The organism is Rhizobium sp. BK312, assembly GCF_014193605.1.
GTDB lineage: Bacteria > Pseudomonadota > Alphaproteobacteria > Rhizobiales > Rhizobiaceae > Rhizobium.
Genome location: NZ_JACHZP010000001.1, coordinates 1 through 111,903, shown reverse-complemented (window position 1 = coordinate 111,903; position 111,903 = coordinate 1). Strand labels below are relative to the sequence as shown.

113 protein-coding genes, 2 tRNA genes and 2 riboswitches (1 of these 117 only partly in view) are annotated in these 111,903 nt (G+C 59.4%); of the genes, 64 read left to right on the top strand and 51 right to left on the bottom strand.

The window, feature by feature from the left end:
- The 3 genes from FHT85_RS00575 to FHT85_RS00565 all read right to left on the bottom strand — a co-directional run.
- A protein-coding gene (locus tag FHT85_RS00575; RefSeq protein WP_112411936.1) for a peptidoglycan DD-metalloendopeptidase family protein crosses the window boundary here: on the bottom strand, positions 1 to 597 show its beginning. Its footprint begins 720 nt before the window's first position; 597 of the gene's 1,317 nt are visible here — the first part of the coding sequence; its start codon is at positions 595 to 597; its stop codon lies beyond the left edge, outside the window.
- Between the two features lie 115 nt (positions 598 to 712).
- The gene (locus tag FHT85_RS00570; protein ID WP_112411937.1) at positions 713 to 1,543 is read right to left on the bottom strand and encodes a ferritin-like domain-containing protein; all 831 of its coding nucleotides are present in this window, start codon (positions 1,541 to 1,543) and stop codon (positions 713 to 715) included.
- Positions 1,544 to 1,547: 4 nt separating this feature from the next.
- Positions 1,548 to 2,030, bottom strand: a complete 483-nt coding sequence (locus tag FHT85_RS00565) for a peroxiredoxin (protein ID WP_112411938.1) — start codon at positions 2,028 to 2,030, stop codon at positions 1,548 to 1,550.
- Between the two features lie 129 nt (positions 2,031 to 2,159).
- Here FHT85_RS00565 and FHT85_RS00560 point away from each other — a divergent pair, with 129 nt between their 5' ends.
- Positions 2,160 to 5,579, top strand: coding sequence for a DUF3971 domain-containing protein (locus tag FHT85_RS00560; protein ID WP_112411939.1), 3,420 nt, complete (start codon positions 2,160 to 2,162; stop codon positions 5,577 to 5,579).
- Positions 5,580 to 5,628: 49 nt separating this feature from the next.
- Here FHT85_RS00560 and FHT85_RS00555 read toward each other — a convergent pair whose 3' ends face one another.
- Positions 5,629 to 5,955 carry a hypothetical protein gene (locus FHT85_RS00555; protein ID WP_112334841.1) on the bottom strand — a complete coding sequence of 109 codons (327 nt, stop codon included), beginning with the start codon at positions 5,953 to 5,955 and terminating at the stop codon, positions 5,629 to 5,631.
- A gap of 182 nt (positions 5,956 to 6,137) precedes the next feature.
- Complete coding sequence (gene tyrS / locus FHT85_RS00550) at positions 6,138 to 7,394, bottom strand: tyrosine--tRNA ligase (protein WP_112334767.1); 1,257 nt, start codon at positions 7,392 to 7,394, stop codon at positions 6,138 to 6,140.
- A 295-nt stretch (positions 7,395 to 7,689) separates the two neighbouring features.
- On the opposite strand from tyrS, the gene FHT85_RS00545 reads away from it, so the two are divergent.
- Positions 7,690 to 10,179, top strand: coding sequence for a caspase family protein (locus FHT85_RS00545; protein ID WP_112411940.1), 2,490 nt, complete (start codon positions 7,690 to 7,692; stop codon positions 10,177 to 10,179).
- A 179-nt stretch (positions 10,180 to 10,358) separates the two neighbouring features.
- Positions 10,359 to 10,874 (top strand): GNAT family N-acetyltransferase, encoded by a 516-nt coding sequence (locus FHT85_RS00540; protein WP_112401176.1) that lies wholly within the window; start codon positions 10,359 to 10,361, stop codon positions 10,872 to 10,874.
- A 115-nt stretch (positions 10,875 to 10,989) separates the two neighbouring features.
- Here FHT85_RS00540 and FHT85_RS00535 read toward each other — a convergent pair whose 3' ends face one another.
- Positions 10,990 to 11,667 (bottom strand): alpha/beta hydrolase, encoded by a 678-nt coding sequence (locus FHT85_RS00535; RefSeq protein WP_004108794.1) that lies wholly within the window; start codon positions 11,665 to 11,667, stop codon positions 10,990 to 10,992.
- A gap of 233 nt (positions 11,668 to 11,900) precedes the next feature.
- Between FHT85_RS00535 and FHT85_RS00530 the strand changes: the two genes are divergently transcribed.
- The 8 genes from FHT85_RS00530 to FHT85_RS00495 all read left to right on the top strand — a co-directional run bounded on the left by FHT85_RS00530 (position 11,901) and on the right by FHT85_RS00495 (position 19,744).
- On the top strand, positions 11,901 to 13,067 hold the full coding sequence (locus FHT85_RS00530) for a cysteine desulfurase family protein (protein ID WP_112411941.1): 1,167 nt from the start codon (positions 11,901 to 11,903) through the stop codon (positions 13,065 to 13,067).
- Between the two features lie 146 nt (positions 13,068 to 13,213).
- Positions 13,214 to 14,683, top strand: coding sequence for a Fe-S cluster assembly protein SufB (gene sufB, locus FHT85_RS00525; protein ID WP_015340014.1), 1,470 nt, complete (start codon positions 13,214 to 13,216; stop codon positions 14,681 to 14,683).
- A gap of 71 nt (positions 14,684 to 14,754) precedes the next feature.
- The gene (sufC, locus tag FHT85_RS00520) at positions 14,755 to 15,510 is read left to right on the top strand and encodes a Fe-S cluster assembly ATPase SufC (RefSeq protein WP_015340013.1); all 756 of its coding nucleotides are present in this window, start codon (positions 14,755 to 14,757) and stop codon (positions 15,508 to 15,510) included.
- A 22-nt stretch (positions 15,511 to 15,532) separates the two neighbouring features.
- Entirely contained in the window at positions 15,533 to 16,807 is a 1,275-nt protein-coding gene (sufD, locus tag FHT85_RS00515) for a Fe-S cluster assembly protein SufD (protein WP_112411942.1), read from the top strand.
- A 15-nt stretch (positions 16,808 to 16,822) separates the two neighbouring features.
- Complete coding sequence (locus tag FHT85_RS00510; protein WP_112411964.1) at positions 16,823 to 18,064, top strand: cysteine desulfurase; 1,242 nt, start codon at positions 16,823 to 16,825, stop codon at positions 18,062 to 18,064.
- Between the two features lie 11 nt (positions 18,065 to 18,075).
- The gene (locus FHT85_RS00505; protein WP_075850603.1) at positions 18,076 to 18,456 is read left to right on the top strand and encodes an SUF system Fe-S cluster assembly protein; all 381 of its coding nucleotides are present in this window, start codon (positions 18,076 to 18,078) and stop codon (positions 18,454 to 18,456) included.
- A 76-nt stretch (positions 18,457 to 18,532) separates the two neighbouring features.
- On the top strand, positions 18,533 to 18,922 hold the full coding sequence (gene sufA, locus FHT85_RS00500; RefSeq protein ID WP_112334773.1) for a Fe-S cluster assembly scaffold SufA: 390 nt from the start codon (positions 18,533 to 18,535) through the stop codon (positions 18,920 to 18,922).
- A 129-nt stretch (positions 18,923 to 19,051) separates the two neighbouring features.
- Complete coding sequence (locus FHT85_RS00495) at positions 19,052 to 19,744, top strand: ZIP family metal transporter (RefSeq protein WP_112411965.1); 693 nt, start codon at positions 19,052 to 19,054, stop codon at positions 19,742 to 19,744.
- A 12-nt stretch (positions 19,745 to 19,756) separates the two neighbouring features.
- Here the strand turns inward: FHT85_RS00495 and FHT85_RS00490 are convergent, their stop codons facing one another.
- The 4 genes from FHT85_RS00490 to gcvT form a co-directional block, all read right to left on the bottom strand.
- On the bottom strand, positions 19,757 to 20,017 hold the full coding sequence (locus tag FHT85_RS00490; RefSeq protein ID WP_069612270.1) for an addiction module antidote protein: 261 nt from the start codon (positions 20,015 to 20,017) through the stop codon (positions 19,757 to 19,759).
- Positions 20,018 to 20,165: 148 nt separating this feature from the next.
- On the bottom strand, positions 20,166 to 23,030 hold the full coding sequence (gene gcvP / locus FHT85_RS00485) for an aminomethyl-transferring glycine dehydrogenase (RefSeq protein WP_112411943.1): 2,865 nt from the start codon (positions 23,028 to 23,030) through the stop codon (positions 20,166 to 20,168).
- On the bottom strand, positions 23,030 to 23,392 hold the full coding sequence (gcvH, locus tag FHT85_RS00480) for a glycine cleavage system protein GcvH (RefSeq protein ID WP_112334775.1): 363 nt from the start codon (positions 23,390 to 23,392) through the stop codon (positions 23,030 to 23,032). Before gcvH ends, gcvP begins: the two co-directional genes overlap by 1 nt.
- A 25-nt stretch (positions 23,393 to 23,417) precedes the next feature.
- Positions 23,418 to 24,554 carry a glycine cleavage system aminomethyltransferase GcvT gene (gene gcvT / locus FHT85_RS00475; RefSeq protein ID WP_112411944.1) on the bottom strand — a complete coding sequence of 379 codons (1,137 nt, stop codon included), beginning with the start codon at positions 24,552 to 24,554 and terminating at the stop codon, positions 23,418 to 23,420.
- A 71-nt stretch (positions 24,555 to 24,625) separates the two neighbouring features.
- Positions 24,626 to 24,703, bottom strand: a riboswitch (glycine riboswitch).
- Positions 24,704 to 24,706: 3 nt separating this feature from the next.
- Positions 24,707 to 24,790, bottom strand: a riboswitch (glycine riboswitch).
- Between the two features lie 168 nt (positions 24,791 to 24,958).
- Here gcvT and FHT85_RS00470 point away from each other — a divergent pair.
- From FHT85_RS00470 to FHT85_RS00435, 8 genes are all read left to right on the top strand, one after another.
- A complete protein-coding gene (locus FHT85_RS00470) occupies positions 24,959 to 25,492 on the top strand; it encodes a copper chaperone PCu(A)C (RefSeq protein ID WP_112334777.1) in 534 nt (177 codons plus the stop codon).
- 184 nt (positions 25,493 to 25,676) lie between these two features.
- Complete coding sequence (locus FHT85_RS00465) at positions 25,677 to 26,675, top strand: RluA family pseudouridine synthase (RefSeq protein WP_112334778.1); 999 nt, start codon at positions 25,677 to 25,679, stop codon at positions 26,673 to 26,675.
- Positions 26,672 to 27,325 carry an HAD-IA family hydrolase gene (locus FHT85_RS00460; protein WP_112334779.1) on the top strand — a complete coding sequence of 218 codons (654 nt, stop codon included), beginning with the start codon at positions 26,672 to 26,674 and terminating at the stop codon, positions 27,323 to 27,325. Before FHT85_RS00465 ends, FHT85_RS00460 begins: the two co-directional genes overlap by 4 nt.
- Positions 27,326 to 27,334: 9 nt before the next feature.
- A complete protein-coding gene (locus tag FHT85_RS00455) occupies positions 27,335 to 28,120 on the top strand; it encodes an ATP12 family chaperone protein (protein WP_112411945.1) in 786 nt (261 codons plus the stop codon).
- Between the two features lie 144 nt (positions 28,121 to 28,264).
- Positions 28,265 to 28,660, top strand: coding sequence for a hypothetical protein (locus tag FHT85_RS00450; protein ID WP_310232425.1), 396 nt, complete (start codon positions 28,265 to 28,267; stop codon positions 28,658 to 28,660).
- 63 nt (positions 28,661 to 28,723) lie between these two features.
- The gene (locus FHT85_RS00445; RefSeq protein ID WP_112411946.1) at positions 28,724 to 30,256 is read left to right on the top strand and encodes an acyl-CoA carboxylase subunit beta; all 1,533 of its coding nucleotides are present in this window, start codon (positions 28,724 to 28,726) and stop codon (positions 30,254 to 30,256) included.
- A gap of 123 nt (positions 30,257 to 30,379) precedes the next feature.
- On the top strand, positions 30,380 to 30,772 hold the full coding sequence (locus FHT85_RS00440) for a DoxX family protein (protein ID WP_112411947.1): 393 nt from the start codon (positions 30,380 to 30,382) through the stop codon (positions 30,770 to 30,772).
- 142 nt (positions 30,773 to 30,914) lie between these two features.
- Positions 30,915 to 31,325, top strand: coding sequence for a DoxX family protein (locus FHT85_RS00435; protein ID WP_112411948.1), 411 nt, complete (start codon positions 30,915 to 30,917; stop codon positions 31,323 to 31,325).
- On the opposite strand, the gene sugE is transcribed toward FHT85_RS00435, so the two are convergent.
- From sugE to FHT85_RS00405, 6 genes are all read right to left on the bottom strand, one after another.
- A complete protein-coding gene (gene sugE, locus FHT85_RS00430; protein ID WP_112334785.1) occupies positions 31,309 to 31,623 on the bottom strand; it encodes a quaternary ammonium compound efflux SMR transporter SugE in 315 nt (104 codons plus the stop codon). The two genes, FHT85_RS00435 and sugE, sit on opposite strands and share 17 nt — an antisense overlap.
- 153 nt (positions 31,624 to 31,776) lie before the next feature.
- Positions 31,777 to 32,610, bottom strand: coding sequence for an S-formylglutathione hydrolase (gene fghA / locus FHT85_RS00425; protein WP_112401172.1), 834 nt, complete (start codon positions 32,608 to 32,610; stop codon positions 31,777 to 31,779).
- On the bottom strand, positions 32,607 to 33,071 hold the full coding sequence (locus tag FHT85_RS00420) for a YaiI/YqxD family protein (protein WP_112334787.1): 465 nt from the start codon (positions 33,069 to 33,071) through the stop codon (positions 32,607 to 32,609). The genes fghA and FHT85_RS00420 overlap by 4 nt, the downstream gene beginning before the upstream one ends.
- Positions 33,072 to 33,145: 74 nt before the next feature.
- Positions 33,146 to 34,273 carry an S-(hydroxymethyl)glutathione dehydrogenase/class III alcohol dehydrogenase gene (locus FHT85_RS00415; RefSeq protein ID WP_183773930.1) on the bottom strand — a complete coding sequence of 376 codons (1,128 nt, stop codon included), beginning with the start codon at positions 34,271 to 34,273 and terminating at the stop codon, positions 33,146 to 33,148.
- Between the two features lie 162 nt (positions 34,274 to 34,435).
- On the bottom strand, positions 34,436 to 36,445 hold the full coding sequence (locus tag FHT85_RS00410; RefSeq protein WP_112411802.1) for an acetyl/propionyl/methylcrotonyl-CoA carboxylase subunit alpha: 2,010 nt from the start codon (positions 36,443 to 36,445) through the stop codon (positions 34,436 to 34,438).
- An 81-nt stretch (positions 36,446 to 36,526) separates the two neighbouring features.
- Entirely contained in the window at positions 36,527 to 37,462 is a 936-nt protein-coding gene (locus tag FHT85_RS00405) for a DMT family transporter (RefSeq protein ID WP_246779860.1), read from the bottom strand.
- 218 nt (positions 37,463 to 37,680) lie between these two features.
- On the opposite strand from FHT85_RS00405, the gene FHT85_RS00400 reads away from it, so the two are divergent.
- Positions 37,681 to 38,103 carry a helix-turn-helix domain-containing protein gene (locus tag FHT85_RS00400; protein WP_112339000.1) on the top strand — a complete coding sequence of 141 codons (423 nt, stop codon included), beginning with the start codon at positions 37,681 to 37,683 and terminating at the stop codon, positions 38,101 to 38,103.
- A 38-nt stretch (positions 38,104 to 38,141) separates the two neighbouring features.
- Here FHT85_RS00400 and FHT85_RS00395 read toward each other — a convergent pair whose 3' ends face one another.
- The 3 genes from FHT85_RS00395 to FHT85_RS00385 form a co-directional block, all read right to left on the bottom strand.
- Positions 38,142 to 38,336: a hypothetical protein gene (locus FHT85_RS00395; RefSeq protein WP_112338999.1), complete on the bottom strand. Its 195-nt coding sequence runs from the start codon at positions 38,334 to 38,336 to the stop codon at positions 38,142 to 38,144.
- Between the two features lie 80 nt (positions 38,337 to 38,416).
- Positions 38,417 to 38,632 carry a hypothetical protein gene (locus FHT85_RS00390; RefSeq protein WP_015339986.1) on the bottom strand — a complete coding sequence of 72 codons (216 nt, stop codon included), beginning with the start codon at positions 38,630 to 38,632 and terminating at the stop codon, positions 38,417 to 38,419.
- Positions 38,633 to 38,924: 292 nt separating this feature from the next.
- A tRNA-Leu gene (locus FHT85_RS00385) sits at positions 38,925 to 39,009 on the bottom strand.
- A 237-nt stretch (positions 39,010 to 39,246) separates the two neighbouring features.
- Between FHT85_RS00385 and lipB the strand changes: the two genes are divergently transcribed.
- The gene (gene lipB, locus FHT85_RS00380; protein WP_112411801.1) at positions 39,247 to 39,969 is read left to right on the top strand and encodes a lipoyl(octanoyl) transferase LipB; all 723 of its coding nucleotides are present in this window, start codon (positions 39,247 to 39,249) and stop codon (positions 39,967 to 39,969) included.
- 96 nt (positions 39,970 to 40,065) lie between these two features.
- Here lipB and FHT85_RS00375 read toward each other — a convergent pair whose 3' ends face one another.
- The gene (locus tag FHT85_RS00375) at positions 40,066 to 40,233 is read right to left on the bottom strand and encodes a hypothetical protein (RefSeq protein ID WP_162700929.1); all 168 of its coding nucleotides are present in this window, start codon (positions 40,231 to 40,233) and stop codon (positions 40,066 to 40,068) included.
- Positions 40,234 to 40,817: 584 nt separating this feature from the next.
- Between FHT85_RS00375 and FHT85_RS00370 the strand changes: the two genes are divergently transcribed.
- Positions 40,818 to 41,354: a hypothetical protein gene (locus FHT85_RS00370; protein WP_112411800.1), complete on the top strand. Its 537-nt coding sequence runs from the start codon at positions 40,818 to 40,820 to the stop codon at positions 41,352 to 41,354.
- 60 nt (positions 41,355 to 41,414) lie between these two features.
- On the opposite strand, the gene FHT85_RS00365 is transcribed toward FHT85_RS00370, so the two are convergent.
- On the bottom strand, positions 41,415 to 41,909 hold the full coding sequence (locus FHT85_RS00365) for a peptide deformylase (RefSeq protein WP_112338996.1): 495 nt from the start codon (positions 41,907 to 41,909) through the stop codon (positions 41,415 to 41,417).
- A 305-nt stretch (positions 41,910 to 42,214) separates the two neighbouring features.
- Between FHT85_RS00365 and FHT85_RS00360 the strand changes: the two genes are divergently transcribed.
- Positions 42,215 to 42,604 (top strand): MerR family transcriptional regulator, encoded by a 390-nt coding sequence (locus FHT85_RS00360; protein ID WP_069612249.1) that lies wholly within the window; start codon positions 42,215 to 42,217, stop codon positions 42,602 to 42,604.
- Between the two features lie 23 nt (positions 42,605 to 42,627).
- On the opposite strand, the gene FHT85_RS00355 is transcribed toward FHT85_RS00360, so the two are convergent.
- The 3 genes from FHT85_RS00355 to FHT85_RS00345 all read right to left on the bottom strand — a co-directional run bounded on the left by FHT85_RS00355 (position 42,628) and on the right by FHT85_RS00345 (position 44,857).
- Positions 42,628 to 43,101 carry a methyltransferase family protein gene (locus FHT85_RS00355; RefSeq protein WP_112338995.1) on the bottom strand — a complete coding sequence of 158 codons (474 nt, stop codon included), beginning with the start codon at positions 43,099 to 43,101 and terminating at the stop codon, positions 42,628 to 42,630.
- 12 nt (positions 43,102 to 43,113) lie between these two features.
- Positions 43,114 to 44,103 (bottom strand): heparan-alpha-glucosaminide N-acetyltransferase, encoded by a 990-nt coding sequence (locus tag FHT85_RS00350; RefSeq protein ID WP_112411799.1) that lies wholly within the window; start codon positions 44,101 to 44,103, stop codon positions 43,114 to 43,116.
- A 61-nt stretch (positions 44,104 to 44,164) separates the two neighbouring features.
- Positions 44,165 to 44,857 (bottom strand): DUF599 domain-containing protein, encoded by a 693-nt coding sequence (locus FHT85_RS00345; RefSeq protein ID WP_112411798.1) that lies wholly within the window; start codon positions 44,855 to 44,857, stop codon positions 44,165 to 44,167.
- A 197-nt stretch (positions 44,858 to 45,054) separates the two neighbouring features.
- On the opposite strand from FHT85_RS00345, the gene FHT85_RS00340 reads away from it, so the two are divergent.
- Both FHT85_RS00340 and FHT85_RS00335 read left to right on the top strand, forming a co-directional pair.
- On the top strand, positions 45,055 to 46,464 hold the full coding sequence (locus tag FHT85_RS00340) for an L-serine ammonia-lyase (RefSeq protein WP_112411797.1): 1,410 nt from the start codon (positions 45,055 to 45,057) through the stop codon (positions 46,462 to 46,464).
- A gap of 58 nt (positions 46,465 to 46,522) precedes the next feature.
- Positions 46,523 to 46,957, top strand: coding sequence for a DUF1489 family protein (locus tag FHT85_RS00335; protein ID WP_112338991.1), 435 nt, complete (start codon positions 46,523 to 46,525; stop codon positions 46,955 to 46,957).
- Here FHT85_RS00335 and FHT85_RS00330 read toward each other — a convergent pair.
- The 7 genes from FHT85_RS00330 to FHT85_RS00300 form a co-directional block, all read right to left on the bottom strand.
- Positions 46,954 to 47,229, bottom strand: a complete 276-nt coding sequence (locus FHT85_RS00330; protein ID WP_075856917.1) for a hypothetical protein — start codon at positions 47,227 to 47,229, stop codon at positions 46,954 to 46,956. The genes FHT85_RS00335 and FHT85_RS00330 overlap by 4 nt on opposite strands.
- Before the next feature lie 125 nt (positions 47,230 to 47,354).
- Positions 47,355 to 48,860: a D-alanyl-D-alanine carboxypeptidase gene (locus FHT85_RS00325; RefSeq protein WP_112411796.1), complete on the bottom strand. Its 1,506-nt coding sequence runs from the start codon at positions 48,858 to 48,860 to the stop codon at positions 47,355 to 47,357.
- Between the two features lie 117 nt (positions 48,861 to 48,977).
- Positions 48,978 to 49,745, bottom strand: coding sequence for a hypothetical protein (locus FHT85_RS00320; RefSeq protein ID WP_246779859.1), 768 nt, complete (start codon positions 49,743 to 49,745; stop codon positions 48,978 to 48,980).
- 322 nt (positions 49,746 to 50,067) lie between these two features.
- Positions 50,068 to 50,673 (bottom strand): transglutaminase-like cysteine peptidase, encoded by a 606-nt coding sequence (locus FHT85_RS00315; protein WP_112338987.1) that lies wholly within the window; start codon positions 50,671 to 50,673, stop codon positions 50,068 to 50,070.
- A gap of 390 nt (positions 50,674 to 51,063) precedes the next feature.
- Positions 51,064 to 52,026, bottom strand: a complete 963-nt coding sequence (gene pip, locus FHT85_RS00310) for a prolyl aminopeptidase (protein ID WP_112411803.1) — start codon at positions 52,024 to 52,026, stop codon at positions 51,064 to 51,066.
- A gap of 72 nt (positions 52,027 to 52,098) precedes the next feature.
- The gene (locus FHT85_RS00305) at positions 52,099 to 52,728 is read right to left on the bottom strand and encodes a PilZ domain-containing protein (protein ID WP_112411795.1); all 630 of its coding nucleotides are present in this window, start codon (positions 52,726 to 52,728) and stop codon (positions 52,099 to 52,101) included.
- Positions 52,729 to 52,851: 123 nt separating this feature from the next.
- Positions 52,852 to 53,475, bottom strand: coding sequence for a PAS domain-containing protein (locus FHT85_RS00300; RefSeq protein WP_246712033.1), 624 nt, complete (start codon positions 53,473 to 53,475; stop codon positions 52,852 to 52,854).
- 317 nt (positions 53,476 to 53,792) lie between these two features.
- Here FHT85_RS00300 and FHT85_RS00295 point away from each other — a divergent pair, with 317 nt between their 5' ends.
- Positions 53,793 to 54,563 (top strand): rhomboid family intramembrane serine protease, encoded by a 771-nt coding sequence (locus tag FHT85_RS00295; RefSeq protein WP_112411794.1) that lies wholly within the window; start codon positions 53,793 to 53,795, stop codon positions 54,561 to 54,563.
- A 165-nt stretch (positions 54,564 to 54,728) separates the two neighbouring features.
- Positions 54,729 to 55,163 carry a CBS domain-containing protein gene (locus FHT85_RS00290; RefSeq protein ID WP_112411793.1) on the top strand — a complete coding sequence of 145 codons (435 nt, stop codon included), beginning with the start codon at positions 54,729 to 54,731 and terminating at the stop codon, positions 55,161 to 55,163.
- Positions 55,164 to 55,276: 113 nt separating this feature from the next.
- Here FHT85_RS00290 and FHT85_RS00285 read toward each other — a convergent pair whose 3' ends face one another.
- The 3 genes from FHT85_RS00285 to folE all read right to left on the bottom strand — a co-directional run bounded on the left by FHT85_RS00285 (position 55,277) and on the right by folE (position 57,431).
- Positions 55,277 to 56,236, bottom strand: coding sequence for a patatin-like phospholipase family protein (locus tag FHT85_RS00285; RefSeq protein WP_015339965.1), 960 nt, complete (start codon positions 56,234 to 56,236; stop codon positions 55,277 to 55,279).
- Between the two features lie 108 nt (positions 56,237 to 56,344).
- Entirely contained in the window at positions 56,345 to 56,794 is a 450-nt protein-coding gene (gene hisI, locus FHT85_RS00280; protein ID WP_112338982.1) for a phosphoribosyl-AMP cyclohydrolase, read from the bottom strand.
- Positions 56,795 to 56,819: 25 nt separating this feature from the next.
- The gene (gene folE, locus FHT85_RS00275; protein ID WP_112338981.1) at positions 56,820 to 57,431 is read right to left on the bottom strand and encodes a GTP cyclohydrolase I FolE; all 612 of its coding nucleotides are present in this window, start codon (positions 57,429 to 57,431) and stop codon (positions 56,820 to 56,822) included.
- Positions 57,432 to 57,721: 290 nt separating this feature from the next.
- Between folE and FHT85_RS00270 the strand changes: the two genes are divergently transcribed.
- The 5 genes from FHT85_RS00270 (at position 57,722) to FHT85_RS00250 (ending at position 62,254) form a co-directional block, all read left to right on the top strand.
- On the top strand, positions 57,722 to 58,186 hold the full coding sequence (locus FHT85_RS00270; protein WP_112338980.1) for an iron-sulfur cluster assembly scaffold protein: 465 nt from the start codon (positions 57,722 to 57,724) through the stop codon (positions 58,184 to 58,186).
- Positions 58,187 to 58,197: 11 nt separating this feature from the next.
- Positions 58,198 to 58,623 carry a membrane protein insertion efficiency factor YidD gene (gene yidD / locus FHT85_RS00265; protein ID WP_112411792.1) on the top strand — a complete coding sequence of 142 codons (426 nt, stop codon included), beginning with the start codon at positions 58,198 to 58,200 and terminating at the stop codon, positions 58,621 to 58,623.
- A 3-nt stretch (positions 58,624 to 58,626) separates the two neighbouring features.
- The gene (locus FHT85_RS00260; protein WP_112411791.1) at positions 58,627 to 59,154 is read left to right on the top strand and encodes a DUF1697 domain-containing protein; all 528 of its coding nucleotides are present in this window, start codon (positions 58,627 to 58,629) and stop codon (positions 59,152 to 59,154) included.
- A gap of 128 nt (positions 59,155 to 59,282) precedes the next feature.
- Positions 59,283 to 61,271, top strand: coding sequence for a threonine--tRNA ligase (gene thrS / locus FHT85_RS00255; protein ID WP_112411790.1), 1,989 nt, complete (start codon positions 59,283 to 59,285; stop codon positions 61,269 to 61,271).
- 143 nt (positions 61,272 to 61,414) lie between these two features.
- Positions 61,415 to 62,254, top strand: a complete 840-nt coding sequence (locus tag FHT85_RS00250; RefSeq protein WP_112338976.1) for a lysophospholipid acyltransferase family protein — start codon at positions 61,415 to 61,417, stop codon at positions 62,252 to 62,254.
- 76 nt (positions 62,255 to 62,330) lie between these two features.
- Here the strand turns inward: FHT85_RS00250 and FHT85_RS00245 are convergent, their stop codons facing one another.
- Positions 62,331 to 63,446: a hypothetical protein gene (locus FHT85_RS00245; RefSeq protein ID WP_112411789.1), complete on the bottom strand. Its 1,116-nt coding sequence runs from the start codon at positions 63,444 to 63,446 to the stop codon at positions 62,331 to 62,333.
- Between the two features lie 108 nt (positions 63,447 to 63,554).
- Here FHT85_RS00245 and FHT85_RS00240 point away from each other — a divergent pair, with 108 nt between their 5' ends.
- From FHT85_RS00240 to FHT85_RS00225, 4 genes are all read left to right on the top strand, one after another.
- Positions 63,555 to 64,142: a nitroreductase gene (locus tag FHT85_RS00240; protein ID WP_112338974.1), complete on the top strand. Its 588-nt coding sequence runs from the start codon at positions 63,555 to 63,557 to the stop codon at positions 64,140 to 64,142.
- Positions 64,142 to 64,747 carry a flavin reductase family protein gene (locus tag FHT85_RS00235; RefSeq protein ID WP_112411788.1) on the top strand — a complete coding sequence of 202 codons (606 nt, stop codon included), beginning with the start codon at positions 64,142 to 64,144 and terminating at the stop codon, positions 64,745 to 64,747. Before FHT85_RS00240 ends, FHT85_RS00235 begins: the two co-directional genes overlap by 1 nt.
- 112 nt (positions 64,748 to 64,859) lie before the next feature.
- A complete protein-coding gene (locus FHT85_RS00230) occupies positions 64,860 to 66,014 on the top strand; it encodes a DUF2336 domain-containing protein (RefSeq protein WP_112411787.1) in 1,155 nt (384 codons plus the stop codon).
- Positions 66,015 to 66,152: 138 nt separating this feature from the next.
- Positions 66,153 to 66,620, top strand: a complete 468-nt coding sequence (locus FHT85_RS00225; RefSeq protein ID WP_183773927.1) for a GNAT family N-acetyltransferase — start codon at positions 66,153 to 66,155, stop codon at positions 66,618 to 66,620.
- A 4-nt stretch (positions 66,621 to 66,624) separates the two neighbouring features.
- Here the strand turns inward: FHT85_RS00225 and FHT85_RS00220 are convergent, their stop codons facing one another.
- Entirely contained in the window at positions 66,625 to 67,803 is a 1,179-nt protein-coding gene (locus FHT85_RS00220) for an AI-2E family transporter (protein ID WP_112411785.1), read from the bottom strand.
- A 235-nt stretch (positions 67,804 to 68,038) separates the two neighbouring features.
- Positions 68,039 to 70,099 carry a DNA topoisomerase IV subunit B gene (gene parE / locus FHT85_RS00215; RefSeq protein WP_112411784.1) on the bottom strand — a complete coding sequence of 687 codons (2,061 nt, stop codon included), beginning with the start codon at positions 70,097 to 70,099 and terminating at the stop codon, positions 68,039 to 68,041.
- A gap of 206 nt (positions 70,100 to 70,305) precedes the next feature.
- Here parE and FHT85_RS00210 point away from each other — a divergent pair, with 206 nt between their 5' ends.
- The 4 genes from FHT85_RS00210 to FHT85_RS00195 all read left to right on the top strand — a co-directional run bounded on the left by FHT85_RS00210 (position 70,306) and on the right by FHT85_RS00195 (position 74,515).
- Complete coding sequence (locus tag FHT85_RS00210; protein WP_112411783.1) at positions 70,306 to 71,202, top strand: alpha/beta fold hydrolase; 897 nt, start codon at positions 70,306 to 70,308, stop codon at positions 71,200 to 71,202.
- Positions 71,203 to 71,340: 138 nt separating this feature from the next.
- The gene (gene tpiA / locus FHT85_RS00205) at positions 71,341 to 72,111 is read left to right on the top strand and encodes a triose-phosphate isomerase (RefSeq protein WP_112338968.1); all 771 of its coding nucleotides are present in this window, start codon (positions 71,341 to 71,343) and stop codon (positions 72,109 to 72,111) included.
- A gap of 113 nt (positions 72,112 to 72,224) precedes the next feature.
- Complete coding sequence (gene secG / locus FHT85_RS00200) at positions 72,225 to 72,743, top strand: preprotein translocase subunit SecG (RefSeq protein WP_015339948.1); 519 nt, start codon at positions 72,225 to 72,227, stop codon at positions 72,741 to 72,743.
- A gap of 143 nt (positions 72,744 to 72,886) precedes the next feature.
- Positions 72,887 to 74,515 carry a CTP synthase gene (locus tag FHT85_RS00195; RefSeq protein WP_112411782.1) on the top strand — a complete coding sequence of 543 codons (1,629 nt, stop codon included), beginning with the start codon at positions 72,887 to 72,889 and terminating at the stop codon, positions 74,513 to 74,515.
- 33 nt (positions 74,516 to 74,548) lie between these two features.
- Here the strand turns inward: FHT85_RS00195 and ftrA are convergent, their stop codons facing one another.
- The gene (gene ftrA, locus FHT85_RS00190; RefSeq protein WP_112338966.1) at positions 74,549 to 75,601 is read right to left on the bottom strand and encodes a transcriptional regulator FtrA; all 1,053 of its coding nucleotides are present in this window, start codon (positions 75,599 to 75,601) and stop codon (positions 74,549 to 74,551) included.
- 65 nt (positions 75,602 to 75,666) lie between these two features.
- Here ftrA and FHT85_RS00185 point away from each other — a divergent pair, with 65 nt between their 5' ends.
- From FHT85_RS00185 to FHT85_RS00170, 4 genes are all read left to right on the top strand, one after another.
- Entirely contained in the window at positions 75,667 to 76,059 is a 393-nt protein-coding gene (locus tag FHT85_RS00185) for a rhodanese-like domain-containing protein (protein ID WP_112338965.1), read from the top strand.
- Positions 76,060 to 76,198: 139 nt separating this feature from the next.
- On the top strand, positions 76,199 to 77,248 hold the full coding sequence (locus tag FHT85_RS00180) for a HoxN/HupN/NixA family nickel/cobalt transporter (protein WP_112398306.1): 1,050 nt from the start codon (positions 76,199 to 76,201) through the stop codon (positions 77,246 to 77,248).
- An 86-nt stretch (positions 77,249 to 77,334) separates the two neighbouring features.
- Positions 77,335 to 77,868, top strand: a complete 534-nt coding sequence (locus tag FHT85_RS00175) for a FecR domain-containing protein (RefSeq protein ID WP_112398307.1) — start codon at positions 77,335 to 77,337, stop codon at positions 77,866 to 77,868.
- Positions 77,869 to 77,880: 12 nt separating this feature from the next.
- Positions 77,881 to 79,740 carry a CHASE2 domain-containing protein gene (locus tag FHT85_RS00170; RefSeq protein ID WP_112411781.1) on the top strand — a complete coding sequence of 620 codons (1,860 nt, stop codon included), beginning with the start codon at positions 77,881 to 77,883 and terminating at the stop codon, positions 79,738 to 79,740.
- Between the two features lie 26 nt (positions 79,741 to 79,766).
- Here FHT85_RS00170 and FHT85_RS00165 read toward each other — a convergent pair whose 3' ends face one another.
- Positions 79,767 to 80,366 (bottom strand): LysE family translocator, encoded by a 600-nt coding sequence (locus FHT85_RS00165; protein WP_112338961.1) that lies wholly within the window; start codon positions 80,364 to 80,366, stop codon positions 79,767 to 79,769.
- Between the two features lie 97 nt (positions 80,367 to 80,463).
- On the opposite strand from FHT85_RS00165, the gene FHT85_RS00160 reads away from it, so the two are divergent.
- Complete coding sequence (locus tag FHT85_RS00160) at positions 80,464 to 81,336, top strand: LysR family transcriptional regulator (RefSeq protein WP_183773924.1); 873 nt, start codon at positions 80,464 to 80,466, stop codon at positions 81,334 to 81,336.
- 23 nt (positions 81,337 to 81,359) lie between these two features.
- On the opposite strand, the gene FHT85_RS00155 is transcribed toward FHT85_RS00160, so the two are convergent.
- Complete coding sequence (locus FHT85_RS00155; RefSeq protein WP_112411779.1) at positions 81,360 to 82,448, bottom strand: citrate synthase/methylcitrate synthase; 1,089 nt, start codon at positions 82,446 to 82,448, stop codon at positions 81,360 to 81,362.
- Between the two features lie 84 nt (positions 82,449 to 82,532).
- On the opposite strand from FHT85_RS00155, the gene FHT85_RS00150 reads away from it, so the two are divergent.
- Positions 82,533 to 83,666, top strand: a complete 1,134-nt coding sequence (locus FHT85_RS00150) for a citrate synthase (protein WP_112411778.1) — start codon at positions 82,533 to 82,535, stop codon at positions 83,664 to 83,666.
- Positions 83,667 to 83,721: 55 nt separating this feature from the next.
- Here FHT85_RS00150 and FHT85_RS00145 read toward each other — a convergent pair whose 3' ends face one another.
- The 3 genes from FHT85_RS00145 to tehA all read right to left on the bottom strand — a co-directional run bounded on the left by FHT85_RS00145 (position 83,722) and on the right by tehA (position 85,781).
- Complete coding sequence (locus tag FHT85_RS00145) at positions 83,722 to 84,240, bottom strand: alpha/beta hydrolase (protein WP_246779857.1); 519 nt, start codon at positions 84,238 to 84,240, stop codon at positions 83,722 to 83,724.
- 137 nt (positions 84,241 to 84,377) lie between these two features.
- Positions 84,378 to 84,749, bottom strand: coding sequence for a VOC family protein (locus FHT85_RS00140; protein ID WP_112411776.1), 372 nt, complete (start codon positions 84,747 to 84,749; stop codon positions 84,378 to 84,380).
- Positions 84,750 to 84,779: 30 nt separating this feature from the next.
- Positions 84,780 to 85,781, bottom strand: coding sequence for a dicarboxylate transporter/tellurite-resistance protein TehA (gene tehA, locus FHT85_RS00135; RefSeq protein WP_112411775.1), 1,002 nt, complete (start codon positions 85,779 to 85,781; stop codon positions 84,780 to 84,782).
- A gap of 304 nt (positions 85,782 to 86,085) precedes the next feature.
- Between tehA and gnd the strand changes: the two genes are divergently transcribed.
- Positions 86,086 to 87,111 carry a phosphogluconate dehydrogenase (NAD(+)-dependent, decarboxylating) gene (gnd, locus tag FHT85_RS00130; RefSeq protein ID WP_112338954.1) on the top strand — a complete coding sequence of 342 codons (1,026 nt, stop codon included), beginning with the start codon at positions 86,086 to 86,088 and terminating at the stop codon, positions 87,109 to 87,111.
- Between the two features lie 129 nt (positions 87,112 to 87,240).
- On the opposite strand, the gene glp is transcribed toward gnd, so the two are convergent.
- From glp to FHT85_RS00105, 5 genes are read right to left on the bottom strand one after another with little or no spacing between them, the layout of a single operon-like run.
- Positions 87,241 to 88,467 carry a gephyrin-like molybdotransferase Glp gene (gene glp / locus FHT85_RS00125; protein ID WP_112411774.1) on the bottom strand — a complete coding sequence of 409 codons (1,227 nt, stop codon included), beginning with the start codon at positions 88,465 to 88,467 and terminating at the stop codon, positions 87,241 to 87,243.
- 3 nt (positions 88,468 to 88,470) lie between these two features.
- Positions 88,471 to 88,965, bottom strand: a complete 495-nt coding sequence (gene moaC, locus FHT85_RS00120) for a cyclic pyranopterin monophosphate synthase MoaC (RefSeq protein WP_112411773.1) — start codon at positions 88,963 to 88,965, stop codon at positions 88,471 to 88,473.
- Position 88,966: 1 nt separating this feature from the next.
- Positions 88,967 to 89,782, bottom strand: a complete 816-nt coding sequence (gene trpC / locus FHT85_RS00115) for an indole-3-glycerol phosphate synthase TrpC (protein WP_112411772.1) — start codon at positions 89,780 to 89,782, stop codon at positions 88,967 to 88,969.
- 6 nt (positions 89,783 to 89,788) lie between these two features.
- Positions 89,789 to 90,811, bottom strand: coding sequence for an anthranilate phosphoribosyltransferase (gene trpD, locus FHT85_RS00110; protein ID WP_112411771.1), 1,023 nt, complete (start codon positions 90,809 to 90,811; stop codon positions 89,789 to 89,791).
- Positions 90,812 to 90,836: 25 nt separating this feature from the next.
- Positions 90,837 to 92,729: a peptidylprolyl isomerase gene (locus FHT85_RS00105; protein WP_112411770.1), complete on the bottom strand. Its 1,893-nt coding sequence runs from the start codon at positions 92,727 to 92,729 to the stop codon at positions 90,837 to 90,839.
- Between the two features lie 179 nt (positions 92,730 to 92,908).
- On the opposite strand from FHT85_RS00105, the gene FHT85_RS00100 reads away from it, so the two are divergent.
- The 4 genes from FHT85_RS00100 (at position 92,909) to FHT85_RS00085 (ending at position 96,651) form a co-directional block, all read left to right on the top strand.
- On the top strand, positions 92,909 to 93,190 hold the full coding sequence (locus FHT85_RS00100; RefSeq protein ID WP_112339004.1) for a hypothetical protein: 282 nt from the start codon (positions 92,909 to 92,911) through the stop codon (positions 93,188 to 93,190).
- 240 nt (positions 93,191 to 93,430) lie between these two features.
- Positions 93,431 to 93,895: a MarR family winged helix-turn-helix transcriptional regulator gene (locus tag FHT85_RS00095; protein WP_112411769.1), complete on the top strand. Its 465-nt coding sequence runs from the start codon at positions 93,431 to 93,433 to the stop codon at positions 93,893 to 93,895.
- Positions 93,888 to 95,114, top strand: coding sequence for an HlyD family secretion protein (locus FHT85_RS00090; RefSeq protein WP_112338948.1), 1,227 nt, complete (start codon positions 93,888 to 93,890; stop codon positions 95,112 to 95,114). Before FHT85_RS00095 ends, FHT85_RS00090 begins: the two co-directional genes overlap by 8 nt.
- Entirely contained in the window at positions 95,107 to 96,651 is a 1,545-nt protein-coding gene (locus FHT85_RS00085; protein WP_112411768.1) for a DHA2 family efflux MFS transporter permease subunit, read from the top strand. Before FHT85_RS00090 ends, FHT85_RS00085 begins: the two co-directional genes overlap by 8 nt.
- Positions 96,652 to 96,826: 175 nt before the next feature.
- Here the strand turns inward: FHT85_RS00085 and FHT85_RS00080 are convergent, their stop codons facing one another.
- Positions 96,827 to 97,423, bottom strand: a complete 597-nt coding sequence (locus tag FHT85_RS00080; RefSeq protein ID WP_112411767.1) for a DNA-3-methyladenine glycosylase — start codon at positions 97,421 to 97,423, stop codon at positions 96,827 to 96,829.
- Positions 97,424 to 97,837: 414 nt separating this feature from the next.
- Between FHT85_RS00080 and FHT85_RS00075 the strand changes: the two genes are divergently transcribed.
- The 8 genes from FHT85_RS00075 (at position 97,838) to FHT85_RS00040 (ending at position 105,408) form a co-directional block, all read left to right on the top strand.
- A tRNA-Ser gene (locus FHT85_RS00075) sits at positions 97,838 to 97,927 on the top strand.
- 104 nt (positions 97,928 to 98,031) lie between these two features.
- Positions 98,032 to 98,655 carry a flavodoxin family protein gene (locus FHT85_RS00070; protein WP_112411766.1) on the top strand — a complete coding sequence of 208 codons (624 nt, stop codon included), beginning with the start codon at positions 98,032 to 98,034 and terminating at the stop codon, positions 98,653 to 98,655.
- The gene (locus tag FHT85_RS00065) at positions 98,648 to 99,544 is read left to right on the top strand and encodes a sigma-70 family RNA polymerase sigma factor (RefSeq protein WP_112411765.1); all 897 of its coding nucleotides are present in this window, start codon (positions 98,648 to 98,650) and stop codon (positions 99,542 to 99,544) included. Before FHT85_RS00070 ends, FHT85_RS00065 begins: the two co-directional genes overlap by 8 nt.
- Positions 99,545 to 99,898: 354 nt before the next feature.
- Positions 99,899 to 101,071, top strand: a complete 1,173-nt coding sequence (locus tag FHT85_RS00060) for a septal ring lytic transglycosylase RlpA family protein (protein ID WP_112411764.1) — start codon at positions 99,899 to 99,901, stop codon at positions 101,069 to 101,071.
- Between the two features lie 70 nt (positions 101,072 to 101,141).
- Positions 101,142 to 102,353 (top strand): D-alanyl-D-alanine carboxypeptidase family protein, encoded by a 1,212-nt coding sequence (locus tag FHT85_RS00055; protein WP_112338942.1) that lies wholly within the window; start codon positions 101,142 to 101,144, stop codon positions 102,351 to 102,353.
- Positions 102,354 to 102,506: 153 nt separating this feature from the next.
- Positions 102,507 to 103,184: a dTMP kinase gene (gene tmk, locus FHT85_RS00050; protein ID WP_112411763.1), complete on the top strand. Its 678-nt coding sequence runs from the start codon at positions 102,507 to 102,509 to the stop codon at positions 103,182 to 103,184.
- Positions 103,181 to 104,212, top strand: coding sequence for a DNA polymerase III subunit delta' (locus FHT85_RS00045; RefSeq protein ID WP_112398313.1), 1,032 nt, complete (start codon positions 103,181 to 103,183; stop codon positions 104,210 to 104,212). Before tmk ends, FHT85_RS00045 begins: the two co-directional genes overlap by 4 nt.
- Before the next feature lie 242 nt (positions 104,213 to 104,454).
- Positions 104,455 to 105,408 (top strand): NmrA/HSCARG family protein, encoded by a 954-nt coding sequence (locus FHT85_RS00040; RefSeq protein WP_112411762.1) that lies wholly within the window; start codon positions 104,455 to 104,457, stop codon positions 105,406 to 105,408.
- A gap of 17 nt (positions 105,409 to 105,425) precedes the next feature.
- Here FHT85_RS00040 and FHT85_RS00035 read toward each other — a convergent pair whose 3' ends face one another.
- Both FHT85_RS00035 and FHT85_RS00030 read right to left on the bottom strand, forming a co-directional pair.
- Positions 105,426 to 106,346, bottom strand: a complete 921-nt coding sequence (locus FHT85_RS00035; protein WP_112398315.1) for a LysR family transcriptional regulator — start codon at positions 106,344 to 106,346, stop codon at positions 105,426 to 105,428.
- Between the two features lie 123 nt (positions 106,347 to 106,469).
- A complete protein-coding gene (locus FHT85_RS00030) occupies positions 106,470 to 107,213 on the bottom strand; it encodes a sulfite exporter TauE/SafE family protein (RefSeq protein ID WP_409527317.1) in 744 nt (247 codons plus the stop codon).
- 304 nt (positions 107,214 to 107,517) lie between these two features.
- Here FHT85_RS00030 and metG point away from each other — a divergent pair, with 304 nt between their 5' ends.
- From metG to FHT85_RS00005, 5 genes are all read left to right on the top strand, one after another.
- Entirely contained in the window at positions 107,518 to 109,071 is a 1,554-nt protein-coding gene (gene metG / locus FHT85_RS00025; protein ID WP_112338938.1) for a methionine--tRNA ligase, read from the top strand.
- 8 nt (positions 109,072 to 109,079) lie between these two features.
- Positions 109,080 to 109,862 carry a TatD family hydrolase gene (locus FHT85_RS00020; RefSeq protein ID WP_183773918.1) on the top strand — a complete coding sequence of 261 codons (783 nt, stop codon included), beginning with the start codon at positions 109,080 to 109,082 and terminating at the stop codon, positions 109,860 to 109,862.
- Positions 109,863 to 109,866: 4 nt separating this feature from the next.
- Positions 109,867 to 110,694 (top strand): MBL fold metallo-hydrolase, encoded by an 828-nt coding sequence (locus tag FHT85_RS00015; protein WP_112411760.1) that lies wholly within the window; start codon positions 109,867 to 109,869, stop codon positions 110,692 to 110,694.
- Positions 110,691 to 111,182: a YbaK/EbsC family protein gene (locus tag FHT85_RS00010; protein ID WP_112411759.1), complete on the top strand. Its 492-nt coding sequence runs from the start codon at positions 110,691 to 110,693 to the stop codon at positions 111,180 to 111,182. Before FHT85_RS00015 ends, FHT85_RS00010 begins: the two co-directional genes overlap by 4 nt.
- 71 nt (positions 111,183 to 111,253) lie before the next feature.
- Positions 111,254 to 111,733: an SRPBCC domain-containing protein gene (locus tag FHT85_RS00005; protein WP_112411758.1), complete on the top strand. Its 480-nt coding sequence runs from the start codon at positions 111,254 to 111,256 to the stop codon at positions 111,731 to 111,733.
- Positions 111,734 to 111,903 lie beyond the last annotated feature (170 nt).

The following is a 111,903-nucleotide window of genomic DNA, read 5'->3' as shown; positions in this document are numbered from 1 at the left end:
AACCCGGTCGGCACGGTCGGCGACAGTTTCGGGGGCAGGGACGTAGGCAAGCGTGGAGTTGTCGGGTGTGGCGTCAGCCGGCTTGCCGCTCAGGAGAAGCTTTTCGATTGCCTTGGGTGACGTCAGCTGGGCATGTTCATTCTTTGGCGCGGCAGAGTTGGCATCCGTATGCGCGTTCTTATCGGTCAGGCCGGAGTTCTCCGCCCGGTCGAGAAGAGTGCTGAGCTTGCCGTTGCGTGAGGAGAGTTGCTGCTGCTGTTCGATCAGCTTGTCGACCTTCTCCTCCACGACCTGCTGATCCAGGAGTTGACGCGAGGTAACACGGTCGACCTGCGCCCGCAGCGCGGCGATGCGATCTTCATAGTCATATTGCATGCGCGCCTGGCGAGCCATCGTCGCGCCGATGAGATCGTCGCGAAGTACAAGATAGGAGGTTGCAAGCAGATAGCCGATCGAGAAGACCCCGACCATGCAGACGGTAACGGCAGCCATCCACGGGCGCACGGTCATATGGCGCACGGTATCGCCGCTCGCCAGAATAATGGTGTGATGTCGCTGTTGCTTGCCGAAAACCCGGTTTTGAGGCTTGGCTGTCACCGAGAATCTCCCAATCGGCGCGTATTGGCACCCAAGGGAAGTACACGGCATTATGGTTAACGAATGCTTTCTTTTGCAGTATTAGATGCTGGAAAAACTGCTTGTTATCAGTATATCAGGCATTGCTTGTGGACGTCAGGGAACGGTAGAAGGATGGCGTCAGCCCGGCTTCCGCCCGCGCGATGTCATTGAAGGGAGCTTTCAGCGAACCACGGAAATTGGCGCGCACCAGCTCCTGGAAAGTTCGGGCCGGATCGCGTTTTTCCCGCGCGCACAGGAAGCGGAACCATTTGGCGCCGACGGCGACATGGCCTTTCTCGTCATTGTAGATGACGTCGAGTATGGCGGCACTCTCCAGGTCGCCGGTTTCACGCATTTTGGCCTGCAGCGCGGGCGTCACGTCGAGGCCCCTGGCTTCGAGAATCAGTGGTACCACGGCCAAGCGGGCTGTGAGATCCGTGCGGGTCGCATGGGCAGCCTGCCAGAGGCCGTCATGGGCGGGTAGATCGCCATAATCCGCGCCGAGTTCCCGCAGGCGAGCCCGCACCATGCGAAAATGCTTGGCTTCCTCGAAGGCGACCTGCATCCAGCCGTCGAAGAAGGAGTTGGGGACCGGTCCTGTCGCAAAACGCGCGACGATATCGAGCGCCAGATCGACGGCATTCAGCTCGATATGGGCAATGGCATGCAGGAGCGCGATTCGGCCTTTCAGCGTGTGCAGCGAGCGCTTCTCCATGTTTTTCGGCGGCACCAACTGCGGCTTTTCCGGCCGGCCAGGCCGATCGGCGAGTGGCGGGTCGAGCGGCGAACGCAGCGACAGGGTGCGCGCAAACCAGCGGTTTGCCGATTCCTGGGCAAGCTCGGTCTTGCGATCGAGATCGGCCGAACGGATCGCGGCAATGGCGCCACCGCGTAGCGACGTGATGGTTTCGGAACTGCCGGACATGCCTTCAGAGTTCCTTGGCCGCGGCCAGAACGGTTTCGGCGTGTCCAGCAACCTTGACCTTGTCCCATATTGCAGCGACGCGCCCATCGGCGTCGATCAGGAAGGTCGAGCGCACCACACCCATATAGGTGCGGCCATACATGCTCTTTTCGCGCCAGACGCCATAGGCCATTGCCATGGTCTTTTCTTCGTCTGAGGCAAGCGGCACGGAAAGCGCATGCTTCTTGACGAATTTTTCATGGCTTTTCACCGTGTCAGGCGAGACGCCGAGAAGGGCGACGCCGAGCCTTGCGAAATCGGCTGACAGTGCCGTGAAGGTAATCGATTCCGTCGTGCAGGCGGTGGTGTCGTCCTTGGGGTAGAAATAGATCACCAACGGCTTTCCGGCAAAATCGGCAAGGCGAACGCGATTGCCGCCGTCGCGTGGAAGATCGAAATCCGGTGCCTTATCGCCAATGCCGAGTTGAACTGGGAAAACTTCCGCCACGGGAAAACCTTTCTTTTGCCGGTTTTTTAGATGACACTTGAGGGAAGGCATATATACTGCTCGCGTGTGCCGTCCAATGGGACGCAGCGTCACCAACAAAATTGTAGAGAGCGAAAGGCACGCGCAGGAGTGATCCGAGGCGAAAAGATAACATTCCGCAAAAAGGATCTCGTGCCGCTCGACAATCTGCCGTCCGCCCAAGCCGAGGATCCGTTGATCGTGCATGTGCCGGAGCGCGTCCGCCGTCGTCGCTCGCATGTCTGGCATGTTTGCCGTATCACACTGGTTTTCTTTGCTTTTCTCGCCATCATTCTCGGTGCTGTCATAGCGACGATCGAAAGCGGCATCTTCGATGCGCCGCTGTCGCAGAAGGCGCAGACTGCGCTCGATCATGCCATCGGCCCACGTTACAAGGCAGAGGTGGGCGCGACCGTGGTCCGATTTACCTCGGATCTCCGCCTGGCGTTGGAGGCTCGCGACGTCAACGTCGTCGACCAGGAGAGCGGCAAGCATCTGTCGACGATGTCGGCCGTCAACATGGAACTTGACCCCTTGGCCCTCATTGAAGGCCGGGTGGAAGTGGCAAGTGTCGCGGCAGAGGGGATCGCGCTCGATACCTCGCTGCTGCCGCAAGGCGACCCGGTGGATTTGACTGCCCTGCGCGTTGATGCCTTACCCAAGGCACTGAATGCGGCTTTCGACAATCTCGACTTTCTCGAACATTTCGTCCAGCGAGGCGGCACGAATTCCGTGCGTATTTCCGGTTTCTCCATGAAGCTGGCGCGGCAGGAAGGCGAGCCGATCTCGCTTGTCGTCGATAATCTGACCTTCGAGCGCACTGCACCGAATTCTCTGCATCTCTACGGCGAGGTAGCGATCAATGGTTCCGTGGCGCTTCTGGATGTGCGGGCGGATCAAAAGGAGGCCGGTCGCAGCTCTTCGCTCGCGGCTAGGATATCCAATCTCGACCTTAGGCCGCTCACGATGGCCTATGATCCTAATGGTACGCCCCGACAGGGCTTCACGACCTTCGGGGACATCACGCTTTCGGCGGTCAAAGGAGAGGCGGGTGTAGATCCGAAGCTGAGTGCCACCGTCAAAGTTCAGCCCGGCACCCTCTATATGGACCATGATCCGCAGGAGCTGACGCAGGCCAATATCAACCTGGCCTACAATTTCGATCACCAGACCCTGGAGATTGCCCCCTCCAATGCACAGTTCCTCGGGACGACCGTGCCGTTCTCCGGCGCGCTGATCGATCTCGACCGCGTCGACGCCAATGCAGGGAAGGGCTTTGGCATCGACTTCGTGATCAAGGATGGGGTCGCCGCCTCGTCTCTGTCAGGGGAGAAGCCCATCAGCTTCGATGGTCGTGCTACCGGCCGGTTCTTTTCGACGACCAAGGAATTCCAGTTCGATAATCTCGGCATATCGACACCACAAGGCGCGCTTTTCGGCTCCCTGCATATGAAGCTCGGCGACAGTTCGCCTGAGATCAGTTTCGGCGGCCGCGCGGATAAGCTCGACACGGCTGCCGTCAAGCAGCTATGGCCGTTCTGGATGGCCTCGAAACCTCGAACCTGGGTCGAGGGCAATCTCTTCGGCGGATCGGTGACCAACGCCGTCATATCCGTTTTCATTCCGGCTGGCCGGCTGCGTGAAGCGTCACAGACCGGTAAGCTGCAGCTTGGCAAGAATGAGCTGCATATCGCCTTCGACATCGACGGCGCGCGGATGAATGTCCCGGGCGAAATCCCACCATTGCGCGACACCAAGGCCCATTTCGATCTGACCGGTCCGAATATGGTGGTCGATATCGCCTCGGCGACCTCCTATTTCTCCACGGGGCGCACGATCACGCTGAGCGACAGCAGCTTCTCGATCCCGGCGACCTACGATAAGCCGCTGATGGCCAATCTCGATTTGACGATTTCAGGCTCCGGCGACGCCATCGGCGAACTTCTGAGCTACAAGCCGCTGGAGGTCCTGCAGCGGACCGAATTCAAGCCGGAGGATTTCAACGGCAAGATCGTCGCCAAGGTCGATGCCAGGATAGGGTTGATCAAGGATCAGCAGCCGCCTCCGCCGGAGTGGCGGGCGACACTTGATCTCGACAATGTCGATCTGCTGAAGCCGATGAACAATCGCAAGATCGACAATCTGACTGGCGTGATTTCGGCTGATCCGCAATCCGTGCATCTGCAAGCCCAGGCTCAGATCGATGGCATTCCCGCCCAGATCGACATGGTCGAGCCGACCGATAGCAAGTCGACCGTCAAGCGCGCCCGGGTGATCACGGCAACGCTGACCGATGCGCAGCGTAACACCGTTCTGCCTGGACTTCGCGATATGATTGACGGGCCGGTCAAAGTGGAATTGACGCGCATTGATGACGATCGTCAGGGCGTGAAGGTCGATCTCGGCAAGGCTGCCCTGACCGTTCCTTGGATCGGCTGGTCGAAGGGCAGCGGCATTGCGGCGACTGCACAGTTCGAAGCGTCCGGCCCGGACAGCCAGACGGCGCTCAAGAATTTCACGCTCAAGGGCGATGGCTTCGGCGCCAGCGGCGATCTTCTGATCAGCAAGGGGAGCCTTACCTCGGCGAGTTTCACCAGCGTGAAACTTTCGGCGCTCGACGATTTCGCGCTTTCGCTCAAGCGGAGCAAAAGCGGCGGCTATGACGTCGCCGTATCGGGAAATTCCGCTGACATAAGACCGATCCTCGCGCGCCTGAAGGCATCCACATCGGGCGGCCAGCAGAGTTCAAATGGGGATGGCTCGGCGAGTGCGACGGTTCGCGCCAATCTCGACAAGGTCATAGGCTTCAATGACGAGACGGTCGGCAATGTCAAAGGCGTTTATTCGATCTCGGGCGGCAAGACGACGGCTGCGGATTTTTCGGGCTTGACCCGTAGCGGCGAAGCGCTCGTCACCCAGATGAGCAAAGGGGCCAACGGCGTCATCCGTATCACGAGCGGCGATGCAGGCGCCGTTGCGCGCTTCACCGACCTCTACAAGCATTTGCAGGGTGGGCTGCTCAATCTGTCGCTGCGCTCGATCGGGCAGGATGACTGGGACGGCTCGCTCGATATCCGCAACTTCTCCATCATCGATGACAAGAAACTCTCGACCATCGTGTCGACGCCGAGCGGGAAGAACGGCAAGAGCCTGAATTCAGCGGTGAAGCAGAATATCGATACGCGTTCGCAGAGCTTCGAGCGCGGCTTTGCGCGGCTGGTGATGCGCGATGGGGTGCTCTCCGTCGAGAACGGCGTGGTGCGTGGTGTGCAGGTCGGAGCGACGTTCCAGGGCGTGCTGAAGGACGCCAGCGGCAAAATGGACATGACGGGAACATTCATGCCCGCCTACGGCCTGAACCGGCTGTTCGCGGAAGTTCCGATCGTCGGCTTCATCCTGGGCAATGGCAGTGATCGCGGCCTGATCGGCATCACCTTCAGGCTGACCGGTACGATCGAGAAATCGAACCTGCAGATCAATCCTCTCTCGATCATCGCACCGGGCGTTTTCAGGCAGATATTCGAATATTGAGGCGGACGGCGCTAAGGCCTCCATCTTTCGGTAGCTGAGGCAGGGTGGATCATTTTTCTTCCGCCAGCCGCTCTCGTATGCGCTCCGGTCCACCGCTCATGCGCCGCGCGAATGGTCGATCTGGGTCGACGATACGCCAGAACGGAGCCGCGCCGCTTTGGCTGATCTGCACCAGGTGTCGCTGAACGGTGACAGGGCAGCAGGCATCTGCGCCATACTGCCTGGCAAGCGCCTTTCTCACGTCCGCAATATCGGACAATCGACCCGGAGGTGCTGCCCAGAGCGCGTGAGCGACCATCTCTTCATTGGGAATCAACATGCTTTGCGTAGAGCTTCGGCCCTTGCGCCTTGTCTTGATTACCGGCAATTCATCCATAATCCACCTCCAGGGTTGGAACGTTAACAGAGGACGAACGGGCAGGTCGCGATCCGACATGAGGATGCAATGAATTATCCAACCAGTCGCGAGCATTGACAGTGCCTTGCTTCGGATTGACCAAAAATAATAAAGCCGGCGAGAAGTCGCCGGCCTTATACGGTCTCAGGCCGTTCGGTCGTTCAAGCGGCCGGACGGATCAGGATGTGCTTCTTCTTGCCGAGGGAGAGCTTGATGACACCATCAGCTGTGACTTCACCGGTACCAATCACCTTGCGCTCGTCGCTGATGGCCTGATCGTTGATGCGCACGGCGCCACCCTGAACGTGCCTGCGAGCCTCGCCGTTCGAACCGGCAAGACCGGCGCGCACGATCAGAGCCAGAAGGCCGATGCCAGCGTCGAGTTCGGAGGAGGGAACATCGATCGACGGCAGATTTTCCGACAGACCGCCTTCCTCGAAGGTCTTGCGGGCGGTCTCGGCCGCCTGCTCGGCTGCAGGGCGGCCGTGAAGGATCGCGGTGACTTCGGTCGCAAGGATCTTCTTGACTTCGTTCAGTTCCGAACCCGCAACGGCGGAAAGCCGCGCGATTTCGTCCATTGGCAGCGTGGTGAACAGCTTGAGGAAGCGCGGAACGTCCGCATCCTCGGTGTTACGCCAATATTGCCAAAAATCATAAACAGGCAGCAGGTCGGCATTGAGCCAGACGGCACCGGAAGCCGACTTGCCCATTTTGGCGCCGGAGGAGGTCGTCAGCAGCGGCGAGGTCAAAGCAAAGAGTTGCTTGGTCCCCATGCGGTGACCGAGATCGATGCCATTGACGATATTGCCCCACTGATCCGAACCGCCCATCTGCAGGCGGCAATCGTAACGCTTTGCCAGTTCGACGAAATCGTAGGCCTGCAGGATCATGTAGTTGAATTCGAGGAACGACAGCGACTGTTCCCGGTCAAGCCTCGTCTTCACGCTGTCGAAAGACAACATGCGGTTGACGGAAAAATGCCGGCCGACATCGCGCAGGAATTCGAGATAATTCAGCGAGCGCAGCCATTCGGCATTGTTGATCATCAAGGCCGCGTTGCCGGGCTTGTTGTAGTCGAGGTAGTTCGAGAAGCAGCGTTTGATCGAGGCGATATTGTCCTCGATCATGTCGATGGTCATCAATTTGCGGGCTTCCTCCTTGAAGGAGGGATCACCGACCATGCCGGTGCCGCCGCCCATCAAGGAGATCGGCCGATGGCCGGTCGCCTGGAGCCAGTGCAGCATCATGATCTGGGTGAGATGGCCGACATGGAGGCTCGATGCCGTGGGATCATAGCCAATATAGGCCGTCACGGTTTCCTTGGCGAAGAGGTCGTCGAGGCCGGCTTCATCGGAAATCTGATGAATGAAGCCGCGCTCTTGCAGGGTACGCAGGAAATCGGATTTGAACTCAGCCATGATCTTGGTCTCTCGAGGCCGCAACCCTGAAGGATGCGGCGAAGTCGCTATTGTTTGACGTTGGGCGCGCGTTTAGCACCGATTTGGGGACGCGTCATCATTTTGCTGGGAACAGACGACAAGTTTCGACACATGTCGTAGGGCGGCGCGTTTGTAAACGGACGCCTCTCAACGTCAATAGACCGTAACATGGCCGCGAATCTGCCTGGAATAAGTCCCGCATTCGCCCGAATCGAATCCTAGGCATTTTCTTATTGATCCCGTACGCACCTCATGTTTCGTGAAAGAAACCGGTATGTCGCCTCTGCTTTCGAAGATGGGATTGTCATCCAAAAAGACGATCTGGGCATTTTTTGCCATGATGTTTGTTTTGGTCGGTATTGCTGCTGCGAATCCGGCCGAAGCTCAGGGTTCCCCTGAAAAGAGAATAGCGCTTGTCGTTGGTAACGCCGCCTACACGGTGGGGGCGCTTCCGACGCCGGCCAATGATGCCGGCTTGATCGCGCAAACGCTGCAGGCCGCGGGCTTCGATGTGATAGGCGCGCGCGATCTCGATCAGAATGGCTTGCGCGATGCCATGCGCGACTTTCTGACGAAAGCCAACGCGGCAGGCCCTAACACCGTCGTCTTTGTCTATCTGGCGGGCTACGGGGTTCAATATCAGGGCGACAATTATTTCGTGCCTGTGGATGCGCAGATCGCCAATGCCACGGATGTCCCCGTCCAGGCCGTCCGCGTGAGCGACTTCACAAAGTCGCTGTCGGCCATCAATAATCGTGGCAGCATCGTCGTGCTCGACGCGGCTAGAGCCAATCCGTTCGTGCAATCAAGTCAGCCGCTGGCCGGCGGTCTGGCGCTGGTCGATCCCGATGCCAATCAGCTAATTGCCTTCAATGCGGCGCCCGGCACGGTCGCACCGCAGGAGGCCGGTCCCTATGGTTCCTATGCGCATGCGCTGGCGGAGATGATCCGTGTTGGCGGCCTTTCGGTTGATGAGGTCTTCGATCGCACACGGTTGCGGGTCGGTGACTTGACCAAGGGCGCCGAAATTTCCTGGGATACCACCAAGTTCAAGAACGCCTTTACTTTCTTCGATCGCGGACCGAATGCGCCGGCTGCTGCGGTGGCGAGCACCGAGGATGTGGCAAACCGGACGAAGCCCATTCGCGATTTCGACGAGCGTGATGCCTATTTCGCCGCGCTCGATCGCGACACGCTGCAGGGCTATGAGGATTTCCTCGCCGCCTATCCGAACGATTCTATGGCAAGGCGTGTGCGCGCCATCATCGCTGCCCGCCGAGAGGCGATAACCTGGCGCGAGACATGGCGAGCCGACACCCCGGAGGCCTATTGGTCCTATCTGAGGCGTTATCCGCGCGGTCCCCACGTCTGGGATGCCCGCCGTCGCCTCGAGCATTTCGAGGTAGCCCTTGAACCACCGCCTTCCTTTACGGTCATAGAATATGACGTGCCGCCACCGCCGCCGCCGGAAGTGGTCTATGTCGAGCGGCCTGTGCTTTATTTTGATGATGCCGATTTCGGGTATGCCCCACCGCCGCCCGTCGTCTTCCTTGCGCCACCGCCGCCGGATTTCGTCGAGCTGGCGCCGCCGCAGCCTGCGGTCGATCTCTATGTGTTGCCGGCACCGGTCTTCGTGCCGGTCCCTGCATGGGTCGAACCGCCACGCGATATCGCGCCGCCCGAGAACAATGTCATCTTCAACAACATCCACAATACGGTCGTGAACAACACGACGGTCATCAACAACAACACTGTGATCAACGAGAACGGGGCGGCACCCGCAGCACCTGGGCTGACGACAGGTCAGAAACTCGCCGGCGCGGCCGTTATCGCCGGAGCAGGGGCTGCAGCACTGCATGTTGCCCTGCCGCCATCGGTACAGAAGAAGGCGGCAGTTATACAAAGGCAGAATCCCGCCGCGGCCGCTAAGACGATGCCTGGAGTTGCTCCAGCGGCGGCGCCGTCGCCGCAGCCGCAAGGCGGAAACGCCGCTGCCCACGTGCTTCCCGGCGCCAATGGTCAGCCGCTGCCGGCTGGTGGCAAGCCGCCCGTCAATCAGGGAACGGCTCAGACGAAGCCGGGGCAATCGCCGCAAGCTGCGCCGAATGCGGTGCATAATCCGTCTGTCGCCACTCAACCCGCCCAGCAAGGCACAAATGCCAATGCGCACGCGCTTCCGGGCGCGAACGGTCAACCTCTGCCAGCCACGGGCAAGCTGCCGGTCAATCCTGGCGCAGCGCAGACCAAACAGGCTCAACAGCCTCAGGCTACGCCGAACGCCAATACACATGCGCTTCCCGGTGCCAAGGGACAACCGCTGCCGGCCGTTGGCAATGCGCCTGCCATGAAGGGGCAAAACCAGATTGCCAAGACCCCGGCACCGCAAGCAATGCCGGGCGGCAAACCGAATCCGGTCGCCGCTGCACCGAAACCCAATGGGCATGCTCCGGCAGCGCCGGCTGTTGCCGCCAGAACTCCGGCGAAGCCCAAGGCCATCCCCAACAATCCACCTCGTGTCAGCAGTCAGCCTCATGTCGCTGCCACGCCGTCGCGGCAAGCCAATCCGGCTCCGGCGCAGCCCAAACCCGCGCCGCATGTGGTGGCACAGGCGAGGGCGCCAGCGCCGAAGCCGCAGGCCCAGCCCAGGCCGCAGCCGCAGCCGAAGGTCGTGCAGCAGCAGGTGAAGAGACCTCCTCCGCCTCCGCCGCAGAAGCCTCCTGAAAAGAAGAAGTGCGGCGCTCCCGGCCTGCCGGCATGTCACTGACGGATGATATCAAACGATGATGTGGAAGCCCGCTTCGGCGGGCCTTCGCATGCGATATTGTCGCTTGATCGGCTTGTTGAAATCAGGCCAAGCGGTTAGCACTGACCGACCGGTCGTCAATCGGCCCTGACATAAGTATTACGGCAGGCTGCAGGTCCATCACGAAAACAGGCAGGCAGATGAGTGACACCATCATACTCGAAACCCCACGCCTCGTTCTGACGATGTGGGACAAGGGTGATGCCGAAATGATTCGGCAATTGCATTCGACGATCGAGACCACGCGCTATCTCTCAGGCGCGGCTCCCTGGACGCTGGAGAAGGCCGAGGAGCGGCTGAAAAGCTGGTTCGATGAACATGCGCGCGACGGTGTGACCAAATATAAGATGCTGCGGCGCGAGGATGGACGCTTTATCGGCCGTGCCGGCTTTTCGCGCTTTCAGGAGAGAGGGCGAGGCGAGTTCGAACTCGGCTATTCGCTTCGGCAGGACGCTTGGGGCAACGGCTACGCCACGGAAATCGCCGGCGCACTCGCGCAATGGTTTTTCAACCGCGGCTTTGCCGATCGGTTCATCGCATTCACGCATCCGGAAAACGTCGCATCGCAGCGAGTTCTGCAGAAAATCGGCATGCAGTACGAAGCGCCGATCGTAGTCAGCGGTGCTCAAGGCATTTGCTTCAGGATGTCGCGCTAAGAGCAGGCCCGAGAAGAGTGCGCAGCGGATTTTCGACCGGAATGCGCAAAACAGCAAGATCGAGCGTTTCCGTGTTTAAAAGAACGGCGGAAACGCTCTGAAGGGGCACCGTCTCTTAGCGAATGCGCTTGGCAGCCGGTTCCGGCACCAATTCGCCATTCAGACGACGATCGAGATAATCCTCGCATTCGCCGAGCAGCGTTTCGACCTGACCGTTGAAGAAGTGGTTGGCACCCGGAACCACCTTGTGCGTGATCAGGATGCCCTTCTGTGTCTTCAGCTTCTCGACGAGGCCGTTGACGTCCTTTTCAGGAGCAACCTTGTCCGCATCGCCGTTGATGATCAGGCCGGACGAGGGGCAGGGTGCGAGGAAGGAGAAGTCGTAGATATTCGGCTGCGGCGCGATCGACATGAAGCCTTCGATTTCCGGACGGCGCATCAGAAGCTGCATGCCGATCCAGGCGCCGAAGGAGTAGCCGGCAACCCAACAGCTCTTCGAATCAGGATGAAGGCTCTGGACCCAGTCGAGGGCCGAGGCCGCATCGGAAAGCTCGCCGGCGCCGTGGTCGAACTCGCCCTGGCTGCGGCCGATGCCGCGGAAATTGAAGCGGAGCGTGGTGAAGCCGCGCTTCTGGAACATATAGAAGAGCTGGTAGACCACCTGATTGTTCATCGTGCCGCCGAACTGCGGATGGGGATGAAGGATAATCGCGATCGGGGCGCTCTTTTCCTTGGAGGGCTGATAGCGGCCTTCAAGGCGACCCGCGGGGCCGTTGAAAATTACTTCGGGCATCGATACTCCGGCTCTTCTTTTTCTGCGTTCAAACCCTACGGCACGCAGCAAGTTGACTTGACGAATGCGCTCATCTTTTCTAGAACGCAGTTTAGAACAATTCGAAACTTGATGCGGTAGTCCGCGCGTTGTTTGCGCAACGGTTTGTGGAACGTGTCATAAGGCATGCCCGGCTGAAATTTCAAGGAAAATGAGCCGGTCGCAGGAAAGCAAAGTCGCGCAGGAAGAAGATTATGGCGGCAGCACGCCTCTATCTCGACTGGAATGCTACCGCACCGCTTCATCCGGCGGCGCGCGAAGCCATGCTGCGCGCAATGGATATTCAAGGCAACCCCAATTCTGTTCATGGCGAAGGTAGGGCAGCCCGCGCAGCTGTCGAGGCCGCACGCCGGCAGGTTGCAAGATTGACCGGTGCCGAACCCGCCCATGTCGTTTTTACGAGCGGCGCCACAGAGGCGGCCAATATGGTGCTGACGCCGGAATTCCGCATGGGGCGGACGCCGCTTCTCGTCAGCCATCTATATATATCGGCCGTCGAGCATCCAGCCGTGCGTGAAGGCGGGCGATTTACAAGGGATAATGTCAGCGAAATCCCGGTGACATCGGACGGTACGGTCGATCTTGCCGCGCTGGAGGCCATGCTTGCTGCTCACGACAAGGCTAATGGCCTGCCGATGGTTGCCATCATGCTCGCCAATAACGAGACCGGAATTCTCCAGCCTGTCGGTGAAGCGGCCAAGCTCGTTCAGGCCGCGGGCGGCCTCCTTATGGTGGATGCCGTTCAGGCGGCAGGCCGCATTCCGCTCGATATCAATGCGATCGGCGCGGATTTCCTGATCGTCTCCTCACACAAGATCGGTGGTCCCAAGGGTGCCGGCGCGCTCGTCTCGCGCGGCGAGGTGCTGATGCCGAAACCGTTGATCCATGGCGGCGGCCAGGAAAAAGGCCATCGCTCCGGCACGGAAAACACGCTTGCCATCATCGGATTTGGTGCGGCTGCCGAGGCTGCTGCCGCAGACTTCGAGGTTCGCAATGCCGCGATCGGTTCGTTGCGCGACCGGCTGGAAGCGGGCATGGAGCTTGCAGCGCCGGATGTCATCATTCATGGGAAGGGTGGCCCGCGCGTTCCGAACACCAGCTTCTTCACGCTGCCGGGATTGAAATCCGAAACCGGACAGATTGCCTTCGATCTGGAGGGCGTGGCGATTTCTGCCGGCTCAGCCTGCTCGTCGGGCAAGGTCGGCGAGAGTCATGTGCTCGTGGCGATGGGCTGCGACCCGAAACTCGGAGCTCTCCGCATTTCGCTGGGGCCGACCACAGCCGAAACGGATATCGATCGTGCAATCGCTGCTTTTGCCCGCATTGCGGGAAGACGCAAGCTGGCGGGTGCGGCGGCCTGACGGCCACAATTTTGCGGAAACCGAAATTTCCGCTTGCCAAGCGGGGTGAAAAGTCCCTTTTGGCCGACTACATAGAAGGCAGACATAAGTCTGCCGCAACGTTGACAAGCTGCCGGACCTTGGATCCGGCGAGATTGGAGAACGAAATGCCTGCAGTCCAGGAAACGGTCGATCAGGTTCGCCTGATTGACGTGGACCAATACAAGTATGGTTTTGAGACCATCATCGAAATGGACAAGGCTCCCAAGGGTCTGTCCGAAGACATTGTCCGTTTTATTTCCGCCAAGAAGCAAGAGCCGGAATGGATGCTGGAATGGCGTCTTGAGGCCTATCGCCGCTGGCTGACGCTGGAAGAACCCACCTGGGCGCGCGTCGACTATCCGAAGATCGACTTCAACGATATCTACTACTACGCCGCGCCGAAGAAATTCGCCGGTCCGAAGTCGCTCGACGAAGTCGACCCGGAACTCCTGAAAACCTATGAGAAGCTCGGCATTCCATTGCGCGAGCAGGAGATCCTTGCCGGCGTTGAGAAGCCGAAGATCGCCGTCGATGCGGTGTTCGATTCTGTCTCGGTCGTCACCACCTTCAAGGAAGAGCTGAAGAAGGCCGGCGTGATCTTCATGTCGATCTCGGAAGCCATTCGCGAGCATCCGGATCTGGTGCGCAAGTATCTCGGCTCCGTCGTGCCGACCTCGGATAATTTCTATGCGACGCTGAATTCGGCCGTCTTCACGGACGGTTCGTTCGTCTTCGTGCCGAAGGGCGTTCGTTGCCCGATGGAACTATCGACCTACTTCCGCATCAACGAGAAGAACACGGGCCAGTTCGAGCGCACGCTGATCATCGCCGAAGAAGGTGCCTACGTCTCCTATCTCGAAGGCTGCACGGCGCCGCAGCGCGACGAAAACCAGCTGCATGCCGCCGTCGTCGAGCTCGTTGCGCTTGACGATGCCGAGATCAAGTATTCGACCGTCCAGAACTGGTATCCGGGCGACAAGAACGGCAAGGGCGGCATCTACAACTTCGTCACCAAGCGTGGCGATTGCCGCGGCCATCGCTCCAAGATCTCCTGGACGCAGGTCGAGACCGGCTCTGCCATCACCTGGAAATATCCGTCCTGCATCCTGCGCGGCGATGACAGCCGCGGCGAGTTCTACTCGATCGCCGTTTCCAACGGTCATCAGCAGGTCGATAGCGGCACCAAGATGATCCACCTCGGCAAGAACACGTCGAGCCGCATCGTCTCGAAGGGCATCGCCGCCGGCGTCTCGCAGAACACCTATCGCGGCCAGGTTTCGGCTCACCGCAAGGCGTCGAACGCGCGTAACTTCACGCAGTGCGACTCGCTGCTGATCGGTGACAAGTGCGGCGCCCATACGGTGCCCTACATCGAGGCAAAGAACTCGACGGCGCAGTTCGAGCATGAAGCCACGACGTCGAAGATTTCCGAAGATCAGCTGTTCTACTGCCTGCAGCGCGGCATCCCGACCGAGGCGGCGATCGCGCTGATCGTCAATGGCTTCGTCAAGGAAGTGCTGCAGGAGCTGCCGATGGAATTCGCCGTCGAAGCGCAGAAGCTCATCGGCATCTCGCTCGAAGGCAGCGTGGGTTGACGCACACGAATCAGAATTAGCTTTGGCGCGCCGCGCGCGCCGCACCTTCATTCCTGCGATAGGATACTAAAATGCTTGAAATCAAGAACCTGCACGCCCGTATCGCCGAAGACGGCACTGAGATCATCCGTGGTCTGAACCTGACCGTGAAGGCTGGCGAAGTCGCCGCCATCATGGGCCCGAACGGCTCGGGCAAGTCGACGCTCTCCTACATCCTCGCCGGCCGTGAGGACTATGAAGTTACCGAGGGCGACATCCTTTATAACGGCGAAAGCATCCTGGAGCTTGACGCCGCCGAGCGCGCCGCCAAGGGTATCTTCCTGGCCTTCCAGTATCCCGTGGAAATTCCCGGCGTTGCCACCATGCAGTTCCTCAAGGTTGCTCTGAACGAGCAGCGCAAGGCACGCGGCGAAGACGAACTGACCACACCGGATTTCATCCGCCGCGTCAAGGATGCTGCCGGCAAGCTGCAGATAAACATGGACATGCTGAAGCGCCCGCTGAATGTCGGCTTCTCCGGCGGTGAAAAGAAGCGCGCCGAAATCCTGCAGATGGCGCTGCTCGAGCCGCAGCTTTGCGTGCTCGACGAAACCGATTCCGGCCTCGACATCGATGCGCTCAAGATCGTCGCCGATGGCGTCAACGCGCTACGTTCGCCCGATCGCGCCGTGATCGTCATCACCCACTACCAGCGCCTGCTCGACTATATCGTTCCGGACACCGTCCACGTCCTCTACAAGGGCCAGGTGATCAAGTCCGGCGACAAGACGCTGGCGCATGAACTGGAAGCCAACGGCTACGCCGACATCATCGGTGCTGCAGCCTGATCGAGGCGGAAAGGACACGTCGATGAACATTCAGACGACGAACCGCCTGACATCAGCCGAAACGGCGCTGATCGAGGCGTATAACGACCAGATGGGCGACCTGCCTGGCGATGGCGAAGTTTTTGCCGTCCGCGATCGCCTGCTGGACGAGCTGAAGACCGCCGGCCTGCCGACGCGCCGCGTCGAGGCTTGGCATTACACTGATTTCAAGAACCTGCTGCGTCTGGTCCCGAGCGATATCGGCAAGGGCCTTGCCGAAGCGTTGCCTGCGACGGTCGAAGGATCGCCTGTCATTGCGGTTCTGCAGGGCAAGGCAAGCGATAAGGCTTCGGTGAAGAATTTGACCGTTGCGCGCTACGCCGACAGCTTGATCAACGGCGCGGCAGCCGTCGGCCTCGAAGCGCTCGGCAAGGATGACGCCATCGGTCGCATCAATGCGAGCTTCGTGCGTGACGGTTATGTCATCGATTTCCCGGATGGCACCGAACTCGAAGCACCGCTCGAAGTGCAGTTCATCCATGCCGGCGGCCAGATCCACAGCCGTCTGCCGGTTACTTTCGGCGCTGACGTCAAGGCGACCTTTATCGAGCGTCATCAAGCGGTTGAGGGCGCGGCTGCGCTGGTTTCCTCGGTCAGCGAAATCAAGATCGGCAAGGGTTCTGAAATCACTTGGATCATCCTGCAGGAGCAGGGCAGCGAAGACACCCATCTCGGCCAGCTTCGCATCGATCTTGGAGAAGACGCCAAGCTGAAGCTATTCGTCATCAACGCCGGCGGCAAGTTGGTGCGTCAGGAACTGTATATCAAGGTAGCGGGCGAGGGCGCCGATCTGACGCTGCGCGGCATCAACCTGCTCGGCGGCGATACCCACACGGACGTGACGATGGTACTCGGCCATGACGTTCCGAACACCGGTTCCACGGAAGTTATCCGTAATGTTGTGTTCGATCGCGCTCGCGGCGTCTTTCAGGGCATGATCCGGGTTGCACCGGATGCGCAGAAGACCGACGCCAAGATGGCTTGCAACACGCTGCTAATGTCCGACGATGCCGAGTTCTCCGTGAAGCCGGAGCTTGAAATCTTCGCTGATGACGTACAATGCGGCCATGGCGCCACTGTCGCGGATATCGACGGCAACCATCTCTACTACCTGATGGCGCGCGGCATTCCGGAGAAAAAGGCGCGAGCTATGCTCGTCAACGCCTTCGTGGCCGAGATCGTCGAGGAACTGGAAGACGAAGCCCTCGTCGAGGCGCTGGAAGGCGTTATTTCGGCCTGGCTGGAAAAGCACGCCTGATTGGAGGCAAAGCTCGTGGACAAGATCGTGCCGGCAACGGCCTATGACGTCGAAGCCATTCGCCGGGATTTTCCGATCCTGGCGAAGACGGTGCATGGCAAGCCGCTGGTCTATCTCGACAACGGCGCCTCCGCGCAAAAGCCGCAGGTCGTCATCGATGCCATTTCACACGCCTATTCCAACGAATATGCGAATGTGCATCGCGGCCTGCACTTTCTGTCCAATGCTGCGACGGAAGCCTATGAAGCGGCTCGCGAAAAGGTGCGCCGCTTCCTGAATGCGCCGTCGGTCGACGACATCGTCTTTGCCAAGAATTCGACGGAAGCGATCAACACGGTCGCCTACGGCTGGGGTATGCCAAAGATCGGCGAGGGCGACGAGATCGTCGTCTCGATCATGGAGCATCACTCCAACATCGTTCCCTGGCATTTTATTCGCGAGCGTCAGGGCGCGAAGCTCGTCTGGGTGCCCGTTGACGACGAGGGCGCGTTCCATATTGAGGATTTCGAAAAGAGCCTGACGGAGCGCACGAAGCTCGTCGCCATCACGCATATGTCGAATGCGCTCGGAACTGTCGTTCCTGTGAAGGAGGTGTGCCGCATCGCGCATGAGCGCGGCATTCCAGTCCTGATCGACGGCTCGCAGGGTGCCGTGCATATGCCTGTCGACGTGCAGGATATCGACTGCGACTGGTATGTCATGACCGGCCACAAGCTCTATGGCCCTTCGGGTATCGGCGTTCTCTACGGCAAGAAGGAGCGGCTTGCCGAGATGCGGCCGTTCCAGGGCGGCGGCGAGATGATCTTCGATGTCACCGAGGAAAACGTCACCTATAACGAGCCGCCGCATCGCTTCGAAGCGGGAACGCCGCCGATCGTTCAAGCGATCGGCCTTGGCTATGCGCTTGATTATATGGACAGTATCGGTCGTGAAGCGATTGCTCGGCACGAAGCCGATCTTGCCGCCTATGCGGCGGAACGGCTGCGGGATATCAATTCGCTGCGCGTCATCGGCACGGCGCCCGGCAAGGGTGGCATCTTCTCCTTCGAGCTCGCGGGGATACACTCCCACGACGTCTCGATGGTGATCGACCGCCAGGGTGTCGCCGTTCGCGCCGGCACCCATTGCGCCCAGCCGCTCTTGAAACGCTTCGGCGTCACCTCCACATGCCGTGCATCGTTCGGCATGTACAATACGCGCGCCGAGGTGGATGCCTTAGCGGATGCATTGGAATATGCACGGAAATTCTTTGCCTGAGGAGGCAAGCGATGTCACTCGACGAAAGCGAACAGAAGATCGATGCGCGCGAAGGGATCGTGCATTCCAGCATCCCCGAGGATGAACTGGCGCGTCTCAGCGACGACATCATCTCTGCGCTGAAAACGGTCTACGATCCGGAAATTCCGGCCGATATCTTCGAGCTCGGTCTGGTCTATAAGATCGATATCGAAGACGACCGCATGGTGAAGATCGTCATGACGCTGACGGCACCGGGTTGCCCGGTTGCCGGCGAAATGCCGGGCTGGGTCGAAAATGCCGTCGGCGCCGTCGAAGGTGTTTCCGGTGTCGACGTCAGCATGACCTTCGATCCGCCGTGGACGCCGGATCGCATGTCGGAAGAAGCGCAGGTCGCCGTCGGCTGGTATTGAAGCTTTAGGCCGCCGGCTTTACATTGAGACTCGAAGCGCCGGATCTTGACCCCGGTTGCGGAAGGAGAATGAGCCCATGGGCTTCGCAATCATGAGCATGACGGATGCGGCAGCTGCCCGCGTCAAGGCGATCGTCGAGAATTCCGGTCCCGATGCCAAGGGCGTTCGCGTGGGCATCAAGAAGGGCGGCTGCGCCGGCATGGAATATACCATCGACCTGGTGACCGAGCCGAATGCCAAGGACGATTTGATCGAGCGCGATGGCGCAAAGGTCTGGGTTGAGCCCTCGGCCGTCCTCTATTTGCTCGGCACAGAAATGGGCTTCGAGACGACGACGTTGCGCTCGGGCTTCATCTTCACCAATCCGAACCAGACATCGGCCTGCGGCTGTGGTGAATCCGTCGAATTGAAACCTGCCGATCTGGCTGCTCTGGCGGCGCAACGACAGGCTGCGCACCCCGCTTAAAGCGTATCTCACCACATTTCGCCTCGCTGCGTTTCGTGCTTTGATCGACAAAGGCCAAGGGTCTTTCCATTGCCCCTTGGCTGACCGGCTGAGCCGGATAAGGTCCACATGATGCGCGAGGGGGAACATATGGCGGCTGCGGCATGGGTTTACACATTGATCCCGGCAGGCGCTGCGATTGCGGGCGCCACGGTTGCCGTGAACACGCAGCCAGGCCCCAATCTTGTCAGCGCTATCCAGCATTTTGCCGCCGGCGTGGTGTTTGCGGCCGCCGCCGGCGAAATTCTGCCTGATATCATGCATCGCGGCTATCCTTTGGCAACCGTGATTGGCGGAGCGATCGGCGTCGGCGTGATGCTGCTGGTCAAGCAGTTGGAAAACTGGGCCAAAGGGCCGGTCGGCCTTCTGGCTGCCATCGGCATCGACATCCTGATCGACGGGCTCGTGCTCGGCATCGGTTTTGCAGCGGGGCCGAAAGTCGGCTTGCTGCTGACCATCGCCTTGACGATCGAGGTGCTATTCCTTGGTTTGACGGTGGCGAACGAACTTGGCGAGAGCGTCCGTTCTCGAACGAAGATCGTCGCGGTGACGGCAGCGCTTGCGCTGCTGCTGCCGATCGGTGCCTTGTTGGGAACGCCGATCGCTTCATTGCCTGGCCATGTTTTGACTGGCTTCTTTGCGTTCGGGCTGATTGCGCTTCTCTATCTCGTCACCGAGGAGCTGCTGGTCGAAGCCCATGAAACACCCGACCGCCCCTGGGTGACCGCTATGTTCTTTGCGGGCTTTCTCGCGTTGCTTCTGCTTGAGGAGGCGATCGGCTAGCGGCTGAAAGTTTCAGTTAGCTGCCGAAACGGGCGTCAGCTTGAGGCCAAGCGCCCTGACAACTTTCAAGATCGTCGCGAATTCGGGATTGCCGTCGCCGCTGAGCGCGCGATAAAGCGCCGAGCGGTTCATGCCGACATCCTTGGCGAGCTTGCTCATGTTGCGCGTGCGCGCGACTTCGCCCAGCGCCTTGGCGATCGAGGCCGGATCGTCGGTTTCGAAGGCGGCGGCGATGTAGCTGTCGGGATTGTCCACGTCGAATCGTTCCGGCATAAATCTGAATTCCAAGGTCCCACCGTGGCGTCATCAAAAACGCCGCGCATCCTTTCGGACACGCGGCGTTTTCATAGACAAGTTTCACAATAGATTTATGTCTGTTTCCGGCGAAGCGACTGAACCGCTTCGCTTTTTTGCAAAAACCCTATTCTGCAGCCTCGGCATAGGATTCCAGCGGCGGGCAGGTGCAAATCAGGTTGCGGTCGCCGTAGACGTTGTCGATGCGATTGACCGGAGACCAGTATTTGTCCACGCGGAAGGCGCCGGGCGGGAAGCAGGCCTGTTCGCGTGAATAGGGGCGATCCCATTCGCCGACAAGGTCTTCCACCGTGTGCGGAGCGTTCTTCAACGGATTGTTGGCCTTGTCCATCCGGCCGTCTTCGATGGCGCGGGCTTCCTCGCGGATCGCCAGCATCGCCTCGCAGAAGCGGTCGAGTTCGGCCTTCGTTTCCGATTCGGTCGGCTCGATCATCAGCGTGCCGGCAACCGGCCAGCTCATGGTCGGGGCATGGAAGCCGCAATCGATCAGGCGCTTGGCGACATCGTCGACGGTCACACCGGCGCTTGCGGCCAGCGGGCGGGTGTCGATGATGCACTCATGCGCCACACGTCCGTCCTTGGACTTGTAGAGCACGTCGTACGCGCCCTTCAATCGCGCGGCGATATAGTTGGCGTTGAGGATCGCCACCTTCGTCGCCTGCGTCAGGCCTTCGCCGCCCATCATCAGGCAGTAGCTCCAGGAGATCGGCAGGATGGAGGCCGAGCCGAAGGCCGCCGCCGAGACCGCTCCGCTGCGGCCGTCCGTTTCCGGATGGCCGGGCAGGTGGGGTGCCAGATGCGCCTTGACGCCGATCGGGCCCATGCCGGGACCGCCGCCGCCATGCGGGATGCAGAAGGTCTTGTGCAGGTTGAGGTGGCTGACATCGGAGCCGATATCGCCGGGACGCGAGAGGCCGACCATGGCGTTCATGTTCGCGCCATCGAGATAGACCTGACCACCATGCTTGTGCACGAGATCGCAAATCTCCTTCACCGTTTCCTCGAAGACGCCGTGCGTCGAGGGATAGGTGATCATGCAGCAGGAGAGGTTGTCGGCATACTGCTCGGTCTTGGCGCGGAAATCGGCCATGTCGATATCGCCATCGTCGCTGACCTTGACGACCACGACCTTCATGCCCGCCATCTGCGCCGAGGCCGGATTGGTGCCATGCGCGGAGGTCGGGATCAAGCAGATGTCGCGATGGCCCTGACCATTGGCAATGTGATAGTTGCGGATGGTCAGGAGGCCGGCATATTCGCCCTGCGCGCCGGAATTCGGCTGCATGGAGAAGGCGTCATAGCCTGTTACGGCGCAGAGCTTGTTCGTCAGGTCATCGATCATTTCGCGGTAGCCGAGCGCCTGATCGGCCGGGACGAATGGATGGATATCCGAGAACTCCGGCCACGTGATCGGCAGCATTTCCGCCGTCGCATTGAGCTTCATGGTGCAGGAGCCGAGCGGGATCATCGAGCGGTCGAGCGCCAGGTCGCGGTCCGAAAGACGACGAATGTAACGCGTCATCTCGCTTTCGGCACGGTTCATGTGGAAGATCGGATGTGTGAGGTATTCGCTGGTGCGCAGCAGAGTCTTCGGCAGGCGATAGGACGGCTCGAAATCGGCGATGCGGAAATCGCCGCCGAAAGCGCGCCAGACAGCCTCCACCGTTGCCGGGCGCGTGCGCTCGTCCAGGCTGATGCCGATCTTCGTTTCACCAACCTTGCGCAGGTTGACGCCTTCGGCGACGGCTGCACGCAGGATCAGACCCTGCATGTGGCCGACATCAACGGTGATCGTGTCGAAGAAGGTCTCAGGCTCAACGATGTAGCCGAGCTTTTCCAGTCCCTTGGCCAACAGCACGCCCTTCTGGTGAACCTGCTGGGCGATTGCCTTCAAGCCCTGCGGACCGTGGAAGACCGCATACATGGAGGCCATGACGGCGAGGAGCACCTGGGCGGTGCAGATGTTCGACGTCGCCTTTTCGCGGCGGATATGCTGCTCGCGGGTCTGCAGCGATAGGCGATAGGCGCGATTGCCGCGCGCATCGACCGAGACGCCGACAAGACGACCGGGCATGGAGCGCTTGTAGTCGTCCTTGACCGCCATAAACGCCGCATGAGGCCCACCATAGCCAACCGGAACGCCGAAACGCTGCGAGGAGCCGATGGCGATATCCGCACCCATTTCGCCCGGGGATTTCAGCAGGGTCAGTGCCAGGAGATCGGTCGCCATGATGGCGATGGCGCCGGTCTGGTGCAGGCGGGCGATCAGGCCACTGAAATCGTTGATGTGGCCGTGCGTGCCCGGATACTGGAAGATTGCGCCGAAGACGTCGACCGGATCGAGATCGGTGAAGGGATTACCGACGATGACGGTCCAGCCGAGGGGCTCGGCGCGCGTCCTGATCAGCGCTATGGTCTGTGGGTGACATTCGGCATCGACGAAGAAGGCCCTTGCCTTCGATTTTGCGACACGTTCCGCCATCGCCATACCTTCGGCCGCGGCGGTCGCTTCATCGAGCAGCGAGGCGTTGGCAACATCGAGACCGGTGAGGTCGCTGATCATCGTCTGGTAGTTCAGCAGTGCCTCGAGGCGGCCCTGGCTGATCTCAGGCTGGTATGGCGTATAGGCGGTGTACCAGGCGGGATTTTCCAGGATGTTGCGCTGGATGACCGGCGGCGTGATCGTGCCGTAGTAGCCCTGGCCGATCAGGGAAACGAGAACCTTGTTCTTGTTGGCGGTCTCGCGCAGACGGTCGAGCGCCTCGCGCTCCGTCATCGCTGCGCCCCAGGCGAGCGGCGCCTTCTGGCGGATCGCCGGTGGCAACGTCGCGTCGATCAGGCCGTCAAGGCTCTTATAGCCGATCACCTTGAGCATATCGGCCATCTCCGACGGAGACGGGCCGATATGGCGGCGGTTGGCGAAATCGTATGGCTGGTAATCGGTGAAGGTGAATTCCGTAGGCGTCGCCATTATCCGATCAGCTCCTTGTAACCGGATTCATCAAGAAGGCCATCGAGATCGCCGACGTTCTTCAGCTTCAGCTTGAAGAACCAGCCAGCACCCATCGGGTCGGAGTTGACGAGGGCCGGATCGGCAGTGATGGCTTCGTTGATTTCCGTGATTTCCCCGTCGAGCGGACAATAGACTTCGGAGGCTGCCTTGACGGATTCGACGGTTGCCGCGTCGGCTCCCTTGGAGAAGCTGGCACCGACCTCAGGCAATTCCACAAACACGAGATCGCCGAGCTGTTCTGCGGCATGTGCCGTGATGCCCACGATTGCGACATCGCCTTCGACCTTCAGCCACTCATGTTCTTCGGTAAACTTCAGCATGGATAATCCTCTCTGGAAAAGACGTTCAACGTTTGTAGGTTGGTTTGATGAAAGGCAGCGCGTTGACGGCGACGGGCAGATATTTGCCGCGTACTTCAGCGTAAACGGTGGTGCCAAGCGCCGTGAAATCGGTGGGCAAATAGCCCATGGCGACCGGGCCTTCGACGCTCGGACCGAAACCGCCCGACGTGACTTCACCAATCTCGATCTTGCCTTCGGCATCGGCATAAAGCTTGGCATGGCCGCGCACCGGCGCCTTGCCATCGGGCTTCAGACCGACGCGGCGGCGTGTGGTGCCGCCATCCAGTTCGCCGAGGATACCGCTTGCGCCAGGAAAGCCGCCGGCGCGGGCGCCGCCGGTCTTGCGGGCCTTCTGGATGGCCCATTCGAGCGCGGCTTCTATCGGCGTGGTCGTCTGGTCGATATCATTGCCATAAAGGCAAAGGCCGGCTTCGAGCCGGAGCGAGTCACGGGCGCCGAGGCCGATCGGCTGTACATCCGGGTGCTCCAGCAGCCGCTTGGCGATATCCTCGGCCTTGTCGGCCGGGACGGAGATTTCGAAACCGTCTTCGCCGCTATAGCCGGAGCGCGAGACGAGGCAGGAGACATCGTGGAGGCGACAATGGCGCACATCCATGAATTTCATATAGGCGATATCGGCCCAGAGCTCGGCAAGCACGTCGACGGCGTGCGGGCCTTGAAGGGCAATGAGTGCGCGATCAAGTAATGTGACTTCGCAGCTATCGCCGATATGATCTTGAAGATGCTTGAAATCCTGCTCTTTGCAAGCGGCATTCACGACGACAAAAAGATAGTCGTCCATGTGGGCGATCATCAGATCGTCAAGAATGCCGCCCTTGTCGTCGGTGAAGAAGCCATAGCGCTGGCGATTTTCAGCAAGGCCTACAATATCGACGGGCACCAGGCTCTCCAGTGCCAGCGCGGCATCCTCATATTTGCCGGAGCGGGCGCGGATCGTCACCTGACCCATATGCGACACGTCGAACAGGCCGGCGGAGGATCGAGTCCAAAGGTGTTCCTTCAGAACGCCCGGCGCATATTGAACCGGCATATCGTAGCCTGCGAAAGGCACCATGCGGGCGCCGAGGGACACATGCAGGGCATGAAGGGGGGTGGTCTTGAGGGCAGCGGTCTCGTCCAAATGACGCCTCCGGGGTTTGCGCTCGTTTCGAAGCGCAGAGCTCACAATTTCGGCGCGGTTGCGCCTGACGATGAGCCCCCTCTGTCTGTTTGCCTGAGATTGTTATCCCTTCGGCGAACGCTTGCGCGCTTCTCTCCAGAGTTCCGTCTGCCCCTTGCTGGTCCTTTGGCCTGAGAGTTTCCGGGGCGGTTGCTCCTTCGGCACCGGCTTGCGCCGGATTCTCCCAACAAGGTTGACAGCCATTATCCGGTCTCGGCGAAAGATGGCAAGGGGCAAATGTCGTCGCTGAACAAATTTTTGTCGCGCCGATCAATCCTGCGTTTCCTAATGAATACGGGCCTTTGCAACAGAGATGGGAGAGGCTATCCCTTCTGCTCGATTGAGGAGCCGGGCAGGAGACAAAGATGAACCGCAACTACGCAGCCGCATTGCTGATGTCCATTGGCGCATTTTCGCTTTCCGTTGTCGGAGCGATGGCTGAGGACAGTGGCGCGATGAAATCCATGCCAGGCATGCACATGGATGCAGGTGCGGCGCCTTCCGGCTCGGCGACTGCCAAGCTTGGCGATCTCGATATCAGCGGTGGCTACGTTCGTGCCATGCTTCCTGGCCAGCCGGTCGGTGGCGGTTACATCACCATTCACAATACCGGCAAGACAGACGACAAGCTGACCTCCGTGACTTCCTCAGCCGCCGGCAAGGTGGAGTTGCATGAGATGAAGATGGAAGGCGAGATTATGAAGATGCGCGAGGTGAAGGGCGGCATCGCCATTCCCGCCGGCGCGACCGTGACACTCGCGCCGAATACGATGCACATGATGTTCAAGCAGGTGAAGATGCCCTTCAAGCAGGGTGGCACGGTGCCCGTGATGCTGATGTTCGACAAGGCTGGTATGGTCGACATTAATCTTCCCGTCGTCTCGGCCAAGGGAAACTGAGCCAGAAAATCATTCGACGTTACAATTCCGGTTTCCACTTTTCCTCGAAATGCTCTAAAGCCACGTCAAAAGGCCGGGAAATCTCCGGCCGCGGGGCCGATGCCCTGTCGTTTGAATTTGCATGATCCGCCGAACGCAGGTTTGGCAACGCTTGGGACATGCCGCGGTATTTGAAAGAAGAAGAATGGCCGGGATTGAGCATATTAAGGTCGAGCCTGACGAGGCCGGCATGCGCCTGGACCGCTGGTTCAAGGTGCATTTTCCGGGTCTCGGCTTTGGGCAATTGCAGAAGCTGATGCGCTCCGGACAGGTACGTGTCGATGGCGGCCGCGTGAAGACGGATGCGCGCGTGCAGCCGGGGCAGATGGTGCGCGTGCCGCCGCTCGATGTCGATGCAAAGGCACTGAAGAGCGGCCCGATCGCGGGCAACGACCTCAAACATTCCGGCGACGCCGAGCTTCTTGCGCGCATGCTGCTGCATGAAGACGATAAGGTCTATGTGCTGAACAAGCCGGCTGGCCTCGCGGTACAGGGCGGTTCCGGCCTTACGCGCCATATCGACAAGATGCTGGAGGCGTGGACGAGCAAGAAGGGCGAGAAGCCGCGCCTGGTGCACCGTCTCGACCGAGATACGTCCGGCGTGCTCGTCGTTGCCCGCACTCGCGGCGCAGCGCAGAAGCTGACGGCGGCCTTTCGCGAGCGCGACACCAAGAAGACCTATTGGTCGCTGGTCAAGGGGGTGCCTCGCAAACATGAGGACAAGATTTCCACCTGGCTGGTGAAGGAAGCAACGCCGGATGGCGACCGCATGCGCATCGCCAAGCATGGCGAGGAGGGCGCCGATCACGCCATCTCCTACTACCGCGTGCTCGAAACGGCTGCTCAGAGCCTCGCCTGGCTGGAAATGGAGCCCTATACCGGCCGTACCCACCAGCTGCGTGTCCACGCGCTGCATATGGGCCATCCGATCATCGGCGACCCCAAATATTTCGATGACGATCCGAACTGGGATTTTCCGGGCGGTGTCCAGAAGCGCCTGCATCTGCATGCGCGTCATATCGATATTCCGCATCCGAGCGGCGGGCGTCTGCGCGTCACCGCGCCTTTGCCGCCGCATATGGTTCAGACTTGGAACCTTCTCGGTTTCGATATGGAATCGGCAGGGGAGCCGGACGACGAATGAAGCTGGTCCTATTCGATTGTGACGGCACGCTGGTCGACAGCGCGCGGCTGATCCATGAGGTTATGGCGCGAACCTTCGTGGCCTTCGGCTATAAGCGTCCCGATGTTTCTGCGACGAAATCGATCATCGGCCTGACGCTCGATATCGCCATTGCCCGCCTGCAGGGCAAGCCGCATGTCGACGACGAAGCGATCGCGATGACGGCGCACTACAAGTCGATTTTTCCGGAGGTGCGAGACGAGGCCGACATGCAGACGCCGCTCTTCGACGGCATCAAGCCGCTGATCGAGACGCTTGCGGCCCGCGATGAACTGCTGATCGGCGCAGTGACGGGTAAATCCCGCCGCGGCTTGACCCATATCCTTGAGGTCAACGACTTTACGCCCTATTTCATTGTCTCGCGCACCGCCGACGACTGCCCGTCCAAGCCGCATCCGGCGATGGTCACGGAATGCTGCGACGAGACCGGCATGGATCCGCACGACACGATCGTGATCGGCGATGCCATCTATGACATGCAGATGGCAAAAGCGGCCGGTGCGACTGCCATCGGCGTTGCCTGGGGTTATGCTTCGGTCGAGGAGTTGCTGGCAGCAGGCGCCGATGCCATCGCCCACCATCCGAACGATATATTGAGCCATATTCTCTGAGGTGACGCCATGCGCGACCTGTTGAACGATCTTTCCGAAGGTCTCAGCCATCCCGATCCGATCCGCCGCGCGCAGATCCAGATGAAGAAGCCGCTGCCCAAGCGCTTCTACAAGGATGTGACGATCAGCGCGGACGAGGGCAGTCACGCCATCGCTCTGGATGGCAAGGTGGTGAAGACGCCGGCGCGGCACTCCCTGGCCCTGCCGACAGAAGCACTTGCAAGACTGGTGGCCGGAGAATGGGCGCGTCAGGTTGACGTGATCGATCCCGCGACCATGCCGATAACACGCCTCGTCAATACCGCCATCGATGGCGTTGCGACGGAGAGCCGGGCCGTATTCGATGAAATCGTCCGCTTCTCCGGCAGCGATCTGCTTTGCTACCGCGCCGACGGTCCCGAGCGGCTCGTCGAGCGGCAGTCGGAGCGCTGGAATCCGGTGATCGAATGGGCTGCGCGCGACCTAGGCGCCCGCTTCATCCTAGCCGAAGGCGTCATGCACCAGGAACAGCCTAAAGAGGCTATCGCGGCCTTCGCCGCTGCTTTGCGCGAGTTTGACACACCGATGGAGCTCGCGAGCTTGCACACGATCACGACGCTGACTGGTTCGGTGATCCTGGCGCTGGCCTTTGCGAAAGGTTTCCTGCCGCTCGCCGAGGTTTGGTCGCTCGCTCATCTCGACGAGGATTGGACGATTGAGCATTGGGGCAGCGACGAAGAAGCCGAGCAGCGTCGTGCACAACGTTTTGAGGAGTTTCAGGCCGCAGCCGCGGTTTTTTCCGCGCTTCGCAGTTGAATATTGTTGATTTCCAGTCCTTTATATCGATCTGCATATCTTGCAAATTCGAAAGTCGGGGCAGGGATCATGTTGTTGTGGAGGCCGAGAGCCATACCGGCGCTCGTGGGAAGTCTGGCATTGGCCGCTTGCTCGAGCTGGTCCGTGGATCCTCCGCCTCCAACCTATGCCGTGCGCAGCGCAACCGTCATAGCCGATCAGGCACTGCCGCCGGTGTCGCCGGCATTGGTTGCAGCCGTCAATGATCGCGTCAACGCCGCGATCGCCGCCACGAGCTTCGGTCCGCAATTGCCACAGGTTGCCATCACAGTCCGACTGAGCGACGTCCGCAAGGCGCGCGGCTTCAATCGCGACCGCAGCAGCGCCAAGATCAATATCGATGCTGCGGCAGCCGATGGCGGCGCTGTGATTGCCATGGCATCGTTCGAGACCAGAACTGTCGCTCCTGATCCTGCCACCGCAGATGAGCTGATGGCGGAAGACATTGCCGCGCGGGTTCGTTCCATCTTTTCGCTGAACACACCGCGGCTCGCAAACTAAGCCAACAGCTTCAAACAGGGCTCGCGCCATGCTAAGCCCGAGCGATGATGGAGAGAGGGCCGCATGAAGGAAATCCTGCAGGAACTGGAACGCCGTCGCGAGATTGCAAGGCTCGGCGGCGGGCAGGTGCGCATCGACGCCCAGCACGCCCGCGGCAAGCTGACGGCTCGTGAGCGCATCGATATCTTCCTCGATGAGAGCTCCTTCGAAGAGTTCGATATGTTCGTCGAGCATCGCTCGACCGATTTCGGCATGGACAAGAGCAAGATTGCCGGCGACGGCGTCGTGACCGGCTGGGGCACGGTCAACGGACGAACCGTGTTCATTTTTGCCAAGGATTTTACGGTCTTCGGTGGATCCCTTTCAGAAGCACATGCGGAAAAGATCACCAAGGTGCAGGATATGGCGCTGAAGAACCGGGCGCCGATCATCGGGATCTATGACGCCGGCGGCGCCCGCATTCAGGAGGGCGTGGCCGCACTCGGCGGTTATGCCGAGGTGTTTCAGCGCAACGTGCTAGCCTCCGGCGTCATCCCGCAGATTTCCGTCATCATGGGCCCCTGCGCCGGCGGTGACGTCTATTCTCCGGCCATGACCGACTTCATCTTCATGGTTCGCGACACATCCTACATGTTCGTCACCGGGCCGGATGTGGTGAAGACCGTTACCAACGAGACCGTGACATCCGAGCAGCTCGGCGGTGCCTCCGTGCATACGACGAAATCCTCGATTGCGGATGCCGCCTACGACAATGATGTCGATACGCTCCTGCAGGTGCGCCGTCTCATCGATTTCCTGCCGCAGTCGAACACGGCCGCGGTGCCGGAAATCGAGTGCTATCAGTCGGTGACTGAACCGGATAATTCGCTCGATACGCTGATCCCGGCGAATGCCAACAAACCCTACGACATCAAGGAGCTGATCCTGAAGGTGGCGGACGAGGGCGATTTCTTCGAGATCCAGGAAAGCTTTGCCAAGAACATCGTCTGTGGCTTCGGCCGCATCGAGGGCGCCACGGTCGGCTTCGTCGCCAATCAGCCGATGGTGCTAGCCGGCGTACTCGACAGCGACGCGTCGCGGAAGGCGGCTCGTTTCGTGCGTTTCTGCGATTGCTTCAATATCCCGATCGTCACCTTCGTCGACGTGCCGGGCTTCCTACCGGGAACGGCACAGGAATACGGCGGCCTGATCAAGCACGGCGCCAAGCTGCTCTTTGCCTATGCCGAAGCGACCGTACCGAAACTGACGGTCATCACCCGCAAGGCCTTCGGCGGCGCCTATGACGTCATGGCCTCGAAACATCTGCGCGGTGACCTAAACTACGCCTGGCCGACGGCGCAGATCGCCGTCATGGGCGCCAAGGGCGCCGTCGAGATCATCTTCCGCAAGGATATTGCCGATCCGGAGAAGATCGCGGCCCACACCAAGATGTACGAAGACCGTTTCCTGTCGCCCTTCGTTGCCGCAGAGCGCGGTTACATCGACGAGGTGATCATGCCGCGCTCGACCCGGCGCCGGCTGGCCCAGGGTCTCAGAATGTTGCGCAACAAGGATCTGACCAATCCCTGGAAGAAGCACGACAACATCCCGCTTTGAGTCCGTGACAACACGTCACGGATATCACACGGAAAATTGATCCGACGTCAGAAGCCGTGTTTTCACGTTCCCGGTCGTGCGCTCTATTGCTTCCTTGTGGGGGAGTTAAAACTGGAGTTTAACATGGCGCTTTCCGATCGGCTGAATCAATATCAGCCCTTTGCTCTTACTGTCTTGCGCGTCGTCACCGGCGTACTCTTCATCGAACACGGCTTGCAGAAGCTGTTTGGCTTTCCGCTCGGCGGTCAGTTCCCAAGCCCGCTGCCGACCTTGCTTCTGGTTCAGGGTATCCTTGAAGTTGTCGGTGGATTGGCAACGATCGTGGGCTTCTTTACCCGTCCGGTCGCGTTCATTCTGTGCGGCAACATGGCTGTCGCCTATTTCATGGCGCATTATCCGAAGAATTTCTTCCCGGCCAACAACGGCGGTGACGCGGCGATCCTCTATTGCTTCGTCTTCCTGTTCCTGATCTTCGCCGGCCCGGGCCTGCTGGCGATCGACAACAACAAGAAGTAAGTAACCGGACTCTTCGTCGGGCTCGGTTGAATTGCCGGGTCCGGCGAATAAATTCGTCTCTCGCGTGTTTACTCCGTTATCAGCGAAGCGAGAGCACTTTTGACAGGATCTCCTTCGCATCCCCTATCGAACGGAGATCCTCATGTCATTTCCCGAGCGCTTGTCGCCTTATCAGCCCGCCGCCCTCGCCATTTTGCGAATCATAACTGCACTGCTGTTCATCGAGCACGGTACGCAAAAGGTCTTCGGCTTTCCGCCGGCGCCTTACGCAATCACGACGCTGTTCTTCGTGGCGGGAATTATTGAACTTGTCGGCGGCATCCTTGTCCTGCTTGGGCTTTTCACCCGACCGATCGCCTTCCTCCTGAGCGGTGAAATGGCGATAGCCTACTTCATGGTGCATATGCAGATCGACTTCTTCCCGGCCAACAATCAGGGAGACGGAGCCATCCTGTTCAGCTTCATCTTCCTGTTTCTGGTGTTCGCCGGTCCGGGAAGCTGGGCGCTGGGCAATCGCCAGCGCCAGTCGCAGCCTATCAGGCCGCAAGCTTGAGGCCGGCAATGCCGGCCACGATCAGGCCGATGCAGGCGAGGCGTACCAGCGTCGCGGGGTCGCCGAGCAGCCATATGCCCAGCAGCACAGTGCCGACCGTGCCTATGCCAGTCCACACGGCGTAGGCCGTGCCCATGGGCAGGGTTTTTACCGCAAGGCCGAGCAGCGCGATGCTGATGACCATGGAAATGACGGTAAGAATCGTCGGCGTCAGCCGCGTGAAGCCATCGGTATATTTCAGGCCGACTGCCCAGCCGATTTCAAACAGACCTGCAAGGAAAAGCAGGAACCAAGCCATTTTACGCTCCTTTGTTAAGAGCGAGGCCGTCCCCGCGGATTCTTACGGCCGGTCAATCGGGAGCGGCCGCCGCAGTCGTCTGCGCGTTTTCTATATGCCGCTGTTACCGGAATTTTTCAAGCGTTTGAGTGCATGGCTGCCATGCCACCCGTTTCACGCTAGCCGTTCGGCGTGCCATTTGAGGTGATCGTCCATGAAGCTGGAAATGAAGTAATAAGAGTGGTCGTAGCGCTCGTGCATGCGCAGCGTCAGGCTGATATTGGTGCCTTTAATGGCTTCCTCGAACAGCCAGGGGCGCAGTCCGCTTTCAAGGAAGCTGTCCGCCTTGCCCTGATCGATCAGGAATTCGGGGAAGCGGGCGCCGTCTTCGACAAGCGCACAGGCGTCGTAGCGGCGCCAAGCGGCCTTGTCGCTGCCTAAATATTTCTCCAGCGCAGGGGCGGACCAATCGGCTGTCGACGGCTGTACGATGGGAGCAAAAGCGGAGCAGCTCTTGAAGCGGTCCGGGTTCTTCAACGCAATCGTCATGGCGCCATGGCCGCCCATAGAATGGCCGAAGATGCCTTGGCGGCTCATGTCGGCGCGGAATTGCCTGGCGATGAGAGCGGGCAGTTCCTCAGTGATGTAGCTATACATCTGATAATTTTCGGCCCAGGGCGTCTCGGTGGCATCGAGATAGAAGCCGGCGCCTTTGCCCATCTGCCAATTGGTCAGCTCATCCGGCACGTCATTGCCGCGCGGGCTGGTGTCCGGGCAGACGATGATGAGGCCAAGCTCGGCGGCCATGCGGCGGTATTCGCCCTTTTCCATGACATTGGCGTGGGTGCAGGTGAGGCCGGAGAGATACCAGAGAACCGGTCGGGGCTCCTTGACCGCCTGCGGCGGTACGAAGACGGCGAAGGTCATCTCGCTTTTGCAGGCGTCGGACTGATGCGAGAAGACACCCTGCATGCCGCCGAAGGCGGTGTTCTGGGAAATGATATTCACGGCTGGCCTCCAGGCGTTTGATTGTTTTTTGAACGCCGGCAGAGCCGGTCGAAAGTTTCGAGAAAGGCGGAGCGGTCGCGCGGCGAGAAGGCGGCGTTATAGCCCTTGCTCTCACCGGTTTCGCGAAGATGTGCGCCGAGGTCTCGCATGGCCGTTGCCATGCCGATATTGGTCTTGTCGAAGATGCGGCCGGTCGGTCCTGTCACGAGCGCTCCGGTCGCAACGCAACGGCCGGCAAGCGGTACGTCTGCGGTGACGACGATATCGCCGTTGCCGGCATGCTCGGCGATCCAGTTGTCGGCGGCATCGAAGGCGTTGGAGACGATGACGTTGTGCACCATCGGGTCCCGCGACGGGCGCAATCCCGAATTGGCGACGAAGGTCACCTCGATGCCGTGGCGTTCAGCAACCTTCAGGATTTCCGGCTTGACCGGGCAGGCGTCGGCATCGACATAAATCATGATATCAAATCTTTTCAGCTATATGCGGCGCTTTTCTCATGCGCCGCATACATCTTGCCGAGTGGCTTTTACCGTCAATACAGCACGACGCTACGGATGCTTTCACCCGAATGCATGAGCTCGAAGCCCTTGTTGATGTCGTCGAGCGGCATGGTGTGGGTGATCATCGGATCGATCTCGATCTTGCCCTCCATGTACCAGTCGACGATCTTCGGGACATCGGTGCGGCCGCGCGCGCCGCCGAAGGCCGTGCCCATCCACGAGCGGCCCGTCACCAGCTGGAACGGACGCGTCGAGATCTCCTGGCCGGCGCCGGCAACGCCGATGACCACCGACTTGCCCCAGCCGCGATGGCTGGCTTCCAGCGCCTGGCGCATCACCTTGGTGTTGCCGGTGCAGTCGAAGGTATAGTCGGCACCGCCGATCTGGTCGGCCCCGCGCTTCGTCATGTTGACGAGATAAGGGACGATGTCGTCACCGACCTCCTTCGGATTGACGAAATGCGTCATGCCGAAGCGCTCGCCCCAGGCCTTCTTGTCATTGTTGAGATCGACACCGATGATCATGTCGGCACCGGCAAGCCTCAAGCCCTGGATGACATTGAGGCCGATGCCACCGAGACCGAAGACGATCGCCGTTGCGCCCATCTCCACCTTGGCGGTGTTGATGACCGCCCCGATGCCTGTGGTCACGCCGCAGCCGATATAGCAGATCTTGTCGAAGGGAGCGTCGGGATTGACCTTGGCGACGGCAATCTCCGGCAGCACGGTGTAATTGGCGAAGGTCGAGCAGCCCATATAGTGATGGATCTTGTCCTTGCCGATCGAGAAGCGCGAGCTGCCGTCCGGCATCAGACCCTGGCCCTGGGTCGAGCGGATCGCCGTGCACAGATTGGTCTTGCGGGAAAGGCACGATGGGCATTCGCGGCATTCAGGCGTGTAGAGCGGAATGACGTGATCGCCCTTCCTGACCGAGGTCACACCCGGACCGACATCGACGACGATGCCGGCACCCTCATGGCCGAGGATCGCTGGAAACAGGCCTTCCGGATCGGCACCCGACAGGGTGAAATCATCGGTATGGCAGATGCCGGTCGCCTTGACCTCGATCAGCACTTCGCCGGCCTTCGGCCCCTCAAGCTGAACCGTCATCACCTCAAGCGGCTTGCCTGCCGCAACCGCGACCGCTGCTCTTACGTCCATGATCTCGTCCCTTCCTGCAATGATTTGGTCCGCGCGACATTGGCATGGGCACACGGGGCGGCTCAAGCCAAAATCAGACACTTAGCGTCGCAATTATCATGTTTTAGCCGAGCAATCGCCACGCAGCTCTTTCCACATGGCTGCGATGGCGAAGCTTCTCGATCAGGTGAATTCCATGATCACGGCGTCGACGGCGAGGCTTTCGCCCGGCTTGGCGTTGATCTTGCCGATGACCAGATCGCGTTCGGCTCGCAGGACATTTTCCATCTTCATCGCTTCGACGATAGCCAGCGTTTCGCCTGCCTTGACTTCCTGTCCCTCGGTGACGGCAATAGCGACGACCAAGCCCGGCATGGGGCAGAGCAGGAGCTTCGACGTATCCGGCGGCAATTTGACGGGCATCAGCTTGTCGAGTTCAGCCTGACGCGGTGTAAACACCTTGGTCCGGACGGAAATACCCTGCCAATCGATGCGCAGACCATTGAGCACGGTGCGGATCTGGGCTGTCAGCTTGCGGTCGCCGACGGTGCCGGCCCATACGGAATCGCCGGGACACCAGTCGGTTGCGACAGTTACGGCTTGGGTGTCGATCTGCATGTCCATCTCGAAGGGAATGGTCGCCACGCCTTCAAGCAACGTCACAGGCAGATAGTCGGCACCAAGCTTGACAACCCAGCTCTCCCGCAGCGGCGCGGCGGCTGGACGCAAGCGGTCGGCATAGCGCTCGCGGCGGTTGGATTCGATCAGGCTGCAGGAAAGGGCGATCGCCGACAGTAAAGCGGTTTGGTCTTCGTCCGGCGTCACCGGCGCGAAGCCATCAGGATATTCCTCGGCAATGAAGCCCGTGGAGAGGCGGCCTTCGCGCCAGCGCGAATGCTTCATCAGAGCCGAGAGGAACGGCATATTGTGCTCGATGCCATCGACGACAAAACCATCCAGGGCTTCGCCCATCGCTTCGATCGCTTCCAATCTTGTCGGAGCCCAGGTGCAGAGCTTGGCGATCATCGGATCGTAATACATGGAGATTTCGGCGCCTTCGAAGACGCCGGTATCGTTGCGCACGACCGATGTCTCCATTCTGCCTTCGCGCGGCGGACGATAGCGCGTCAGGCGGCCGATCGAGGGCAGGAAGTTGCGATAGGGATCTTCCGCATAAAGGCGGCTTTCGATGGCCCAGCCGTTGAGCCCGATATCCGCCTGCTTGAACGGCAGTTTCTCGCCGGCTGCAATACGGATCATCTGCTCGACGAGATCGATACCGGTCACCAGCTCCGTGACCGGATGTTCGACCTGCAGGCGGGTGTTCATTTCGAGGAAATAGAAATTCCGGTCGCGATCGACGATGAATTCGACCGTGCCGGCGCTTTGATAATCGACCGCCTTGGCGAGTGCCACGGACTGCTCGCCCATCGCCTTACGCGTTGCCTCATCAAGGAACGGCGAGGGTGCCTCTTCCACGACCTTTTGGTTTCGGCGCTGGATCGAGCATTCGCGCTCGCCGAGATAGACGACATTTCCGTGAGCGTCGGCCAATACCTGGATTTCAATATGTCGGGGGTCGACGACGAATTTTTCGATGAAGACGCGGTCGTCGCCGAACGAGCTTTTCGCTTCCGAGCGGGCGCGTTCAAAGCCGTCGCGAACCTCGTCCTTACTCCAGGCGATACGCATGCCCTTGCCGCCGCCACCGGCGGACGCCTTGATCATGACCGGATAGCCGATCTCGGCGGCGATCCTTTCGGCATGATCGGCATCATCGATGATGCCGAGATGGCCCGGAACGGTGGAAACCTTGGCCGCATTGGCGAATTTCTTCGATTCGATCTTATCGCCCATGGCTTCGATCGCCTTCGGCTTCGGGCCGATGAAGACGATGCCTTCCTTCTCCAGTGCCGCACAGAAGGAGGCGCGCTCTGAGAGGAAGCCGTAGCCTGGATGGACCGCTTCCGCACCTGTCTGCTTGCAGGCAGCGATGATCTTGTCGGCGACGAGATAGCTTTCGGCAGCGGGAGCGGGGCCGATATGGACTGATTCATCCGCCATTTCGACATGAAGAGCATCCCGATCAGCATCGGAATAGACGGCGACCGTGAGAATGCCCATGCGGCGCGCAGTCTTGATCACGCGGCAGGCAATCTCGCCGCGATTGGCGATCAGGATTTTCTTGAACATGCAATCTCCGCCCAAATACCCTATTCAGTCAGTGTTTTAGCCACAAATTGCACTGCGGGTCCATGTGCAAGATATCTGCACTCACGCGGTTTTTTCCAATCTCGACTGAACGCGCTCCCGCCAGATGATGAAGAGGCCGGAGCTGACGATGATCGATATGCCGATCCATTTGGAAAGATTGGGGAAATCGCCGAAGATGGCGTAGCCGAGGACGGTGGCGGAAATGATCTCGAAATATTGGAACGGGGCAAGCAGCGACAGTGGCGCCAGCCGGAAGGCTCTGACGACGAGCATATGCGCGTAGCCTGAAATCGAACCGAGAATCAGGAGAAGCACCAATCCAAGCGCCGAGGCGGGCAGGGACGGCTCGAAATCCGTAATGCCGGCTGACGAGCCGGCAAGCAGAGCCAAGGCCATGAACACGGTGCCGCCGAGACCCGCCATGATCTGCATCGTCAACGGCGAATCCGCCTCACCGACGGCACGGTTCATGAAGAGATAGAGCGCATAAAGGAAGGCGCATGCGACCGGCAGCAGTGCCTTCAGTCCGAAGATCGCGAAACTCGGCTGAATGACGATCATTGCGCCGCCGAAGCCGATAACGATTGCCAGCCATCGCCGCCAACCGACCTTGTCGCCGAGAAAAAGAGCAGAAAGCGCTGTCAGCATAAAGGGCTCGACGAAATAGATCGCGAAGACATCGGCAAGCGGCATGTATTTGACCGCGGCGAAAAAGAGTAGGCTCGCGGCGCCATGCAGCGCGCCGCGCAGCAGATTCAACCAGGGTCGCTTTGCAGAAAAGGCCGACCTCCCGGTTGTGGTCGCAAGCAGCGGCAGCATGCACACAAGCTGAAAGAAGAAGCGATAGAATGTCACCTGGCCCGGCGACATGCCTTCAAAACTCGCCATGTACTTGGCGATCGCATCCATCGTCGGCAGCAGGATCATGGCGCTTGCCATGATCGTCATGCCTCTAAGCGGATTTTGCTGCGTGGAAACGGGGGAAGAGACGAGCATGCGTCAACTTCAAACATAGGACAAACATGCAATCAAGACGCGCTTGAAAGCAGGTTGCAAGATGCGGTGGCAGCCATCCGCAAATGCCGTACTTTTCCAAATGGGACAGATCTCCCTGGCGAGATGACGCCCTTAGACCTATCTGGAGCTTTGGAACCGGCTAAAACATGACTGCGCGGCGAAAAATTGCCGGCGCGACCAGGAAAGGGATCGCACCGATGTTCAAACCAGAACAAGAGACGACCGTTTTTTCGGATGAAGGCGGCGATACGCTTGGCGGACGCCTGTCCATGGCTCGCGATGCCGCGGGAATCAGCCTCGAAACGCTGGCCGGACAGCTTGGCGTCAGCGAGGAGACGATGCTCGCGTGGGAATCCGATCGCGCCGAACCCAACCCCTCCGCGCTGGCCAAGATGTCAGCTCTTTTCGATGTTTCACCGGCATGGTTGATGACCGGATCGGGTGACGGACCTGGAGAGGACAGTGATGAGCGCGCCCTGGAAGCCGTCAAGAACGAGCTATCGCGGCTGCGCACCGCCTATCAGGAGGTCGGTCGGCTGATAGAGACAACAACAAAGCAGCTCGAACGCCTTGACCATCAGATCAGGCTGCGCAATCTGAGCAAGGATGTGGCGCATTGAGCGCGGCTTCCCTCGACGTGGCGCGGGCCTAAGTACTTCTAGCTTAATCGGGCAATCGTATCGTCGAGGGTGTCGATCGCGAGTTGTTCACGGGCGATCATGTCGTCAAGATCGATGACCTCTCCAATCTGTTTCGCGTCAATGCCCTGCGTCTTCATCGCCAGCAGTTCGTTGCGATGGGCGATCTTTTCGCCTCTGATTTTGATAAGCTTCAAGCGAAAATCATCATTCATTTCCAATTCCTCCGTTTGGAATGAAGTGTCGCCATTTCCGGACTGTCATCGTTCCCCAGCTCGTCTCGTCTCCCTCAATCTCAGTCGTGCCCACGGCCGCGATAGGTCGTAGGAACGCCGGCTTTCTCATGGCATTGCGCTAAGGTTTCCAGCCATTCCGCCAACCCTTCCGGGACTTTGGCATTTCCAGCTTCCAGCGCCTCCACCCATGACAGGTCACATTGCAGAGCGCTCGCCAGATTGATGGGCGTCCAGCGTATATGCAAAAGGCATTCTGAAAAGCGCTCCGGTGTCATGCATCTTCCCCCTGTCTAAAGAGTTTCACGGTGCCAGAGAGGGGCGCGAAGTCAAGTGACCAGGGAAATACGACGGCTGTTCCGGCCCATCAGGGTAGGTGAACTACCTCTCGGCATGAATTTCGCGAATAACTTGTGTGGGAAACGGGGCAGCATCGCAATATTCCCGACGCTTTGATCGGTTCGCGTGTCGTCAGCGGGCAGACGATGGCGTGAAAGATAATGTGGTACTGAAGAAAGCGTTAGCTACGCATTGTTTTAAAAACAAAAAACCCGGCCAAAGCCGGGTTCTTGGTGCGGTCGAGAAGACTCGAACTTCCACGGGTTGCCCCACAGCGACCTCAACGCTGCGCGTCTACCAATTCCGCCACGACCGCATCGTGGTAGGCCGGATTGCTCCGGCGCGGCTGCATGTAGCAAAAGCATTCGGGGGGCACAAGAGCGATATGTCAGTTTTTTTAAATTCCTTCACAGCTCCTCCGATCTGACATGTGCGAATGCCGCCGAAACGCCTTACATGTTTGAATTCCCGCTCGAATGGCGCCATATGTGGACAACCCGTCGGCGCGCAGGATTTCCACACATGCGGCCTGCGGCGCGCAAAGGACTGCCATATGCTTCGCACTGAACTTTCTCACCAGATGTTTCCCGTTCAAGGTACGCCGCCCGTCCGCTGGCGGATCAGCGACGGTCTCGTGCCTTATGAGGAGGCGGTTGCCACCATGGAGGCGGAGGTAGCCGCGATTGCCGAAGGGCAGGCGCCTGAACTCGTCTGGCTGGTCGAACATCCTCCGCTCTATACGGCGGGCACCAGCGCCGATGCCGCCGATCTGATCGAACCGGATCGATTCCCGGTCTTTGCGACAGGACGCGGGGGCGAGTATACCTATCACGGGCCAGGGCAGCGCGTCGCCTATGTCATGCTGGACCTCAAGCGTCGCCGGCAGGATATCCGCGCCTTCGTCGGCGCGCTCGAAGAGGTCATCATTCGCACGCTTGATTCGATGAACGTGCGCGGCGAGCGGCGAGAGGATCGAGTTGGCGTTTGGGTCAGGCGCCCGGAGAAGCCCACTCTGGCTGACGGCACCGTGGCTGAGGACAAGATTGCGGCGCTCGGCATCCGCGTGCGCAAATGGGTAACGTTTCACGGCCTTTCGCTGAACGTCGACCCCGATCTCGGGCATTTCACCGGCATCATTCCTTGCGGAATTTCGGCCTATGGCGTTACCAGCCTCGTCGATCTCGGCTTGCCGGTCATGATGGCGGATGTCGACATTCGCCTGCGTGAGGCGTTCGAACAGGTCTTCGGCGAAACTGTCAATGACGCGCGAAAGTGATCGGCGATCGTCCGAAGACGATGCCGGATGTTGCGATGAATTTTAGTGCTAAGCAGGACGGGTCAAACGACCTGTCCGATTTGATGGCGAAAACTGCTATAGCTCGCAGGAGCGCTCTTCGGCGTCCTCTACCATCGGTACTTCCGACTCATTCGGAATGAACCGTTTCGATCTTTCCAAAAGATCGATCCTGTCTTCTGCCTTGAGAAGATCATGCAGTTTCTGATCGCTTAGGATATTGTCGCCAGTATCATGCGAGGTCATGCGGGTAACTCCTTGACCTCTGCAGGCGAGAGTAATCATCTCTCTCAGCCGCTAGCGCCTACGGGTTCGGTAGCCAACGGTGATATAAGCCTATACTCATTTGAATGCTGTGGCGAGTCTTTTGGCGCGTTGTCTCTCGATGGCCTTATCTGCCAGAAAAACGTCTGAAAGAAAAATGCCCTGGAAGGGAGAGCATCCAGGGCATAGAGAGGGGAACTGCATGACGGGAACTAGGGCGAGGTGCCCACACTTCAAGACCGAAGCTCACGATAGGTTGTATTTGGTCTGCGATCGCCCTTGCCCAAGCGTATCGCTGGCCGCGAATGACGGAAGTAAAATTGCAATGTGAATCGGCACCATCGATTCTTCCATCTCCGGCTGAACTCAACACAGCGATGAACCGCCATCCAGGATTGCTGCTTCAGTCAAGTCACTCTTTTCGATAGCTATTTTTGTACAGTTTGCGTTCATATTCGTCCGCATATGGTGTCTTCCGTCGCCCCCAGATCGCGTGTCGATTGACAATCGATGGGGACGATACGATTAATAGTTTCGACATTCGTCATAGAGCGGAGGAAATGCCAATGACAAGTCGTGCCATTCTGTTGATGTCTTTTGCGTCTCTCACAGTTGTAGGCTCGATGGGCCTCGCTTCTTCGGCTTCTGCGCTAACCATAAAAGAGTGCAGCGCCAAATATCAGGCTGCCAAAACTGCTGGTACCTTGAACGGCCAGAAGTGGAATGACTTCCGCACAACGCAGTGCAGCGCGGACGCCAGCGCCACCACGACCACCGCTCCCGCAACCACTGCACCAGCAGCTACGACGCCTGCCAAGCCAGCGAAGACCACTGCGGCAGCCAAGGTCGACGCCAACGAGCCCGACGCTACCAAGCCGCCGGCAGCAGAACCGGCAAAGCCGACCACGGCTGCCCCGGCCGGCGTAACCTTCCCCGCAAAGGTTGACCCGAAATATGCTACCGAGACGCCCGGCAAGGGCCGCTTCCACACCTGCGTCGACGCCTATAACGCCGCCAAGGCCAGCAATTCGCTCGGCGGCCTGAAGTGGATCCAGAAGGGCGGCGGCTATTACAGCCTCTGCAATACCAAGCTCAAGGGCTGATTGCGGATCCAACCTCTTGCAGAACGGGCGCCTTTGGGCGCCCGTTTCTGTTTGCTTATATCAATCCCGCATCTTCTCCCATTTTTTCACCAATCGGTCGCGCTTGAGCTTGGAAAGCCGCTGCAGCCAGAAAATGCCGTCAAGCTGGTCAATCTCGTGCTGGATGCAGATGGCCAGAAAGTCATACGCCTCGGCTTCATGGGTTTCGCCGGCGATATCCAGATAGCGAAAGCGGATCGATTTCGGTCTGACGATCTCCTCCGTCGCTCCGGGCATGGAAACGCTACCCTCCGTATGCCGTGTGGTCTCTGCCGACGACCACAGAATTTCCGGATTGATATAGATGCGCACGCCATCCTCGCGGCTGAGTTCGATCACGACGACCCGCTTGAGAACGCCGATATGCGGGCCGGTGATGCCGACGCCAGGCGCGGCCCGCATGGTGTCCAACAGATCATCGACAAGCATCCGCAGATTGTCGTCGAAGGCCGTGACGGCCGTGGAGGGGCTTCGCAATAGCGGATCGGGGAAGCGGATGATGGGGCGGACAGACACGGCACTCTCTAGCGGAACTGGAGGACATGGGTAGGAGGCCTGCCAGGATAAGGGGAAGATGATAGCAATGCCACCGCCTTGGTGGCCGCGCTTCCCATCGCATTGATTCGTGCATTCGAATCGCTGAGGCGTCTGCTGTCTCTATGACCATTCCCATCGAATTTACGGGAAATTTCGCCCTCTCAGGCCCTGTGGGCCTATGATTTAGCGCTGCACTGGCGGGTTGAGAACTGACTGCAACCCATCAAAATTGACTATTACGTAAAAGTCAATATTATGATGGTCAGCAGATTAGGGGCGGATTCTTGGTCGACGGATACTATAGCATAACGGAGCTCACTCGGGAATTCGGGGTTTCGACCCGGACGTTGAGGTTCTATGAGGACGAGGGCCTCATTCATCCTGAGCGCAGGGGCCGAACGCGCCTATTTCGCCCGGCCGACCGGCGTCTGATCATGGAAATTCTGCGCGGCCGCCGCATCGGCTTCACCATTGCCGAAATTCGCGAGATCATACAGGTCTACAAGGAGCCTCCAGGCGAGATCGGCCAGCTGAAGCTGCTGATGAAACGCGTCGACGAAAAGCGCGACGAGCTGCGTCAGAAGCGCAAGGATATCGACGATACGCTGAGCGAACTCGACAATGTCGAGGAAGCCTGCCTCGGACGCCTGGCCGAAATCGGCGTTGGGACCTGATCCGCTATTAAGCGCTCAGCTTTTCAAAACCAGCGGCGCGTCCGTTTGCAATAAAACTCGAACTCGCAGCCGAATCGCGAGAGGAGATGCATCTCCTCGCAGCGGATGACGAGCAAGGTCGTCAAGGCGGCCGCCGCTGCTGCCATGACCAGGAACCAGAGATTGCCGATCAGAAGGCCGAAGCTTGCGGTCAGCAAGGTATAGCCGAGATAGGTTGGGTTGCGGGTGAAACGAAAGGGGCCTGACGTCACCAAATGCGCTGTGCAGCGCTGCGTCAGAACGGTTGTGCGGCGTTCCAGCAGTGTCTTGACGGCCCAGACATTCAATGTCACCGCGATGGCGGTCAGGAGCGCGCCAACCACCCATGCAACCAGCGCCCAGATGAAGGGCAAAGGCAAGGGATACCATCGCTGCAGGGACAGCGCCGCTATGACGGCAAGGCTATAGAGCAGCGGCGGCCACGGAAAACTCAGCGACTTCGAACGATAGGCATTCATAGAATAACCCTGTCATTGCGCTTCATCCGTGCATTGTATCGCGATTCGGCTTACGCGTTCATCGCTATCTGCTTTGATCGCCCCTGATTCCAGCGATTTGAAGAGGTTCTGAGCCTGCAACTTGTCGAGCGTGCATTGGCAGAAGCTGCGGCACATGGCTTCGCTGCCCGATCGCGTGCATGAAGCCACGCATTGCCTGATATAGCCGACCGTCGGGTCCTGCGGTGGCGCAGGAGCGACCAGGGACAACAGATAGACGAGGCCGAAAAGAACCGGCTGGTGCACCAGATAGAAGATCAGGCTGTGCCGGCCGGCGAGGGCGACGAGATTGCGGCCAGGACCGAATTTCGCAAGCTGTTTCGTCCATCCAAGAGAGGTCGCCAATTGCGCGATGCCGAGGCCGAACAGAAATGGCGTTAGCCACGGGAAGAGCGGCACATAGTCGTTCGAGCGCTGGATATTTTCCGAAAGCCCTACCCACCATAGCCACGGCGTGTCGAAGAACGTCGAATGCAGCGACAGAGGCGCGATGACGTTGTCGATTACGATGCCGACGGTGAGCAATGCCGCGACCAAAAGCGTCAAGAATGCGGGCAGGCGCAGGAACAGGAGGCCGATAAGGCTCGCCGCCGCGATACCGTGCAGGATGCCGAAGAAGATCCACTCGTCGCTCATGCCGATGAAGGTGACGAGTGAGATTGCTGCAGCTGCAGCGACAATCATGCCCAGCCGTCGCCAGTAGGACCGCCAGCGAATTTCCGGCGTATTGGCAAGCACGAGACTGAAGCCAGCCAGGAACAGGAAGGTACTGGCAATGGCGCGGGCATAGAGCTTCAGCCAGCCGGTTTCCGCCGTACCAGAATCAAGATAGCCGAAGAATTCGAAATCCCAGGTGCCATGATAGCTCGCCATGGCGAGCAGGGCAGCACCGCGCGCCGTATCCAGAATGCCGATACGAGGCGTCTTTTGCGCAACGTCGACGCTCGCGGCGATGGCGGCCATTACGGAGTCCTTCCAGGCATGAATTCAAGTCTTTGCAGCGGCATGGGCCGACGCGGCCTTGTCATGGCATATCGCTATCCATGATGGCCAGACGGGCGTCGGAAAAAAATTGACGGCGGATCAGCACCACGATGATGAAAATCGTCGTCGCCATGAAGACATAGGGGCTCAGGAACCAGCCGAGATAACCGATGGACAGGAAGATTGCCCTGAGGCCGGCATTGAAATTGCGCGCGGCAATGACGTTCATGCGCACCACGCGCTCGGCGGCTCTCTCCGCGGCCAGCGGATCAAGGATGGCGTCTTCGCGCATCGGCAGGGAGCCGAAGAGAATGGTGCAATAGTTGAACAGGCGATAGGCCCAGCCGAATTTGAAAAAGGCATAGCCGAAAAGGCAGCCAAGCCCGGCTACCTTGATTTCAAAGGCTGCCCGACCGCCATTGAGTATGAACGGCATATCCGAGAAGAAGGCATTGATCTTGTCGGTGGCGCCGAGCAACGCAAAGCAGCTGCCGATGGCGAAGATCGAGGTGGAGGCGAAGAAGCCGGTGCCGTTCTGCAGGCCGGACAGGATCTGCGTGTCGATCATCTTCAGATCGCGGCGCAGCGAGTTGTATATCCATTCGCGGCGACGCTCGTTCATCGCCAGCGTCAGGCTGGTGCGATTGAAGAAGCTGGCGCTGCTGGTGATCCAGTTCAGCGCGACCCAGAGAAAGATGAAAAGGGCGAGGGCGACATAGTCGGCAGTCGTCATTAAGGCAGGTTCTCCAGATCAATCCCATGTGGACTGTAGCTCAGCGCGAGCCGCGCGCAATGGCCTTCTGTTTGCTTCTCGAATGCCTATATGTAATGTCGCTGCCATGAAATCCGATGTCGGCCAATCGCCGTGCAAGCTTGCTGCGATAGCGTAGCCTTGCCGGAAATCGATTTGCCTGGAGGCACCAAAGGTCCATGTTTCTCTCAGTTTTTGATGTGTTCAAGATCGGTGTGGGGCCGTCCAGCTCGCACACGATGGGGCCAATGTCGGCCGCGAATCGCTTCCTGGACCTCTTGCTGTCGAACGAGTGGCCGCGACCGTCTTCGAATGTGCATGTTGAGTCGATCAAGGTCAGCCTGCATGGTTCGCTGGCGCATACGGGTATCGGCCACGGCACGGGCAGGGCTGTCATCCTCGGTCTGATGGGCGAAAAGCCCGACAGCGTCGATCCCGACCATATGGATGCCATTATCGACGAAGTGGAGCGCAGCGGACGCATCACGCCGCCAGGTCATCCGACTTATCAATTCCAGCCCAAGACCGACCTGATCTTCGACAAGAAGGTGCCGCTGCCCGGCCATGCCAACGGCATGAGTATTTCTGCTTTCGACAGGGATGATCGCCTGCTCCTAAAGCGCATCTATTATTCCGTCGGCGGCGGTTTCGTCGTCACCGATACGGAATTGGAGCAGATGAAGGCCGATCGGAAGAAGCCGGCCGCAGCGGGTGAGCGCGTTCCTTTCCCCTTTGCCACCGCCAAGCAGATGCTTGAAATGTCCGAGCGCTCCGACCTTTCGATCGCGCAGATGAAGCGCGCCAATGAAGAAACGCGCATGAGCGCCGAAGAGCTGGATGCCGGGCTTGATCGTATCTGGGCGGCCATGAGCAGTTGTATCGATCGCGGCCTCAAGGTGGACGGCATCATGCCGGGCGGCCTGAAGGTCCGCCGGCGTGCCCGCGCCATTCACGACAAGCTGCAGCAGGAATGGCGCAGCAACCGGATCAATCCGCTACTCGCCAATGATTGGCTGAGCGTCTACGCCATGGCGGTCAACGAAGAGAATGCAGCCGGTGGACGCGTGGTGACGGCGCCGACCAATGGTGCGGCTGGCGTCATTCCTGCTACGATCCGCTACTATCAGCATTTCCATGAGGATTGGGATCAGGACGGCATTCGCAACTATCTTCTGACGGCGGCCGCCGTCGGCGGCATCATCAAGCATAATGCCTCGATTTCCGGCGCCGAAGTCGGCTGTCAGGGCGAGGTCGGTTCGGCGGCTGCGATGGCGGCGGCCGGGCTTGCGGCCGTGATGGGTGCGACGCCGGAACAGATCGAAAATGCCGCAGAAATCGCGCTGGAACATCATCTTGGCATGACCTGCGATCCGGTCGCCGGACTGGTGCAAGTGCCGTGCATCGAACGAAACGCTCTTGGCGCGGTCAAGGCAGTCACTGCTGCCTCACTCGCCATCAAGGGCGACGGCCAGCATTTCGTGCCGCTCGACGCCTGCATCGAAACCATGCGTCAGACGGGTCACGACATGAGCGAGAAATATAAGGAAACCTCCACCGGCGGTCTGGCGGTCAACGTCGTGGAATGCTGAGTGTGGACGCCTGATCTAAAAGCTTGACGCTGCCGGTCAAAAGGACTTCAACGGCACTATGGCTTTGCATCTCATCAAATTGTGCGTCGGCGCGGATTCGCTTGATGATCTGCGCGAATGGGTCTCCGAGCGGGCGATGAACGCCATCGCTGCCGGACTAGAGCCGCACACGACCCATACGACGCGCATGGTGCCGAAGCGGATCGAGGAACTGCTGGACGGCGGTTCGCTTTATTGGGTGATCAAGGGACAGGTGCAGGCAAGGCAGAAATTGCTTGGTATCGAGACCTTCACCGATGCTGATGGTATTCAGCGTTGCCGGCTTATTCTCGACCCGAGCGTTGTCGAGACGACAGGGCAGCCGAAGCGGCCGTTTCAGGGCTGGCGGTACCTGCCGCAAGACGACGTGCCGCGCGATCTTGATAGTCTCGGCGCGGCAGCCGAATTGCCTGCCGATCTGCGGCGGGAACTTTCCGAACTTGGTTTACTTTAGCGCAGCCGCATCATGATCGGCGCACGGCCGGTCGGCGCAGTGATATGCAGATGAATATGCGCCTCCGGCTGCGAATAGCGCCAGGCGCGAGCGCCGTGGCAGAGCAGGATGCCGATCAGGTCTTTCGTCTTGTTGCGTGAGCGCGAACGGCTGAGACCAAGGTCCGCCAGTCGCATCGCCGCTTCATGCAGCGGATGAAGAGCAAAGCTCTTCTGTTTCATCTTGCCCCCGCTATCGAGCGAGAAACCGGGAAAGTTCTCGTTCATTGCCATTTCAAAACCCCGTACACGTTACAAACTCAGGGCCGGCCCGCTTGACGTTCGGAACCGGAAGATCAGAGCCATAGAAGGCCCAACCAATTTTCGAATCATGCGGCGCGAAAACACCCGCCACATGCTTATTCCATACTCGCCCAGCACTTGACGCCGGCACGCTTGAGCGCCTTGCAGGCATTCACCGCTTCGCTCTGATCTTCAAAGCCGCCGAAGCGGGCGCGGTAACCGCCGTCAAAGGCGACCGCATAGGGCTTAGCCGAACGCAATGCCTTGCCGGCTTTGTTCTTCGCCGTATCAAGGAGGTCGGTCGCGCCATCCTTACTGGAGGAAACGCCAATCTGAACGATCCAGCCGGTAGGCCCGCGTTCAGCTTTGGTTGCCTTTGCAACCTTCTCTGTCTTTTCGGTGCGCTGCAGCTTTACCAGCTTCGTATCGCTTCTGGAGGTCGATGCCGTCGTTACGGTATCGATTTCATCCTCATCCGCATCGTCCGAAGATCCGGCGGCAGCTGTTTCGTCATAGGCGGGCCGCTTCACGGGCTCGGGCTTTGCCGAAAGCAGTGGATTGGAGGAGGAAGACTGTGGCGTTACCGCTGCGAAGGCTGCCGCGCTGGAAGGACTGGAATCGGCGACTTCGGTCGCCCCGTTATTCTTGATCTTTGCGCGGCTGATATCCGCCATGCGTGCACTCGCTGCCTGCACGTTGGGGGATGCGGCTGGCACCTGCGCGATCACATTGGAATCAATATGCTTTGTCGATGCCTTAGGCAGATAGTCAGCGATCAGCTTGCGCATCTGATTGTCGCGAGCCGGCGTCGAAGCGCCGCCAAGGACCACACCGACTATGGAACGACCGTCGACTTTGACAGAGGTCGCCAGATTATAGCCGGCGGCACGCGTGTAACCGGTCTTGATGCCGTCAACACCGCGCACGGAACCGACCAGGCGATTGTGACCGAGGATCGTGCGATTGCCGAGCCGGAAGCTCGTTTCGGAAAAGAAGCCGTAATATTCCGGAAAATGTTCGCGAAGGGCAATACCAAGGCGAGCCTGATCACGAGCCGTCGTCATCTGCGCTGTGTTCGGCAGGCCGTTCGGGTTGCGATAGGTCGTGCGCGTCATACCAAGCGCTCGCGCCTTATCGTTCATCATCCGGGCAAAACCTTCCTCCGAACCGCCGAGCATCTCGCCAAGCGCCATCGCGGCGTCGTTGGCGGACTTCGTGACGATGCCGAGGATCGCCTCGCGCACGGTCACGGAGCGACCGGGGCCGATACCGAGCTTTGTCGGCGCCTGAACGGCGGCATTCTTTGAAAATACGACGGGAGTATCCAGGGTAATGCGTCCGGCCTCAAGCGCCTCGAAGGTCAGGTAGACCGTCATCATCTTGGTCAGCGAGGCAGGATAGTGGAGCGTGTCGGCATTTTCGCTATAGAGAACATTGCCTGTATTGGCGTCGATGACGATACCGGCATATTTCGGACCGGCCGCGCTTGCGTCGACGACAGCCACAGTGATCGTCGCTGTCGCGATCGAAAAACCAAGAAGCGCTCTCGCCAGAATTTTACCGGTTTGAGACGACGAAACGGGTAGAATGGATCTGGACACTAAATCACTCTCTGCTTGCATTTACATTCTCGATTATCCGGCCGCCGCCTCCATGAACGGCCGATCCGCTCGACAGTAGAGGCTTAGCGTTACCAATCGGTTTATGATGAACAGTTGGTTTCAGGTTTTTGCGCCATTTTAGCGGCCATCAACAGCCATTGCCGCGGGCGCGGCATCATCCACAAGGCGCGTCTTGACGAAGTCCTGGACGGCGGCATCCATCGTGCGCCAATCCCCGAGCTGATTGCTGGAAAAGCGGTAGAGAACACTCAGATCCTTGCCAACCTTGACATCCCTCTGACAATCACCACTCGTTGCCAAGGCTGGCGAAGAGGGCAGGAGGCAGCGCACGACATAGTTGGTTTCACCGGATCGCGAAGCGGTTAAAAGGATTTCACCATTGTAGCCGGCATCAGCGCGAAGCCGATGTGCCGTCAGGCCAAAGGGGCCGGCATAGGAAGCGCCGTCCATCAATTGCGAATAGATCGGACCAAGCCGGCCGGACATATCACGAGACATCGTGCTCTGGCTGATCTGGAGAAAGATCAGCGAGGACGATTGCGAGATATCGTCGAAGCGCAACCGGTCGGCTTCACTATAGCCCTGCATCTGCGGCCAGGTCAGATAGAGATCGACGCGCTCGGCCGGGCCATTGAGGCGCTCGCTCGGAAAGCGGACGGTGTTTGCGGCGAGGCGTATCGTGTCATCGCCGATCGTGATGGAGATAGGTTTGGTATCGGTTGTATGACCCGCGAGCGAAATTTTCTCGCCGAGCCAGTTTCCGCCGACGGCTATGGCTACAGTCAGCGCAGCCAGGACGGCAACACCTGCCATGAGCCGATAGACAAAGCCGCTCGATATTAGCGGGCTTTCTTCGACCATTGTGGCGGATGACAGAGGAGCCATGTTCTTGCCTTCATCTCCCTGCGCCCGCCATCTTCGACGACGAGTACCGAGGGCGTCCTAGTTTCGAGTCTCATTGAAGATATGATTGGCGCGGCGATGGTTAATTGATGGTTAAATATAGGTCGCAACCCGTGCTAACGGGACAGTTAATTCGCCGGAATCTTTAGTGCTTATCTCGCGGGAGCCGCGAAATGAAAAGAGCCGTTCCCGGGGACAGCGGGAACGGCTCAGAGGCACCGGCCTGGACAGAAATCAGGGGACGAGACCGGGCCTCTGACTTTACCGCCGACGCTAGGCCGCCGGCGATCTGGTATTGGGGGGCTTACTTCAAGCTGCCGACCGCAACAGCGCGACCGTCCTGGATCTTGACCCAGCGAGCCGGATGATCTGCGGACTGGCGCTTCAGGAAGGTGTATTCGGTCTCCGACCAGAGCTTCACCTTGTTGCGCATGTTATCGAGAATGAAATCGCCACGATCCGTGCGGACGGTCAGAACGGCATGGCCTTCGCCGTTCGGCTGCAGCACGACGGTCATGAGCAGATCGGAAGGCGAGACGCCGGCATCGATGAGTTGCTTGCGCTTCAGCAGCGCGAAATCCTCGCAGTCGCCGGCGGTGGTCGGGATCGCCCACTTCTCCTCAACACCGTAAAGTTCCATATCCGTCATCGGCTTGATGGTCGTATTGACCGTATAGTTGACCTTCAGGATCGTCTTCCAGCTATCCTCATTGAGGATCATCGGCCCTGCATCGCCACCGGAATAAGCGCATTCACGCGGGTTTTCCTTGCAGAATTCGTAATGACCGATCGGGGGAGCAGCGTCACCTGTTATCGTCATGTTGGCGGGTGCTGCCTGAGCAGCACCGAACAAGCCAAGAGTTGAAAGCGCCAGAGCGGCAAGGCCGCGAAGTGCGATTTGAAAGTTCATGTCCCTGTCCCTGTTTTATTGGGATCAGAATGACACGCGTGATTTTATCTGACGCAAAATTGCACAGTCAAATTAATGGCTTAGTTAAATCAAATCCGGCGAAAATTCTCATAAAATACGCAGAAAACTTGATTCAAGTTCGCGGCAAATTAGATTAAAATTTGAGGGATTTCGGTATGGATTGCAGCAATGCAAGAGTCTGACATCCGCTGTTTCCAAACGGCTTTCAGCAATGGGGATCGTTAATGCCCGCGTGCCGATTAAGGCAGTAGACGTGTGTATTGATACAGAGCTCGCGTGGCGACAGGTCGGATTTGGTGTTGGAAATGGCTGCAAGAGCCTGAACTTGTCCCATTTTGGGAAAACCGGCTCAAAAAATATTTTTGATTTTTATTGCCGAGTGTGCCGGCGAAGCCCATCGGTCGCGCGGGTGATTGCAGTCGCCATCTCCGAGACCGCCGGCGAGTGTGCCGCGTTCGCGACGACCACCAGTTCCGCCTCTGGCCATGCCTGTGACAATTCCCAGGCGGTGACGAGCGGTGCTTCGAGGTCCATACGACCATGGATCATCGTGCTGGGGATACCGGCGAGCCGATGGGTGTCGCGCAGGATCTGCTGCTCCTCGAGCCAAGCCAGATGGTGGAAGTAATGGGTGATGATCCGGGCGCGCGCCGTCAGATAACGTGGATCGGACCATCGCGGCGACAGGGCCGCGCGCGGATCGATCAGGATCGACGCTGCCTCCCATTCGTGCCAATCCCTGGCGGCTTTCACATGGATTGCTGGATCGGGATTGCGCAAGAGGCGATAATAGGCGGTGACTAGGTCACCATCGCGATCAGTCTTAGGTACAGCGGCCCGAAAGCGTGCCCATTCCACAGGAAAGAAACGGCCGAGACCTTGATAGAGCCAATCGATTTCCGATCGTCTCGTCATGGTGACACCGACGAGGAGCAAGCTTTCCACCCGCTGCGGATGGGTTTCGGCATAGGCAAGCGCAAGCGTGCAGCCCCAGGAATTGCCGAATATGATCCAGCGTTCGATTCCGAGGCGCAACCGCAATCGCTCGATATCGGCAATCGTGTGCCATGTCGTATTGGCCGAGAGATCGATCAGCGGTTCAGACGCATGCGGAAGACTGCCGCCGCAGCCGCGCTGATCGAATTGAATGATCCGATAATATTGCGGGTCGAAATAGCGCCGCGTTCCAGCCGAACTACCTGATCCAGGGCCCCCGTGCAGGATGAGGACGGGTGTACCCTCGGGATTGCCCGATTGCACCCAGTAAATCCGCTGGCCGTCGCCGACCTCAAGCAGGCCTTCGTCAAAAGGAATTATGTCCGGGTAGGGCATGTCGCGGTCACGCATTGAGGAGAAGACAGAGATCGCTATTTCGCGACGCTGCGTGACGGGAAGATGACGGTATCAGAGAAATTCGCGCAAGGTTTCGCGAGACTGTAGCGAAAGGAATTCGATCGCAACGCCCTCTATGAAATGACGCACGACGCGGCCGCGCATATTGCCGAGACGCACAGGCGTTCCGATGGCGGGGCGTATTTCGACGTCGACCGCTGCGCCGGAGAGCGAGAGGTCCATGATGCGGCAGACATATTGCGTACCGTCGTCAAGCGTGAGTTCGCTGCGGGTATTGCGCGGCGTCAAACGATCGTGGCGGCGATCTTCCGGCAGACCGAGTTCGTGCTTATTGGCAAGCCAGGTCAGTTGCGCCGCAAGCTTTTCACGCTTACGCTCGGTTGCATTGATCGACATGGTGAAACCGCGGCCGTCGACCGCAACGACATAGCCCTCGACTCGGCCGAGGTGGTCGATGTAGGCCACGACCCGCTCATCGGCGCGCGGCCGTCCCAAACAGGTCACATGAAGGTCACCCGGCGACATTTCCGTGACAACGCATTCGAATTCCTCATAATTTGCCAGCATCAGACGACCCTGCATATTGATCGGGACCCGCTGAAAGGTCCGCTGATCATTACGAGCAGCATTGCCTGTCATTTGATTGGGCCGCGTCGCCTGGGCTGGCTGAAACGAGTGCATGGAGGCGTCTTGAATCCTATTGCGTCTCATCCAACTAATAGCCGCAACTCCTTAAAGTAAGGTTGTCTTTTCAGAGGCATAAATAAGAGACGATCACCTATCTTGTTCCGCACTGGGTCAGTTCTAACCCTGTCGCGCCTCATTTTTTGCTTGAATCAATTTTCGGCGGACCCATTCACCAAGGCTCGTGCTTCCCCGATGCGGCAGAAGATTTGCGGGGTCTGGATGGGGAGGTGCATCCACGAGCCGCACGCGGCGCTCGCGAAGCAGCCGGCTGCGATCCAGTGCCAGAAATTCAAGGCGTTCGTTGCCGAGCCAAGGCGCATAAACGGTTGGCGTCAGACAACCAAGCAGTCTGTCGCAAGTGTCGCTCGATGTGCGAACCGGCAGCAATATCATCTCGAAGGTCATGCTGCGGCCGCTGATACAGTAGCCCGTCGCGTGAACCAACGCGGGAACCACGTGTTTCATCACGCCGGCGGCTATGCGTACCGGGTCATCCTGCTGACTGCCAGCCCAGAGCGCTGCGAAATTCTCGCCGCGGAGTTCGCGCCCCATGAGGTTGCAGATCGCCGTACCGGCCAGGCGGAAGCGGGGATTATCGTCCACCGTATTTTCCAGGATAAACAGCTCGGGAAGAATGTGGCCGATTGCCGATGGCTGTATCAAGTTGCGCAGGGGAGCGTCCGCGTTGCCGCGTATACGCTCCCAATAGGTAAATATATCGATGCTCGTCTTATGGCGCATAATGCGTCCGTGTCCCATTTCACTTCAACTACAAGGGCATTCATCGCCCTCGAAACTGATGTTGCGAATTCCATGCCAGAACCGGCCCGTTAGGGTTAACAAAGGGTTTCGGTTGCCTTGTCGAGCGGTCGATGTAAATCTTTGTTCATCACTTCACCAAGTGACCTTCAGCACGAATTTCCCGGGCGCCGGACGAACCATTGAGGTCAGATCCGGAGAGGAGCGCCCCGGTATGCCGCCCGACACTACGGGCGGCTTTTTTTTTGATTTTCGCTGCGTTATGTGTCGATGACTTCTATCGACAAGCAGAGCAAGACATGGATGACGAACAGCCGCCGCGCCCAGAGCCGGAAAATCCGCGGCCGCAGCAGCGAGCCCCGGCCTTCAACTTGCCTCCTGCCATTCTGGCGAGCCTTGCCGTCCTAATCGTCATTTTTGCGGTCATGAACCTTCCCTGGTGGTCGGACGATACGCTGAACTGGATTTATTTCGCCTTCAGCTTCATCCCGGCCCGCTATGCCTTTCCCTTGTCACAGCAGGGACTGGAATGGCTTTGGACGCCTGTCACCTATTCGCTGCTGCATGGCGGGATCGAGCATATCGTGTTCAACAGCCTTTGGCTGATGGTCTTTGCGGCACCCGTGGCGCGACGCATCGGCGCCCTGCGCTATGTGATTTTCTGGATCTTCTCATCAGCCGCCTCCGCCTTCCTGCATGCGGCACTCTACTGGGGCGACCAGACGCTGTTGATCGGTGCGTCCGGTGTCGTCTCGGCGCTCATGGGAGCAGCTTGCCGTTTTGCCTTTCCGGCCATGGACAGTCGCAGAGTGTCCATGCGGCAGGCGCATCTCAACCCGCGCCTCGGCATTTTGCAGTCGCTTCGAAGCCGGACAGTTGTCGCCTATATCGTCATGTGGGTTGCCGGCAATGCGCTCGTTGCTTTCGGCATCAATCTTGCGGGCGACAGCTCACAGCCGGTGGCCTGGGATGCTCATATCGGCGGCTTCCTGTTCGGATTCCTGCTTTTCGCCCCCTTCGACCGGCAGCCGCCTGAGGAAGTTCGGGAACCTTTACCACTCGATGAATGAGCTGTTGCTTTCTTACTGACACAGGCGCACCATTGGCATCCGTCGATCATGGGATGAGGAGATCGATCGACCGACGGGCAAAGCGCCGGTTTGAGCTCCGGGGGTAATTTCGGAACATATCGGACGCTTCAGGTGTTCATCATGCTTTCGAGATGGGAGGATCGAATGTCAGTTTCCGTAAAGGCCATACTTGAAGCCAAGGGCCGCGACGTCGTGACGACGGGCGGCAATACGACCGTTGCAGAGGCCGCGAAAATCCTGAACGAGAATCGGATCGGCGCTATCGTCGTTGTCGGACCGGGCGGCAAGATTTCCGGCATCTTCACCGAGCGGGATGTGGTCAATGCCGTTGCCAAGCATGGGCAGGAATGCCTCGACAAGCCGATCGCATCGATGATGACGGCCAAGGTGCACCGCTGCAAGGAAGACACGACAACCGACGAATTGATGGAACTGATGACGATGCGCCGCTTCCGTCATGTTCCCGTCGAGGAGAAAGGCAAGCTTTCCGGCATCATCTCCATCGGCGACGTCGTCAAATGGCGTATCCGCGAGATCGAACTCGAGGCCGAACAGATCAAGGCCTATATCGCCGGGTGAGGCGAAGTTCGAGACGCCCCAGGCAATCGACCCAGCGGGTCGATTGCAGCGATCAGCTTCTCACGCCGAAAGCGAGGGCAAGCCTCGTTTTTTTGCAGATTTCGGATGACACGCTAGCGCGCGTAGGTTTCCTGCATGCGGCGGATTTCCGGCAACCTCGTCAGAGCCTCCTCATAGCCGCGTTCAATAGCTTCGCCGGCGCGATGGAATTCCGACAGACCGATATCGCTAAGGCGGGGATGCATCGCAAGATCCGGCGGGTCTCCGGCCAGACGGGCACGAGCAATCCTATCCTGGATGATATTGAAAGCCTGCACCATGACGCCGGTCATACCGAGTTTCATGGGCGGCGTCTCATCCCGCCGCAGCAAATCTCCGTTTGGCTGGCCCACATTGTGTTTGACGACAGCCGAACGACCGAAAAGGTCATAGTTCAGATTGACCGCCGCGACGAGCGGCTGCTCATATGAACGGCATACCGAAACCGGAACGGGATTGACGAGCGCGCCGTCGACCAAGGTACGGCCATTGCTTCGTACCGGCTCGAAAATGCCGGGCAGGGCATAAGAAGCCCTCAGCGCCGTGATCAGCGAGCCGTTGGCAATCCAGACTTCATGCCCGGTATTCAATTCCGATGCGACAGCGACAAAGGGGCGGTCCAGATCCTCGATCGAAAAGCCTTCCAGGTGCTCCTGCATGCGCTTGGTCAACCGCATGCCGCCGAACAATCCGCTGCCGCCGATGGTCAGGTCGAGGAGACTGGCGATGCGGCGCATCGTCAAAGAACGGGCAAAGGCCTCGAGTTCGTCTAGCTTGCCGGCAAGATAGCAGCCGCCAACCAGGGCGCCGATCGATGTGCCGGCGATCATGCCAACTTCAATGCCTGCCTCATCGAGCGCGCGCAGAACGCCGATATGCGCCCAGCCGCGCGCCGCACCGCCGCCGAGCGCCAGAGCGATTTTGACTTTCCTGGGGGGAGACGGAGGAAGAAGTGGATTGGAGGTATCCTGCGAGAGGCCTGAACCCGTCAAGTTCTGTCCGCCGTTATGACGATTCAAGCCCCAATTCAGCATTTAAACGCCTCCTCCAAGGCTCCGTGTGCCTCGGCTAAAATACTGTCCCTTTTTCGTTTCGAAATCGTATACTGGTTGTGGCTGGTTGAAACACCATCCCCGATAGGTCTACTGCTTGTAAACTTCTTCCGGATTGAAATGCAGGTGATCGTCGGTCACGCTCAGTACCGGCTTGCCATCTTCAAGCTCGACCGTTCGGTAGAAGCAGGAACGACGGCCAGTATGGCATGTTGCGTCATGTCCGGCCACCTCCACTTTCAGCCAGATTGCATCCTGATCGCAATCCGTGCGGATCTCCTTGACCGATTGTAGGTTTCCGGAGGTTTCGCCCTTTTTCCAGATCTTTCCGCGCGAGCGGCTGAAATAATGCGCCGTGCCTGTCTTGATCGTCAGGGCGAGCGCTTCGGCATTCATGTGCGCAACCATCAGCAGCTCGCCATCCTGCGCATCGGTCACGATCGCAGTGATCAGGCCGCGGTCGTCGAAGCGAGGGGTGAAATCGCCGGCATCCTCGAGTTCGGATTTATCTTCGGAAGGCGCATTGAAAATCAGATTCATCTCCGGCTCTTTCGTTGAAGCCCGGTCAGCGACCTCGGACCAAAGACATGAAGCGGGCCTGCTCAGCCGGATCGGCCTTGAAGGCACCCGTGAAGGTCATCGTCAGCGTGGAGGAACCCTGTTTCTGCACGCCGCGCATGGCCATGCACATATGCTCGGCGTCGATCATGACCGCGACACCGCGCGGACGCAGCGTATCGTCGATCGCATTGGCGATCTGCGCCGTCATGGCTTCCTGCGTCTGCAGGCGACGACCGAAGATCTCGACGACGCGAGCGATCTTGGAGAGGCCAAGCACGCGACCATTCGGCAGATAGGCGACATGCGCCTTGCCGATGATCGGCACCATATGGTGTTCGCAATGGGAGAAAAACGGAATATCGCGGACGAGGACGATGTCGTCGTAGCCCGAAACCTCTTCGAAGGTTCGGCCGAGCACGTCTTCGGGATTCATGTCGTATCCGGCGAAAAGCTCGCGGTACGCCTTGGCGACACGCGCAGGCGTATCGAGCAGGCCTTCGCGCTGCGGATCATCGCCGGCCCAGCGAAGCAGAACGCGAACTGCGTCTTCGGCTTCCTTCTGCGACGGGCGTTCGGAATCAACGGATTGCGGAAAGTTCTTTACAATGGCGTCCATTACCTGTGGTTCTCCTGATCCGCCAAGCGGATATCATCTTGTCGGACTCGCCACTGGCATTCCCCGAGGTACGGAGATTGTGTACCTTTGGCGGGCTCCGGGGCGTTCTGGCTGGCGGACAAGCCTGCCGTCCTGCACGGTTTCCCATCAAACTTACAGAAGACCATTGCATTTCGATGGTCTTCGAACGACATACATATAGTATGGCATTGTCCCTGTGAAAGTGTCCTAAGCGGACACGCTGTGTTTTTTGTTTTGAAACGCAAAACAGGTGCATCGGAGCGAAATCTGTGATGGACGACATCTACAACAGCAAAATCCTGGAGTTTGCCGGCAATATCGGCCGCATCGGCAGCCTTCCCGACGCAGATGCCAGCGCCCAGGCCCATTCCAGACTGTGCGGTTCTCGCGTCAAAATCTGGCTGAAAATGGACGGCGATGTGGTGACCGATTTTGCCCATGACGTCAAGGCCTGCGCGCTCGGCCAGGCATCGTCGTCGATCATGGCCCGCCATGTTGTCGGTGCTTCGGCGGAAGAAGTCCGCAAGGCCAGGGAAGACATGCTTGCCATGCTCAAGGCTGACGGTGAGGGGCCGGATGGCCGTTTTGAGGATATGCGTTACCTGAAGCCCGTCAGGGATTACAAGGCGCGTCATGCCTCCACTATGCTGACATTCGATGCGGTCGTGGATGCCATCGGGCAGATAGAAGTAGCGCGTCAAGGCGGAAATGCCAAAACGGCTGAAGCCGTCTGAGCGGGCTGATCATGTGCCAATTCTGTCTCATGCAGGGCGAGGATGAAGACGAAGGCGGTGCTGCTCCCTCCAGGCGACGAGCACGGCGGGATGCATCACCGGCCGGCGACAGGGCAATAAAGTCGCGCAATTATGCCGGGCCTTTTCGCAAGACGCCCGACCGGCTTTTCGGAATGGGCCTCATTCGCCTCTATCAACTGACGCTTTCCGGCTTCATCGGCAATTCTTGCCGCCATATCCCGACCTGCTCGGAATACGGCTATGAGGCAGTTGCCCGCCATGGGCTTTGGGCTGGCGGCTGGATGACACTGTTTCGTGTGGCGCGCTGTGGCCCGGGAGGGACAAGCGGGCTCGATCCTGTGCCTGGAGAACTGGAGCTGCGCTATCACTGGTGGACTCCCTGGCGCTATTTCCGCCTTGGGCAAAAGGCTGCCTGACCGTTGGCGGTCTACGTCGCGCTGCTCTACAGCATTGGCCTCAACTCGGGCCGCAGAGTTGTTATGGCCGATCTCAAAGCCATGGCGGAGAGTTTGGGCTTTCGCAATGCCCGAACGCTTGTCGCAACCGGCAATCTCGTTTTCGAAGCCGAGCCGCAGCCGATTGCGTCGATCGAGGCACAACTCGAAGCGGGTTTTGCCGCGGCTTTCGGCAAGCATGTCGACATCATCGCGCGTGATGCCGACGCATGGCTGAAACTTGTCGAGGGCAATCCTTTCCTCGACGGGATCGCTAGCGAGGTCATCGTGCGGGTGATGCGCCAGCCGCTCGAACCGGACGTTCTTGATATGCTCGCGAGATACAGGCGAGATGAGCGCATGGCCGTTGTCAACGGCGATCTCTGGATCGATTTCGGCCTTAAAGCCAGCGAGTCGAAAATGCTGCCGGCCCTGACGACAAAGCGGCTCGGCATTGGAACGATGCGAAACTGGAACACAGTGCGCGGTTTAGCCGAGATGATCCGGGCCTAGCGCCGCTTTTCCTTTACTCGAATAGGAAATACCGCTATCAGGCGCGCGGACTTAAGTACGCATTTACTTAGTCCGCATCTTTCGAAACCACCCGCATTCGTTGGCGGGACTGGACAAGGAGAATATAAATGTCCCAATCCGTTTCCCTGACATTTCCCGATGGTTCCGTGCGCAGCTTCGCTGCCGGCACGACCGGTCGCGATGTCGCCGAATCCATTTCCAAGTCACTTGCCAAGAAAGCTGTCGCCATTGCCGTCGACGGCACCGTGCGCGATCTTTCCGATCCCGTGACCGACGGCAAGATCGAGATCATCACCCGGTCGGACGACCGTGCGCTGGAACTGATCCGCCACGACACCGCGCACGTGCTTGCCGAAGCCGTACAGGAGCTTTGGCCGGGAACGCAGGTGACGATCGGCCCGGTCATCGAAAACGGCTTCTATTACGATTTCGCCAAGAACGAGCCGTTTACTCCCGATGATCTGCCTGTGATCGAGAAGCGGATGCGCGAGATCATCCAGCGCAACAAGCCGTTCACCAAGGAAATCTGGTCGCGCGAGAAGGCGAGGGAAGTCTTTGCCGCCAAGGGCGAAAACTACAAGGTGGAGCTGGTCGATGCGATCCCGGAAGGTCAGGATCTGAAGATCTATTACCAGGGCGACTGGTTCGATCTCTGCCGTGGTCCGCACATGGCTTCGACGGGCCAGATCGGCAACGCCTTCAAGCTGATGAAGGTCGCCGGCGCCTATTGGCGTGGGGACAGCAACAATCCGATGCTGACCCGCATCTATGGCACGGCGTTTGCCGAACAGTCGGATCTCGACAACTATCTGCACATTCTTGCCGAGGCCGAAAAGCGCGATCATCGCCGTCTCGGCCGCGAAATGGACCTGTTCCATTTCCAGGAGGAAGGCCCCGGCGTCGTTTTCTGGCACGGCAAGGGCTGGCGCATGTTCCAGACGCTGGTGTCCTATATGCGCCGGCGGCTGCAGGGCGACTATCAGGAAGTCAACGCACCGCAGGTGCTCGACAAGTCGCTTTGGGAGACCTCGGGTCACTGGGGCTGGTACCGTGACAACATGTTCAAGGTCACCGTCGCCGGCGACGATACCGACGACGATCGCGTCTTCGCGCTGAAGCCGATGAACTGCCCGGGCCATATCCAGATCTTCAAGCATGGCTTGAAGTCTTACCGCGAACTGCCGATTCGCCTTGCGGAATTCGGTGCCGTGCATCGCTATGAGCCTTCGGGTGCGTTGCATGGCCTGATGCGCGTGCGCGGCTTTACGCAGGACGATGCTCACATCTTCTGCACCGACGAGCAGATGGCGGCCGAGTGCCTGAAGATCAATGATCTCATCCTCTCGGTCTATGAGGATTTCGGCTTCAAGGAGATCGTCGTCAAGCTCTCGACCCGCCCGGAAAAGCGCGTCGGTTCGGACGAGCTATGGGATCGCGCCGAAAGCGTGATGATGGACGTGCTGAAAACGATCGAGGCGCAGTCCGAAGGGCGCATCAAGACTGGCATTCTGCCGGGCGAGGGCGCTTTCTACGGTCCGAAGTTCGAATATACGCTCAAGGATGCCATCGGCCGTGAATGGCAGTGCGGTACGACCCAGGTCGATTTCAACCTGCCGGAGCGCTTCGGTGCCTTCTACATCGACCAGCACTCGGAAAAGACGCAGCCTGTCATGATCCACCGCGCCATTTGCGGTTCGATGGAACGCTTCCTCGGCATTCTGATCGAGAACTTCGCCGGTCACATGCCGCTGTGGGTCTCGCCGCTGCAGGTCGTCGTCGCCACCATCACCTCGGAAGCCGATGCCTATGGCGAAGAGGTGGCGGAAGCGCTGCGCGATGCCGGTCTCGATGTCGAGACCGACTTCCGCAACGAGAAGATCAACTACAAGATCCGCGAGCACTCGGTGACGAAGGTTCCGCTGATCATCGTTTGCGGCAAGAAGGAAGCCGAGGAGCGTTCGGTCAATATCCGCCGCCTCGGCAGCCAATCGCAGACATCCATGTCGCTCGACGAGGCGATCGCCTCGCTTGCTCTCGAAGCGACGCCGCCGGACATTCTGCGCAAGCGCGAAGCACGGCGCGTCAAGGCCGCTTGACGCCCTCATACCTGGCGGCACCTTCAGGGTGCCGTCAGAGAACTGACATACAGCTTTCATATAGTCGGTGAATCAACGCGTTGCTGTGGCTGCAGCATGTGACGCAACTGTGACCATAGGAGCGGGGCAGCCCCGTCGCGCACTTGGAATTCAAAGAATTATCCTACGCCAACGAACGGGACACGCGGATCAAGCGCTGGTTCATCCGCTCCATCGAAGGTCTTTCCGGCCGGGATCGTTACGCCCGGCTCTACGATATCTGGCGCACCGATATCGTCGGCAAGAGCGAGCGGGTCTTCGGCAAGATGCTCGATCTCATCGATGTGCGCCTGCTCATCAAGGGCGAGTGGCCGCCGAACCAGATTCCAGAAGCGCCGATCGTCATCGTCGCCAATCACCCCTACGGCATCGGCGACGGCATCGCGGTGCTGGCGCTTGCCGAGCAACTGGGGCGCCCCTTCAAGGTCCTCATCAACAACGAATTGTTGAAAGTGCCTGAAATGAACGACTATTCGCTACCGGTTTCCTTCGAGGAAACTAAGGAAGCGATGGCAATCAACATGAAGACCCGGCATGAGGCCGTTCGCCTGCTCAAGGAAGGCACGACGATCATCGTCTTTCCAGCCGGCGGTGTGGCAACCGCCAAGAAGGGTTTCGGCCGGGCAGAAGATCTGCCCTGGAAAATATTCCCGGCAAAACTCATTCAGGCGGCCCGCGCCAGCGTCATTCCCATCTATTTCGAGGGGCAGAACGGCCGGCTGTTCCATTTGGCAAGCCGGATTTCGATGACCCTGCGCATCTCACTGCTAATCCGCGAATTCCGGCGTCTCTCCGGCAGCACCATCACTGCCCATATCGGCGCTCTTCGCAGCTGGGAGGCCCTTAGCGAGGGCAGTGACCGCAAGGATCTGCTGGCGAAGCTCTATGGCGCGGTCTTCTCCATGGCCCCGCCGAGAAAGGTGCTGCGGCGCCGGGCGGGATGAATCGCGAGACTTTTGTCGCCGAGTGACAACTGTCTGGATGGTTCGCGCCAGCGACCAAATGTCGCCGTCGCAGTTGTCAATCCATGCTATCGCCGTCGTCGCCGCCAGCGGCCGGCGCCAATTGTTCATAGGTGGGCAGCGGCTGCTGGTTGGTCGTGGCCGGCGGTGTCTGGCTCTGGCGCATTGGCGGCATCTGGATCGGTAGCTGTCGGGCCGATTGTTCGGTATCGACCTCCTGCGGCTGTTGCTGTTTCATCAGCACTTCCACATCCGTATTCATGCCGGCGGCGACGGTAAAGTCGCGCTGATAAATCTTGTCCTTGTTTCGGGCGACGGCCGTGTAGCGGCCTTCCGCAAGCACCATGGTCGGGAACGCGCTGACGCTTTCGCCAACGATATCGCCCGCAGCTGTCAGGATCGACCAAGCAGTATCGGCGATTGCCTCACCGCCGGCATCCGAAACCAGCTTGAAGGTGATCTTTGCCGCCCTGTGCTGAATGGTCGCTTCCGTCACCTTGCCGGCTTCCACCTGGATATCGGCGCGGATGACGGCATTGACCTCGCCATATTCGGAAACGACATGATAGGTGCCGGCACTGAGGCCGACGAGCGTGTTCGGCTTGACATCGTCCATGACAAGACCACGCTCGCCGTCCTCCTTGGTTTCGCTCGAGTAGATCGAGAAACTCAGCTCGTTCGGAGGGATGCGGACATCGGGCCCGGATACGGCGTTCAGGACCATGCCACCGGCATCGAGAACCATCGTCTGCTTCTGGGGGTCGCCGCTTTCAGGCACGCTCAGCCGCTTGGTGACGCCGGCGCGGCCGAAAGAGACATTGACGAAATAATCGCCCGGCAAAAGGTGAAAGGAGGCCGAGCCTCCGCGCGAACTGGCGACCAGCGGCAGTTTGCCATCAGCGCCCGCAATCGGGCTGAAGACGTACCAGGCGAGGCCCTGCTGCTGCGGGCCGCTCTGGGGCGTGAGTTTGGCTTCGAGGGAAACGTCGCGCAATGTGCGCGCAGGCGAATTCTCGCCATTCGGTGCCACGAAAGCATTGAGCTTCGGCATCTTGACGCTGCCGTCGAGCTGCTTGAATTCCTTAAAGGCATCCTGTGCCGGGACGGCAGTGTTCATGCTCACAAGCATCGCGAAAGCCGCGCTCAATCGGCGAGCGGATGAAATGCCTGACATGAATACCCAACCGATTGACTTCCGATAAAACACACGCCACTTCAAAACCAATGCGGTGGCAAATTCAAGACCTACATCCCATAAAGCCCAAATGAAGGCAGTTCCTTAATGAAAACCGATATCAAGCTGGTCGACTATCTCGCGGTGCGCCGATCTATTCCTGCGTTTCAAATGTCGGAACCAGGCCCGGACAAGGCTGAAATCGAGGAGATTCTCCGGTTGGCGTCGCGTGTGCCGGATCATGGCAAGCTCGCGCCATGGCGCTTCATCGTCTATCGCGGCGGGGAACGCGCCCGCATCAGTGAAGAGCTGCTGAAGCTCGCGCTGGAAGCCAAGCCCGACCTGTCGGAAGAAATGATTCAGGTCGAGCGCACCCGGTTCACTCGCGCACCCGTGGTCATCGCAGTCGTCAGCAAGGCGGCGCCGCATTTCAAGATCCCGGAGTGGGAGCAGTTGATGTCGGCGGGCGCGCTTTGCTTGAACTTGCTAATGGCGGCCAATGCCCATGGCTGGGTCTCCAACTGGCTGACGGAATGGTTCGCCTTCGACGAACGCGCCTATCCTCTGCTCGGAGTAAAGCCGGGCGAGAAGGTTGCCGGCTTCATCCATATCGGCTCGACAAGCTTCCCGCCCGTCGAACGCCCGCGCCCGGAGCTGTCGGAAACGGTGACCTGGATCGGCGGCGAGGACGCGTGATGTTCTATACGACAGACACCAATCGCCACGGTCTGGCGCATGATCCTTTCAAGGCAATCGTCGCGCCGCGGCCGATCGGCTGGATCGGCAGCAAGGGCAGGGATGGTTCGCTGAATCTCTCGCCCTATTCCTTTTTCAATGCCGTCAGCGATCGGCCGAAGCTGGTAATGTTTTCTTCCGCCGGTCGAAAAGACAGCGTGCGCAATGTCGAGGAAACCGGCGTCTTTACTGCCAACCTCGTTAGTCGCCATATCGTGGAGAAGATGAACCACTCTTCGATTGCCGTTCCCTATGGGGTCAACGAATTCGAACTTGCCGGACTGACTGCTAGGCCCGGCGAGCTGGTCGATGCGCCCTATGTCGCCGAAGCCTTTGCCGTGCTCGAATGCCGGGTGACTGAAATCCTGCAGCCCAAGGGTCTCAATGGCGAGACATCCGAAAATATCATGGTCATCGGCCAGGTCGTCGGTATCCATATCGACGAGACGATCATTCGCGAAGGCCGGCTGGACATGGCGTTGGCGCGTCCCATCGCACGCATGGGCTATATGGATTATAGCGAGGGCAGCGAGGTCTTCGAGATGATGAGGCCAAAGGCGCCCTGAAGGCGCTACTCATGCCCGCAGGCGAAAGGTTAACAAGCAAGGTAAACGTCCCGTAAACCTTTGCCCGATAAGGTGAAGTATAGGAATTTGCGGGGCAAGAATCGCCTCGCCGATATCGGGGCGTTACGTGATTATAGAAGCATTCCTTCGCTGGGCTGAAACCGCCAAGGCAGAAAGCAGAACCCGGGCGGCCAATGCGCTCGGCAGGGCCTATCTGCAGTCGGAGATGCCTAGGGAAGAGCGCGCGGCCGCCGAGATGGCGATGACCTATCTGCTCGACGATCCGTCTCCTCGCGTGCGGCTGGCGCTCGCAGAAGCGGTCGCGCATTCGGCCGGCGCCCCGCGGAACGTCATTCTATCTCTAGCCGAGGATCAGCCTGAAATCGCCGGGCAGATCATCTTGTTTTCGCCCGTGTTCACCGATGCCGATCTCGTCGATCTCGCATTGCGGGGTAGCGACGTGACGCGGGTACTGATCGCGTCACGCGGGGAGGTGCCGTGTGCCGTCTGTGCTGCGCTTGCCGAGATGGGCGGAGAGGTCGAAATTCTGTGTCTGCTCGAGAACGACGGTGCCTTGCTTTCGCAGGCCTCGCTCAAGCGCATCGCCGAGCGCATGGGTGATTCCGCTGACATACGCGGACTGCTTCTTTCCCGGGACATTTTGTCCGCAGATATCAGACACCTGCTAATGCGGCACGTCAGCGAAGCGCTTTCGGAATCGCCTCTCGTCCAGAGTATTGTCGGCGGCTCCAGGCTGCAACAAGTCACGCGTGAGGCGACGGAATCCGCAACCGTTGCCATTGCAGGAACGGCGCAGCACGAGCAATTGCCTGATCTGGTCGAGCATCTAAGGCGCAGCGGCTGGCTGACACCGGCATTCCTCATGCATGCGCTATGCTCCGGAAAGGTCGATTTCTTTGCCTGCGCGATCACCGACCTTTCCGGATGCGACGAACGACGCGTGCGCTCGATCGTTTCCAGAGGACGCGTCCATGCCCTGCGGGCTCTCTACGAGAGCGCCGGCTTGCGCCGAGATATCAGCACGATCTTCGTGGAGGCGACGGTGATTTGGCGCGAATCCTCCCGTAAGAACGGTACGGCGATGCTGGAAGATGTTTCTTCGCGGCTGATGCGAAAGTTCCGCCTTGCGGAGCAAAGCCCGGTTGCTGCAACGCAGCTCCTCGACATGGTCGAGAAGCTTGCCAATGCCGAAAAGCGGCAAACTGCGCGCAGCTTTGCCGCACTGGCAACGCTCGCCGCCGCGTGATATCCAGCCGGCGTTCTAAAGCGCGTCAAGATCTTTCAGATTCGCTTCCCGCCCTTTAGGTCTTTGATTTTGCGCATGTCGTTATCGCAAAACCGCCGCACATTTTTGCGCGACATGCTCCAGGTTCCGAGGTTCATCTTGTCACTGACGATCGCTATCGAATCCCCGCGTCAGGAAGGCGTCATTCGCCTTCTCGACATGTCGAGCGCCTATGCGGAATCGCTCTATCCGGCGGAGAGCAACCATTTGCTCGATCTGTCTTCGCTGGAGAAGGCTGAGGTGACCTTCTGGGTCGCCAGGGTGGAGGGGATAATCGTTGGATGTTGCGCGCTGGTGGAAGCCGGCGACGGCACGGCGGAGATCAAGCGCATGTTCGTCGATCCGGTCGCCAGGGGCCGAAGCGTCGCACGCAGGCTCATGGAAACGCTCGAAGCGGCGGCGCTCGAAAAAGGCCTTTCCGCAGTGCGGCTTGAAACCGGCATATATCAACCGGAAGCGATCGGACTCTACCGGAAATTCGGTTATCTCGAAATTCCGCCTTTCGGCAGCTATCAGCCGGATCCACTGAGCCTTTTCATGGAAAAACGGCTGAAACAAACCAGCTGAGCAATCAACCCTCGGCAGCGTCCCGGACATGCAATTGCAGTTCGGGCTCCTGCGCGTGCTGCTCCTCGGTCAATTCGGCTTCGCGAATCCATTCGCGCCAAATGGCAACGATGATGGCCATCAACACCGGGCCGATGAAGAGCCCGAGGAAGCCCATGGTCTTCACGCCGCCCACCAGGCCGAAAAAGGTTGGCAGGAAGGGCAGCTTGATCGGCCCGCCGACGAGTTTGGGGCGAAGCGTCTTGTCGACAATGAAAAGCTCGATCGTACCCCAGAGGAAGAGGCCAATACCGGCCCAAAGCGAGCCGCTGGCGACGAGATAGATCGAAACGAGCGACATCGAGAGCGGGGCGCCCCCCGGGACAAGAGCCATGACGCCCGTGAGAACGCCGAGCGTGATGGCCGATGGAGCGCCGGCAATCCAATAGGCCACACCGAGAACGATGCCTTCACCGATAGCGATCAGCGTCATGCCCATGACGGTAGAGCTGATCGTCGCCGGCACGACGCGGGAAATCCGTTCCCAGCGATTGGGAAGGATACGTTCACCGAGCAGATCGACCTGGCGAACGAAGGTCGAGCCATCGCGATAGATGAAAAACAGCGCGATCAGCATGAAGAGCAGGGTCAAGACGACGTGGAAGGCGCCACCGCCTGCTGCGAGTACGGCCCTATAGATATTGCCGATATGGGCGCCGCTTACGAGCTGCGCCAGCTCACCGAGTGAGCCGGGGCTGCCGACATATTGCGTCCACTGCTCGCCGAGCCAGGAGCCGACGACCGGCAAAGCCAGAATCCATTGCGGCGGCGGCGCCCCCTCACGATTCACATGGATTGCCCAGCCGAACCAGTCGCGTACTTCTCCGGCCATGTAGAGGGCGGAAAGAACGATCGGCAGAACCAGAAAGGTCACGATGAATGCGATGGCGATGGTGGCGGCAATTGTCGTATTCCCGCCCGTTCGCCGCACGATATCGCTGTAAAGCGGCCAGGTGGCAAAGCCGATCACCGCGGCGGCCAGAACCGGAACGAGAAATCCGTAGAAGAAATAAATGCCGGCAATGGCAATCAGAATCAGCAGCCAGCGTGCCGCGGAAATGGATGGGATCAAAGGCATGCGCGCATGCGCGCTCGGCCCCAGCCACCGGTGTTCCTTTGGCTTATGACGTTCAAATACACCCACCGGTCTTACTTCGCCCCAATTTACTAGATCATCCGGTTATGGGGTATGATCTAGGCCGTTTCAAGAGCAACGGCTTCAAGCTTCTTATTCAGCCGTCATGACAATAGCACGACTGCCCTGCGCGCCATAATCAAGGCCACAAAGCATCTTGAACGCAAAAGATTGAGTTTCTGCGTCGAATTGAAACTGTTTTGGTGAGCAGGATCAGCAAATCCGTTCGGCGGTTGGTGCGCCGTCAGATATCCAGATCCTCCGCAAAGGCAGCACGCTCCTGAATGAAGCGGAAGCGTGCGTCGGCCTTGGTGCCCATCAGATTGTCGACCGCGTCGCGGGTGCCTTCGAAATCCACTTCGTCGATCTCGACGCGCAGCAATGTGCGCTTGGCCGGGTCCATCGTCGTTTCCTTGAGTTGGGCCGGGAGCATTTCGCCCAGACCTTTGAAGCGGCTGATCTCGACCTTGCCTTTGCCCTTGAATTCCGTCTGCATGAGTTCCAGGCGGTGGGCGTCGTCGCGGGCATAGATGGATTTCGAGCCCTGCGTGATCTTGTAAAGCGGCGGCACGGCCAGGAAGAGATGGCCCTGGCGGATCAGCTCAGGCATCTCCTGATAGAAGAAGGTGATGAGCAGCGAGGCGATGTGAGCGCCATCGACGTCGGCATCGGTCATGACGACGATGCGCTGATAGCGAAGATCTTCCTCGCGGTATTTCGAGCGCGTGCCGCAACCGAGCGCCTGCACCAGATCGGCAATCTGCTGGTTGGCTGAAAGCTTCTCGCGACCGGCGCTGGCGACGTTGAGGATCTTGCCGCGCAGCGGCAGGATCGCCTGATTCAAGCGGTTGCGCGCCTGCTTGGCAGAGCCACCGGCCGAGTCACCTTCGACCAGGAAAAGTTCAGCGCCAGCAGCGGAGTTCTGCGAGCAGTCGGCCAGCTTACCGGGCAAGCGCAGCTTGCGCACAGCCGTCTTGCGATTGACTTCCTTCTCCTTGCGGCGGCGCATGCGCTCTTCGGAGCGCTCGATCACCCATTCCAGCAGCTTCTCGGCTTCGGCCGGATTATCGGTAAGGTAATGGTCGAAAGGGTCACGCAGGGCGTTTTCGACGATGCGCTGGGCTTCGACCGTCGCGAGCCTATCCTTGGTCTGGCCCACGAATTCCGGCTCGCGGATGAAAATCGACAGCATGCCGACACCGGAAATCATCACGTCATCCGTGGTGATATTGGCCGCACGCTTGTTCTGGGTGAGATCGGCGTAGTTTTTCAGGCCCTTGGTCAATGCGATGCGGAGGCCTGCCTCGTGCGTGCCGCCTTCCGGGGTCGGAATCGTATTGCAATAGGAATGGATCTGCGGGTCGCCGCCATACCAGGTGACGGCCCATTCGAGCGAGCCGTGGCCGCTTTCCTTCTCAGACTTGCCTGCAAAAATTTCACGGGTGACGGTGAATTCGCTGCCCATCGTCGCCTTGAGATAGTCCTTCAGGCCGCCCGGGAAGTGAAAGACCGCCTTTTCCGGAACATCGGCGCCTTCGGGCGCCAGTTCGGGATCACAGCCCCAACGGATCTCGACGCCGCCGAACAGATAGGCCTTGGAACGGGCCATGCGGAAAACGCGGGCCGGATCGAAACGGGCGTGATCGCCGAAGATCTGTGGATCGGGATGGAAGCGGACGCGGGTGCCGCGCCGGTTATGCACATCGCCCAGCTCTTCCAGGCCGCCCACCGGCAGACCCCGCGAGAAGCGCTGGCGATAGAGCTTGCGGTTACGGGCAACTTCCACTTCCAGGTCGTCCGACAACGCATTGACAACGGACACGCCGACACCGTGCAGACCGCCCGAGGTCTCATAGGCCTTGCCGTCGAACTTACCGCCGGCATGCAGCTTGGTCATGATGACTTCGAGCGTCGATTTGCCGGGCACCTGCGGATGGTTTTCCACCGGAATGCCACGGCCGTTATCCGTGACGGTGAGATAACCTTCCCGATCGAGATAGACTTCGATGAAATTGGCGTGACCGGCCACAGCCTCGTCCATCGAGTTGTCGATCACTTCAGCGAAAAGGTGGTGCAGCGCCTTCTCGTCCGTGCCACCGATATACATGCCGGGGCGCATGCGGACCGGCTCGAGCCCTTCGAGAACACGAATCGAACTCGCGCCATATTCCTCCGACGACTGGGTCGCCGGCGCCGCGCGCTGTGCGGGCGCAGGGGGCTTTTCTGCCTTTACCACCGGATTTTCCGCTGCCTCCGGCTTCGGGGAGCGGGGGAGTCCGGAGAAGAGATCGTTGCTATTGTCCATAGAATTTCAAGCTGCTCAGATTTGTTCTGGTGGGGCCAGACCCCTTCATTATCGCATTTGTCGCCGCTATTCGCGAATCACCGTGATTCTGCCAGAAACAGCGCACAAGAGCGATGGCGCCCCACGACGGGGCAGATTCATGAAAGAGATTTGCGTTGCCGGGTGAAGAATGGCAAGCCCGATGGCCGATCGGAGGAAGTATCCGCATGCCAATGTCCACAGCTCATTTGCCCGTTCTGTCCGCAATCTCGGGCATTTTGTTGCTTGCGACCGCCTCGGGAACCTCTGCCGAGATGCTCAAGCCGTTCAAGGACGAATTGTTTTCCAGCCAGACGGTCATTGAGAGTCACGACAACGGCGCCTTCCAGACGATCGATTATCAGGAATTGCGTGACATTAACGGCCGCGACCAGATTCCGGAAAAGCGCGTCAAACCGGCTTATGTCGATACCGGCGTGCGCTGGAAGGCGCAGGAGGACGAAACGCTCGAGATCGGCGATCGCAGGGTCGATGTCACTCGCATAGGCCCCGCATCGAAACAGGCCTTTACCGTGATCTTCATTCACGGCCGAGGCGGCGACCGCCGGCTTGGCTCCAACGATTATACGTTCGGCGGCAATTTCAACCGGCTGAAGAACCTGGCTTACAAGAACGGCGGCACCTATTATGCGCCGAGCGTCAGAGGTTTCGACAGCAATGGCGTTGCCGATATCGCGGCGCTCATCCGCTATTCCTACGAGCAATCCGGCGGCAAGCCCGTCATTCTCACTTGTGCGTCCATGGGGAGTTTCATCTGCTGGGGCATCACGCGCGATGCCGAAAGCGTCAAGCGGCTGAAGGGCATGGCGATCCTGAGTGGCGTTACCGATCCGGATTTCGCGAAGAGCGCTTTCTACAAGGCAAAGCTGCCGCTCTGGTTTACCCATGGCAGCAAGGATCCAGTCTACGCCGCGGCCGACCAGCAAGCCTTGTTCGAGAAACTTTACAAGGGGCATTATCCCACGCGTTTTACGCTTTTCGAAACCGGAAACCACGGAACGCCGGTGCGCATGACCGATTGGCGCAAGGTGCTAAACTGGCTCGTCGATACCCAGGCGCCGTGAAACACATCGCACAATTCGATTTATTTTCCGGATAAGCATTTTTTCAAACGATTTGAACAGGTTTCGGCCTTGTTCGCTAACTTTCCTTTGCTCCGCCTTTTTGTTAGTCCGATGGATGAAATAGGGGGAGAAACCGGAATGACGAAGACGATACGGCCGCTTTTGGCCGGAAACTGGAAGATGAACGGCACACGCGCGAGCCTGGATCAGATCAAGGCGATCGCGGATGGCGTCAAGACGCCACTGTCGGAGAAAATCGACACGCTGCTCTGCCCCCCGGCGACGTTGCTCTATGTGGCAACGGCGCTTTGCGACGACAGCCCGCTCGCCATCGGCGCCCAGGATTGCCATCAGCAGGTCAGTGGCGCTCATACGGGTGACATCTCGGCCGAAATGATTGCCGACTGCTTCGGCACGCATGTCATCGTCGGCCATTCCGAGCGCCGCAGAAATCACGCGGAAAGCGACATGCTTGTACGCGCCAAGGCACAGGCCGCGCACGATGCCGGCCTGATTGCCATCATCTGCATCGGCGAGACTGCCTATGAACGCAATAGCGGCCAGACGCTCGACGTTTTGAAGCGGGAGTTGATCGGCTCGGTTCCCGATGGTGCGACCGCGGCAACGACCGTGATTGCTTACGAGCCAGTCTGGGCAATCGGCACCGGCGTGGTTCCGACCAGCGAAGATGTCGAGGAAGCCCATGCCTTCATGCGCGCAGAGCTTATCGAACGCTTCGGCAAGGAGGGCGCAAACATGCGAATTCTTTATGGCGGATCCGTCAGCGGTGCGAATGCGCGCAGTCTTCTCGACATTCCGCATGTCAACGGCGTGCTTGTCGGCGGACAGAGCTTGAAAGCCGCCGACTTCCTTGCCATTTATGCCGCATTCGAACGGCAGTTCGCCTGAAGCAACAACTTGCCCGGAGTTCCAGCCTTAAAAGGGCTTGGAATAGGCGAGAGCCTCATGTAAAGAGCCGCGAGCTTTTATTTTTGATGCCCGCACCGGGCAGGACTGGATCTATGCAAACCGTACTGCTTGTCATCTATCTCATGATCGTCGTCGCCCTTATCGGCGTGGTGCTGATTCAGCGCTCCGAAGGTGGCGGCCTTGGCATCGGCGGCGGATCGGGCTTCATGTCTGCGCGCGGTACGGCCAATGCGCTGACGCGCACCACGGCCATTCTTGCGGCGCTGTTCTTCGCACTTGCGCTCGGCATGAACGTGCTATCCCGCTTCGAGGCGCGTCCGACCGACGTTCTCAATCGTATTCCGAGCACGGCGGGTCAGGGCAACGGTATCCTCGATTCGCTTGGTGGCCAGAAGGGTGCTGCTCCGGCAACCACCCAGCCGAAGCCGGCCGACAACAGCGGCGTGCCGAACAGTGGGGCCGTTGCTCCGCAATCGCAGGCGACCCCGCCGGCCGCGACGAATCAGGCAGCACCTGCACAGCAGGCTCCGGCCGCGACCGGTCAACAGACCGCGCCGGCGACGACCACTCCCGCGCCAGCCGACAACGGCGGCGTCCCGACCGGCAAGTAATTCCGGTCGCCAAAGATCATCCCCGGCAGGTCCTCGGATCTGCCGGTTTTGTTTTGTCCATATTCCGCGTTCTGTAGCCAAAATTCCGGAAACGAATTTTAGGGCTAGCGGAATCATTTGTGAAAAGGTATTCGGTGACTCCCATGGCGCGATATGTATTCATCACTGGCGGCGTGGTTTCTTCCCTCGGAAAAGGAATTGCGGCTGCGGCTCTCGGAGCGTTGTTGCAGGCTCGTGGTTATCGAGTCCGCCTGCGCAAACTCGACCCCTATCTGAACGTGGATCCGGGCACCATGAGCCCGACCCAGCACGGCGAGGTCTTCGTCACCGACGACGGAGCGGAAACCGACCTCGATCTCGGCCACTACGAGCGCTTCACTGGCCGCTCGGCCACCAAGACCGATAACATCACCACCGGTCGCATCTATAAGAACATCATCGACAAGGAACGCCGTGGCGACTATCTCGGCGCGACCGTTCAGGTCATTCCGCACGTTACCAACGAGATCAAGGATTTCGTCACGGAGGGCAATGACGAGTATGATTTCGTCATCTGCGAGATCGGCGGCACGGTCGGCGATATCGAAGCTATGCCTTTCATGGAAGCGATCCGCCAGCTCGGCAACGACCTGCCACGCGGCACGGCTGTCTACGTTCATCTGACGCTGATGCCCTATATTCCGGCCGCCGGCGAATTGAAGACCAAGCCGACGCAGCATTCCGTCAAGGAACTGCAGGCCCTCGGCATCCATCCCGATATCTTGCTCGTGCGTGCCGACCGGGAAATCCCCGAAGCCGAACGCCGCAAACTCTCGCTGTTCTGCAACGTGCGGGAATCTGCCGTCATTCAAGCGCTCGATGTTGCGAACATCTATGACGTGCCGATGGCTTACCACAGGGAAGGCCTGGATAACGAGGTGCTGGCCGCCTTCGGCATCGAGCCGGCTCCGAAGCCGCGTCTGGAACAGTGGGAAGAGGTCTGCAATCGCATCCGCACACCGGAAGGCGAAGTGACCATCGCCATCGTCGGCAAATATACCGGCCTCAAAGATGCCTATAAGTCGCTGATCGAAGCGCTGCACCACGGCGGCATTGCCAACCGGGTCAAGGTTAAGCTGGAATGGATCGAGTCCGAGGTCTTCGAAAAGGAAGATCCGGCGCCGTATCTCGAGAAGGTGCATGGCATTCTCGTGCCTGGCGGTTTCGGCGAGCGCGGTTCCGAAGGTAAGATCCTGGCTGCCCGTTTCGCGCGCGAACGCAAGGTGCCGTATTTCGGCATCTGCTTCGGCATGCAGATGGCCGTCATCGAAGCGGCCCGCAATCTGGCCGGTGTCGAGCATGCCTCGTCGACCGAATTCGGCCCGACCAAAGAGCCGGTCGTCGGTCTGATGACCGAATGGCTGAAGGGCAACGAACTGCAGAAGCGCACCGCATCGGGCGATCTCGGCGGCACCATGCGTCTCGGTGCCTATAAGGCAGCCCTGAAGAAGGGCACGAAGATTTCGGAAATCTACGGCTCCATCGATATTTCGGAGCGCCATCGCCACCGCTATGAAGTCAACATCGACTACAAGGATAAGTTGGAAGATTGCGGCCTGACCTTCTCCGGCATGTCACCGGATGGCGTGCTGCCTGAGACGATCGAATATGCGGATCATCCGTGGTTTATCGGCGTCCAGTACCATCCGGAACTGAAATCCCGTCCGCTGGAACCGCATCCGCTGTTCTCGAGCTTCATCGAAGCGGCGACGGAACAGAGCCGGCTGGTATAAAGCGCTTCACCGAAGCGCTCTACATCTTTGCTTTTACGCAATTCCGGACGGAAAACCGCTACGCACTTTTCCTGGAACTGCTTTGAGGACTGCAAATCGCTTGCGGTAGTCGCTAGGACTGACCGCAAGCCTCTCCCGAAAATGATGGCGCATGGTGGCGAGCGATCCAAATCCGCTTGCCGCCGCCACATCGTCAAGCGAAATAGCCGTCTGTTTCTCCAGAAGATCGCGGGCGCGCCGCAGCCGCTCGCTGAGCAGCCATTCGCCCGGCGCCATGCCGGTGGTCGCCTCGAAACGGCGCTGAAAAGTCCGCACGCTCATGCCGGCCCGCGCTGCAAGCGTCGCAATGGGCTGATCTTCCTGCAGACGCTCTCGCATCCATTCTAGCAGGGGGCCTAAACGCGCGCCCTCGCGCTGCCTTAAAACCGGCGTCTCGATATATTGAGCCTGGCCGCCTTCGCGATGCGGGGGCACCACGAGACGGCGGGCGACGCTATTGGCGGCGTCAGGTCCGAAGTCCCGACGCACGACATGCAGGCAGAGATCGATCGCAGCGGCACTGCCGGCGGCCGTGAGCACCTTATCCTCATCGACATAGAGAACATCGGCATCCACTGATATGTCCGGATAGCGCGCCGCGATGGACTCGACATAGCGCCAATGCGTCGTCGCCTTGCGGCCCGCGAGCAATCCTGCGGCGGCGAGGACCGCGACACCAGAGCAGAGAGACATGATGCGGACGCCGCGGCGGCTCGCCGCTTGGAGCTGGGCAATCAGCGGGGCAGGGACTGCCGTGCCTATACCACGCCAACCGGGCACGACGATCAGGTCAGCATCGGCAATGACCTCGAGGCCATGATCGACCTGCACCGTCAGCCCACCCGCGGCGCGCAGTAGGCCTTCCTCGATCGCGCAGGCGGAAAAGCGATACCAATCCTCACCCATCTCTGGTCGCGGCATGCCGAAGATTTCGTAGGCGACACCGAATTCGAAGGTGCAGAGCCCGTCATAGACGAGGGTGACGACATGTGGGCCGTGAAGATTGGGGTTATCTGAGTTTGGCATGATATTGACGTTATATGGCATTTCGGCCAATTTCAACCACGGGATCGCTCAGGCATGAATGCACCGAAGCAAAGAAGGAGCGTTCCATGTCGCTAGTCAGTGAAATCCCCACCGCAGATCCCAGTCTCGTCGCCGAGCACTATGCCAAGAGGCTTGGCTTCGAAACCGATTGCTCCGACGTCTACCAGTCCATGACATCAGGCAATGTCGATTTCGTTCTGCTCGATGTCCGCGGTCCTGCAATGTACCAAGAGAAGCATATCCCGGCTGCGATCAACCTGCCGCATGGCAAGATGACCGCAAGGAGGATGGCGGAATGGCCTGACGATACCCTGTTCGTCGTCTATTGCGCCGGGCCGCATTGCAATGGCACCGACAAGGCGGCTTGGCGCCTGGGTACGCTCGGCAAGCGCGTGAAGGTCATGATCGGCGGCATGACCGGCTGGGCCGATGAGGGGTATCCGTTCGAGAAGGGCTGAGCGCGAGGGCAGAGCCGGCACATGCTGGGTCTGCCCATTTTTACGACACTGCGAAAAACTTCGGCATCTACGTCATTTGACTGTCGCGTCGCTTTCGTTTCCGTGACACTATGCGAGTAAGCATAATGGGAACAAAAGTATGATCCTTAATCCATTTGACGATGGCGTCGAGCGGCCGAGGGCCAAGATTGCCGTCACCTTCACTCTGTTGATCGCTTTCAATATTGCCGCGTGGGCTTGGGCCTGGGTCGCCTTTGCAGACCGCCCGTCTTTGCTCGGCATTGCGCTTCTTGCCTATATGTTCGGCCTACGCCACGCTTTCGATGCCGATCACATCGCCGCCATCGACAATGTCGTACGCAAGCTCATTCAGGAAAAGAAGCAGCCCTATGCCGTCGGCTTTTTCTTCTCGCTCGGTCATTCCTCCATCGTGGTGATCGCCTCCATCCTGATTGCCGCAACGGCAGCTGCCATGCAGAGCCAGCTCGATTCCTTCCACGATATAGGCGGCGTCATCGGTACGACGGTTTCGGCTGTTTTTCTGCTGCTGATCGGTATGGCCAATCTCCTCGTCCTGAAGGGCGTCTGGTCGGCCTTCAGACGAGCGCAGAGAGGTGAGCGGATCGCAGAGGAAGATCTCGACACGCTGCTTGCCGGCGGCGGCTTGCTGGCGCGCATCTTCCGGCCCATGTTCAAGGTCGTAACTCGCTCCTGGCATATGTATCCGATCGGCTTCCTTTTCGGCCTCGGCTTCGATACCGCAACAGAGATCGGGCTTCTCGGCATTTCCGCCGCTCAAGCCGCGCAGGGCATGTCCTTCTGGACCATACTCGTCTTTCCGGCGCTATTTACCGCCGGCATGTCGTTGATGGATACTCTCGACAGCACGCTGATGACGGGCGCCTATGGCTGGGCCTTCGTCAAGCCGGTGCGCAAGCTTTGGTATAATCTAACCATTACCGCGGCGTCGGTCGTCGTCGCCGTCTTCATCGGCGGCATCGAGGCTTTGGGGCTCATCGCCGACAAACTCGGCCTCGAAGGAGGTTTCTGGAGCTTCGTGGGCGAACTCAACGACAATCTTGCCAACTTCGGCTTCGCCGTCGTCGGCATTTTCCTTTTGAGCTGGCTGGTTTCGACGGTGCTCTATAAAGCCGGAGGCTACGACAACTTGCAGATTAATCGCTCATGACGCATCATTGCGCCCGGGGATCGAGCATGTTTTGACTGGACATCGTCGTCCGCGGCTCCAGTTATATGCGATGAGGGGCCACCACCATGATCCATGCAAGCAGTATTCGCGGCCTAGGACTGACGGCAGGCATCCTGTTCGTCATCGGCGCCGGCACAGCTTTTGCGCAAATTGTCTCGAATTGCCCGCTGCAGCCGACCGTCAGCACCGAACGCCGGACTTTGAATTGCCAGCCTGGGCTTAGCATCACCGTCGAGCGCGGCGCGCATTTCCACCTTGCTGACCGAAATCGGGATGGCCGGGTGGACGCTATCGTGCTCGACAGCAAGGCGGCCTTGGTCGATGTGGATAGTAGCCGTGTTCAGGGTGGGTTCGAAGTGGTAACGCCGCAGGCGATCGCTGCCGTCCGCGGCACGCGATGGGCTGTTGACGTGCAACGTGGCAAGACATCCGTGCTCGTGTTGCGCGGCCGTGTTGCGGTTAACAAGGTATCGACCGGGCAAGGGGTGACGCTCGGGCAAGGGCAAGGTGTCGATGTGGATCGCACTCGCTCTGCCTTGCGTGTCAATCCGTGGGGACAGCCGCGCATAAACGCCTTGATGGCACGCCTCGGCCAGTGAGATCCCGACGCCATGCGCAGACCATCGCTGCAAACGTTGATTGCGCTTCTCTTGACTGTCGCCTGGAGCCTGGGTCTTGGCATTGCGCACCTGCGCGGTGACATTCCCTTCATCGACGGCGCGGAAGCAACACTTACGAATCTCCGCAATACGCTCGGCGGCCACAGCCAACCGCCCGATCTCGTCACGATCGTCGCCATCGACGATGAGACCTCGCGAGTGGCGGGGCGCTATCCCTTGCCGCGCGCCACGCTTGCCAGGATCGTCGACGCCATCTCCGCCCTGGGACCTAGAGCCATCGCCCTCGACGTGCTTCTGGTCGATCCCGGTGACGAAGCCGGCGATGCGGCGTTGGAGCAATCACTCAAGCGGACCAAGGTCGTGCTGGCCGCAGCCGGTATTTTTCCCGAAAGCCGCCAGCGCGTTGTCGACAACAGCAACGAGCCTCTCGCCCGCGTGCCCAGCGCGCTGCAATTCCTCGAACCGCAGCAGCGGTTCGCCGATGCCGCAAGCTATGGCATCGTCAATCTGCAGACCGACAAGGCGGGCACGCCGCGTTTCGTTCCGATGCTGTTTCGCAGCGGCGAACGGATCGAGCCATCCTTTTCGCTACGCGTCGTTTCCGCCGCAAGCGGCGAGCAGACGACTGTTCTTTCCGACCATATCAAGATCGGCGACCGCTCCATCCATACCGACACCGGCTATCTCATGCCGCTCTCGTTCTACGGTCCACGTGGAACGATCCGCACCGTCAGCGCCAACGCGGCGCTGAGCGGCCAGTTGCCGGAAGCCGCGATCAGGGACCATGTCGTCGTTATCGGCGCGACCGTTACAGGGGGAGGAGATGTCTTTCCGACGCCGTTCGATCCCGTTCTGCCCGGTGTCGAGGTGATCTCCACTTCCATTACGCATCTGATCTCAGGAGATGGCCTGGTACGCGACCGCAACGTTCGTTTCATCGACCTCTATTTCGCCGTCGGGCTGCCGATTGCTGTTGTCAGCCTTCTTTCATGGCGACGCAGCACCATAGGTCTGATCATGGTGCTGGGTGTCGTCCTTCTTTGGTTTGCCATCAACGTCAGCGCCTTCAAGCACGGAATTTGGCTAAGCGCCGCCCTTCCGATTGCGGCAACTGTCCCGCCGGCGCTGCTGTTTGGCGCGATCCAGCTTTGGCTCGACCGCAGACGCGCCACCCGCTTCGCCGAACAAAGCCAGCTTTTGCAGCGCATCCAGGCGCCTGGTCTGGCCGAGCATCTTGCGCGCGATCCCGGCCTTCTCGCAGAGCCGGTACACCAGGTGGCGGCCGTCGTCTTCATCGATATCAATGGCTTCACCGGTCTTAGCGAATCGATCGGCCCGACCGCCGTGCGTGAACTGCTGAACGGCTTCTATAATCTCGTCGACGAAGAAGTGACTGCATCCGGCGGTGCCATTACCAGTTTCATGGGTGACGGCGCCATGATCCTTTTCGGCCTGCCGCATCCAAAGCCTACCGATCCTGCCAATGCAGCGCATTGTTGCATTCGCCTGGCTCACCGGATGAGAGATTGGCTCTCGGCATTGCCGCAGGGAATAACTTCGCGAATCGGCTTCAAAATCGGCGCTCATTTCGGCACTATCGTCGCCTCCAGGCTCGGCGGCGGCGATCGTCAACAGATCACTGCGACAGGTGATACGGTCAACGTTGCCAGTCGCTTGATGGAGGTTGCCGCAGGTCACCATGCGGAGGCTGCCATCAGCGCCGACCTCTTGCTTGCGGCGGGTCGCGACAGCACCCCCTTCAAAGATGGGCACCTCAACGGCCCGATCGAAACAAGCCTGCGTGGCCGCGCCGGTTCTTTGACCATATGGCTTTGGCGCGATCGGCCGTGACCCGAGAGATCTCAGCGCGTCGGATCTTATGCGTACCACATGGGGGCGATTGAAATCACGAGGAGACAAGCGAGAGAAATGTTGAGTGCTCGCCATTGCCAGGCCGTTTTCAAGAGGTGTCCGAGCATTTGCCCCAGAGCGCACCAAACCGCCAAAGAGAAAGCGGCGATAAGGCAGAAGGTCACGCCAAGTAGGAATGCAAGTCTGGCCGGACTATCCGCCAGCGCGGCAAAGGAGGCGGCGGCGCCCATCGTCATCGCCCAGCCCTTGGGATTGTGCCAGAGCATCCAGACGCCGGCAAGGAAGCCTGTCGGCCTCACCATCTGCCCGGCCTCGCGCGGCTGGCCGCTTCTGCCGATTCGAATAGCGAGCCAGATCAAATAGAGCGAGCCCAGCGTCTTCATGGCGACCTGCAGCATTGGCAGTGCCATCAAAACGCCGCCTAGCCCGGCTGCCGCCGCTCCGGCCATGGAACCCAAGCCGAAGGCAAAGCCGCCCATGACCGGTATGGACCGGCGAAAGCCGAAGTGCGCGCCGGATGCTGTCGCGAGCGTGGTCGCACCGCCAGGGGTTATGGTGGAAACCAATGCGAAGAGTATCAGCGGCAGCAAGGGTTCGATCGTCATATCCAGCCTTTCTCTAATTGAAAAAGGCATAGGCGCCGCTCCAGCATCATGAAATCGAATATTGAAGGATCGATGCATTAGCAATTATAATGCCTGCATGATCCGAAACTTTGATATTGCCCTCGTCAGAACCTTCGCCACGGTTGCCGACCAGGGGAGCATGACGATTGCAGCTAATATGCTGCATATGACGCAAGGCGCCGTCAGCCAGCAGATCAAGCGACTGGAGGGCATGCTCGGCTGCGCCCTGTTCGAGCGTGATAGGCGTGGATTGCGGTTGACGGAAGCGGGCGAACGGCTGCGCGGCAATACCCGTCGCCTATTGACGTTGAATGACGAGATCTGGGACGACATGACGGAAAGCACGGTTCGCGGCGGCGTCCGGCTCGGCGTTCCCTATGATCTTGTCGGAGCAACGCTGGCGCCTGTGCTGAAATCCTATGCCGAGCGCCATCCGCAGGTGGAGATTTCGCTGGTTTGCGCATCATCACCGGAACTGCTGGAAGAGCTGGGGAGGGGAACCATCGACCTCTGCGTGGCTGAGGAACCATACGGCACGTCGCAGGGGGAATGCCTTGCTGTGGAGCGGCTCGTCTGGGTCGGAGCGAAGGCCGGCAACGCCCATCGCAAGGTGCCGCTGCCGATCTCGATGGTCGCCGATACCTGTGCCTTCCGATCATCCGTCTTTGCGGCGCTCAGCAAGGATGGTCTGCGCTGGCGGACGGTCTTTGAGAACGGCAATATCGAGGCGACCACGGCGACCGTGCGTACAGACCTGGCCGTCACCGCTTGGCTCGCTTCGACCGTGCCGGCTGATCTCGATATTCTCACCGTCGAGCAGGGCCTGCCCGAACTACCAGTCTTTTCGATCAATCTGCATTTGCCGAAAAGTGCGACGCCGCAGGCGCTGGAGCTTGCCCGCCATATCCGCGAGGGCATGATGCGGCCGCGCCAATCCGCGGCCGCCTAAGTGCCGTCTTCCGATAGACTGGCTTATGCCGCCTTCGGCAGCGGACCGACATAGCGCGATTGCGGGCGGATCAGGCGTCCGTCAAGCGTCTGCTCGCGGGCATGGGCGATCCAGCCGACCGTGCGGCCGATCGCGAAGACTCCGGTGAAGGAACTGCGCGGAAAGCCGAGGGCATCGAGCAGCAGGGCGGTGTAATATTCGACATTGACGTCCAAGGGCCGATCCGGCTTGCGCTCTTTCAACAGCGCCAGTGCTGCCGTCTCGATCGCTTCCGCCAAGGCGATACGTCCAGCATCTGCCTGGCCGCTGGCAAAGATCGGTTTCAACGCTGTCTTCAGGGCATCGGCGCGCGGGTCACGCACGCGGTAGATGCGATGGCCGAAGCCCATCAGCCGCTCGCCACGATCGAGCGCGTCAGACAACCATGCACGTGCATTTTCGGGCTTTCCGACACCATCAAACATATCCAGAACCGGGCCGGGGGCGCCGCCGTGCAGCGGTCCCTTGAGGGCGCTGATTGCTGCAAGCACCGAGGAGGTCAGGCCGGCATGGGTCGAGGCAATGACCCGGGAGGCGAAGGTCGACGCATTCAAGCCGTGATCGGAAATCGTCACCAAATAGGCATCGAGTCCCGCCGTTTGCTCGGCGGTTGGTAACCGGCCCGTTAGCATGCGCAGGATATCACCGGATTGGGACAAGGATGCATCCGGCTTGATCGGTGCTTGCCCCTTCTGCAATCGCAAGATGGCCGGCAGGAAAACGGCCGGGGCCGCCATCAGGCGGATCGCCGTTGCAAAATCTTCGCCGTCGGCAACGCGCGCCAGCAAGGCGCGCACGGCGTCCACCGGCGGCAGTGCGAGCAGAGCGGCATCGGCGGCCTCAACATGCGGGAAAAGCGCAACGCGAGCCGCGCCGAGTTGAGTTCGGATGGAAGCTGCATCGATATGTTCGTCAAACAGGCCATCCAACAGCAGGGCCGCAACATCCTCGAAGCGGCTGGTCGCCACCAGATCATCGAGCGACACGCCGCGGATAATCAGGCGACCGGCAGCGCCGTCGACGTCGGACAGCTTGGTTTCTGCGGCAATGACATCTTCAAGACCACTTTTCATTACGGTTCTCCTTTGACTATCCGATTAGATCGGATCTATTCCTATTGACGTCAATCTTGATGCAATTGATCAATATGAGGACCGATGAGCTGGCTGACGGCAGAGCAGGCGCTGAACCTGCTGGGAACGAAATCACAGACGCTCTACGCCAATGTCAGCCGCGGGCGCATTCGTGCGAAAGCCGATCCCGCAGATACGCGGCGCAGCCTTTATTTCGCCGATGACGTCAAGCGATTGGCCACCCGCCATGCCGGAAGGCGCAAGACCGAGGCGGTGGCCGCCGAGGCTATTCAATGGGGCGATCCGGTATTGCCATCGGCGCTGTCGACCGTTTCGAACGGCAGGCTTTTCTATCGCGGCCAGGATGCGGCGCAGCTTGCCGAAAGCGCAAGCCTCGAAGATATCGCGCTGCTGCTTTGGGACATGAAGCGGCCGTTGCGATTCGAGCCAAGCGAGGCGAGGCGGAAGCAGCCCTCCCTGGATAGCGCTTTCTCCGTGCTTGCCGAGCGCATAACGCGCGACCTGCCGTCGCTCGGACGTTCACTTCCAGCCCTCCAAAACGAAGCTGAAAGCGTATTTGGTACGGTGGCCGAAGCATTGGCTCCCGGCCCATGGGATCAGCCGCTGCACCGACGTCTCGCCACCGCTTGGAACCGTCCGGATGCCGAGGATGTGATCCGCCGCAGCTTCGTCTTGCTCGCAGATCATGAGCTAAATGCGTCGACCTTCACTGCGCGGATCACGGCATCGTCAGGCGCAACATTATCTGCGGCCACTCTATCCGGCCTTTCGACGCTGACCGGTCCGCTGCATGGCGGCGCATGGCAGAGCGCGCGCACGCTGATCGCGCGGGCGGCCACGACGGGAGTGGACGAAGCGGTGCGCAGCTATCTGGCGGAAGGACGGCCATTGCCTGCTTTCGGCCATCAGCTTTATCCTGACGTCGATATTCGTGGCGAGGCGCTGCTTGGCTGCTTCACACTGCCTCCGCTCTTCGCCAGGGTTCGCGATGTCGGCGAGCAATTGGTCGGTGAACGCGTCAATGTTGACTTCGCACTGACGGCGATGACCCACGCCTATCATCTCCCGGAGGATGCACCGCTGATCATTTTCGCGCTGGCACGGACGGTCGGCTGGCTTGCGCATGCCATGGAACAGGCCACCAGCGGCAGGCTCATTCGCCCGCGTGCGCGCTATGTCGGCCCGCCGGTAGAGTAATTTGGCCGCTGGCTGCGGTGAAGGCTATATGTCCCCAAAGGAGCACAGATACGCGCTATGGAAAGAGGCTTTCGATGAAGGCTGCAATATCCGTGCGCAAAGGAGAGTTCGCCGTAACGGCGTCTATCCGATAAAAATCGTGCTGCTTTCCTGCGTAGGCTTTCCAATAACTCGGAAGAGTGTTGTTCCAACTTTCGGTTGGCCGATATGGGTCGGCCTCTCCCCAGAGTACCATGGTCGGTATATTCAAAGGGGAGGTTTCCAAGCGCAGTCTCGTTGATGATACGCAGATCAAAGCCTTGAGCTCCAGCCCCTCCTTGACCGCATTCCATAGAGCAGTTCCCCCTGCGCTGAAGCCAATGCCGACGCGCATGCGTCCATCAAGTTCGAGAAGTCCTCGAAGCGCTTGTTGCAAACCACCTTTATTGAAAAGGTGGTCATGAAGATTGTCTCCACTAAGATCAGGGCGCCCGCTGAGGCTGGCAAGCTGTAAACCGCGGTGCCTAATGCCTCCGGCGTCCAATAGTTCGACAAAAGTTTCCGGAAAGCCATGGATATCGCTAACGACCAACAAGTCTTGCGTTCTTGAACGGCACATAATCAGACCATTTTTATCGTTTCGATAGTCGCATTGCCTTCGCGCCGGTTTGGCGTATGCGCTATGTACGGCCACCCGTACCGTGATTTCACAGGAAATGCAGCACCCGCCACTCAAGTCACCGGAAGATGATAAACCGCTTCGATGTTGTGGCCATCCGGATCGAGAACGAAAGCGCCATAGTAGTTCGCATGATAGTGAGGACGAAGCCCGGGAGGGCCGTTGTCGATGCCGCGGGCTGCAAGCGCCGCCCGGTGAAATTCGTCGACGATTTTCCTGCTTTCGGCCGTGAAGGCTATATGTGCACTTGTCTGCGGTGCATCACGCTGACCGATCCAGAAGAAAGCCTTCTTTCCAATGCCGTAACCCGCAAATCTTTCGCCTTCAGCATAAAGACGCTCTATGCCAATAGAGCGGAGTATGGTGTCATAAAAGATCTTCGATCGCTCGAGATCGCGAACCCCGATCGTCACATGATCAAGCACATCACCCTCCAAAAGTGAGATTGAGCTCTACTACCGCTGGCCAACGGTGCCAGCGTCGCGGTCGGCAAGCGCGACCCAGCCGATGACGAGTTTGCGGTTGGCAATCAGCCAGATCGTCGCCAGCGCGATCAAACCCACGACGATATTGGCGGCGGCGAAGAGAATGGGGGCAAGTTGCGTGACTGCGCCGACATCGCCGCGTTCGACAAGGCGCATCGGTGCAGTCGCCAGTGCTGTTGCACCGAAGGTGAAGGCCCAATAGGCTGGGCTGAAGCCCTCCTTCATGATCCAGGGCAGGAGGCGCAACATGATCAGAGCCTGCAGCAAGCCATAGCCGATCATTGCATGGACGAGCATATCGGGAGGGCCTTGCGTGACGCCGATATAAGCTAGCGCACCAACGGCCGGTGGAGCCAGCTGAATTCCAAGGGTGGGCCGCAGCGGCGCGGCCAACGTCGGTCCGGTCAGCAGACGATGCAGCAGGGCGGATTCGATGGCAAGCCAGGCGAAGAAGCCGGCGCCGAAGAAAAGCTGCGCCCATTGCGGAAAGCCGAGTGCGGCGCCGACGATGGCGGTCACGAAGCTGCCGGCGACGCTTGGCAGATAGAGCACGGCGGTCGTCGTCGCAATGTCGCGTTCCCCTTGCCAGAGCCCTCCCGTGCGCCAAACGGAGAATGCCAGCGTGTAGACGGCGCCGATCAGGAATATGGTTTCGGCGCCGATGCGCGAATAGGGCAGCAGGCCACCGGCCACCAGCATGGTTGCGACGCCGACAAGGCCGATGAAGCAGCACTGGACAGGGTGCGCCACTTCCTTGAAGGCCTCCTCGCGCGCCATCATCCACTTCAACGCATAGAGCACGATCAGCAGCAGCCAGACGGCTAGCGCAATAAAGGTCAGCGCTTCACCGATAAGGGCCGGCAGGCGCCAGATGCGAGCACCCACGCGCCACGCATTGGCGAGACCAGAAAGGCCAAGAACCATACCGAAAAACGAAGCTGGCACCAGCGGCAGTTTCAAAGACGCAGTCATATGCCCCCTTTTTCGCCCTATATGAGGCCCACCTGAAAGAGAATTGTGCAAGGAATTCGAGATCGATGCTAAATCTATCAATGCGAACGGGAAGCAAAATACAGCTTTCCTCCAAGCCGGCAAAGCGCGATCATGGAGAAAAGCGGGAGGCTTCGGCATGCGAGATCACGGATGCGTGAACGCGCGCATTTTTCTCCGCTCCATGGCTCCTGCATAGCTCTCCCGTCATTTGTTCATTGGAAAATATTGCGAAATATCTCTATGCAGTATTCAAACGATTGAAACCGTCCTAGGAGACTGAAACATGCAAATCGGAATGATTGGCCTTGGCCGTATGGGCAACAACATGGTGCAGCGCCTGATGCGAGGCGGTCACAGCGCCGTTGTTTTCGATGCGCGCCCGGAAAGCATCGCCGGGCTTGAACAGCTCGGCGCCACCGGCAGCAAGTCTCTTGCGGATTTCGTATCGAAACTTGCAAAGCCACGCGTCGTCTGGCTGATGTTGCCGGCGGCAATCGTCGATCAGGAACTGGCGGCGATCGTTCCGCTGCTGGAAGAGGGCGACATCGTCATCGATGGCGGCAATTCCTATTATCACGACGATATCCGCCGTGCCGAAGAGCTGAAGCCGAAGGGCATCCACTATGTCGACGTCGGCACCAGCGGCGGTGTTTTCGGCCTTGAGCGCGGCTATTGCCTGATGATCGGCGGCGAGAAGGAAACCGTCCAGCATCTGTCACCGATCTTCGCGACGCTTGCGCCGGGCGTCGGTGACGTCGCTCCGTCGGCCATGCGCTCGGAAGAGGCTGCCAAGAAGAGCACGGCAGAGCAGGGCTATCTGCATTGCGGCCCGTCCGGCGCCGGCCACTTCGTCAAGATGGTCCATAACGGCATCGAATATGGCCTAATGGCCGCCTATGCCGAAGGCTTCAACGTTCTGCGCCATGCCAATATCGGCAAGCAGGACGCCGAGAAGGACGCTGAAACCGCGCCGCTCTCGCATCCGCAGTATTATCAGTATGATCTCGATATCGCCGAAATCTCCGAAGTCTGGCGTCGCGGCAGCGTGATCACCTCGTGGCTGCTCGACCTCACGGCCGACGCGCTGCATGGCGATGCAGCCCTTTCGCAATATGCCGGCCGCGTGTCCGACTCGGGCGAAGGCCGCTGGACGATCTCGGCTGCGATCGACGAAGGCGTTCCGACGCCGGTGCTGAGCGCTGCGCTTTACGGCCGTTTTGCTTCGCGTGGCAATGACGACTACGCCAACAAGGTTCTCTCCGCCATGCGCGCCGGCTTCGGCGGCCACCATGAGAAGCCCGTCAAGTAATTGATCGGCCTATCGATCTGATGATTGCGAGCCGGGTGGGTCAAACCTCCCGGCTTTTTTTTTGCCCGCTTCTATTGTCTTAATGCTTCCAGCAGGAAAGCCGCGCTAAGCACTTTCCCCGGGGTAACTTCAGCCCAGCAGATCAGGTCGCAGGACTATGACTGGAGTGGGCGAGCCTATATCAAGCTGCGGCGCATGCGGCGGGCGGACGACCAGGCAGTCGGCGCGCGAAAAGACCTTCATCATCGACGAATCCTGCTTCGAGAAAGGCTCGGCGAGCCAGCCGCCATCGGCGGCTTTCGTCAGCGTCGCGCGGACGTAGTCCTGTCGCTGATCGTTGGCGGCAAAGGGCACGGCGGCGCGCGCAATACCTTCACGCTTTATCACGGGCAGGGATGCGAGCTTTCTTATCAACGGCTCGAGAAAGAGCAGGCCACAGACAAGGCTGGAAACGGGATTGCCGGGAAGGCCGAGGACATGCATGTCACCGAGGCTGCCGACCATCAGCGGCTTGCCAGGGCGCATGGCGATGCGCCAGAAATCCAGCTTCATGCCGGCTGATATCATTGTTGCCTGTACCAGATCGTGATCACCGACAGAGGCGCCGCCGAGCGTGACGATGATGTCGGCCTTGGCCACCTGCGCCCGACCGATCGCAGCGGTGATCTCGTCGCTGTCGTCGGCGACGATGCCGAGATCGAGCACATGCGCGCCGGCATTGCGCGCGAGTGCAGCAATGCCAAAGGTATTCGAGGCAATGATTTGCGATGGCCCTGGTTCATTGCCGGGCGCGACGAGTTCGTCGCCGGTTGCGAGAATCGCCACAAGCGGCCGGCGATAGACATCCAATGCCGGATGATTCATGGCCGCGGCGACCGTAAGGCGCGAAAAATCCATAACGGTGCCGGTGGAAAGCACCACTTCTCCTTCCAGGAAATCCTGTCCGCGCGGGCGAATATGTTGCCCCTTGCGCAAGGGATAGGTCGTGCGGATACGATCGCCTTCCAGGCGCTCGGCGTCCTCCTGCAAAAGCACCGAATCGGCGCCGGCCGGAACGGGCGCGCCGGTGAAAATGCGAACCGCTTCGCCTTTGCCGACGCTACCATCGAAGGCGTGGCCAGCGGCAGAGGCGCCGATGACCTGCAACTCCGAACCCGGCATTGCCGCATCATCGAAGCGCAGCGCGTAACCATCCATCGCCGAAGCGTCGAAAGGCGGCTGCGTCAGGCGGGCCGTAAGATCTTTAGCCAGAACCCGGCCTTCGGCCATATCGAGTGGAACGCTTTCAACACGATGGATCGGCGCTGCACTGTCCAATAGGCGCGCCTGCGCTTCGGCAACGGGCAATAGGCTCATGTGTCAGGCCCCCGGATGGCGGAAATCCCCCGATTTGCCGCCGGATTTCTCCAATAGAATGATACCGCCGATTTCCATGCTGCGGTCGGCGGCCTTGGCCATGTCGTAGATCGTCAGGCAGGCGACGGAAACCGCCGTCAGTGCTTCCATCTCGACGCCGGTGCGGCCGGTCAGTTTTGCCGTCGCGGTGACACGCAGGCCGGGCAGGGTGGCATCCTCTACGATGTCGACGGCAACCTTCGTCAACATGAGGGGATGGCAGAGCGGAATGAGATTGCTGGTCTGCTTCGCTGCCATGATGCCGGCAAGCCGCGCCGTGCCGATGACATCACCCTTCTTGGCGTTGCCCTCGCGGATCAGCATCAGGGTCTCCGGCTTCATCCTGACGTAGCCGGTCGCGGTGGCACTGCGTGCCGTCTCGGCCTTGTCGCCAACATCGACCATATAAGCTTCGCCCGAAGCGTCGATATGCGTAAGACCGGCCTTCTCGGTGCTCATTTCACTCAGCCGCCAGAATGCCGGTTTCGCCGTTCAGAAGCAGTTTCGTTGCCGCCGTCACATCGTCCTTGCGCATGAGGCTTTCGCCGACGAGGAAGGTGCTGATGCCGACGGCCTCGAGGCGCTTGCAGTCGGCATGGGTAAAGACGCCGCTTTCGCCGACCAGCAGCCGATCCTCCGGCACCATGGGTGCCAGGTTCTCGCTGACCGTCAAGCTGACTTCGAAAGTGCGCAGATTACGGTTGTTGATGCCGATCAGCGGGGAGGAGAGATTTAGCGCACGCTCCATCTCTTCGGCGTCGTGCACCTCGACCAGCACGTCCATGCCGAGGCCGAATGCCTCGTCCTGAAGACGCTCGGCATCATCATCCGAAAGCGAAGCCATGATGAGAAGGATGCAATCGGCACCCCAGGCACGAGCTTCCTGTACCTGATAGGTGTCGAACATGAAGTCCTTGCGCAGTGCCGGCAGCGAGCAGGCCGCGCGGGCAGCCGTCAGGAATCCCGGAGCGCCCTGGAAACTTGGCGTATCGGTCAACACCGAAAGGCAGGCGGCACCGCCGGCTTCGTAGGCCTTGGCGAGGGCAGGCGGGTCAAAATCGGGGCGGATGAGCCCCTTTGAAGGGCTTGCCTTCTTGATCTCGGCAATCAGGCCGAAAGCGCCGGCATCCTTTTTGGCGAGCAGCGCCTTATGGAAACCGCGCGGCGCGGACTGTCCGGCCTGCATCGCCTTTAGGTCGGCAAGGGAAAGTCTGGCCTTGGCAGCGGCGATTTCCTCGCGCTTGTAGGCCTCGATCTTTTGAAGGATATCGGTCATGACGTCCTAGTCCTGTTCTTCCTCGTTGGAAACGGCGATAAGCTTTTCCAACGCAACGGCGGTGGCGCCGCTATCGAGCGAATGGGCCGCGAGCTTCATGCCATCATGCAGCGTTTCCGCCTTGCCGGCAATGACCAGTGAGGCCGCCGCATTGGCAAGCGCGATGTCGCGATAGGCGTTCTTTTCGCCGGCGAGCACGGCACGAAGGGCTGCAGCATTGGCAACGCCATCGCCACCCTTGAGATCGGCAAGGTCGGCATGCTGCAGGCCAAAGTCGGCCGGTGTTAGCTCAAAAGTGCGGATCTTGCCATTCTCAAGTGCTGCGACGGAGGTCTTGCCGGTCGTGGTGATTTCGTCCAGACCGTCGCCGTGCACGACCCAGACGCTTTCCGCATCGAGATCCTTCAGCACCTCGGCCAACGGCAGCACCCATTGCGGCGCGAAGACGCCGAGCAGCTGGCGACGGGCGCCAGCAGGGTTGGACAAAGGCCCAAGTAGATTGAAGATCGTCCGCGTGCCGAGTTCGACGCGCGAGGGACCGACATGGCGCATCGAGGAATGATGCAGCTGCGCGAACATGAAGCCGATGCCGGCTTCCCGAATGCAGCGGGCGATCGTCTCCGGCCCGATATCGAGCTTGATGCCCAACACGGATTGCGTATCGGCGGTGCCGGCCTTGGAGCTCTGGGCGCGGTTGCCGTGCTTGGCGACGGGTACGCCGGCGCCGGCGACGATGAACGCGGCCAGCGTCGAGATATTATAGGTTCCGACACCGTCGCCGCCTGTTCCAACGATATCGATGGCATCGGCCGGGGCTTTCACCGGCAGCATCTTGGCACGCATCGTGGTCACGGCGCCGACGATTTCGTCGACAGTTTCGCCGCGCACTCGCAGAGCCATCAGGAATGCGCCGATCTGAGACGGCGTGGCCTCACCCGACATCAGGATTTCGAATGCCTGCCGGGCTTCATCCCGCGTCAATGCCTCGCGATTGGCGACCTTGGCGAGAAAAGGCTTCAATTCGCTCATCGACTATCCATCCTCCCGACCGGGTCTAGCGGGACATCGCCTGTTCGGCGAGGCTCTGGTTGACCGTGACGGTATATCTGCCCTGCAGCTGGCTGACCATCTGATCGAGAATGTCGTCGCCGGCGGCGTTGGCGATCTGGGCAACCTGCTGATCGTCGTTGCTTAGCGCATCGGTCGTCGGATTGTCGTTGACATCGGTGACCTTGAGCAGGATCTGCGTGGTGTCATCGGCGCCGATGGCGCTTCCGGCCGTATCGACGGGACCGGAGAAAGCTGCAGCGATACCGCCGCGACCCAAAACCGGATCGTCCGTCGAGCGGGTGATGCCGCTCTTGCTTTCAACAGCGATACCAAGCGGCGCGGCGATATCGGCAAGCGACTTGCCCTTCTGCGCTTCCTGCTTCAGCTCGACCGCCTTGGCAGCGAGCGCAATCTTCTGCTGTTCGGCAGTCCAGTCGGCAACGGCTTTTTCGCGCACTTCCGCAAGCGGACGATCGTGATCGGGCGTGATGTTCGTCACATCGTACCAGATATAGCCGTCATTACCGACCGTCAGAGGAGCGGGGTTGCCGCCCTGATCGGCCTTGAAGACTTCCGAAAGCAGCTGCTGGCGGGCCGGAAGATCCTTTATCTCGTTGCCATTCTGATCAAGGCCAGTCTGATCGATCGAATCGACGGTGACGAGTTTAAGCTTAAGCTGCGATGCCGCATCCTGCAGCGATGCGCCGGAGCCCCGCAGGTCTTCGAACTTGTCGTGGACGCTGGTGATCTCGTTTGCGGCGTTGCTGAGCGCAATCTGCTTGCGAATATCTTCCTTGACGTCGTCGAAATTCTTCGCCGTTTCGTTCTTCACATTGGTCACGCGCAGGATCACCGGCCCGAACGAACCTTCGACGACGGGAGTGGTGCCGCCTTCCTTGGAAACGGCGAAGGTTGCTTCGGCAACGGTCTTATCCGGAACCTGATCCTTGGTGAAGGTGCCGAGCAGCACGTCGGAAGGCTTCTTGCCCTGGTCGGAGACGAGCTGATCGAAGGTCGTCCCCGTCTTCAGCGCATCGGCTGCAGCATTGGCGAGATCCTTATTGGCGAAGGTCAGCTGCTCGATCGTGCGGGTTGCGGGCGTGGTGAAGCTGTCCTTGCGCTTATCGAACTGCGCACGCACTTCGTCATCCGTAACACTCGCGGTGTCGGCGATATCCTCGGCCTGCAACTTCACAAAGGCGAACTTGCGATATTCGGGCGCACGATATTTCGACTTCACGCCATCGAACCACTTCTGCAGCACGTCGTCGGCCGGGGCCTTGACGGGATCGATGTTGGCGTTGGTCAGCAACAGGTAATCGATGCTGCGGGTCTCGTTGTGATATTGCTTGACGGCGTCGACAAGGACTGTCGGTGCGGTAAAACCGTTTGATACGGCCTCGACAATCTGGCCGCGGATTGCGACCTTGCTGCGCTCCTTGATGTAATCATCGGGCGATATGTTGCTGTTGCGCAGCAGCAGGTCGAATTTCTGGCGGTCGAAAGCGCCATTCGTCGCCTTGAAAGCAGGATCGTCGCCGATCAGCTTGGCCAGCCGATCCTGCGAAAGACCGAGACCCATATCGGCGGCAAGTTGATCGAGGGAGGCGCCGGCGACCAGCTGTGACACCGTCTGCTGCCCGATACCGAAGGCGCGCGCCTGTTCCGGCGTGATTTGCATGCGCAACTGCTGGCTGATCGCCTGCATCTGTCGACGATAGGCGAGACGGAATTCATTGGTATCGATATGCTGATCGCCAACCGTGACAACCGTATTGCTGCTGCCGCCGGTGATGAGGGACCGCTCGACGCCCCATACACCAAAGGCTGCCGCAAGAAGAAGCAACAGGCCCTTGGCAAGCCAGGTTTGGGCGATTTTTCTCAGCACGTCGAACATCGGAAAGCAAACCTCGTCATCATCAAGTCTTCGCACACGGCGAAACAATCGGAGTTCCTTAGAACAATCCGAACCGGAATTGAAGAGCCAGTGGGGAAATCGCCCAATGAGGCGCAGCTATGCCGGAACCTTTGATAGGCAGCGGCGTTTTAGCAACGAGAAAACATGAGGAGCACATGATGGCAGACACGAAATCAGCTTCCACTCCCTCATCTTCGGCGCGGGCGCAGACGGAAACGGCAATGGAAGATCTTGCCGCCCAGGTCGCAGCATTGCGGGAAGATTTGGCAAAGCTTTCGCAAAGCGTGGCAGCCGTAGGGCAGGGAGCGAAGTCTGTCGTCACGGAAGAAGCCCAGGAACTTACGGAGCAGCTGCGCGAGCGCGTTCGCGAGGAGCCGATTTTCATGGTCGTCGCGGCAGCCGGGCTCGGATATCTCATCGGCCTGCTGAATCGCCGCTAGCCAGGCTGCTCTCTCCATTTGCAAAACTGCAGAAGGCGCAGCCGAGTGAGCTGCGCTTTTTTGATTGAGCGTTAAAGGCCTTTATTGGCGCTTCGTTCATACCTGGCCCAAAGCGCCACGGGCGGCTGCGACATCTTGTGTCATCGCCATTTGTTGATCACATACCCCTTGTATCGCATGCGCGCTTACTATACGTAGCAATCATTATAAGGTTGCTTATGAATAGCAGGCTTCTTATAGATGAATTCGACACCTACTCTCGGCTTTCTTCTCCATGACGTTGCCCGGCTTCTTCGGAAGCGATTCGAGCAGCGCGCAAAAGATCTTGGCCTGACGCGTTCGCAATGGCAGACGCTCGCCTACCTCGCAAACAACGAGGGCATTCACCAGGCTGGCCTGGCCGAAATGCTGGAAATCGAGCCGATCACCTTGGTTCGCATCCTCGATAAGCTCAGCGAACGCGGTCTGGTGGAGCGTCGGCAGCATCCAAACGATCGAAGAAGCTGGCTGCTCTACATGCGCGACGAAGCCCGACCATTGATGGACACGATGCGCGGTATGGGCGACCTGACACGCAGGGAAGCGCTCGAAGGAGCCTCGCAGGAGGATCAAGAGCGCATCTACGAATTGCTTATCCTTATGAAATCGAACCTGATTAGCGCCTGCCGTTCAAAGGCAGTCGACAAAGAGTTACAACATGGCTGAAGCTTCTTCCTCAATCCGCATACCCGCGAACGCAAATTCCGCTGAACAGACTGAGGCCCCGGTGGCCGAGGCCCCGTCCTCCAATCCCTCACCACAGCCGGCGGCGGCTGCAGCGGCGGCGCCGATCTCGCCCCCAGAAATGCCTCGCAAGCGCCGCAAGCTGACGCGACCGGTGCTGTTTGCACTGCTGCCTGTCGCGCTCGTCATTGGCGGCTATTACTACGTCACCGGCGGGCAGATCATGTCCACGGACAATGCCTATATCCAGGCCGATATGGTTGGTGTTTCCACCGACGTTTCCGGCACGGTGATATCGGTCGACGTGCATGAAAACGAAGTGGTGAAGAAAGGGCAGGTGCTCTTCCGCCTGAAGCCTGATTCGTTCCGGATTGCGCTCGAAGGCGCGAAAGCGCAGCTCGGCAATGCCAGGAACCAGATCCTGAACCTGCAGGCGAGCTACAAACAGTCCCTGGCGGAAATCGCCCAGGCACAGGCCGACATCCCGTATTATCAGACGGAACTCGACCGCCAGCAGAACCTGATCACCAATTCGGTCGCTTCCAAGGCAGCTCTCGACCAAGCCAGACACAATCTCGAAGCGGCACAGCAGAAGGTATTGGTCGCAAAGGCCACGGCCGCCGCGACCCTTGCACAGTTGGGCGGTGAAGGCGCTGCCGATCTGCCTGCGGAACAGAACCCGCTTTATCTGCAGGCCAAGGCCGCAGTCGACAATGCGCAGCGCGAACTTGACGATACCGTGGTGAGGGCCCCCTTTGACGGAGTGACCGCCAATGTTCCCTCCCTGCAGGTCGGCGCTTATCTGACTGCGTCCCAGCCTGGTTTTTCGCTGGTTTCCACAACGCATATGTGGATCAATGCCAGCCCGAAGGAAACCGAGCTGACCTATGTGCGGCCCGGCCAGAAGGTCGATATCTCCGTCGATGCCTATCCGGGTATGACGTGGAAGGGCACGGTCGCCAGCATTGCGCCGGCATCCGGTTCCAGCTTCTCGCTTCTGCCAGCGCAGAACACGACCGGCAACTGGGTGAAGGTCGTGCAGCGCATACCGATGATCATCAATATCGACGACACGGCGGGCAAGCCTCCGTTGCGCGTCGGAATGAGCGTCGTCGCCGATGTCGACACGGGCCACGCCCGCGGCCTGCCTGATTTCATCACCAACCTGCTGGGCCGCTCACGCGGTCAGGATCATGAGTAACGCCACCACCGCCTCGCCGTCGGCGCCAGTCGCCAATCGCGGTGCGATCACCGCCTGCGTCATCCTGTCTGTCATCATGCAGGCGTTGGACACCACCATCGCCAACGTCGCCCTGCCGCATATCCAGGGCGACGTTTCGGCCAGCGCCGACCAGATCAACTGGGTCCTGACGTCCTATATCGTCGCAGCGGCGATCATGACGCCACCCTCGGGCTTCCTTTCGGCAAAATTCGGCCGCAAGCGGGTCTTGCTGGTCGCTATCGCCGGCTTCGTCGCCGCCTCGGTGCTGTGTGGCCTGTCGGAGTCGCTGATACAGATCGTCGGCTTCCGCCTGCTGCAAGGCCTGTTCGGCGCATCGCTCGTACCTTTGTCGCAGGGCATCCTGCTCGATATCTACAATGTCGAGGAGCGCGGCCGCGCCATGGCGCTGTTCGGCGTCTCGGTCATGGTCGGGCCGGTGCTGGGTCCCGTCATCGGCGGCTGGTTGACCGACAATATCAGCTGGCGCTGGGTATTCTATATCAACGTACCGATCGGCGCGCTCGCCTTCTTCGGCATCGTCGTCTACGTAACGGAAACCAAGCTCGATGCACTCGCCAAGCTCGACTGGTTCGGCTTCGGCATGCTCTCTATCGCGATTGCCGGCCTGCAGCTTTTCCTCGATCGCGGCGAGCAGCTCGACTGGTTCTATTCGAGCGAGATCATCATCGAGGCACTCGTCTGCGTCAGCGCCTTCTATCTCTTCCTAGTGCACATGTTCACGGCCGAGCGAAGCTTCGTCAATCCGCGGCTTTTCATGGACCAAAACTTTGCCGTCAGCATTCTGTTCATCTTCATCGTCGGCGTGACCTATCTGGCATCGCTGGCGCTGATGACGCCCTATCTGCAGACATTGATGGGCTATCCGGTCGTCACTGCCGGCATCGTCATGGGACCGCGCGGCCTCGGCACCATGTTCTGCATGTTCCTCGTGGGGCGCCTGATCGGCAAGGTCGACACGCGCTGGCTATTGTTCATCGGCCTCGCGCTGACGGCCTGGGCCATGTACGACATGACGGGCTGGACGCCGGATGTTTCACAATGGACGCTGATATCGGTCGGCTTCGTTCAGGGTGCCGGCCTCGGCTTCCTCTTCGTGCCCCTGACCACGATCGCCTTTGCGACGCTGCCGGCGCAGATGCGCGGCGAGGGGACGGGCCTCTACAATCTCTCGCGCAACATCGGCTCCAGCGTTGGAATCTCGGTCGTCTCCATGCTGATTACCGAGAACACACAGGTCAACCATGCCAACATCGCCGCCTATGTCACGCCATTCAACCGTTATTTCGACCTCACGGCCGCGCAGGGCGTGAGCCCGTTCACGGCGGTCGGCAGGGCCTCGCTTGACGGCATGATCACGACGCAGGCGACTATCATCGCCTATATCGACGACTTCAAGCTGCTGATGCTGATGTCGATCTTCGCCATGCCGCTGCTGGTACTCTTGCGCAAGCCGAAGGCGCCGCCGGCGGTCGACCACAGTGTCGCGATGGAATAGAGCATTTCCAGGAAAAGTGCTAAGCGGTTTTCCGTCCGGAATGCGTTGAGAAATCATAGAACAAGCGTTTCGCGATTCGATAGAGAGCGGAAAAGCTTGCCACGCAGTCTTTCCAGTTTCACTGTGTGGCCAGACGGCCGCCGGGCACCACCCCGGCGGTCTTTTTTGACCATGATTACGGGAAACGGCGGCTGACGAAGCGCGAGCCAGCAGCACCGAAGCGCCAGAGCGGATCGATATTCTTCGTGATGCCGATGCGTTTGCCCGAAACGACCGGCACCGGTTCGGCAATAGATAACGAAAACGGAGGCACGTCCAGCGAGCGACCGTCGAGGCTTATATCGATAGCAAGCGCCTGCGAAAGCTTGCCCGGCCCGTTGCACAGCGAGACGATGTCAGCCAGTCCTCGCCGCCGGATCATGTCTTCGATGCCGTTTTCCGGCTCGATCGCCCGAATGAGCACGGCGCTCCCCTTGGTGCAAACGAAATTCAAACACCAGTGAATGCCATAGGAGCGATAGACATAGACATGGCCGGCCGGTCCGAACATGGCCGCATTGCGCGGTGTCGGCCCGCGATATGCATGGGACGCCTCGTCATCGGGCCTATAGGCTTCCGTCTCGACGATACGACCGCCTATCCCCACAACCGTGAAACGCATTCCGATTAACTCCGACGCGACCACGACGGCATCTCGACTAAAAAAAGCGGTGAGGGCAGGGCCGGCGAGTGGCTTGGTGCCGAGCGAGAGGGAAGGATCGTCAGAAGTCATGGGAGAAAACTATCCCGGATAGCCGAAGCCATCAACACGGCGCCGAGCATCAAGTGCTTGGTCCGGCGTACTGATAATTGACAAAAGCTAAGTATAACTTATTAATAGCCTGCTTCAGTCAGATTTGACCCCTGACCTGGCGAAGGTGGCCCGGCCCTTTCCAGCGGCAGGGCCACCTTATTTTTAGCGCGCTGACGACATGAACTCCCCACAGCGCTACCTGAACCGATCGACATTCCTCAATTGCCATTCCAGCCGACCTCGAGAATGCGAGGGAGTTAGGCGTAACAAGTTGACGCGGCGACCAAAGCTGCTAAAAAGCCAGCCGTCGAGTGATTGGGCAGAATACCGGTAGCCACACCCGGTTTCGAAAAATCAGCACTGCCTAGATTTTTCAGGCCTTTTCAGTTGCTTGGAAGAGTGTCCGAGTGGTTTAAGGAACCGGTCTTGAAAACCGGCGTGCGGGAAACCGTACCGTGGGTTCGAATCCCACCTCTTCCGCCAAAGGGCTTTCCCAATTTTTACGTTCTCGTAAAATCCAGGCATGTCACAATCCGCGCCCATGCCTTGTCATGTCCTTCGCAACGCTAAATTCGAAGGAGATGACAATGATCTGGCAGGGCATCGCAATCGTGTATCATAGCGGCTACGGACATACCGGCCGGCAGGCCGAGGCCGTCAGGGCAGGGGTCGAAGAGATTGATGGCGCGGAGGCGATAGTCGTTACCGTGGACAGGGTGGAGCACCATTGGGATGATCTCAATGCGGCGCATGCGATCATCTTTGGCTCGCCGACCTATATGGGCGCAGTTTCTGCACCATTCAAAGCATTTCAGGAAGCGACGTCGAAGACCGTTCTTGCGAGGGGCTATTTGTGGAGGGACAAGATCGCGGCTGGTTTCACAACCTCGGGGTCACGATCCGGTGACAAGCTTTCGACGCTGATGCAGATGGTAATCTTCGCAGCCCAGCATGGAATGCATTGGGTCGGTCTCGATCTGCCGCCGGCCAATTGCTCTTCAACGGGCTCGGAAGAAGACATGAACCGGCTCGGCTTCTGGCTTGGCGCGGCAGCGCAGGCGAATACGGACGAAGGTCCGGAGACTGCGCCGCCCGCATCCGATCTCGCGACCGCCCGCCATCTCGGCCGGCGGGTAGCGCTGACGGCGCTGCAGTTCGCCCGTGGCCGCGAGGCCAATCCATTCGCACGCGAGTTTGCGGCCAATGAATGAGGTGACGTCCGACCCGATCTTCTCCGAGCTGCGTCCACGCCTTGTCAGGCTCGCCTATAGAATGCTCGGATCGGTCGCGGATGCCGAGGATATCGTGCAGGATAGCTGGCTGCGCTGGCTGGCAACCGATCGCGCCTCGGTCCGCGAACCGGCGGCGTTCCTGCGGACAGTCGTCACCCGGCTTTGCCTCAACGAGCTGAAATCGGCCCGCCGCCGCCGGGAATCCTATGTGGGTTCCTGGCTGCCGGAGCCGATTTTCGATCCGGAGGACGGCGATGCCGCTGACGATATAACCATGCCGCTGATGCTGGCGCTGGAGCGTCTTTCGCCTTTGGAGCGAGCCGCCTTTCTTCTGCATGACGTGTTCGGCATGAATTTCGATGAGATCTCCTCGGCAATTGGTCGTGAGGCGGCCGCCTGTCGCAAGCTTGCAAGCCGGGCGCGGGCGCATGTCACCGAGGCCCGGCCGCGCTTCGCCATCGGCAAGGAAGAGGGGCTCAAGCTTGCCACGGCCTTCTTCACTGCGTCGAGAACGGGTGACATGGCCTCTCTTCAGGCCTTGCTTTCAGAAGATGTCATTGTCTATGCCGACGGCGGCGGCAAGGTGCCGACATCGCAGCGACCACACATCGGGCTTCCTGCCACCCTACGGCTTCATGAGCAGCTGGCCCAAATCTTCCGGGCACAGCCCTCGCAACTGATCCGCTATGCGATTATCGACGGCTTGCCAGGCTTCGTGACGATAGAGGGCGGAAACATCGTGCAGACCACCGCGCTGCAGATCGAGCGGGAAAAAGTCGTTGCCATTTATTGCACCCGCAACCCGGACAAGCTGAAGCACGTTATCGGGGCGATAGAGTCGGCGGCATCTATCGCGGCGAACTACTGATGCGACTTGATACAAGCACTGAAAAGAACTGCTCCAAATCTGCCCATCAAGATCCCAACGCAATCACAAACCGAGTGCATCTGTTGCAATCCGGACAGGCGGGTGGCGATCAGAAAGCAGTCCATTACCGGTGCGAAACGATTTTGATTGAGACTACTTGAAGCTGGCAGCGCTTTACTGGGCATTAACCATGATCTTCGGAATTTCTTCGGTGCGCTCAATTTGCATCGCAAAATGGACAAACTGCAATCATGATTAAAGCACCGTTAGGTGATTGGAGCGTAGCAGGATACCGGAACGAGGGACTACCGGTAGCAGACCTCCGTCAAAGTAATGAGTAGCGGCTTGGGACAGATGACATTCGAAAATCGGGCGGTGACATACACAACGGCCATGCGTTGGTTTGCTCTCTCACTGATGTGCGCAACCATCACGGCCTGCGGAACGACGCAGAAAGCGCCCAGCAAGCGCCAGCACGGCAAGGAATATTTCTCCGAGAAGGAATATGGCGTGAAGGCGAGCCCACGCGTCGTCAATAACGGTCCGGTGCCGAAGGGCGGCGGCCGCTTCATGGTTGGCAATCCCTATCAGGTGAAGGGCAAGTGGTATTACCCCAAGGAAGATTTCGGCTATAACAAGGTCGGCGTCGCCTCCTGGTACGGTTCGGCCTTTCACGGCCGCCTGACCGCCAACGGCGAAGTCTACGACCAGCAGTCGCTGACCGCCGCCCATCCGACCTTCCCGCTGCCGAGCTATGCCCGCGTCACCAACGTCGAGACCGGCTCCTCCATCATCGTTCGCGTCAACGATCGCGGCCCATACCATCCCGGCCGCATCATCGACCTTTCGAACAAGACGGCACAGCTGCTCGACCTTCAGCACAGCGGCACCGGCGACGTACGCGTGCAATATGTCGGCCGCGCCCGCATGGACGGTCATGACGAACCCTATCTGATGGCTTCTTACATCCCGAAGGGTTCGCGTCTGCCTGGTATCAATCCGGGTGGCCAGATCGCAACTGGTGTGATGGTGGCCTCTGCCGGCCGGATGACTGCTGATCAGCTGCCAGATTCGTATACCCCAACACCGACGCGCCCCAGCCGTCAGGTGCGCAGCTTTGATGCCGCGCCGGCGATCGCACCCGTCCCACGCCAGGCGCCCTATTCGGCAACGGCCTTCGCTGATGCGCCGAAGCCTGCCTACAGTGGCGACAAGCGCAACAATCTGCCGCCGATGACCTGGAACGGAGGCGCAATGCCTGCCGCCGAGGGCGCCGAGCCGGTCATGATCGTTCTGCCGCAAATCGGGCCGATTCCCCGTGAACGACCTGATTTCACGCCTCGACTGGCAAGCCTTGACGATCAATCGATCGGTTCGGCTGTCGCCGCCTATCAGAATGCGCCGGTCAAAACAGTTTATGTCGACCTCGCTTTCGATGCGGTCATGGTTCGTAACGACGGCCTCACGCAGGAATCGATTCTCTCGTCCTATCGCCGCCAGCGTCAGGGTACCACGCAGGTCGATTGATCGGCGTCATTGCCTGAATCTTAACCCGTCACTAAAATAATCGTGCCGGTGGTCGGATGAAGGGGGCGATATGCCAAAGCGCTTGATTCTTTTGTTCCTTCTTCTCCTCGGGTTCGCGAATGTCACGGCCTTCGCGCAGCCGGCCGCGCCAGGTGCTTTCGACACGAAAGCCGCGCAGGCATTCATGATCGAGGCGTCGACCGGTACTATCCTGCTTGCCAAAAACGAGGATCAGCTGATTTCGCCTGCGTCGCTTGCGAAACTGATGACGCTGGATGTCGTTTTCGATGCGATCGGGCGAGGGGAGATCAATCTCGATACCGAATATCCCGTCTCGGAAAATGCCTGGCGTACGGGCGGCGCTCCCTCACGCGCATCGACAATGTTCGCAGCTCTGAAATCGCGCATCCGCGTCGGCGATCTGATCCAGGGTATTGCCGTGCAGCAGGCAAACGACGCCTGTATCGTTCTGGCGGAAGGCATGTCTGTCAGCGAACGCGAATTTGCCCGTCGCATGACGGCGCGCGCAAGAGAGATCGGGATGTCCCGGTCCACCTTCACCAATTCCACCGGCCTGCCGGATGCCGACGATCCCAATGCCGGCGGCAAGGTTTCCGCGCGAGAGATGGTCATGCTGGCTCAGGACCTGCAGGAGAAGCACCCGGATCTCTACAAATATTTCGGGCAGGCCGACTTCACCTGGAACAAGATCTATCAGCGCAACAAGAACCCGATGCTTCTGCTCAATATCGGCGTGGATGGTCTGGGGCTTGGCTTTGCGGAAGGGGAAGGCTTTTCGATCGTAGCGTCCATTCAGCGCGATGGCCGCCGGCTGTTCCTCGCACTCGGAGGGTTGAAGAGCGACAAGGAGCGCATCGAGGAGACGCGACGCGTCCTCGAATGGGGGCTCAGCAATTTCAAGAGCCAGCGTATCTTCGCCGATGGCGAAGTGATCGGCGACGCCAGCGTCTATGGCGGCGCCGCATCGACCGTCGGCCTGCGGGCTAAGATACCCGTCGATATATACGTCCCTGTGGACACGCCGGACCGGCTATCTGCTCGCATCGTCTATCGCTGGCCGCTGACGGCGCCGGTGGCTGCGGATTATGAAGCCGGAACTCTCCGCGTCTTTCTGGGCGCGCGTCTGCTACGAGAGCTGCCACTCTATACGAAGGAATCGGTCGAGCGGGGCACATTGGGTCGCCGCGCTTTCGATGCCTTCATGGAACTGACGGAATCGCTGCTGTTCTCCTGGCTGTGGGACAAGCCTTTGCCGACGTGAGTGGGCTGTAAGGCTCGCGAAATCTCTGTTCACACCCCATATAGAGTGGCGGAGACCGGGACATGCACGGTTCCACCTGAACATGTCTTGGGTTAAACAGGATGCGTATCGCACGCCGCACGAATGGCACGCGAAAAGTGCAGGACATGATCATTGGCTGATGCAAACGGATTATTCGTAAGCTTTGAAGGCGGCGAGGGGGCTGGCAAATCCACCCAGATTCGCCGGCTGGCTGAGCGGTTGCGCGAGCGTGGCCACGAGGTTCTGGTAACGCGTGAACCCGGAGGCTCACCAGGAGCGGAAGCGGTACGGCACGTCCTGCTTTCAGGTGCTGCGGAAACCTTCGGCACGCGCATGGAGGCGATCCTCTTCGCTGCTGCCCGCAACGATCATGTCGAGGACGTCATTCGTCCGGCACTTTCGCGCGGCACCATCGTCCTTTGCGATCGGTTCATGGATTCCTCGCGCGTCTATCAGGGTGTGACGGGCAATCTCGAGCCTGACTATATCGAGGCTCTGCAGAGGGTTGCCGTCAACGGCGTCATTCCGCATTGCACGCTGATTCTCGACATTCCCGCCGAAGTCGGTCTGGAGCGCGCACGCAAGCGCGCCTCCGCCGTAACCGCACCCGATCGCTTCGAAAAGGAAGAGATGCAGACCCACGAGAAGCGCCGCGAAGCATTCCTCGATATCGCCGCCCGCGAGCCCGAGCGTTGCCACGTCATCGACGCCCTGAAGCCGGAAGATGAGATCGCCGCCGAAATTGTCGGGATCGTCGACAAGAGGCTCGGCGCTGCCAATATCGTCGCCAGATCGGAAGCCGCGCAATGAGCGACGAGCGACCGGGTGTCCTCGACGGCGCCATTCCTCCGCAGGACAATACGAAGCTGTTCGGCCATCAAGAAGCCGAAGCCTTCCTCGCCCAATCCTATCGCTCCGGCAAGGGGCATCATGCCATGCTGATCGAAGGCCCCGAAGGCATCGGTAAGGCGACCCTTGCCTTCCGTTTCGCCAATCACGTCCTCTCCCATCCCGATCCGGCATCTGCGCCGGAGACGATCGGCGATCCCGACCCGGCATCCGTCGTCAGCCGGCAGATTTCCGGCGGGGCATCGCATAATCTGCTGCATTTGAGCCGGCCGGTCGACGACAAGACCGGCAAGATGAAATCCGCGATCACCGTCGACGAAGTGCGCCGCGCCGGAAAATTCTTCTCGCAGACATCAGGTACCGGCAACTGGCGAATCGTCATCATCGATCCCGCCGACGATCTCAACCGAAGCGCGGCCAACGCCATCCTGAAAATCCTCGAGGAGCCGCCGAAGCGCGCTTTGTTCCTGGTGCTGTCGCATGCGCCAGGCCGGCTTTTGCCGACAATACGCTCGCGCTGTCTGCCTCTGAAGCTCGCGCCGCTCGAAAACGAGCCTCTGCGCTGGGCGCTCGAAAATCTTGGTGTGCCGCCAGGGCAGGGGAACGACGTGCTTTCAGCAGCCAAAGGCAGCGTCAGCGAGGCGCTCAAGCTCCTGAACTACGGTGGCGGCGAGATCATCGAAGCTTACCACCAGGTGCTTTCGGCAGACGGACCTGCGGCACGCAAGGCAATGCATCGACTCGCTGACGCGCTTTCCGGCAAAGACAGCGACACGATCTTCGGCTTCTTCCTGTCGCATATCGGCGACGATATCATCGAGCGAGCCCGCGCCGCCGCGCTTGACGGCTCGATTTCGACGGCCGAAAGGCTGGCACGGCTGCATTCCGAGACCACAGAGCGGCTGAACGTGTCGCAAGCCTATAATCTCGATCGTAAGCAGACGCTGATTACCATCCTCGGCGAGCTCAAACAGCAGCTTTCAGCCTAGCTTCCCCATGCGATTTCTGGGAATGAAAACTCGCTGCATTCCTCAGTTTTGCAGCGAGAGATGCATGCGGATCATCACGGCGATATATCCAAAAAACGGCATGATGTAATCCATTACCAGCGTGTAGTGCAGCGCGATGCGGCCCCCTACCTTCATGGTCAGACCGTATCCCAGCTGAAGTGATCGGTCTCATTTGAAGGTGCCGCAGCCCTTCGGCTGTGGAATTGGATTGGAGACTAACCGTGACACTACATGACAAACCGTTGATCGCGATTGTCGGTGCGACGAGCAAGCAAGGGCGAAGCGTGGCGACGACGCTGCTTCAAAGTCAACGCTTCCGCGTCCGTGCGCTTACTCGGAGCAAGGATTCACCCTCAGCGCGCGCGCTGCAGGCGTTAGGGGCGGAAATCGTGACGGTGCCGCTCGAACTCGGCCGGACAAAGGAACTCGTGGGTGCCTTCGAGGGCGCTGCCGGCGCCTTCCTGATGACGCCTCCTATCGCGCCGCCGGACACGAGTGAGGCGCCGCTTGGCCGGCAATTGGCCGATGCTGCCGTGGAGGCCGGGGTCGGCCATGTGGTCTTCAGCACGCTGGAGAATGTCGAAAAGATCTCAGGCGGGACGAAATATGCGCCACACTTCACCGACAAGGCAAAGGTTGCCGATTATATACGCGGACTTCCGGTCTCGCACTCCTTCGTCATGCTCGCGTTCTTCTACACCAACCTGCTCGAATATTATGTTCCTCGGTATGATGGCGACACGCTCCTATTGCCGATCTATCTGCCGGAAGACTTCGCCGCACCTTTCGTCGATCCGTTGACGGCCACCGGTCCTGTCGTCCTGGAGATCTTCTCCCACCCCGAACGCTACAACGGAAAGACGCTCCCGATCGTGGGTGACATCATTTCACCGCGTGAAATGGTCGATACCTTCCGGCGCGTAACGGGTCTGAAAGCCGAATATCGGAACGCCTTTTCCAGGGACGGCCTCCTGCAGTATTTTCCGGAATTCGCCGCCAACGAGCTGCTCGTCCGCGAAATTTTGGGGATGGTCGAATACGCCGTCGAATATGGCTATTTCAGTGGAGAACATGATCTCGGCTGGAGTCGCCGCTTGGATCCGGACACATTGAACTGGGAGCAATTTTTGCGAACCACCGGCTGGCGTGGTGAAAAGCGAGCGTTCGGACTTTGAGGCCGATTGCCTATCTCTCAGTTCACAGCGATGCCCGGCAGCTTCTTTAACTCGGTGACGAGGAAATCGACCAATAGCCGCACGCGAGCGACGCCTGCTCGTTCGGGCACGACGAGCAGGCTGATGGGAACCGCCTCAAGGTCGTACTCGTCAAACAGGACTTCGAGCGTACCGGCATCGAGCAGATCCTGAACCAGCCAGAGGTGAGCGGGACCGATGCCGCGGCCGGCCGCCAGAGCAGCGCGAGCAGCGAGGCCGTGATCGACCCGCAGCATTCCGCTCACCGGAACCACCAGACGCATCCCATCCGGAGCAAACAGCATAAGCTGATCGCTTCCGGCAATGTTGGACATTACCACGCTATCGTGCTGCGCGAGGTCGGCGGGACGTGTGGGCCGTCCTTTGCGGCAAAAATAATCGGGCGAACCCACGAGCCGTCGATGGCTTTTTCCGATGGAAACGAGCTTCATGGCGTCATCGGCAATCGGCCCCAGACGCAAAGCGATATCAATCCCCTCCCGAGCAAGATCGATGCGCTCGTCCGTAAGATTAAGATCTATCCTGATCTCCGGATATCGGTCTTGAAAATCGAAAATCATCCGCGTGACGTGCATGACGCCGAGAGCGGCAGTGCAGGATAGGCGAACGGCACCTGCCGGCGACCGCCGCGCATTTCTTGCTTCTTCGATAGCCTGCTCGACAAGCCGCAGAATCTGCAGGCAGTTTGCATAGTAGCGGCTCCCTTCCTCGGTGAGCGTGACGCGGCGTGTGGTCCTTCCGAGAAGAGGGACCCCGACGGCCGCCTCCAACTCATTGATATGGCGGGTTACCGTCGATTGACCAAGGCCAAGCTCGCGCGCAGCAGCCGACAAACTACCACGTTCTACAACCCGGACGAACGTCCGCATCCGATCCAGGGAAAGGCCCTGATCATCCATTTTTTGGCGAAATCAGGTTCATTACCTCTTATAAATTGATTAATCGCCTTTGGCTACGGCAACCCTTCCAAGGCGGCTGCATGATCGTACCGGCTGTCAATCCGGCATTATGTTCACGGCGACCTAGGGTAAGATCAGCTTCCAGGCAACGATCGCGAGTGTCACGGCAAGAATGATGCGCACGGACCGCTCATGCAGGCGAGGCGCGAGCAGGCTGCCGGCGACGATACCTGGAATTGACCCCACCAGCAGGGCGAACAGCATCGTCCAGTTGATCTCGCCGATGAACCAATAGCCCATGCCGCCGATCAAAGTCAGCGGCACGGCATGGACGATGTCGGAGCCGACGATTTCGCGGACATCCGTCTGCGGATAGAGCACCAGCAGGACGGTGACACCGAGCGCGCCGGCGCCGACCGAGGTCATCGTGACGAGAATACCGAGCATAAGGCCGAGGATGACTGTGAGCAGAGCAATGTTGCGCGGCGATATCGTTCCGCGTTCGCCGCGCCATTTGCGGATGGCCTCGAGGATCTGGCCACGGAAAATCAGCATCAGCGCCGTCAAAAGCAAAAGACAGCCCAATGACAGGGTGATGGAATGAGCAACGGCGGGGCTCTCGCGATTGACGCCGGCCATGATCCAGAGCATGGCGAGCGCCGCCGGAACACTGCCTGACGCCAAAAGGCTCACAACCTTCCAATTGACGCGTCCGTGCATGCCGTGCACGGCCGTTCCTGCGGTCTTGGTGATTGCGGCATAGAGCAGATCCGTGCCAACGGCCGTTGCCGGATGGACACCGAAGAGAAGTACGAGCAGGGGGGTCATCAGCGAGCCGCCGCCGACCCCTGTAATGCCCACAAGCATGCCAACGAAAAAGCCGGAAAAGGAATAAAGCGGCTGAAAGGAATCAATCAAACTCAAATTCACGGCCTCTTGAAGCCGCTAGGCGGACCAATACATAAAACGATGAAATCCACGGCCAAGTCTGTCCTGCGTTCCACTCTCCCAGAGGGGTAAAGGCGAGGCAGGGTCGAGTCAAGCAAAGCGCCATCCCGAAGTTCCGAATGCCGCGCGCGAAACTTGGTGTTTCGCTCATGGCAAACATGCGCTAAAGCGAGCGGAGCAAGAATAACAGCGACGTAACAGTAAAAGCGGGCCACTGCCTCACATGACCGAAAAAACTCCGTTCTACATCACCACCGCGATCGCCTATCCCAACGGCAAGCCGCATATCGGCCATGCCTATGAGCTGATCGCCACCGATGCGCTGGCACGTTTCCAGCGCCTCGATGGCCGCGATGTCTTCTTTCTGACGGGTACGGACGAGCATGGCCAGAAGATGCAGCAGACGGCGCGGGCCGAAGGCATGGAACCGCAACAGCTCGCCAATCGCAATTCCGATGAATTCCAGGCGATGGGCAAGCTGCTGAACGCGTCGAATGACGATTTCATCCGCACGACGCAGCCGCGCCACCACGAGACCTCGCAGAACATCTGGAACCTGATGGCCGATGCCGGCGACATCTACAAGGATTCCTATGCCGGCTGGTATTCCGTGCGTGACGAAGCCTATTACCAGGAAAACGAAACCGAGCTGCGCGCCGATGGCGTGCGCTACGGGCCGCAAGGCACGCCGGTCGAGTGGGTGGAGGAGGCAAGCTACTTCTTCAAGCTCTCCGAATACCAGGACCGGCTGCTGAAGCTTTACGAAGAGAACCCGGATTTCATCGGTCCGGCCGAGCGCCGCAACGAAGTCATTTCCTTCGTCAAGTCCGGCCTGAAGGATCTATCGATTTCCCGCACGACTTTCGATTGGGGTATCAAGGTGCCCAACGATCCGTCGCACGTCATGTATGTCTGGGTCGACGCTCTGACGAACTACATCACGGCGACCGGCTACATTGAGGATAGGAACAATCCGAGGGCGAAATACTGGCCTGCCGATCTTCATATCATCGGCAAGGACATCATTCGTTTCCATGCCGTCTACTGGCCGGCCTTCCTGATGTCGGCGAAGCTGCCGCTGCCGAAGCGTGTCTATGCCCACGGCTTCTTGCTCAACAAGGGCGAGAAGATGTCGAAGTCGCTCGGCAACGTTGTCGATCCGGTCAATCTGGTGAACCATTTCGGCCTCGACCAGGTGCGCTACTTCTTTCTGCGCGAGGTCTCCTTCGGCCAGGACGGCAGCTACAGCGAAGAAGCGATCGGCACGCGCATCAATTCCGACCTCGCCAATGGCATTGGCAATCTCGCCAGCCGCTCGCTGTCGATGATCGTCAAGAACTGCGACGGCCAGATTCCTGAATGCGGTCCGCTGACCGACGAAGACAAGGCGCTTTTGGCTCAGGCCGACGCGTTGCTTGCCTCGACCCGCGAAGACATGGGCAAGCAGCTGATCCATCGCGCGCTCGCTTCCATCATCGCGGTGGTTTCCGAAACCGACCGCTATTTCGCGAGCCAGGAGCCCTGGGCGCTGAAGAAGACCGATCCGGCGCGCATGGCAACCGTGCTGTATGTCACGGCCGATGTCGTGCGTCAGATCGGCATTCTCCTGCAGCCCTTCATGCCGGAATCCTCGGGTAAGCTCTTGGATCTCATCGCCATCCCAGCCGACAAGCGCGATTTCGCAGCCCTCGGCGAGGCCGGCCGCCTCGTTGCCGGAACGCCGCTGGAGGCCCCAAAGCCGGTCTTCCCGCGCTATGTCGCGCCGACTGCCGAATAAGGTTTTCCATGCTGATCGACACGCACTGCCATCTGGATTTTGCCGACTTCGAAGAGGAGCGCGACGCGATCGTCGCTCGCGCTCACGAGATAGGCGTCAAACAGATGGTCACCATTTCGACAAAGGTCAGGAAGCTCGACGGATTGCTTGCTCTTAGCCAGCGTTATCCGTCAGTTTTCTGCTCGGTCGGCACTCATCCGAACAGCGCCGATCAGGAGCTTGATATCCAGACGGAAGATCTCGTGCGGTTGGCAAACCAGCACGAGAAGATCGTAGCGATCGGCGAAGCCGGTCTCGATTACTTCTACGACACCGTCAAGCCGGAAGATCAGAAGACCGGTTTCCTGCGCCATATAGCGGCCGCGCGCGAAACGCAGCTACCGCTCGTCATCCACAGCCGCAGCGCCGATGAGGATATGGCCGCGATCCTGACGGAGGAAACAGGGAAGGGGGCTTTCCCCTTTATCCTCCACTGCTTCTCCGCCGGCCCTGCCCTTGCGCAGACTGGCGTCGAGCTCGGCGGCTATATTTCCTTTTCCGGCATCCTGACCTTTCCGAAATCGGAAGAGCTGCGTGAGATTGCCAAGACTGTCCCACACGATCGTCTGCTGGTCGAAACGGATGCGCCATATCTCGCGCCGAAACGCTGGCGGGGAAAACGCAACGAGCCGTCCTATGTCATCAACACTGCCGAAGTGCTGGCCGATACGATCGGTGTCAGCATGGACGAAATCGCCGACATCACGACCGAAAACGCCTTCCGCTGCTTCTCCAAAATGACGAGGGTCTGACGTCGTGACATACCGGCGACGCTTCACCATTTTGGGCTGTTCATCGTCGCCGGGTGTTCCGCGTATTACCGGCGATTGGGGCGCCTGCGATCCGAAAAACGCAAAAAACCGCCGCACACGCGCTGCCTTTCTCATCGAGCAGATCGCACCGGATGGCGGCATTACCACCGTCGTCATCGATACCGGTCCGGATTTCCGCGAACAGATGATCCATGCCGGCGTCAGTTTCATCGACGCCGTTCTCTATACCCACGCCCATGCCGACCATATTCACGGCATCGATGATCTGCGCGGCTATTTCCATATCTCGAACGAGCGCATCCCGATCTATGCCGATCCGCCGACGATGGACCGCATTCGCGAAGGCTTTCGCTACTGCCTGGAAACGCCTGCCGGCAGCAGCTATCCGCCGATCGTCCGCCCGGTGCTGATCGAAAATCTCGAGAAAAGTTTCGTGATCAATGGGGCAGGCGGTCCGATTCGCTTCTGGCCGCACAAGCAGGTACACGGCGATATCCATTCGTTGGGCTTCCGTATCGGCAAACTCGCTTATTGCAGCGATATCAGCGACTTCCCACCGGAATCGATAGAAAGAGTTCAAAACCTCGACATTCTGATCATCGACGCGTTGCAGTATCGGCCGCATCCGAGCCATCTCTCATTGGAGCAATCGCTCGAATGGATCGAACGCTTGGCGCCGAAACACGCCATCTTGACCCACATGCATACGCCACTCGATTATGAAACCGTGCTGGCTGAAACGCCCGATCATGTCGAGCCGGCCTACGATCAGATGCAGATCGAACTCGACGTGGAGGATGATGAGCTATGAGCGAAGATATCAGGAAGCTTTCCAGCCTGGAGCGCGTCGAACTTGCGGCGCGCACGCTGGGGCTCGACATCTCGATCAAGCGCATGGAGCAATCGACGCGGACCGCCGAAGAAGCTGCCAAGGCCGCAGGATGCGCCGTCGGCCAGATCGTGAAATCTCTGGTCTTCGTCAATGCCGATACGCAGGCACTGACGCTGCTTCTTGTTTCCGGCGCCCACAATGCCGACACCGCTTATATTGCAACGGCTTATGGCGTTCGGCTGAAGCGCGCGGATATCGATCGCGTTCGCGACGAAACCGGCTTTGCCATCGGCGGCGTCGCACCCGTCGGCCATCTGGTCGATCTGCCTGTCTTTATGGACGAGAGCCTTTTGGCTTATGATCAGGTCTGGTGCGCGGCCGGGCGTCCGGACAGCATTTTCTCCTGCAATCCAACGACGCTGGCCCAGAAGATTGCGGCCAAGGCGATCCGCATCAAAGCGAACTAAGAATAACGAATGCAGCCGGCGCCGGCAGAGATTGCATGGGGTCCCTGCGGTGGTGCCACAGGGAGGATGCGATGGGCGAGGCTTCGGACGGCAAAAGGATCGATACGGCTTCCCGGATAATTCGTGCGACGCCACGCGCGATCTTCAGAGCTTTCCTCGATCCCGAAGCACTGGCCTCATGGCTTCCGCCGAAAGGCATGACGGGCCGTATCCATGTCTTCGAACCGCATAAAGGCGGCAGTTATCGAATGGTGCTATTCTATGATGCACCGGATCATTCGACATCTGGAAAATCCTCCGAGCATACCGACATTATCTCCGGTCAGTTCATCGAGATCGTGGCGGATGAACGCATCGTTCAGGCGGTGGATTTCGAATCCGAGGACGCCGCATTTGGCGGGACGATGACCATAAGCTGGTCATTGACAGAAGTTCAGACCGGCACAAGGGTCACCGTAGTTTGCGAGAACGTGCCTTGCGGCATCAGTAGAGAAGATCATGACGAGGGACTGAAATCGACCCTCGAAAATCTGGCCAACCATCTGGAATAAGAGCGAAAAATGTCGAACTCATTGTGGTATTGATATCGGTTTTAGTTCCATAATCTATCTTATCTGATATTTAGTTGTAGCGGCATTTTAGAGATGCGACACATAGGCCAGTTAGAGATGCGACAGTCGTCGCCTCTCGGGATGCTGGTCGAACGTCAGCATTGGGGAGC

What these genes read in the sequence shown, in the direction of transcription:
- FHT85_RS00315 (WP_112338987.1), bottom strand. Translation starts at nt 50,673, where the DNA reads ATGAACTTTCAAATCGCACTTCGCGGCCTTGCCGCTCTGGCGCTTTCA.
- glp (WP_112411774.1), bottom strand. Translation starts at nt 88,467, where the DNA reads ATGAGCCTATTGCCCGTTGCCGAAGCGCAGGCGCGCCTATTGGACAGT.
- FHT85_RS00340 (WP_112411797.1), top strand. Translation starts at nt 45,055, where the DNA reads ATGTTTCTCTCAGTTTTTGATGTGTTCAAGATCGGTGTGGGGCCGTCC.
- FHT85_RS00065 (WP_112411765.1), top strand. Translation starts at nt 98,648, where the DNA reads ATGAATGAGGTGACGTCCGACCCGATCTTCTCCGAGCTGCGTCCACGC.
- FHT85_RS00090 (WP_112338948.1), top strand. Translation starts at nt 93,888, where the DNA reads ATGGCTGAAGCTTCTTCCTCAATCCGCATACCCGCGAACGCAAATTCC.
- FHT85_RS00240 (WP_112338974.1), top strand. Translation starts at nt 63,555, where the DNA reads ATGAAAACCGATATCAAGCTGGTCGACTATCTCGCGGTGCGCCGATCT.
- FHT85_RS00210 (WP_112411783.1), top strand. Translation starts at nt 70,306, where the DNA reads ATGCCAATGTCCACAGCTCATTTGCCCGTTCTGTCCGCAATCTCGGGC.
- FHT85_RS00020 (WP_183773918.1), top strand. Translation starts at nt 109,080, where the DNA reads ATGCTGATCGACACGCACTGCCATCTGGATTTTGCCGACTTCGAAGAG.
- FHT85_RS00185 (WP_112338965.1), top strand. Translation starts at nt 75,667, where the DNA reads ATGTCGCTAGTCAGTGAAATCCCCACCGCAGATCCCAGTCTCGTCGCC.
- FHT85_RS00435 (WP_112411948.1), top strand. Translation starts at nt 30,915, where the DNA reads ATGTCATTTCCCGAGCGCTTGTCGCCTTATCAGCCCGCCGCCCTCGCC.
- FHT85_RS00095 (WP_112411769.1), top strand. Translation starts at nt 93,431, where the DNA reads ATGAATTCGACACCTACTCTCGGCTTTCTTCTCCATGACGTTGCCCGG.
- sufD (WP_112411942.1), top strand. Translation starts at nt 15,533, where the DNA reads ATGAACATTCAGACGACGAACCGCCTGACATCAGCCGAAACGGCGCTG.
- sufC (WP_015340013.1), top strand. Translation starts at nt 14,755, where the DNA reads ATGCTTGAAATCAAGAACCTGCACGCCCGTATCGCCGAAGACGGCACT.
- FHT85_RS00570 (WP_112411937.1), bottom strand. Translation starts at nt 1,543, where the DNA reads ATGTCCGGCAGTTCCGAAACCATCACGTCGCTACGCGGTGGCGCCATT.
- tehA (WP_112411775.1), bottom strand. Translation starts at nt 85,781, where the DNA reads ATGACTGCGTCTTTGAAACTGCCGCTGGTGCCAGCTTCGTTTTTCGGT.
- sugE (WP_112334785.1), bottom strand. Translation starts at nt 31,623, where the DNA reads ATGGCTTGGTTCCTGCTTTTCCTTGCAGGTCTGTTTGAAATCGGCTGG.
- FHT85_RS00405 (WP_246779860.1), bottom strand. Translation starts at nt 37,462, where the DNA reads ATGCTCGTCTCTTCCCCCGTTTCCACGCAGCAAAATCCGCTTAGAGGC.
- sufA (WP_112334773.1), top strand. Translation starts at nt 18,533, where the DNA reads ATGGGCTTCGCAATCATGAGCATGACGGATGCGGCAGCTGCCCGCGTC.
- gcvH (WP_112334775.1), bottom strand. Translation starts at nt 23,392, where the DNA reads ATGCTGAAGTTTACCGAAGAACATGAGTGGCTGAAGGTCGAAGGCGAT.
- FHT85_RS00165 (WP_112338961.1), bottom strand. Translation starts at nt 80,366, where the DNA reads ATGACGATCGAACCCTTGCTGCCGCTGATACTCTTCGCATTGGTTTCC.
- moaC (WP_112411773.1), bottom strand. Translation starts at nt 88,965, where the DNA reads ATGAGCACCGAGAAGGCCGGTCTTACGCATATCGACGCTTCGGGCGAA.
- FHT85_RS00410 (WP_112411802.1), bottom strand. Translation starts at nt 36,445, where the DNA reads ATGTTCAAGAAAATCCTGATCGCCAATCGCGGCGAGATTGCCTGCCGC.
- FHT85_RS00160 (WP_183773924.1), top strand. Translation starts at nt 80,464, where the DNA reads ATGATCCGAAACTTTGATATTGCCCTCGTCAGAACCTTCGCCACGGTT.
- FHT85_RS00035 (WP_112398315.1), bottom strand. Translation starts at nt 106,346, where the DNA reads ATGGATGATCAGGGCCTTTCCCTGGATCGGATGCGGACGTTCGTCCGG.
- trpD (WP_112411771.1), bottom strand. Translation starts at nt 90,811, where the DNA reads ATGAGCGAATTGAAGCCTTTTCTCGCCAAGGTCGCCAATCGCGAGGCA.
- ftrA (WP_112338966.1), bottom strand. Translation starts at nt 75,601, where the DNA reads ATGCCATATAACGTCAATATCATGCCAAACTCAGATAACCCCAATCTT.
- FHT85_RS00180 (WP_112398306.1), top strand. Translation starts at nt 76,199, where the DNA reads ATGATCCTTAATCCATTTGACGATGGCGTCGAGCGGCCGAGGGCCAAG.
- FHT85_RS00170 (WP_112411781.1), top strand. Translation starts at nt 77,881, where the DNA reads ATGCGCAGACCATCGCTGCAAACGTTGATTGCGCTTCTCTTGACTGTC.
- FHT85_RS00555 (WP_112334841.1), bottom strand. Translation starts at nt 5,955, where the DNA reads ATGGATGAATTGCCGGTAATCAAGACAAGGCGCAAGGGCCGAAGCTCT.
- FHT85_RS00370 (WP_112411800.1), top strand. Translation starts at nt 40,818, where the DNA reads ATGACAAGTCGTGCCATTCTGTTGATGTCTTTTGCGTCTCTCACAGTT.
- FHT85_RS00055 (WP_112338942.1), top strand. Translation starts at nt 101,142, where the DNA reads ATGCCAAAGCGCTTGATTCTTTTGTTCCTTCTTCTCCTCGGGTTCGCG.
- FHT85_RS00465 (WP_112334778.1), top strand. Translation starts at nt 25,677, where the DNA reads ATGGCCGGGATTGAGCATATTAAGGTCGAGCCTGACGAGGCCGGCATG.
- FHT85_RS00395 (WP_112338999.1), bottom strand. Translation starts at nt 38,336, where the DNA reads ATGAATGATGATTTTCGCTTGAAGCTTATCAAAATCAGAGGCGAAAAG.
- FHT85_RS00470 (WP_112334777.1), top strand. Translation starts at nt 24,959, where the DNA reads ATGAACCGCAACTACGCAGCCGCATTGCTGATGTCCATTGGCGCATTT.
- FHT85_RS00155 (WP_112411779.1), bottom strand. Translation starts at nt 82,448, where the DNA reads ATGAAAAGTGGTCTTGAAGATGTCATTGCCGCAGAAACCAAGCTGTCC.
- folE (WP_112338981.1), bottom strand. Translation starts at nt 57,431, where the DNA reads ATGGACGCCATTGTAAAGAACTTTCCGCAATCCGTTGATTCCGAACGC.
- FHT85_RS00030 (WP_409527317.1), bottom strand. Translation starts at nt 107,213, where the DNA reads ATGCTTGTGGGCATTACAGGGGTCGGCGGCGGCTCGCTGATGACCCCC.
- FHT85_RS00245 (WP_112411789.1), bottom strand. Translation starts at nt 63,446, where the DNA reads ATGTCAGGCATTTCATCCGCTCGCCGATTGAGCGCGGCTTTCGCGATG.
- FHT85_RS00545 (WP_112411940.1), top strand. Translation starts at nt 7,690, where the DNA reads ATGTCGCCTCTGCTTTCGAAGATGGGATTGTCATCCAAAAAGACGATC.
- lipB (WP_112411801.1), top strand. Translation starts at nt 39,247, where the DNA reads ATGCTTCGCACTGAACTTTCTCACCAGATGTTTCCCGTTCAAGGTACG.
- FHT85_RS00235 (WP_112411788.1), top strand. Translation starts at nt 64,142, where the DNA reads ATGTTCTATACGACAGACACCAATCGCCACGGTCTGGCGCATGATCCT.
- FHT85_RS00460 (WP_112334779.1), top strand. Translation starts at nt 26,672, where the DNA reads ATGAAGCTGGTCCTATTCGATTGTGACGGCACGCTGGTCGACAGCGCG.
- hisI (WP_112338982.1), bottom strand. Translation starts at nt 56,794, where the DNA reads ATGAATCTGATTTTCAATGCGCCTTCCGAAGATAAATCCGAACTCGAG.
- gnd (WP_112338954.1), top strand. Translation starts at nt 86,086, where the DNA reads ATGCAAATCGGAATGATTGGCCTTGGCCGTATGGGCAACAACATGGTG.
- FHT85_RS00010 (WP_112411759.1), top strand. Translation starts at nt 110,691, where the DNA reads ATGAGCGAAGATATCAGGAAGCTTTCCAGCCTGGAGCGCGTCGAACTT.
- trpC (WP_112411772.1), bottom strand. Translation starts at nt 89,782, where the DNA reads ATGACCGATATCCTTCAAAAGATCGAGGCCTACAAGCGCGAGGAAATC.
- FHT85_RS00355 (WP_112338995.1), bottom strand. Translation starts at nt 43,101, where the DNA reads ATGAATGCCTATCGTTCGAAGTCGCTGAGTTTTCCGTGGCCGCCGCTG.
- FHT85_RS00080 (WP_112411767.1), bottom strand. Translation starts at nt 97,423, where the DNA reads ATGACTTCTGACGATCCTTCCCTCTCGCTCGGCACCAAGCCACTCGCC.
- FHT85_RS00335 (WP_112338991.1), top strand. Translation starts at nt 46,523, where the DNA reads ATGGCTTTGCATCTCATCAAATTGTGCGTCGGCGCGGATTCGCTTGAT.
- FHT85_RS00045 (WP_112398313.1), top strand. Translation starts at nt 103,181, where the DNA reads ATGAGCGACGAGCGACCGGGTGTCCTCGACGGCGCCATTCCTCCGCAG.
- FHT85_RS00505 (WP_075850603.1), top strand. Translation starts at nt 18,076, where the DNA reads ATGTCACTCGACGAAAGCGAACAGAAGATCGATGCGCGCGAAGGGATC.
- FHT85_RS00440 (WP_112411947.1), top strand. Translation starts at nt 30,380, where the DNA reads ATGGCGCTTTCCGATCGGCTGAATCAATATCAGCCCTTTGCTCTTACT.
- secG (WP_015339948.1), top strand. Translation starts at nt 72,225, where the DNA reads ATGCAAACCGTACTGCTTGTCATCTATCTCATGATCGTCGTCGCCCTT.
- pip (WP_112411803.1), bottom strand. Translation starts at nt 52,026, where the DNA reads ATGCCCTACCCGGACATAATTCCTTTTGACGAAGGCCTGCTTGAGGTC.
- FHT85_RS00005 (WP_112411758.1), top strand. Translation starts at nt 111,254, where the DNA reads ATGGGCGAGGCTTCGGACGGCAAAAGGATCGATACGGCTTCCCGGATA.
- FHT85_RS00105 (WP_112411770.1), bottom strand. Translation starts at nt 92,729, where the DNA reads ATGTTCGACGTGCTGAGAAAAATCGCCCAAACCTGGCTTGCCAAGGGC.
- FHT85_RS00390 (WP_015339986.1), bottom strand. Translation starts at nt 38,632, where the DNA reads ATGACACCGGAGCGCTTTTCAGAATGCCTTTTGCATATACGCTGGACG.
- FHT85_RS00320 (WP_246779859.1), bottom strand. Translation starts at nt 49,745, where the DNA reads ATGGCTCCTCTGTCATCCGCCACAATGGTCGAAGAAAGCCCGCTAATA.
- FHT85_RS00535 (WP_004108794.1), bottom strand. Translation starts at nt 11,667, where the DNA reads ATGCCCGAAGTAATTTTCAACGGCCCCGCGGGTCGCCTTGAAGGCCGC.
- FHT85_RS00295 (WP_112411794.1), top strand. Translation starts at nt 53,793, where the DNA reads ATGGATGACGAACAGCCGCCGCGCCCAGAGCCGGAAAATCCGCGGCCG.
- FHT85_RS00400 (WP_112339000.1), top strand. Translation starts at nt 37,681, where the DNA reads ATGTTCAAACCAGAACAAGAGACGACCGTTTTTTCGGATGAAGGCGGC.
- FHT85_RS00445 (WP_112411946.1), top strand. Translation starts at nt 28,724, where the DNA reads ATGAAGGAAATCCTGCAGGAACTGGAACGCCGTCGCGAGATTGCAAGG.
- FHT85_RS00150 (WP_112411778.1), top strand. Translation starts at nt 82,533, where the DNA reads ATGAGCTGGCTGACGGCAGAGCAGGCGCTGAACCTGCTGGGAACGAAA.
- FHT85_RS00350 (WP_112411799.1), bottom strand. Translation starts at nt 44,103, where the DNA reads ATGGCCGCCATCGCCGCGAGCGTCGACGTTGCGCAAAAGACGCCTCGT.
- FHT85_RS00325 (WP_112411796.1), bottom strand. Translation starts at nt 48,860, where the DNA reads ATGCAAGCAGAGAGTGATTTAGTGTCCAGATCCATTCTACCCGTTTCG.
- thrS (WP_112411790.1), top strand. Translation starts at nt 59,283, where the DNA reads ATGTCCCAATCCGTTTCCCTGACATTTCCCGATGGTTCCGTGCGCAGC.
- FHT85_RS00415 (WP_183773930.1), bottom strand. Translation starts at nt 34,273, where the DNA reads ATGGACGTAAGAGCAGCGGTCGCGGTTGCGGCAGGCAAGCCGCTTGAG.
- FHT85_RS00085 (WP_112411768.1), top strand. Translation starts at nt 95,107, where the DNA reads ATGAGTAACGCCACCACCGCCTCGCCGTCGGCGCCAGTCGCCAATCGC.
- yidD (WP_112411792.1), top strand. Translation starts at nt 58,198, where the DNA reads ATGTGCCAATTCTGTCTCATGCAGGGCGAGGATGAAGACGAAGGCGGT.
- FHT85_RS00060 (WP_112411764.1), top strand. Translation starts at nt 99,899, where the DNA reads ATGACATTCGAAAATCGGGCGGTGACATACACAACGGCCATGCGTTGG.
- FHT85_RS00290 (WP_112411793.1), top strand. Translation starts at nt 54,729, where the DNA reads ATGTCAGTTTCCGTAAAGGCCATACTTGAAGCCAAGGGCCGCGACGTC.
- FHT85_RS00495 (WP_112411965.1), top strand. Translation starts at nt 19,052, where the DNA reads ATGGCGGCTGCGGCATGGGTTTACACATTGATCCCGGCAGGCGCTGCG.
- FHT85_RS00175 (WP_112398307.1), top strand. Translation starts at nt 77,335, where the DNA reads ATGATCCATGCAAGCAGTATTCGCGGCCTAGGACTGACGGCAGGCATC.
- FHT85_RS00285 (WP_015339965.1), bottom strand. Translation starts at nt 56,236, where the DNA reads ATGCTGAATTGGGGCTTGAATCGTCATAACGGCGGACAGAACTTGACG.
- tyrS (WP_112334767.1), bottom strand. Translation starts at nt 7,394, where the DNA reads ATGGCTGAGTTCAAATCCGATTTCCTGCGTACCCTGCAAGAGCGCGGC.
- FHT85_RS00345 (WP_112411798.1), bottom strand. Translation starts at nt 44,857, where the DNA reads ATGACGACTGCCGACTATGTCGCCCTCGCCCTTTTCATCTTTCTCTGG.
- FHT85_RS00330 (WP_075856917.1), bottom strand. Translation starts at nt 47,229, where the DNA reads ATGGCAATGAACGAGAACTTTCCCGGTTTCTCGCTCGATAGCGGGGGC.
- gcvP (WP_112411943.1), bottom strand. Translation starts at nt 23,030, where the DNA reads ATGGCGACGCCTACGGAATTCACCTTCACCGATTACCAGCCATACGAT.
- tpiA (WP_112338968.1), top strand. Translation starts at nt 71,341, where the DNA reads ATGACGAAGACGATACGGCCGCTTTTGGCCGGAAACTGGAAGATGAAC.
- sufB (WP_015340014.1), top strand. Translation starts at nt 13,214, where the DNA reads ATGCCTGCAGTCCAGGAAACGGTCGATCAGGTTCGCCTGATTGACGTG.
- parE (WP_112411784.1), bottom strand. Translation starts at nt 70,099, where the DNA reads ATGGACAATAGCAACGATCTCTTCTCCGGACTCCCCCGCTCCCCGAAG.
- FHT85_RS00100 (WP_112339004.1), top strand. Translation starts at nt 92,909, where the DNA reads ATGGCAGACACGAAATCAGCTTCCACTCCCTCATCTTCGGCGCGGGCG.
- FHT85_RS00455 (WP_112411945.1), top strand. Translation starts at nt 27,335, where the DNA reads ATGCGCGACCTGTTGAACGATCTTTCCGAAGGTCTCAGCCATCCCGAT.
- FHT85_RS00300 (WP_246712033.1), bottom strand. Translation starts at nt 53,475, where the DNA reads ATGCGCCATAAGACGAGCATCGATATATTTACCTATTGGGAGCGTATA.
- FHT85_RS00195 (WP_112411782.1), top strand. Translation starts at nt 72,887, where the DNA reads ATGGCGCGATATGTATTCATCACTGGCGGCGTGGTTTCTTCCCTCGGA.
- FHT85_RS00375 (WP_162700929.1), bottom strand. Translation starts at nt 40,233, where the DNA reads ATGACCTCGCATGATACTGGCGACAATATCCTAAGCGATCAGAAACTG.
- FHT85_RS00540 (WP_112401176.1), top strand. Translation starts at nt 10,359, where the DNA reads ATGAGTGACACCATCATACTCGAAACCCCACGCCTCGTTCTGACGATG.
- FHT85_RS00305 (WP_112411795.1), bottom strand. Translation starts at nt 52,728, where the DNA reads ATGCACTCGTTTCAGCCAGCCCAGGCGACGCGGCCCAATCAAATGACA.
- metG (WP_112338938.1), top strand. Translation starts at nt 107,518, where the DNA reads ATGACCGAAAAAACTCCGTTCTACATCACCACCGCGATCGCCTATCCC.
- FHT85_RS00490 (WP_069612270.1), bottom strand. Translation starts at nt 20,017, where the DNA reads ATGCCGGAACGATTCGACGTGGACAATCCCGACAGCTACATCGCCGCC.
- FHT85_RS00070 (WP_112411766.1), top strand. Translation starts at nt 98,032, where the DNA reads ATGATCTGGCAGGGCATCGCAATCGTGTATCATAGCGGCTACGGACAT.
- FHT85_RS00420 (WP_112334787.1), bottom strand. Translation starts at nt 33,071, where the DNA reads ATGATTTATGTCGATGCCGACGCCTGCCCGGTCAAGCCGGAAATCCTG.
- FHT85_RS00530 (WP_112411941.1), top strand. Translation starts at nt 11,901, where the DNA reads ATGGCGGCAGCACGCCTCTATCTCGACTGGAATGCTACCGCACCGCTT.